Origin of the sequence: Hymenobacter monticola, assembly GCF_022811645.1 — a bacterium.
Lineage (GTDB): Bacteria > Bacteroidota > Bacteroidia > Cytophagales > Hymenobacteraceae > Hymenobacter > Hymenobacter monticola.
Map to the genome: position 1 here is coordinate 3,156,797 of NZ_CP094534.1, position 115,343 is coordinate 3,272,139.

Below are 115,343 nucleotides of genomic sequence, written 5' to 3' on the forward strand. Positions count from 1 at the left end.
CGGTGAACACCCGCGCCCAACTCATGAACTTCAACCGCAACTACGCGGCCCTGTTCCTGCGGCGCAACGGCACCTACCCCGTGCGCGGCCTCAACTTGTGGGAGGCCGATTTGGCCAATATGCCCGAGCTGGAGCGCGATATTTTCGTGCACCACTACAACGCGGCCGCCAAGGGCCAGGCCCAGCGCTTCGAGATGCGCCTGCGCGACGCCCGCGGCTACGACGTGTGGACCGACATCCACCTGAACCCGATTTACCTGGGCGACGGCTCGTTTGATGAAATCTCGGCCATTGCCCACGACATCACTGAGCAGAAGCGGGCGCAGCTGGCGCTGGAGGAGCAGGAGGAGAAGTTCCGCAACATCTTCGAGTCGTTTCAGGACATTTACTACCGCACCAACGCCGAAGGCCTGCTCACCCTCGTCAGCCCCTCGGTACGCGAGGTCCTGGGCTACGAGCCCGAGGAAGTCATCGGCGAGCCGGTGCGGGATTATTTCGTAGACGCGGAGGACCTGGACCGGGCCAACGCGGAAACCATGCGCAGCGGCGGCCTGCGCAACTTTGAAACCCAGATGTGGCACAAGGACGGCTACCCGGTGAGCGTGCTGGTGAACGCCCGCATGGCCACGCCGCCCGAAGGAGAGGATGCCGACGACTCCGGCCTGTACGGCACCGAAGGCATTGCCCGCGACGTGACCGAAATCCGCCAGATGCAGGACGACCTGCGCCTGGCCAAAGACGAGGCCGAAGCCGCCCTGGAAGCCAAAACGCAGTTCCTGGCCAACATGAGCCACGAGCTGCGCACGCCCATGAACGGCATCATCGGCATGATTGACCTGCTCGACCAGACGGTGGAAACCGACGAGCAGCTCGATTACGTGGACACGCTGCGCAAGAGCTCCGACGCCCTGCTCACCATCCTGAACGACATCCTGGACTTGTCGAAAATCCAGGCCGGCAAGCTGCAGATTCACGAGGCCCCCATCGAGCTGCAGGCCGTGATGGAGCGCATCCGCGCCTTGTTCATCTACCGGGCCGAGCAGAAGCACATCCGCTTCACCTACCACATCACGCCGCACACGCCGCGCTTCGTGATTACGGACGAAGTGCGCCTGCTGCAGATTTTGAGCAACCTGGTGGCCAACGCCATCAAGTTCACCAACGAGGGCACGGTGGCCATTGTGGTGAGCAGCGTGAGCACCGACGGCGAGCACCACACCCTGCGCTTTGCGGTGCAGGACTCCGGCATCGGCATCTCGACCGACAACGCCAGCCTGCTCTTCACCAACTTCACCCAGCTCGATACCACCCCCAGCAAGGCCTACGGCGGCACGGGCCTGGGCCTGAGCATCAGCCGGCAGCTGGCCGAGCTGCTGGGCGGCGAAATCGGCGTGCTCTCCGACGAGGGCGAGGGCTCGGTGTTCTGGTTCACCATCAGCGCCCGCGAGGCGCCCGCGAGCGACGCGCCGGCCTCGGCACCCGTGCGCGAGCCCGCGGCGCAGCCCTTCGAGGCTGCGCCGCGCGTGCTGCTCGTCGATGACAACGCCATCAACCAGAAAGTGGGCCAGCGCCTGCTCACCAAGCTGGGTTGCGAGGTGGAGGTGGCCGGCGGCGGCCCCGAGGCCATTGCCATGGTGACGACGCCCGGGGCGGAGTACAACATCATTTTCATGGACATCCAGATGCCGGACATGGACGGCGTGGCCGCCACCGCCGAAATCCGGCGCCTGCTGGGCGGCAACTGCCCGCCCGTGGTGGCCATGACGGCCTATTCCATGCAGGAAGACGCCGGCCGCTTCATGCGCCAGGGCCTCGACGACTACGTGGGCAAGCCCGTGAAAAGCCGCCACCTCTACGAGGTGCTGCACCGCTGGCTGCGCCCCCGCAACACCCGCCCGGCCGAAGCGCCCGCTGGCACGGCCCCCGACGCGGCCGCAGCCGCTCTGCCCACGCCTTCGCCCGAAGTGGCTGGCGAGCCCACGCTCGACGAAGCCATTTTGCGGCAGCTGGTGGAGCTCGGCGGCCCCGAGTTTACCTCCGACCTGTACCAGGAGTTCGAGCAGGAGGCCGGCGACCTGCTGCGCGACGCGGCCCCCACGGCGGCCGAAGGCCACTTCCGCGACCTGCTGCCCATGCTGCACCAGCTCAAAGGCACCGCCGCCACGCTGGGCGGCGTGGCGCTGGCGGCTCAGGCCCGGCACCTCGAGCACCAGCTCAAAGAAGGCCGGACCGACGACGCGGCGGCGGGCTTTCGACTTTTGGAGTATTACTTTGCACAGTTCATAGCCGAATACCCCGGCGCCGTGGAGCGAGCCACCAGTACTTCGGCCGTGTAATACGGCCTCACTTTCTCCTGTTTTCTACCACTAAAACCACCCCAACCCCACGCTCATGTCCGTCGACAACCAATCCAAAACCATTCTGATTGCTGAGGACAGCTCGGTGATTCTCAACCTCACCCGCAAAATTCTTGAACTTCAGAAGTACAAAATCGTGCTGGCAAAAAACGGCGGCGAGGTGCTGAAGCAAATCGAAAGCAACCCCGTCGATTGCGTGCTGATGGATATCAACATTCCCGTGAAGGATGGGATGCAGTGCACCCGCGAAATACGGGCCCACGCCGACCCCAAAATCAACAAGCTGCCCATCATCGCCATCACCGGCAACGCCAACAATTACTCGATGGACCAGTTCCGCGAGGCCGGCGTGACCGACTACCTGCCCAAACCGCTGGACTTCGACGCCTTGGTGCGCGTGGTGAAGCAATACGTGGGCTAACCAATTGGTGAATGGGCGAATGGGTGAATGGGTGAATGCGCACGCGGCCGTTCACCCATTCACCCATTCACCCATTTACTCAATAAAATGGTTGTAACGTTCTTAGGTACGGGCACCTCGTCGGGCGTGCCCATGATTGGGTGCACCTGCGCCGTGTGCCGCTCGCTCGACCACCGCGACAAGCGCCTGCGCGTGTCGGTGCACGTGCAGGTGGACGGGCGCAGCTTCGTGATTGATTCTGGGCCCGATTTCCGGCAGCAGATGCTGCGGGCGGGCATCACCCATCTCGATGCGCTGCTGTTCACGCACGAGCACAAAGACCACACGGCCGGCCTCGACGACATCCGGGCCTTCAACTTCCGGCAGCAAACCGACATGCCCGTGTATGGCGAGCCGCGCGTGCTGCGCCAGCTGCAGCAGGAGTTTGCCTACATTTTTGCGGAGAACAAATACCCCGGCGTGCCGCGCGTAACGCTGCACCCCATCGAGCGCGACGATGTGCCGTTTGACGTGCAGGGCGTATCCGTGCTGCCGCTACGGGCCATGCACCACCGCCTGCCGGTGCTGGGCTTCCGCATCGGCGGCTTCTGCTACCTCACCGACGCCAACCACCTCGGCCCCGAAACCCGCGCCCAGCTGCGCGACGCCGACGTCATCGTGCTCAACGCCCTGCGCCGGGAGGAGCACATTTCGCACTTCACGCTGGCCCAGGCCCTGGCGGTGTTGGAAGAAGCCCAGCCCAAGCGGGCTTTTCTCACGCACATCAGCCACCAACTGGGCCGCCACCAGGATGTGGAGGCCGAACTACCGGCCTGGGTGCGGCTGGCGTATGATGGGCTGGTGATGGAGGTGTAAGCCGAGGGCCGACGTAGGCGACGGCCGCTGCGCTATCAGTCCACGCGAAACGTGAGCTTGATGTTTTCTTTGGTGGCCGCGTGGTAGTCGCCTGGCACTTGCCATTTCAGATAGGTAAGCACGTAGCGTCGGCCATTGGCGCGCACGCTGGTCGTATCAATCCAGTCGGCGCTTCTCGAGCCCAGGATGACGGGCATGGTTAGCTGTTGAGTGCCACCCTGGGCGTCGGTGATGCGAAGCGTAGGCCTGGCGTAATCGGCCATGAAGCAGTTGGCATTGCGGGGGCAAATGCTGAATTGAAGGTCGGTTACGGTGATGGTCAGTTCGGGCTGAGCAGGTTGCGGCAAGCTGGCCTGCTGCCGGTAAAGCAAAGCGAAATCCTGGCTGAACCCGGCGGCAACAGCTGCGGGACTTTCGGCATCGTTCTTTTTGCAGGCAAACAGGCTGAGGCTTAGGGCAGCGAAAAGGAAATGCTTGCTCATGAAATACTGAATTGAAAGGAGGGGCGTAATGCTAAGTATGGCGTAGCGGTGTGCTTGACCACCTCGGACCCAAACTCGTTGCACGCACTCGCCTAAATTTCCACAACTTTTCTGCGCCGGCCTTTGCTGTTTGAATTCAGGCCGCTGACTTCCTGCTAATTGTAACGCTTCATGCACACCAACTATTACTTCCTGCGCCAGTTGGCCCCGGCCCTCACCGAGCGGCTGCGGGGCTTCCGCGTGGCCGTGTGCTTCACGCAGGAAAAGGACGAGCTGGTGGTTGGCCTCAGCAACGGCAGCCAGGAATTCTGGCTGAAAGCACAGCTGGGCGCTACATTTCCAGCGCTGGCTTTGCCCGAAACCTTCCAGCGGGCCCGCGCCAACTCCGTGGATTTGTTTCCGGCCCTGCTGGGCGAGCAGGTGGAAAGCGTGGCCGTCTGGCCGCAGGACCGGGTGCTGCAAGTGAATTTCCGCAGCGGGGCGCGGCTGGTGTTCAAGCTCTACGGCCCGCGCCCGAACGCCATTTTTCGCACCGCGCCTGACGCGCCCGCGCAGCTTTTCCAGCAAAAGCTACTGGCCGATGCCGACCTAAAACCGCAACCCGCCGCCTCACCCGCCCCACAGTCGTCTGAATCTGCGCAATCCGTTCAATCTGCAGAATCTGCGGTTCAGAAACTTCCCCCGCCGCTGGCCGACCTGCCGCTGCGCTACCTGCGCACCCAGGGCTACGACCAGGCGCTGCCCGATGCCAGGACCCGGCTGGTGAACCAGGTTCTGGCCCAACTGGAGAAGCCGGCGCACTATTATATCATCCAATTCGAGGGGCGCACGCGGCTGAGCCTGCTGCCGCTGGGCGACATGCTGGAAACGCTGCCCGGCGACGACCCCGTGGGCGCGCTGCGCCGCTTCGTGCCCATGGCCTTGGGCCGCCGCGCCCTAGAAATGGAAACCAAGCAGCTGCGGCAGCTATTGGAACGCCGCGCCGACGAGGCCAGCACGGCCGCTGAGCACGCACGCCGGCGCCTGCACGCCCTGGCCCACGAGGCCGGCTACCGCCACACCGCCGACCTCATCATGGCCCACCTGCACGAAATTCCGGCGCGGGCCGAGCAGATTGAGGTGCTGGATTTCTACACCAACCAGCCCAAAACCATCAAGCTCAAGCCCAACGAAAAGCCGCAGCTCACCGCCGAAAACCTCTACCGCAAAGGCAAAAACCAGCAAATCGAAGAGCGGCAGCTCACCGAGCGCATTGCGCGCCGTGAGGCCGAAGCCTTCACGGCCTTGGAGCGGCTGGAGGAAATGGACAGCCAGCCGCAGCTCGCCGAGCTGCGCGGCCTGCGCGCCTGGCGCAAGCTCCACGGCCTCGACCCGGCCGCTACCGCTGCTAAAACCTCAGGTGAGCTGCCCTTCAAGGTGTTTGAGGACCGGGGGTTTACCATTTTGGTGGGCCGGAGCGCCGAAAACAACGACCTGCTGACTCAGAAATACGCGCACAAAGACGACCTCTGGCTGCACGCCAAGGATGTGGCCGGCTCGCACGTCGTCATCCGGCACCGCGCCGGGCAAACCGTGCCCGAGCCCGTGATAGAACACGCCGCCATGCTGGCCGGCTGGTATTCCAAGCGCCAGCACGACACGTTGTGCCCGGTCACGGTCACGCCCAAAAAATTCGTGCGCAAGCCCCGGGGCGCCCGCCCCGGCCAGGTGCTGGTAGAGCGCGAACGGGTGGTGCTGGTGAAGCCCGGCAACCCATTTGACAGGGACGAGGATAAGTAGCATGAGTACCCCGAAGCTCCACTTCGGTTCGTTGAACGGTTAATGTTCGCCTGGGCCGAAGCGGGAGCTTCGGGGTACTCGTGCTACAGCCCCCGGCTGATGCCCATTTCCAGGCCGCGCAACTCGGCCAGGCCGCGCAGGCGGCCGATGGCGGAGTAGCCGGGATTGGTTTTCTTCTTAAGGTCGTCGAGCATCTGATGGCCGTGGTCTGGGCGCATGGGCAGACTGGTGTTGCGGCTGCGCATGGCCTGCACCAGCTCGCGCATCACGCCGTACATGTCCACGTCGCCTTCGAGGTGGTTGGCTTCGTAGAAGTTGCCCTCGGCATCGCGCTGGGTGCTGCGCAGGTGAATGAAGTGGATGCGCTCGGCAAACTGACGCACCATGCCGGGCAGGTCATTGTCGGCCCGCACACCGAAGGAGCCGGTGCAGAAGCACAAGCCGTTGCTGAGCGAAGGCACGGCGGCGGCCAGAGCAGCCACGTCATCAGCGGTGCTCACCACGCGGGGCAGGCCCAGGATGGGGTAGGGCGGGTCGTCGGGGTGGATGGCCAGGTTGATGCCCACCGACTCGGCCACCGGCACCACGGCCTGCAGAAACAGAATCAGGTGCTCGCGCAGCTTAGCCGCGTTGATGCCTTCGTAAGCATCCAGCGCCTGCTGAAACTGTTCCAGCGTGAAGCTCTCCTCGCTGCCCGGCAGGCCGGCAATGATGTTGCGCTGCAGCAACTGCTTCTCCTCAGGGCTCATGGCCGCGAAGCGGGCTTCGGCGCGGGCCAACTCCTCCGGCGAGTAATCCTGTGCGGCATTACGACGCTTCAACAGCTGCGTGTCGAAGGCCACAAAGGCGGCTTTTTCGAAGCGCAGCGCCTTGGAGCCGTCCTCGACCTCGTAGGCCAAATCGGTGCGCGTCCAGTCAAGAACGGGCATGAAATTGTAGGTGACGGTGAAAATGCCGCAGGCCGCCAGGTTGCGCAGCGACTCCTGGTAGTTGGTGATGTATTGCTTGAAGTTGCCGGTGCGGGTTTTGATGTTTTCGTGCACGGGCACGCTTTCCACCACGCTCCACGTGAGCCCGGCGGCGGCTACTTCGGCCTGGCGTTTCTGTATTTCGGCCACGGTCCAGACCTGGCCGTTGGGAATGTGGTGCAGGGCCGAAACCACGTCGGTGGCGCCGGCCTGGCGGATGTCGGCAAGGCTTACGGGGTCGTTGGGGCCGTACCAGCGCCAGCTTTGGATGAGGGGCATGTGTTGAAGAGGGGAGAGGGGGATGGCGTTTAGCAGAATGCCCGGCGGCGTGCAGCCGCAGCATCTGGCGTGCAATACTAAACCCTGCCGATTGGATTTCTGCCCCGTGCGACCCGCTTCGGCTGCGCCCGACCCGCTTTTTTCGCTTCGCAGCAAAAAAAGCCGGCTACCTGCTGCAAACAGGTAGCCGGCGAAATTTTGATTTTAAACGACTGCACTTATTGCGCGATGCGGCGGCTATACGAACCCACACTGGTAAGTAGCCGCACCACGTAGATGCCGGTTGGCAACGAATGCAGGCCCAGCACCCAGCGGCCCGGCAGCTCGGCGGAGGCCAGCGTCGCGGCCTGCTCCCGGCCTAGGGCGTCGTACACCCGCAAGGCCACGCCCGGGCCGCTTAGTAGCTCCACGGGCAGTGAGCTGCGCACCACCCACTCGTTGGCCATCGGGCCCGGGTACACCTCAAGGCCTTGTTCCTGCCTGGTGCCGAGCCGCACCACGCGCACGGGCGAGTAACTGGTTCTCTTGTCAAAATCGACCTGCCGCAGGCGGTAGTAGCTGGTGCCGGGCAGCGGCTGCTCGTCCACCACGTGGTAGCTGGTGCGGGCCTGCGTGGTGCCCGCGCCCTCCACCGTGCGGTTGTCGCGGAAAACCTTCCCGTCGGCCGAGCGCTCCACCACAAAGCTTTGGCTGTTTTTCTCCGACGCCGTTTCCCAATGCAGGGCCACCTGCTGCCGGGCCGTCGGGGTGGCCGTAAAAACCGTGAGCTCCACCGGCAAGGGCTTCGGGCAGGCCGGTACCAGCGCGTCGCAAGCCCTTTCGTTGTTGTTGGAGCCCGCCACGGGGCCCATGTTGCATACCCCGGTGCTGGTGCCCTGCGCGCACACTCCGATGCTGTTCGTGCAGTTTCGGGAAATGCGGTTGAAGGCCCCATTGCCCCCGAATACGCAGCCCTTCACCGCCACACTGCCCGCGCCGCAGACGGTATTGTTGGCACCACCGGGCGTCAGGTCCAGGTTGCCCAGGATGAACAGCGCGCCGTCGGCCACGATGTTGGAGTTATACAGAATCGTGTTGCAGGTAGTCGTGAGCGAAGCCCCGCTCTCCACCGAAATGGTGGCCTTGTTCACCCGCATCACCCCTGCGGTCACCGTGCTGGGCGCGAAAATCCGTAGGTTGGTTACCTTTTGCGAGGCCGTTCCGTCGCCCACCCCCAGGTCGTAATCGCCCGAGATGGTGCCGCCGTTTTTTACTTCCACGGTGCCGTTGCTGGAGATGTCGAGCGAGCCGCCGTCTTCCACCACAATGGAGCCGCCGGTGCTTACCGTAATGAGGCCGTCGGCTTCCACGGTCAGGCGCGAGCGCACCTTTAGGCGGCCAGCCGAAATCGTTAACCGGCCGCCAGCGCCCACCACGTAGTCGCTGTTGAGCGTGAGCTCGTGGTTGGAGTTCAGCACAACCTGGGCATTCGTGTTGGAAAGCGGTTGCACGGAACACGACGGGCTGCCCACGTCAAAGCTGGCCGTCGCGGAGAGGCCACACATGACCCCAGAGCCCGTGGCCACATACGAGCACTGGCCCATGGCGACCACCGGAAACATGGCGCTGGCCACAGCCGCCACCGCACAGATTACTAGATTTTTTTTCATAGTAGTAAGGGTAAGGCATGACTGATGAGGCGTTTACTTCCTTACTAATATAATCAAAAAATCAATTAATTGAAAGTTGTTATTGATTTATTTATAAATCGGACAAAGTCGTGTTAAAATTTAGAATAAAATATATTAAATGTTAAATGTGTTCGACCAACGGTAAGCGACTGAAGGGACATAAAAATCCATTTTTGGGCGTGGCTGAACAGCCAGCAGATTGTTTATAAATCACCAATCGGCGCACGGCGGGTCGGCGCATTTACCGCAGGTTCTGCACGGGGAAGCAGTATAAGCAAGCCCGGAACAGCCAGCATGTCGCGGCTGTGGCCATGGCCAGAAACGACAATGGCCCGTTCCAGACGAGCTGGAACGGGCCATTGTGTTTTGCGTGCGCGCGGGGAGATTCGAACTCCCACACCCGAAGGCACCACCCCCTCAAGATGGCGTGTCTACCAGTTTCACCACGTGCGCAAAAGGCAACTAAACCGGGTAACTCGGCCCAAGGCCGGCGTCGCTGAGGTGGCGAAGCGGGTGCAAAGATAGAAGGCGGTTTTCGGCTTTACAAACGCACGAAACACATTTTCATCAATTGACCATCATTCAGTGGTTTAACTTGCGCCACTGCAAAGCCAACGTTGAGCTTTCGTGCCTTTTGCCTCACTTTCCGCCGATGAAACCAGCCTCCAAACCCGACTCCACCTCCTTTTTCGGCCGCATGGCCGAGGGCATCACCAAGTTTTCGGGCTCAACGGCCGCCTTTGTGTCGGCGGCGGGCCTAGTGCTGGTGTGGGCCATAACCGGGCCGCTGTTTCACTACTCCGAAACCTGGCAGCTGGTCATCAACACGGGCACCACCATCATCACGTTTTTGATGGTGTTCCTCATTCAACGGGCCCAGAACAAGGATTCGCTGGTGCTGCACCTTAAGTTGAACGAGCTGCTGGCCGCCACGCAGGGCGCCAGCAACCGCCTCATCAACGCGCAGGATTTCTCCGAGGAGGAAATCAAAACCCTGCACGATTTCTACTGTATCCTAGCCGACCTGGCGAAGAAAGACAACGACCTGGGCAAAACCCATACCGTGGAAGAGGCCGAAGACAACCACAGCGAAAAGCAGGCGGCCCACGCGGAATAAGCGTAAGGTGGGGAAACGACAGGCGTCCCGCTCACGAGCCACCAATTTCCCATACCGCTACAAAGCCAAAAAGGCGGCTGCAGTATCTGCAGCCGCCTTTTTGGCTTAAGAGCATCAAGTATTACTTGGCCTGAATCAGCGGCGAATCGACCACGTGCTCCGACACGAACCACACCTGCATTTCGTTGGTGCGAATGAGCTGGCTCACGATGAGGTCGTTGGTGCCGTCGTCGCCGTCCTCGTCGGCCTTGTCGGCGAAGTCGTGGCAGTTTTTCAGCAGGCGCTGGTGGGCGTCGAGCAGGCGCGACACTTGTACAGGAGCCTCTTCGCGGTCGCGGGGCACGCGCGGGATGCTGCTGAGCTCGGCCACGTCGTGGGCCATGGCCACGGCCACGCCGCCCAAAATCTGGATGCGCTCGGCAATGGCATCGACCAGCACCGACTGCTCCTCGTAGTGCTTGTCATACAGCAGGTGCAGCTGGTAGAAGGTGGGGCCCACCACCTGCCAGTGGTGTTTCTTGTACATGTCGCGCAGCGTGATGGTGTCGGCCAGCAGCTGGTTGAGGGCGGTGACGCTGCTCTGGCGGGTTTCCTCGCTGAGGCCAATGGGCAGGCGCTGGCTCACGGTGCCGTAGCGCTGGGTGGGAGCGGGGGCGTTGTTCTGCTGGTTGAGCACGGGCTGAATGTCGACGGCGGCGTTGCTGCCGGCGCCTTTGCCGGCGTTGCCAGCAGCCCCTTTCTGGGCGGCGGGGGCTTTGGAGGAAGCAGTTTTGGCGGAGGATGCCATGGGAGGAAACGGGTGAGGTGAAAGAAAACCGGAACGAGCCGGCAGCGAAAAAATCTGCTTCTGCGTACGTAAAGCACCCCGCCGGGTTAAGGCTACCGCCGCTAAAACTTGCCCATGACCGAACCCACCACTGCCACGCAGCTGCCGCAGGACCTGCACCCCGAACACCACCTCAGCAGCTCGGCCATGTTGCAGGATATCGTCATCGGCTTGTCCGATGGCCTCACCGTGCCGTTTGCGCTGGCGGCGGGGCTGAGCGGGGCGGTGGCCTCCTCGGGCCTAGTCATCACGGCCGGTCTGGCCGAAATTGCGGCCGGCAGCATTGCCATGGGGCTGGGCGGCTACCTGGCCGGCCGCACCGAGGTGGAGCACTACGCCGCCGAGCTCGACCGCGAGCACCGCGAGGTGCGGGAAGTGCCCGACGTGGAGCGCGCCGAGGTTGAAGAGCTGCTGGCCGACATGGGCCTATCGGAAGCCACGCGGAAACAGGCCGTGGCCGAGCTCACCGCTGACCCGCAACAGTGGGTGAAATTCATGATGAAATACGAGTTGGGCCTGGAAGAGCCCGACCCCAAGCAAGCGCCCAAAAGCGCCGTCACCATCAGCCTGGCCTACGCCGCGGGCGGGCTGATTCCGCTCAGCGCGTATTTCGTGACCGATACGCCGGCGCGGGGGCTGCTGTGGTCGGCGGTCATCACGCTGGCGTGCCTGCTTGCCTTTGGCTACTTCAAAAGCCGCATGACCGGCCAGCCGGCGGTGGCGGGCGCCGTAAAAATGGCCGTAGTAGGGGCGTTGGCTGCGGCGGCGGCTTTTGGCATTGCGCGGCTGGTGAGCGGCGGTGCGTAAGGACATAGCCTTTGCTTACTGTATGTCATCCTGAGCGCAGCGAAGGACCTTATCACGTTGAGTATTTTGGGTAATTCGAACCATGCAAACGTGATAAGGTCCTTCGCTGCGCTCAGGATGACAGCCAATAACTTATTCAAACCAACATATTTCCCCTCTCATGCAGTTCAAGCTTCCCAAAACGCCTGCCGTGTACGTCGAAGGCAAGGATTTCAAACTGGCCGACGTCGACCCCGATGACATTACCCCCTTCAAGCACCGCCCCGATGGCAAGGACGACGCGGAGCCGCGCCTCATCGAATTGCGCCAGCGGCTAAGCGAGCTGCAGGAGCTGCTTTATGCCGAGCACAAGCGTAGCCTGCTCATCGTGCTGCAGGCCATGGACACGGGCGGCAAAGACGGCGCCATCGAAAACCTGCTGACCGGCGTGAACCCGGCCGGCGTGCAGGTAGCTTCCTTCAAGGCGCCCTCGAAGGAAGAGCTGGACCATGACTTTTTGTGGCGCATCCACGCCCAGGCGCCCAAGCACGGCCACATCACCGTGTTCAACCGCTCGCATTACGAAGACGTGCTCATTACGCGCGTGCACGGCCTGATTGACGAGAAAACCTGCCGACAGCGCTACGAAGACATCAACAATTTCGAGCAGCTGCTGCGGCACAGCGGCACGCGCATCCTCAAGTTTTTACTGCACATCTCCAAAGAGGAGCAGGCCCAGCGCCTGCAGGCTCGCCTCGACGACCCGGCCAAGAACTGGAAATTCGACCCCAACGACCTCAAGGAACGCGCTTATTGGGATGATTACCAAGACGCCTTCGAAGCTGCGCTGCAAAACTGTTCGTCGGAAAAAGCGCCTTGGTTTGTGGTGCCGGCCAACCACAAGTGGGCCCGCGACCTGGCCATCGCCGAAATCGTGGTGGCCGCGCTCGAAGACATGAACCCCCAGCCGCCCAAGCCAGATTTCGACCCTAAACAACAGGTGATTGTATGAGGGGCGATGAGCCGGATGGGCGTTGAATCTGACCAACGACTCGGGTGGATTGGTTGAGTAATCGAGTGGGCGCATCGCACTAATTGCTTGATTGATGCCGTATTTGCACGCTCATTTTTCAAATCTGGCGTGCAATGGCGGCGACTTTTACTCGGATTCTAAAAGGAAATTTTAAGCAATGGGCGGCTGCGGCGGCGCTGTTGCTGGCGGCGCCGGCCGCGCACGCCCAGGAAAACTGCCTGCTGGTGCCGGTGCCGCTGGCCGAGCGGCTGGCCCGGGCCGTCTGGGTGGTGGAGGCCGAAGCCAGCGCGCCGGCCGTGGTGCAGGATGGCCAAGGCCACTTGCTGCGGCGCTATGGCCTCAAGGTGTTCAAGGTGTTTCGGGCGCCGGGCGGGGCCGTGCCCACGGCGCTGCTGCTGCCCGGCGGCCAGCTCGGCGACCGGCGCGAGGAGGTGAGCTACGCACCCAAGCTGCCGGCCGGGCAGCAAGGCATCTTTTTCCTAGAGGCCGACCCGCAGCACCCCGGCGAGTGGCGCCTGTTTGCCGGGCCGCAGGGCCTGATTCGCTACGACCTGGCCCGCCGCACAGCCGCCGAGCCGTTTGGCAGCTACCCGGCCATTGCCACCGACCTGTATGCTGCCCTGCGCAACCCAGCCGAGGCCGCTGGCTACCGCGTGGTGCAGGCCAATGCCGCGCTGGCAACGCCTGTGGCCGCCGCGCGGGTGGCCGGCACGGCCGCCATCACCAGCTTTTCGCCCAGTGCGGTGCCGGCCGGCACGGGCGCGGTGCTCACCATCACGGGCAGCAACTTTGGGGCGACGCGCGGCACGGGCTCGGTGCAGTTCCTCAACGCCGACGACGGCGGGGCCAGCCGCGTGCAGCCCCTCGATTCGGACTACCTGAGCTGGACCGATACCGAAATTCGGGTGCAGGTGCCTTCGACAACGCCCCAGGGCAGCCCGGCCGGCACCGGCCCCGTGGTGGTGGCCAACAGCGCCGGCGTGACCAGCACCAGCGCCGGCCCGCTCACCATCAGCTACGGCATCATCAATCTGGAATCGTCGGGGGCAACCCCCACCGCCCTGCGGCCCAAGCTCACCAACGACAACGGGAGCGGCGGCTACACCCTGGCCTACGTGCCCGCCTTCCAGGCAAATGCGGCGGCCGTAGCCGCCTTCGAGCGGGCCCTGACGCAATGGGGCTGCAACACGGGCGCCAACCGCGTGACGACCACCACCACGGCCACCGCCGTGCCCGGCGGCGCCAGCACCGACGGCACCAACATCGTGACCTTTGATGCCACACCGGCCACCTTGCCCGCGGGCGTGCTGGGCGTCACGTATTCCTACTACCGCCTGTGCGGCACCAACGTGACGGTGCCGGAAACCGATTACGTCTTCGCTAACCGCGCCGACTGGAATTATGGTCCGCAAGCGCCGGCCTCAGCCCAGTACGATTTTGAAAGCGTGGCCTTGCACGAACAGGGGCACGGCATCCAGATGGCGCACGTCATCAACACCAATGCCGTGATGCACTACAACATCGGCAACGGGCAAAGCAAGCGCGTGCTGGGCCTCGCCGATGATATAGCCGGCGGGCGCGCCGAGGTTCAATTCAGCACCAGCACCAATACCGCAGCCTGTGGCACGGCGCCCGGCGTCCACGTGCCGGTGGCCATTACCTGCAACACGTCGTTGCCCGTGACGCTGGTTTCCTTCGCGGCCAGCCATGAAAAGGGTATTGGCACGCGCCTGCGCTGGGCCACGGCGATGGAACGCAACAGCGCCTGGTTTGCCGTGGAAGCTCAGGAAGAAGGCACTGCTGACTGGAAGGAAGTAGCGCGCCAGGCCGCCGCGGGCAATAGCGGTACCCCACGCAGCTACGAAGCCCGCGACCCCCGCCTGCTCTCGGGCACGCGCTACTACCGCCTGCGGCAAATCGACTTGGACGGCACCGTGGCCTTTTCGCCGCTGGTGGCCGTGGCTGCGCCAGAAGCGGCGCTGGCCTTCTACCCCAATCCCACCAAAGGCCGTTTGCACCTGCCCAGCCAAGCCCAGGCCCGCCGCCTGCGCGTGCTCGACTTGGCCGGGCGCGAAGTGACCAGCTTCGTCCTAGCCCCCGGCCCGGCCGAAATCGACCTAGTCGGCCTTCAGCCCGGCCTTTACCTGCTGGAGTGGGCCGACAGCCTGGGACTGCGCTGGGAGCGCCTGTTGAAGCAGTAGGCGCTACCCATTGCCCAAGCCCGTCCCGCCGCGTTGCTTACCGCATTGTGATGGTGTAACGGTCGTTGATGCGCTTGTACAGCCACTTGGTGAAGTTGCTGGTCGAAGCAAACCGAGCGACTTCCTTGGCCCCGCAGGTTTGCACCAAGGCCCGGGAATACGGATTGCCAGCGGATTTTGGCAGTTGAAAGCAATGCGTAAACGTTGCTATCCCAGTCCTGAACTCCGTCAGGCCGATGGAGTAGGGCACGAAGGGCTGCCCCACCCGGAAGTGGTAGGTTTCATGCTCCAGCGTGAGCTGGTTATTGACAACGGGGATTTCGCCGGTGCTGCCGTTGATGATTTCCAGCGCGTTGTTGCGGTGCTGCAAAAACAGGAACAGCCGCTGCCCCGGCGCCGCCTTCGCGAACCGCACGTCGCACGTCCACTCCTTGAACTGCTGCACCGTGAGCAGCCGGCTGCCGCTGCCTTTCACGTAATCGGTTACTCTGAATTGATAGGAATCGGCTTCTACCGCCACAATTTCGCCCACCACGATGCAGTCTGCCTGCGCAGCCACAATTTCAATTGACAGTTCGTACTTCTTGGCCGAAGCGCCGGATGTCACCAATAGAGCCGCGAGGATGCCAATTCGGAGTTTCATATAAGCACCACGCACTACTTGGAAGGTTAATCGAATATACCAGACGCCCGCTGCGGAGTCCCCGTGCCTCAGGCCACCAGCGCCGCGTCTTCCTTGCGCTCGCCAATCTGCTGGCGCCACATGGCGTAATAAAGGCCTTTCTGCTGCAGCAGTTCGTCGTGGCGGCCCTGCTCGGCAATGTGGCCGCGCTCCAGCACGAAGATGCGGTCGGCGTGCAGGATGGTGCTGAGGCGGTGGGCAATGAGGATGGTCATGTGCTGGCGCGAGCCCGAGAGCTGCCGCACCGTCTTGCCGATTTCTTCCTCGGTGAGCGAGTCGAGCGCCGAGGTGGCTTCGTCGAACACCAGGATGGTGGGCTTGCGCAGCAGGGCGCGGGCAATGCTGAGGCGCTGCTTTTCGCCGCCCGAAACCTTCACGCCGCCTTCGCCAATCACCGTGTCGAGGCCCAGCGGAGCGCGGGCCAGCAGGGTGTCGGCCGCGGCCTGGCGCAGGGCCAGCAGGCATTCCTCGTCGGTGGCACCGGGCGCCACAAACTGCAGGTTCTCGCGGATGGTGCCGGCAAATAGCTGAGTGTCCTGCGTCACGAAGCCGATTTGCTCGCGCAACTCGTCGAGGTCGATTTCATTGCCCGGGATGCCGTTGTAGCGAATCTGGCCGGCCAGGGGCGGGTAGAGGCCCACCAGCAGCTTCACCAGCGTGGTTTTGCCCGAGCCCGAGGGCCCCACGAAGGCAATGGTTTCGCCCAGCTTGGTGGTGAAGGTGATGTTGGTCAGGGCCTGGTTGTTGGCCGTGAGGTGCTTGAAATTGACGTGGTCGAAGGCCAGGTTGTCGATGTGGGCCACCGACTTGGGCTGGGCCGGCTTCACGTCCTTGGGCGTGTCGAGGATGGTTTGGAAGTTGCCCAGCGAAATCTCGGTTTCGCGGTAAATGCCGATGATGGCGCCCAGTTCCTGCAGCGGCCCGAAGATGGAGAAGGAGTAGATGAAGAACGAGAAAAACTCGCCCAGGCTGATGTGGTTTTGCACCCGTAAGTACAGCAGCAGCATGATGATGATGTTGCGCAGCAAATTCACAAACGTGCCCTGCACGAAGCTCAGCGAGCGCAGGTAGCGCACTTTGCGCAGCTCCAGCTTCAGAATTTTGCTGGTGATGCCGTTCAGGCGCTCCGTTTCCTGCTGGGCCAAACCCAGGCTTTTAATCAGTTCAATATTGCGCAGGCTCTCGGTAGTGGAGCCGGCCAGGGCGGTAGTCTCCTGAACAATGGTTTTCTGAATGACTTTGATTTTCTTGCTCAAAAAGAAGCTCAGAATGCCCAGCAGCGGAATGGTAATGAAATAGCCCAGCGCAATCGGCCAATAGACGGTGATGGCGTACCACATCACGAACACAATGCCCACCAGCGCCGTGAACAGCACGTTCACAAAAGCTTGAATCAGCTTCTCCACATCAATCCGCACCTTCTGCAGCTTGCCCAGCGTCTCGCCCGAGCGCTGGTCCTCGAACACCTGATAAGGCAGCTCCAGCGAGTGGCGCAGGCCGTCAGAATACATCTTGGCGCCAAGCCGCTGGGTAATGACGTTGACGTAGTAGTCCTGAAAGTTCTTGGCGATGCGCGACACCATGGCCACGCCCAGCATGAGGCCCACCAGCGGAATGGCTTCCCAGAAGAAGGGCCAGAAAGACACCCGGCGCACCCCCGCAATGTCGGGGTATTTGGCGGTGAAATGGTCGACCAGCTGGCGGAAGAAGTAGGGGTCTAGCAGCGAAAAAACCTGGTTGATGGCGGCCAGCCCGAGGGCCAGCACCAGCAGCGGCCAGTAGTTGCGCAGGTAGCTATAGAGAATTTTCATTGAAGCAAAAAAGTAGCCCGGCCGGGCTAGCCTAAAGGCTAGCAACCCGGCCGGGCTACAATGGTTTAAGTATGGGCCCGGCGCGCAGCCGGGATGCGCCTCAACGAGTGCCCCGAAGCTCCGCTTCGGCCCGGGCGAACATCAGTCGTTCAACGAGCCGAAGCGGAGCTTCGGGCTACTCGTTCAGACGGCGCGCGCGGCCGGGCGGCTGCGCAGCACCAGCACCACCACCAGCAGCACCGTGCACACAATGGCGGCGGTGCCACCGGCCAGGCCGCCGGGGATTTTAGTGGCGTGCATCACCACCGCCCCAATCATGATGATGATGAGGCCAATGGCGGCCAGCCGGACCGTGCGCGGAATGAGCAGCCCGATGCCGCCCAGCAGCTCGGCCACGGCCACCACGGTGGCCAGCACGCCCGGCAGGCCCATGCCTTCGAAGTTTTTGGTGGTGCCGGCCAGGTCCATCAGCTTGCTGGCGCCGGAGTAGATGAACATGGCTGCCAGCAGGGCTTGCAGAATCCAGGCAATGATGTTGCGTACAGAAGGGCTCATAAAATGAAAAAGGTTGGGGGTGAAGGTGGCAAAATACCGGCCAACGGGGCCGGCCAGCCGGCAAACGCAGGCCGCGTAATATTACGTCAATGGCCAGCAAAAACACCTGCTCTGCCAGCCAGGGAATAGAGGGTGTTGAGGGGCGCGTTGCGGCTGTCGTGGGCGATAGCTAACGTTGCCGCTGCCACCGGGCTGGGGCCGGTGCGGCCGGGCGTGTTGCGCGGCCGTTCGGCCCGGGTTGCCCTCGCGGTCAAATAAGATTTATCCCAGTTACGATATCAGTATTAACCACCGTCAAAACCCGTAGTTTTTACCTGGTTTTTTGAATATAGTGTAAAGTAAATTTGTAAACCGCTCTGCTCTCCGTTCGCTCTTTTTTATTTATCGGCGCTGGTGGGGGGGCTTCTTGCCGGCAATTACGCTTCACTATTCTCCCATACCGTTATGACCGTTGTCTATCACGAATTATTGCCCGAGAGCTACCTGCTTATTCTTGCGCCCAGCCGCACCAACGAGCCCGAAGTGGCCCTGGCGCACTCGTTGCACTGCGCCCAGCGCAGCGGCAAAGCAGCCGTGTGGGTTGATTGCGGCATGCTGCACTCGCTGTCCGACGAAGCGGCCCGGCTGCTGTGGGGAGCCCACCACCAGCTAGAAGAAAAACACGCCAAACTCGTGCTGGTGCACGTGCCCGACCGCGTGCGCCGCGACTTACTGAAGCGCGAACTGGGCCCTGCGCCCTGCATCGTGCCCACTCTGCTTGATGCGGCCCGCCAAACAAGCCCCGGCTTTGAAAGCCCCCTGGCCTAAGCCTTGGTTGCTCCGTTAATCTTTTAACTATTCCCGTGATGTTTGCCTACCTTTTCGGCCCCGTGCCCGACGACCTGTCGCCTGACCAGCGGGCCCACTGGCAGCGCCGCCAGGCCACCGCCCGCAACACCCTCGAAATCCAGGCGCTGACGGGCACAGTGGCCAGCGCCGAAACGGTAGCTTTTTTCGAGCGCTACGTGCGCGGCGAGGTCACGCTGGCGCAGGCCATTGCGCAGGTACGCGAGCAAATAGCCCAGGAGCACCACAGCTACCGCCAGTTTCTGAACCGGCGGAATATTATATAGCTTGTTCTGGCGTAGGGCCTCACCCCCTGACCCCCTCTCCCAAAGGAGAGGGGGCACCGGCTTTGCGCTAGCATCAGGCTCCCCTCTCCCTTGGGAGAGGGGCCGGGGGTGAGGCCCCATGTTAGAATCAGTCCTCCGGCGTGACCGCCGTGGAGCCGTTGCCGCCCATATTTCCACCGTTGAGCAGGAACTCGCGCAGGCGGTTGATGTGCTTTTTCATTTCCTCGATGCGCTCTTCCTGCTGCACCGAGTAGGGGCCTTGGCCGCGCGCGGCTATGTTGCTGAGCAGGTTTTTGCGCTCTTCCATCATGCGCAGGGCCACCCACATGGTTTCCTCCAGGCTTTGCTGGGCGCTGTGGAGCAGGGCGTCGGCCGTGAAGGCGTGGCCGGTGTGGCAGCGGTAGCGCAGCAGCGTGCCGTGCTCCACCTCGAAGAGGCTGCCGCCGCAGTCGGGGCAGGTGAGGGGCACGGGGTGCGCTATTCTGAGGACTTCATCGGTGGTTCCCACGACTCTTTCCGCAATGGCGGCCTCCTGTTTTAGGTCTTCGGGTACTTCGGTTTTGCGGTCGGGGGTGCGGCGGGCGGTTATTTCCACCAGCAGCGCGCCCATCTCGTTCAGCGGCACCACGTAGTCGATGTCGACGTTGCGCAGGGCGCTTTCGGGCATGCTGGCGTACTCGGCTTCGTGGGGGTCTTGCACAATGGCCACGCCGCCGCAGCGCTTGATGAATTCGAGACCGGCCGTGCCGTCGTGCAGCATGCCGGTGAGCACCACGCCCACCACCCGCGACCCGAAGACCACGGCCGCCGAGCGGAACAAGGCATCGGCGGCGGGGCGGTAGTGGTTTTCGCGCGGGCCCTTGGTCACGAGCAGGTGCGGCGTGCTGCCGTCTTTGGCCAGCAGGTGGCGGTCGGGCGGGGCCAGGTACAGGGTGCCGGCCTCGATGAGGTCGCCGTCGGCGGGCAGGCGGCAGGGCAGGGCCGTGTGGCGGGCCAGGCGGTCGGCGAGCTGCTGGCCGTCGGACTCGGGCGCGAAGTGCTGCACCACCAGCACGGCGGCCGGCAGCGTGGCCGGCAGCTGGGCCACGAGCTGCACCAGCGCGGGCATGCCGCCGGCCGAAGTGCCGATAACAATCAGATGAGAAGGAGCGGGCATGGAAAGGAACGGGAAAGAGTGTGAGTACCTACGCTAAAAAGAAGCAAACGGGCAGCGCCGGCGGGTTTTTACGGTAAATTTGTTGCAGGCAGTTGAGCTGCATCCGCCCGCGTCGTTTTGATTTCGGCCGCGGGTTTGCCCGCTCGTTGCGCCGCCTTATTTCCTGCCTGATGACCCCCAACGACCTAGCGCCTTCCACCGACGAGCCCGGCGTGGAGCTGACGCCCCCCGGCGACCTGCCGCGCGACGCCGACGAGCCCGCCACGCCCACGCTGCTGCGCGAGGCCGCCCGGCCCGACGAAGCCCCCGCCGATAGGTTTCCGCTGGTGGGGATGGGCGGCTCGGCGGGCTCGCTGGTGGCGTTTGAACAGTTCTTTCTGGCCATGCCGCCCGACAGCGGCATGGCCTTCGTGGTGGTGACGCACCTGGCGCCCGACCACGACTCGGCCCTGGCCAGCGTGCTGCAGCAGTTCACCAAGATGCCGGTGCAGGAGGCCGAAGACGGCCTGCGCGTGCGCCCCAACCACGTGTACGTCATCCCGCCCAACCGCGACATGAGCATCCTGCACGGCACGCTGCTGCTGTTTGCGCCCACCCACCCGCCGGGCCGCCGCCTGCCCATCGACTTCTTTTTCCAGAGCCTGGCCAAGGACGCCCGCGAGCGCGCCGTGTGCGTGGTGTGCTCGGGCCTGGGCACCGACGGCACGCTGGGCCTGAAGATGGTGATGGAAAACTTCGGGATGGTGATGGTGCAGGACCCCGCCACGGCCGAGTTCGACGCCATGCCGCGCTCGGCGCTGGCCACCGAGTTTGTGGACTACGTGCTGCCCGCCGAGCAGCTGCCCGCCAGGCTGCTGCAGTACGTGCGCCACCCCGACCGCCGCCCCCGCCGCCCCGAGCCCGAAAGCGAGGGCAAGCCGGCCCACGCGCTGCAGAAAATCTTCCTGCTCATCCGGGCCCAGACCGGGCACGACTTCTCGTTCTACAAGCGCAACACGGTGTTCCGGCGCATTGAGCGGCGCATGAACGCGCACCAGATTCAGGAGTTCACGCACTACGTGCGGTATTTGCAGGAAAACCCGGCCGAGGTGGAAGCCCTGTTCAAGGAGCTGCTGATTGGGGTGACCAAGTTTTTCCGCGACCGCGAGGCCTTCGAGCACCTCAAGGCCCACTTGCTGCCGCTGCTGCGCCACAAGCCCGCCGACAGCACCATCCGGGCCTGGGCGCCGGGCTGCTCCACCGGCGAGGAGGCCTACTCGCTGGCCATGACGCTGCTCGAATGCCTCGACGGCGTGGACCGCAGCAAGTACCTCAAAATCCAGATTTTCGCCACCGATATCAACCCCGACGGCGTGGCCTTTGCCCGCGCCGGGCTCTATGCCGACAACATTGTGGCCGACGTGAGCCCCGAGCGCCTGCGCCGCTTCTTCACCAAAACCGAGGGCGGCTACCGCATCAAGAAAGAGGTGCGCGACGTGGTGGTGTTTGCCGTGCACGACCTCAACAAGGACGCGCCCTTCACCCGGCTCGACCTGCTGGTGTGTCGCAACCTGCTCATTTACCTGAGCGCCGAGCTGCAGCGCAACCTCATTCCGGTGTTTCACTACGCCCTCAACCCTGGTGCGATTCTGTTTTTGGGGCCCAGTGAAAACCTCACCGGCTTCCAGGACTTGTTTCAGCCCCTGGACGTGAAGTGGAAGCTCTCGCGCCGCACCGACGCGCCGGCCTCTATCACGCGCCTCGCGGCGTTTCCTCTCAACCTGGTCCGGCAGCCCACGCCGTCGGCTTCCCCCTCCGCCTCCGGCCCCATGAACCCCGACTCCGTCCGCAAGGAAGGCGCCTTTGCCACCCTGGTGCAGCGCCTGCTGCTCCGCCAGTACACGCCGCCCGCGGTGGTCATCAACGCCAAGGGCGAAATTCTGTACGTGAACGGCCGCACCGGCCGCTACCTGGAGCCGGCCCCCGGCCTGGGCGGCATGAACCTCTTCGACATGGCCCGCGAGGAGCTCAACTACGAGCTGAGCAGCGCCGTGCACCGGGCCGCCGCCACCCGCGAGGCCGTGGTGACCGACAACGTGAAGCTGCGCCAGGACAACGGCGTGCAGCTGGTGCGCGTGACGGTGAAGCCCCTGGAAGAAGCCGAGCAGCTGGCCGGCCTGCTGCTGGTAGTGTTTGAGGAGCAGCCCACGCCCGCCAAGGTGCGCCTGGGCAAGGCCCGCCCCGCCAACCCCGACCACGAGGCCCAGCTGCAAGCCCTGGAGCGCGAGCTCCAATACACCAAGCACCGCCTCCAAACCACCATCGAGGAGATGGAAAGCAGCGTGGAGGAGCTCAAGAGCACCAACGAGGAGCTGCAAAGCGCCAACGAGGAGCTGCAAAGCACCAACGAGGAGGCCATGACCAACAAGGAGGAAATGCAGAGCCTGAACGAGGAGCTGATGACCCTCAACCTGCAGTACCTGAGCAAAACCGAGGAGCTGAGCCAGGCCGCCAACGACATGAAGAACCTGCTCGACGCCACGGAAATTGCCACCATTTTCCTCGACAACGACATGGTGATAAAGCGCTTCACGCCGCCGGTGCACCGCATTGTGAGCCTGATGCCCGCCGACGTGGGCCGCCCCATCACGCACTTTGCCAACACCCTGCGCCACGAGAACCTGGCCCAGGACGTGCAGCAGGTGCTCGACCGCCTCGTGGTGGTGGAGGCCAACATCCAGACCACCCGCGGCGAGTGGTACGCCATGCGCATCCTGCCCTACCGCACCCTCGACAATTATATCAGCGGGGCCGTCATCACCTTCACCGACATCACCGGCCTCAAAACCCTCGAAGCCGAGCTGCAGAAAACCACCCGCTTTGCCGAAAGCATTGTGGAAACCATGCGCGAGCCCCTGCTGGTGCTGGGCCCCTGGCAGCAGGTGCTGGCCGTGAGCCAGGCCTTCGCCGAGTTGTTTGGCCTCGATGCGGCCCGGGTGAAGGGCCAGCCCCTGCGCGAGCTCGACGGCGGCGCCTGGCAGCAGCCGGCCCTGCGCCAGCGCCTCGACGACGCCCTGGCCAACCCCGCCGAGCCCTTCGAGGACATCACCTTCACGGCCGATTTCCCGGCGCTGGGGCGGCGCACGGTGCGCCTCTACGGCCGCCACCTGCTGAGCCAGGGCGCGGCCACGGGGCCGCTGCTGCTGGGCGTGCAGGAGGTGCGGGAGGACTAGGAGCGGCTACGGCTGGCGGGTGCTGGCAGGCGGCGTGGGGCCGTCGAGCAGGGCGCAGTAGCCGCAACGCTTCAGCGAGGGCCCCCGCCGGGCTGCCGGTCGGCGGGAGCAATGCTGCGGGCTACCGGGCACTCGTCGTTGTCGTGCCACACCTCTTCGAGGCCAATGCCGCGCAAGGGAGAGTAGAAAGCGGGAATGCGCATGTGCTGGGCTTGGGTAGAACCGGCGGGAACAGATTCGGCAGCAAGCAAGCAAGCAAGCAAGCAAGCAAGCAAGCAAGCAAGCAAGCAAGCAAGCAAAAAATCAGGCCGTGGTTTCGTCGAGGGCGCGGCGCACGTCGCCCCAGCTCAGCTCGCCGGCTACGTAGCGGGCGTAGAGCTGCTGGGCGTAGGGCGTGGCCTGGGTTTTGAGCCGGGGGTGGGTGAGCTGCAACTGGCGTAACACGTTGGCGCGCTGCTGCGGCGTTTGGGCATTGGGGCCGAAAAGGGGGTCGAAAGCCATAAGCTGAATCTTCTTACTGGATAGAAATAAGACGATGTTGCAAATTTCCGACCGCGCCACTCGCCCGGCAAGGTTGCGAATACGGATTTGGGGCGGTGGTAAATACCGAAAGTGGGAGCGAGCTTGGCTGTGCTGGTGGGGTCGTTCTGGCGTGGGGGCCTCACCCCCCGGCCCCCTCTCCCGTGGAGAGGGGGAGCCTATCGACTTTTTTATTTAGCTACTCAATAGCCAAAATCATCTACCCAAAAACGCCCGCGCTGCCGTGGCTCCCCCTCTCCATGGGAGAGGGGGACGGGGGGTGAGGCCCCACGCCAGAACGACCAGGCCCCATGCCCGCGCAGTCGCCGCTGCGTCGCTACATTCACGCTCATGGATGAAATCCCGGACCATGTTTTCACCGCCGACAAACGGCAGTACGGCAAGCTCCAGCTGAAAAGCCGCGCCAGCGCCATGCGCCGCGCGCCCACCGAAGCCGAGCAGGTGCTCTGGCAGGCCCTGCGCGGCAGCAAGGCCGGCGCCAAGTTCCGCCGCCAGCACCCCATCGACCGCTACATCGTGGACTTTGCCTGCATAGCCGCCCTGCTGGTGGTGGAAGCCGACGGCCCCACCCACCACGCCCCCGACCAGCGCGCCTACGACGCCGGCCGCTCCGCCCTGCTGGCCGAAAGGGGCTTCCGGGTGCTGCGCTTCACCAATGAGCAGGTGCTGGAAGACCTGGATGCGGTGCTGAATGAGATAAAAACTGCGTTGCAGGGTTGATATTCGGGCGTGGGGGCCTCACCCCCTGACCCCCTCTCCCTAGGGAGAGGGGGCACCGGTCTTGCACCGAACGGAGGCGGCTGGCTCCCCCTCTCCACGGGAGAGGGGGCCGGGGGGGAGGCCCCACGCCCGCCCGACCACGCCCCACCACCCCCGGCGCTGTAGTAGCTTTGGCCGCTCCCAGCCCCAGCTGTTATGTCGCTTACCTCGTCCGTTCAGTTCGCCTACCGGCCCGACCTTGACCTCTTCACCGCCCGCTGGCAGAGCCTGACCACCGGCAGCACCACCCAGGCCGAGTACGAGGGCCTGCTGCAAGCGCCCGAGGCCCAAGGCACCCCGCACTGGCTGCTCGACGTGCGCCGGCGCCCGCTCATCACCGTGGCTTCGGCTCGCTGGGTGACCACCAACTGGCTGCCCCGCGCCGCCGCCCAGCTGCGCCCGGCGCGCCTGCGCCTGGCCTTTCTGGTGGCCCCCGTGCGGGCCGAAAACCTGCGCACCGACCCGGAGCTGCGCGATGTGATGGAGGCCGCCTACGCCCCCGGCCACCCCTACGACCTGCGCACCTTCACCGACGAGGGCGCCGCCGTGGCCTGGCTGCTGGGGCAGCTGGAATAGCCCGGCCCAGGGGCTTATTTCGAGGGTCGGACCCTTGCAATCGAAGGTCAGACCCCCGATTTCGAGCCTTCGACCCTCGATTTCGACCTGAAAAAGCCCGATTTCGAGGGTGGAAGGCTCGAAATCAAGCCAATTTGGCTCGATTTCGACTCTTTGCGGCCCGATTTCGAGCTTCCGACCCTCGAAATCGAACCAACTTGGCTCAATTTCGACCTAAAAAAGCCCGATTTCGAAGCAGCACCCTTCGAAATCGGGCTTTTTTAGGTCGATTGGGCAGGGTGGCCGCGCAGGGCGGCCCCTTAGGCCTTGGCAGCGGCCGGCTTGCGGCCGGCGTTGGCGTTGCCGGGGAAACGCACCTTCAAATCGTCGTAGGCGGCCTGGGCGCCGGGCTGCTTGTTCTTGGCCAGGAACTTGATGTTGCCGTACACGGTGAGGGCGTTGCCGTAGGCCTCGGAGCCGGCCACCATCAGCGTCGAGTCGGTGTCGAGGGCCAGCTGCTCGAACTGCTGGCGCAGCGGCGTGAGGGCCGTCATGCCGGCCGTGTCCTGCCGCAGCTCGGCCAGGTCCACAAAGGCCGGCACAAAGGCGGCGTTGTTGGCGGCGTAGTCGGTGGTCTTGGTCACGAAAGCCACCGTCTTATCGGCCATGCGCAGCATGGTTTTGCGCTCCTCCGGGGTGAGGGACAGCAGGTAGGGCGCCAGCGCCGTTTTGATGGCGTCGAGGTGGGTTTGAACCTCGTCAATGACCTTGGCGGGGATGTCGGTGTGGAACTGGTTGGCCATGAAGTAGAAAATTTGAAATAGGGTTGGGGTAAGCGGTGCCACTTGGCGGGCATAAGGTAGGGCTTTTTCGGCAGGCCCCGCGCCCGGAGCCGTATATTTCACTCGCGCCCAACCATTCGCCATGCCCCTGTCCTCCAATGCCCTCCTGCCCCCGGCCGGCCCCCCCGCCGACCCGCACGCCGCCCTGCTGGCGCTGCGCGCCCGCGCCGAGCAGGGCCGCCACCTGCTCACGCAGGATGTGAGCGCGCAGCAAGCGCCCGAGGAAGTGCGGCGGCTGGTGCAGGAGCTGCAGGTGTACCAGATAGAGCTCGAAATGCAGTACGAGGAGCTGCTGCTGGCCCAGGCCGAGGCCCAGGCCGCCCGCGCCCAGTTCGCCGACCTCTACGACTTTGCTCCCATTGGCTACTACACCCTCGACCAGGCAGGCACCGTGGCCCAGCTCAACCTCTGCGCCAGCCAGCAGCTGGGCAGCATGCGCCAGCGCCTGGTGGGGCGGCGCTTTGCCTTGTTGGTGGCCCCGGCCGCGCGCCTGGAGTTTGGCCAGTTTCTGGCTAAGGTGTTCGCCCACGACGGCACCCAAAGCGCCGAGTTTGCTATGCTGCGCGAAGACGACACCGTCTTCAACGCCCAGCTCGAAGGCCTGCGCGCCAACGGCCCCGACGGCTTGCAGTGCCGCCTGGCGGTGGTCGACATCACGGGCCGCCGCGCATCCACCGCGGCCCTGGCCGCCAGCGAGGCCCGCTTCCGCCAGCTCTTTGCCGGCAGCAGCGACGCCGTGGTGCTGCTGCAGGGCCACCAGTTCGTGGATTGCAACGAAGCCGCCCTGCGCCTGCTGGGCGCCCACGCCAAAACCGACATCGTGGGCCGGCCCGCCTGGGCCCACTCCCCCGAGTTTCAGCCCGACGGCCGCCGCACCATCGACCTGTTTCACGTCACCACCGAAGCCGCCCTGCGCCAGGGCTCGCAGCGCTGCGAGGCCCTGATGCGGAAAAAAACCGGCGAGGAAATCTGGATTGAAGCCGTGCTCACGCCCATCGACGTGGCCGCGGCGCAGCCCTTGGTGCACATCCTGTGGCGCGACATCACGGCCGCCCGCGCCGCTGCCGAGGAGCTGCGCCTCAGCCAGGAGCGCCTGCAGATGGCCCTGGTCGCCGCCGAAAGCGGCGTGTGGGACTGGGAAATTGCCAGCGACCAACTGCACTGGGATGCCCGCGCCCAGGGCATCTTCGGGCTGCCCTACCACCCCGGGCCGGTGTCGTTTGAGGTGATGCGCGGCGCCGTGCACCCCCACGACCTGCCCGCCGTGACCGAGGCCCTGCGCCAGGCCTTCGCCCAGTCGGGGCCCTTCGACCTGGAGCACCGCATTGTGCGGCCCGACGGCGCGGTGCGCTACGTGGCCGCGCAGGGCAAGGTCGTGGCCGACGACGCCGGTGGGCAGCCGCTGCGCCTCGTGGGCATCATGCGCGACGTGACGCCCCGCCGCGAGGCCCAGAACGCCCTGCGCCGCGAAAAGGAATTCACCGAAAGCCTGCTCGAAAACAGCGTCGACGGCATCCTGGCCTTCGACCGCACCCAGCGCCTCACGGCTTGGAACGCCGAGGCCGCCCGCTACTTCGGCCCGGACGCCGCCGCCGTGCTGGGCCGGCCGGTGTTCGAGGTGCTGCCCTTCATGGGCGAGAAAAGCCACGCAGCGGTGGCCGAGGCCCTGGCCGGCCAGCGCGTGAGCTGCCCGGGCCAGCCCTTCGGGGTGCGCCCCGGCCACTACGACGCCTACCTCATTCCGCTCCAAGACGACGGCAACCCCGAGCCCACCGGCGTGCTGGTCATCATTCGGGACGTGACCGAGCGCGACCGCCTGACCGAAGAAGCCACCCAGCTGCGCCTGCGCCAGCAGCAGGAAGTGCTGGCCGCCATCATGACCACCCAGGAAACCGAGCGCAAGCGCATTGCCGAGGCCCTGCACAACGGCCTGGGCCAGGTGCTTTACGCCACCAAGCTCAGCCTGGAGAAAGACGGGCGCACCAGTACCCCGCGCGAGTCGCTGCGCCTGCTCGACGACGCCATCCGCACCACCCGCACCATTTCCTTCGAGCTCACGCCCGGTGTGCTCGAAGACTTCGGCCTGCGCATTGCCCTCGAAACCCTGGTGCAGCGCACGACGCCCACCGGCCTGCACCTGCACCTGCACCTGAGCGGCCTGGAGCAGCGCCTGCCCGCCCCGGCCGAAATAGCGGTGTACCGCGTGGTGCAGGAGCTGCTCAACAACGTGATGAAGCACGCCCGCGCCACCGAGGTGGAAGTGCACGCGGCCCGCGAGGAAAACCACCTCTTCGTGAGTGTGGAAGACAACGGGCAGGGTTTCGACACCGCGGCCCTCACCGCGCAGCCGCTGGCGGGCATCGGCCTGTCGGGCGTGCGCAACCGGGTGGCCCTGCTTGGCGGCGAGCTCACCATTGACTCGCGCCCGGGGCGGGGCACCATCGTCAGCTTTGAGCTGAGCGTGTGAGCCGGGTTGCGGCCTGAGTTTTGAAGCAGTGGGCGAAGGCGCTCCGCGGCCAATGAAAGGCAAGGGCTGGTCAGGGCGGGCGAACCTATTTGCGGGCCCGTTTGTCCGGTTGAGGACGTGCCGGCGCGGCTGGCAACCAGCGCATTCAACTCAGAAATGACGAAGTTTGCGGCGCTTGCGAAGCGCGGGCACGCTGGGAGCGGCGCAACTCGTATGTTTGCGGCGGAGTACGTTCAGGCTTATTAACTTAGCGCTTGCATGAAGACAAAATCGACCCTATTCGCCGGCCTGGGGCTTTTGCTGGCTTTGGCCAGCTGCAAGCACGACGCCGACACCGTGGACCCCGAAGGCCCCGTGGAGAAGCCTACGGCCTACAACCTGGAGGTGCCATCCAACTTTCCGGCCCTGCCCGCTGCGCCGGCCGACAACCCCCTCACCAACGAGGGCGTGGCGCTGGGCCGGCACCTGTTCTACGAGAAGGCGCTGTCGTTGAACGGCACGGTAGCCTGCGCTTCCTGCCACAAGCAGGAGCTGGCCTTCAGCGACGGGCTGGCGCATTCGGTGGGCGTGAATGGCACCACCACCCCCCGCAGCTCCATGAGCCTGGCCAACCTGGCCTGGGAGCCCAAGCTGATGTGGGACGGCGGCGCCACCGGCCTCGAAAACCAGGCCCGCATTCCCATCGAAAACCCCGTGGAGATGCACCAGCGCCTGAGCGCCGGCGTGGCCAAGCTGCAGGCCACGGATAAATACCCGCCGCTGTTTCGCAAGGCTTTTGGCAGCAGCACCATTACCGAGGCCAACGTGCAGAAAGCCCTGGCCCAGTTCGAGCGCACCCTGGTTTCGGGCAACTCGCGCTACGACCGGTTCCGGCGCGGCAACGCCACGGCCCTTTCCGACTACGAGCAGGAAGGGTTGGCCCTGTTCCTAATGCATCCGGAAGGCACGGCTGCCACGCGGGGCGGCAACTGCAAAGACTGCCACGATGGCGACCTGCAAACCGACCGCATGTTCCGCAACAACGGCCTCGACGCCACGCTCACCGACCTCGGCCTGGGCGGCCTCACCGGCCAGGCCACCGACAACGGCAAGTTCCGGGTGCCCAGCCTGCGCAACATCGCCCTCACCGCGCCCTACATGCACGACGGCCGCTTCACCACCCTGGAGCAAGTTGTGGACCACTACGACCAGCACGTGGCCCGCAACAGCCCCAACGTCGACCCGCTGCTGCTTAACGCCTCTAATAATGGCACCACCAACCTGGCACTAACCGCCAGGGAGAAGGCCAAAATCGTGGCCTTCCTGCGCACGCTCACCGATTCCACGTTCATTAAAGACCCGCGCTTCGCCAAGCCCTAAGCCGCAAAGCCGTTTTTGTGGCCCGAAACGCAAAGCAGCCGCGTGGCCGCGACAGCCCTTCCCGGAGTGCTGTCGCGGCCACGCGGCTGTGTCGGTTGAGTGCGGCGGGCCACCGGCGTAGAAGAGGGCCGGTGGTGTGCTAAATTTGTGGTTTCGATGCTTTTGTTGGGCATCCATTTCTGCTTTTGTTTTCTCCGCCATGCTTTCTTCCCTTCGCGCCACTTTCGTTCTGAGCTTGTCTGCCGGCCTGCTGCTGAGCAGCTGCGAGCAGCACAAGCCCGCTACTACCACCCCTGCGGCCCCGGCCGCGCCCACCGCCCAAGCCCGCTACGAATGCCCCATGGGCTGTGCCGGCAGCCAGAGCAGCAAGCCCGGCAAGTGCCCGGTGTGCGAAATGGAGTTGGTGAAGAAGTCGTAAGGCCAGGGCCGGATTGTGGTGGTTTGGGGCACAATTTTATGAAGCCCCGGTTGCGCTGGCCGGTAATTTTGCGAGGTCATTTTTGGTTATATCAACGCGGCCGCCGCACGCCAGCGGACCGCCCTAATTTTACTCCGCCATGTCCACGCTTCGCTTCAAAACCACCATCAACTGCGGCGGCTGCATCAAAGCCGTTACGCCCGCGCTCAACCAGGAAGTGGGCGCCAACAACTGGGAGGTCGATACCGCCAACCCCGACAAAATCCTGACCGTGAAAAACACCCAGGCCTCCCCGGCCCAAGTGGTGAAAGCGGTGGAAGAAGCCGGGTTTGAGATTCAGGCCCTGGCTTCGTAGCTCCAGCTTTAAGCTCACAAAAAAAGGCGGCCCCGGTACCGGGGCCGCCTTTTTTATAAAAATCGAATCAGCTTATTGCACCACCACCTTCTGGCTGGTGAGCTGCTCGCCCACCTGCACCTTCACGAGGTAGGCACCGGCGGGCAGGCTGCCCCGCGCGAACTGCTGCGCACCGCTCTGCTCGGCTGCGGCCAGGAAGCGCACGCGCTGGGCAAAAACCTTATTGCAACGACACGGATTCGACGTCCACAGTCAACGGCTGGTCGGTCGCCGTTGCGGCCTCCCAAATCACCTGCAGCACTTCCGAATCAGCAAGCTTGAAGGCGGGCGTGCTGGCCGGCTGGTACTGCAAGGCGTTGAAGCCGGGGTAGGGGCGGGGCAGCAGCAGCAGCGCATCGGGCCGAAAGGCACTGAGTGGCAGGCGCACATCCTGCAACTCCGTGCCTAGCGGCAGTGGGGCCGAGTACGATACCGCGTCCCGGGTAGTCAAAGTCACCTTCAGCCGGGCGCCGGGCTGGCTGCTGCGGGCCCGCACCACCACCGTTTGGAAGCCGGCCATGTCGAAGGCACGGGCGGCCAGCTTGTCGCCAAAATAGGCGCGCAGGCTGGCGGCCGGGCCGGTTTGGGCCGTCTGGCCGGGGCGCAGCGGTCCCTGCACCAGCCGCAGGGCCAGTGCCCCGCTCGGCGTGGTCACATAGTCGGTCCAGGCGTTATCGACAATGCTGCGGGCCTCGATGCTTTCCTGGTCGCGGCTGGCCACGAACAGCGGTAGCGGCGTGCCCGGGGCCACAACGGGCACTTCCCAATGCTCGGCGTGGGCGTAGTCCCAATCGCGTGGCTGGCCGCTGTAGCCACCGGGAAAAGTGAGCGTCTGCGCGCTGTGTTTTAGCACCAGCCAGTAGCGAAGCTGGCCGGGGTAGAGCAAATCGGCGGGCACGGTGGCTTCGTAGGTCGCGTAGGCCGGGCTGGTGGTGGGCAGCGTGCGGGTGCGGCCGTAGTAATGTTGGGCCACCAGCAACACGCTGTCGCCCGAAGCCACGCCGCTGAGCGTCGCACTGAGGTGCAGCGGCTGTCCAGCAGTGGCCTGCACCGGGGGCATGTGGCGCACCTGCTGCTGGGCGTCTTCCAAAAAAACAAAGCCTTTCGGCGCCGCGAATTCGCGCAGCTCGCCGTGGTTGAAAGCCGTGCGGGGCGTGAAAGCAGCCGTAGACTTGCCGGCCGCAGCCACCAAGTACACGCCGGGCCGCACGGTGGCGCGCCCGTAGGTGGCGTGCGATTCGTAGGAGTTGCCTTCGTCCAATGCCTTCAGCGTGAATGCCTGGCCCAGGTCGGGCAGCGCAAGTGCCATCAGTTGCTCATTCCACAAAATCTGCGTCACGGGCTTGCTCAACGAGGCCCGCTCAAACGGGTCGCGGATGGGCACGGCGTCGGGCATCACCTCCAGGCGCCACACGCCGGGCGCCAGCTTGTCGAGGAAGTAGGCGCCGGTGCCGCCGTACGTTACCACCGGCGAAGAGCCCACGCCGGCCAGGTGCTGCAGCTTCGCGAGCTGCTTCGGAGCGGTGCGGGTGTTGGCTGTGTAGTAGAATTCCTCCGGCGTGTTCATCTCACTGAGCTGCTGCCGGTAGCTCACGCGGAAATCGCTGAACACGGAGTCCTGCGGGTAGCGCGGGAACTGCTGCCCACGCTTCACAGTGCGAAATACCTTGCCGGCGATGAGCAGGCTGATGGCTTTGGCGGGCGTGTAGGCCAGGTTCAGGTAGTGGGTCTGGTACTCGGTGTTGGCGTAGGCAATGGCCAGCGGGTCGTAGGCAAACTGGGTGGCCCACTGAAACCCGGCCGTGCGGAAGCTGCGGGCCATGAAGGGGTACATGATGGGCTGAATGATATCGGCCGACTCGAACTCGTACACCATCCGGGCCTTGCTGGTGAAGCGCGGGTCTTGGCGGTAGGGGATGGGGTACTGGTCGACGTAGGGCAGGAAGTTGCCGCGTAGCGCGTGGTTGGCCACCAGCCCCTGCGGGTACCACTGAAAAGTGAGGCCGTCCACCTTGGCGTTGAGGATGGCCTGGTACACGTCGGGGTTTTCCGACACGTTGTAGAATACCGGCTTGCGGCAGCCCGTGGCCCGGATGGCGGCGGCCATGCGGTTGGCAAAGCTGGTCACCTGCTCCTCGGGCTTGTGGTAGCGCGGCTCGTTGCACACCTCGAAGGCCAGAATGTCAGGGTCTTCGCGGTTGAGGGCCTTGGTGTAGGGGTTGCGGTGGTTGAGGAATTGCGTGAGGTAACGCTCCTGCGCCGCAATGGCGCGCGGGTTGAGGTAGGCCTCGCCCTTGGAAAAGATGCTCGAAAAGCCCGTGCCGGTGTCGGGCTCGGGGTAGCCGTTGTTCCAGTAGGCAATGGGCGTGAGAATGATTTTGATGCCGCGCTGCTTGAGCTCGTTCACCAAAAAATCGAGCAAACGCAGGTGCTCATTCTCCTGCAGGTTGCCCACGGTATCGGTAATTTCCACGTCCCACACGTGCACCCGAAAGGCATCGACGCCCAGGCGGGCCAGGTGGTACACGTCCTGCCGGATGGCCTGCTCGTGGTTGCCACCCACCTTCTGAATAGCACGGTAGGAGTAGGCAAAAGGCGCGGTGTAATTGACGCCAAAAAGCGCTACTTCCTGCCCGCCTTTCTGCCAGCGCAGCACGCCTTTTTTATCCACGTATACGTCGCCGCCAGGGGCTTTCGCGGGCTTCTGGGCCAGGGCTTCGGGACTGGTGAAAAGCGAAAAGAAGCAGCTCAGCAGCAACAGGAACAGGGGACGCTGGAACATGGGCGGGCGGAAAAATAGAAAGCCGAAAAACACCCCAAAAGTACGCCATCCGGTCCCTGCGGCTTGGACAATCGATTGTCTGTCTTTGCAGGATAGATGCTACTTTTCGGCCTTTAACGCGCCTCAGTAGACCGGCCTGGCGCCGTCTGCGTACGCAAGCCCGTGCCCGAGGCCGTACTTTCCACCCGTTTCCATTTTGCCCCGTTCCCATGTCCGCGACCCTTGCCCAAGCCCTGAAAGCTGATTTCCAACAACGTTTCGGCTACGCGCCGCTGCTGGTGCGGGCCCCCGGCCGTGTGAACCTCATCGGCGAGCACACTGACTACAACGGCGGCTTCGTGCTGCCGGCGGCCGTCGACAAGGAGGCGGTGTTTGCCGTGGGCCTGAACAAGGGCGACCAAATCCGGCTGGTTGCCCACGACCTCAACGAAACCCTGGAGCTGGCCAACCCCGCCGAAATCGCGCCCAGCGACACGCACTGGGCCAACTACCTGCTGGGCGTGGCGGCGCAGCTGCAGCTGCGCGGCGTGGCTGTGCCGGGCTTCGACTGCGTGTTTGCCGGCACCGTGCCGCTGGGCGCGGGCATGTCGTCGTCGGCCGCCATCGAGTGCGGCCTGGCCTTCGCGCTCAACCAGCTGCTCGACGCCGGTTTTGAGAAGATGGAGCTGGCCCGCGTGGCCCAGTTTGCCGAGCACACCTACGCCGGCGTGCAGTGCGGCATCATGGACCAGTTTGCCAGCCTCTTTGGGCGCCAGGGTCAGGTAGTGCGCCTCGACTGCCGCTCCCTCGAATACGAGTACTTCCCCTTCGACACCCAGGCCGCCCGCATCGTGCTCTGCAACTCGGGCGTGAAGCACAGCCTGGCCAGCTCCGAGTACAACACCCGCCGCCAGGAGTGCGAGCGCGGCGTGAGCATCCTGCAGCAGCACTACGAAGGCATCAGTAGCTTGCGCGACGCCACCATGGAGCAGCTCGAAGCCCTAAAGGGCGAGCTGGGCGGCACCGTGTATCGCCGTTGCGCCTACGTGGTGCAGGAAAACGCCCGCGTCGTGCGGGCCTGCGACTGCCTCAATGCCGGCGATTTGGAAGGTTTTGGCAAGGAGATGTACGGCTCGCACGCCGGCCTGCGCGACGACTACGAGGTGAGCTGCGCCGAGCTGGATGTGCTGGTGGAAGCCGCCCAAAAGGCCCCCGGCGTGTTCGGCGCCCGCATGATGGGCGGCGGGTTCGGCGGCTGCACCATCAACCTGGTGGCCCCGGATAAGGTAGATGCGTTTATCGAAAGCGTGAGCAAGGCGTATGAGGAAAAGCTGGGGCTGAAGCTGGAAACCTACCAGACGACTATTGTGGCCGGGGTAGGAGTGGCAACGGCCTGACGTGGGGCCTCACCCCCCGGCCCCTCTCCGAAGGGAGAGGGGGGCTGATGACCTACTCAATAGCTTTTCGTGTCTCATTAAACTTAAACAAACGTTGCCCGCGCCGCTGTGGCTCCCCCTCTACTTTGGGAGAGGGGGCCGGGGGGTGAGGCCCTACGCCAGAACAAAACCTTTCCAATCATGTCCACCTCCTTCGATTCCACCGAACACCCGCACCGCCGCTTCAACGCCCTGGCCGGCGAGTGGGTCCTTGTTTCGCCGCACCGCTCCAAGCGCCCCTGGCAAGGCCAGCAGGAAGAAACCGAGCAGGAGCAGCGCCCGGCCTACGACCCCACCTGCTACCTCTGCCCCGGCAACAGCCGCGTGGGCGGCGAGCAGAACCCCAAGTACGAGTCGACTTTTGTTTTCAACAACGACTTCGGGGCTCTCACGGCCGACGTGCCCACCGGCGGCGTGAACGAAGGCGGCCTGCTGCGGGCCGAGGCCGAGTCGGGCATCTGCCGCGTCATTTGCTTCTCGCCGCGCCACGACCTCACGTTGCCGCAGATGACGGTGCCCGCCATTCGGAAGGTGGTCGATTTGTGGGTGGAGGAGTTCACCACGCTCGGCGCCCGGCCCGACATCAACTACGTGCAGATTTTCGAGAACAAGGGCCCGATGATGGGCTGCTCGAACCCGCACCCGCACGGCCAGATTTGGGCCCAGCGCACCGTGCCCGGCGAGCCCGCCAAGGAAACCACCCAGCAGCTGGCCTACTTCGAGGAGCACGGCCGCACGCTGCTCAGCGACTACCTTACAATTGAGCTGGAAAAAAAGGAGCGGGTGGTGCTCGAAAACGAGCATTTCGTGGTGCTGGTGCCCTACTGGGCCGTGTGGCCGTTCGAAACCATCATCATTGCGCGCCGTCCCGTGCAGGACATTACCCAACTCACCCACGACGAGCGCACCGCCCTGGCCGACGCCGTGCGCCGCCTCACCATTCGCTACGACAACCTGTTCAACATCTCGTTCCCGTATTCGGCTGGCCTGCACCAGCGCCCCACCGACGGCCAGGAGCACCCCGAGTGGCACCTGCACATGCACTTCTACCCGCCGCTGCTGCGCTCGGCCACGGTGCGCAAGTTCATGGTGGGCTACGAGATGCTGGGCGACCCGCAGCGCGACGTGACCCCCGAATTCAGCGCCGGGCGGCTCCGGGAGCAGTCGGAGGTGCACTACAAGGGCGTGCCGGCGGAATAGCGCGGCCGGACCACTGGCGCAAACCTTTGCATAGCCAAATAAAGGAGTGCGGATAGGCCGGGGAAAGGCTTACTTTTGCGTTTCCCTTAACCGGCCTTTCCACCTTTTTTCTATTCGCCTTGACGCCCAAACGCGCTTCTATCTCGGACATTGCCAAGGAGTTGAAACTCGCCGTGTCCACCGTGTCGCGGGCGTTGAGCGGGCACTCGCGCATCAGCGAGGCCACGCGCCTGCGGGTGTGGCAGCTGGCCGAACAGCTCGACTACCAGCCCAACCACCTGGCCGCCGCCCTGCGCAAGGGCCGTAGCAACACGCTGGGCGTCATTCTGCCCAACATCGACGGCCATTTCTTCGCCCTCGTGATGAAAGGTGCGGAGGCGGTGGCCAACCAGGCCGGCTTCAACGTGATGCTGTGCCAGAGCAACGAGGACCACGCCCACGAAGCCAAAAACGTGGAAACGCTGATGAATGCGCAGGTCGACGGCATTCTGGTGTCGCTGGCCCGCAACACCCACGATTTTCAGCATTTCGAAAAGGCCAAGCAGCGCAACCTGCCGTTGGTGTTCTTCGACCGCATTCTGGACGGCAGTGAGGTGAGCGCCGTGGTGATTGATGACCACCGCGGCGGCTACGAAGCTACGCGCCACCTGCTGGCGCAGGGCCGCCGCCGCATCGCCCATTTCGGCGGGCCACAGCACCTCAACATCTTCAAGGACCGGTACGCCGGCTACCAGCAGGCGCTACAGGACGCCGGCGTGCCGCTGGCCGAGGAACTGGTGGTGCTTTGCCACGACATGTCGCTGGATGATGGCGCGGCCGGCATCCGCCAGCTGCTGGCCCTGCCGCAGCCGCCCGACGCCATCTTCTCGTCGGGCGATTTCACGGCTGTGGGAGCACTCGAAGCCCTCAAGGAAAAGGGGCTGCGCGTGCCGCAGGACGTGGCGCTGGTCGGCTTCGGCAACGAAACCTTTTCCTCGCTCACCGAGCCCAAGCTCACCACCATCGACCAGCGCTGCGAAGAAATGGGCGGCGCCGCCATCCGCCTGCTGCTGGAAATGATTCAGCACGACACCCAGACGCGCACGCCCCGCAAAGTAGTGCTCCGGCCGGAGCTGCTCACGCGGGCGTCGTCGGCGCAGAACTGAACGGGTAGGGGCGGGGCTTGCCTCCGCCCGGACGTTTGCACCGCTACAACAATTCCGTTTGATGTAGGGGCGGGGACAAGCCCCACCCCTACATCGTTCTAGCTTCAGTTGTCTGATACCGCGCCGTGAAAGACTACCTGCTGTTCGTGGATACCGAAACCTCGGGCATTCCGCGCGACTGGACCAAGCCGTATGCCAGCCGCAAAAGCTGGCCGCACATCGTGCAGCTGGCCTGGGTGGTTTGCACGCCCGACGGCCGCGAAATCAAGGCCGAGAACCACTACATTCAGCCCAGCGACTACGACATGAGCCCCGAGTCGGGCCGCGTGCACGGCCTCACGGTGGACTTCCTGCGCGCCAACGGCCGGCCCCGCCACGCCGTGATGCAGCGCCTGCACCGCGACCTGCAGCACTACCAGCCGCTGGTGGTGGCCCACTTCATGCAGCTCGATTTCCACATGGTGGGCGTGGGCTTCCATCGCGCCGGCCTCCGAAACGTGCTGGCCGAGCTGCCCACTTTCTGCACCATGCGGGCCACCGGGCCGCTGGTGCGCCACGCCACGCAAGGCTTTTTGCGCCTGGGCGAGTTGTACGAGCGGCTTTTTCACGAGCCGCTGCTCCACGCCCACGACGCGCTGGTAGATGTGCGCGCCACCGCCCGCTGCTACTTCGAGATGCGCCGCCAAGGCCTCATCACCGACGAAACCATTGCCCAACAAACGCCCGTGGCCGTGCCGCCGGAGCGCCCGGTGCAGCCGCTGCGGCGGAAGCGGCTGCGCATTGGGGTGGCGCCGTGGCTGCTGCTGGGGACGCTGGTGCTATTGGGGCTGGCGTTTTGGTTGATTCGATAAATGACCGGTCCGACCGCCCTAGGCGGTCCGACCGGATGCCGTTGGCCCGGCGTTGTGCTTACTTCAACCGGTCGGACCGCCTAGGGCGGTCGGACCGGGCCGTCTTAGGCCAGCTGCGCCGTTTTACTTTTAACACTTCTGCTACCCCGGTACCATGGCCGATAAACTCGATTTTCTCCGCGTCGTCAAGCCCTTCGACCTGCTGCCCGAGGAGGTGCTGGCCGAAGTGGCCGCGGGCCTGCAGGAGGTGCACCACCCCCGCGAGGGCGTCATCTACTTTCAGGACGAGACGAAGCTGCGCGGGCTCGACATTCTGGTGGAGGGCGAGTACGAGACATTTTTCTACGACAGCCAGCAGAACCGGCGCGTGGTGGAATACAGCCGGCGGGGCGACTGCTACGGCGGCGTGTCGCTGCTGCTGAACCGGAAAAAGTCGCTGCGCACGGTGGTGGCCAAGAAAAACACCCGCGTGTATTTCCTGCACCGACGCGAGTTTCTGGCGCTGTGCCAGGGCTACGAGGGCTTCTTTCACTTCTTCACGGCGCGCTACGGGCAGCGCATGCTCAACGAGGAGTATGCCCACTTTGTGCGGCCCCTCACCAGCGCCGGCCAGAGCTACCTGGCCTCGGACCAGCTGTTTTCGCGCCGCATCGAAACGCTGGAGCTGCGGCCCATGGTGCTGTGCGCGGCCTACACGCCCATTCACGAAGTAGCCCGCCGCATGGCCGAGGCCCGCACCAGCTGCTACTTCATCACCGACGCCGACGTGAACGGCCAAATTATCGGCTACGTCACCGACATCACCCTGCGCGACAAGGTAGTGGCCGGCCTGGCCGATGCGCGCCTGCCGGTCGAAACCATCCTGGATGCGCCGGTGGTCAGCATCAGCTCGCGGGCCTTTGTGTATGAGGCCATTCTGCTGATGTTCCGGACCAAAACGCGCTACCTGCTGGTGGAAACCGACGGCGAGTACGTGGGCTTCCTGAGCCGCAACAAGCTGCTCACCGACGACCAGGACCAGTCGCCGTTCATCTTTATTCAGAGCGTGAAGCAGGCGCAGGCCGTGCCTGAGCTGAAGCGCCGCTGGGAGCAAGTGCCGGAAATGGTGTATCAGCTCCTGAACCGCGGCGTGAAGCCCGAAATCGTGAATCAGGTCATCACCACCGTGTCCGACACCATCGCCCTCAAGCTCATCGAGGGGGCCATTGCCGAGTTGGGGCCGCCGCCGGCCCGCTTCGTGTACATGGTGCTGGGCAGCGAGGGCCGCAAGGAGCAAACACTGCTCACGGACCAGGACAACGCCATCATCTACGAAGACAAGGCCAACGAGCAGCGCGAGTTGGTGCGCGCCTACTTCCTGAAGTTTGCCGAGATGGTGAGCGACCAGCTCAACGCCATTGGGTTCAGCTACTGCGAGGGCGGCTTCATGGCTAAAAACCCGAAGTGGACGCACTCGCTCTCGCACTGGAAGCGCAACTACGTGGAGTGGATGACCGAGGCCAACCCCGAGGCCGGCATGCAATTCGCTGCTTCTTTCGACTGCCGCTACATCTATGGCGACGCCGAAATCATGGACGAGCTGCACACTTTCCTCGATGCTGAGCTGCAGAAGCCGCGCGAGCGGTTCTTCCACTACATGGCCGTGAATGCTCTGCAGTACGAGCCGCCGCTCACGTTTTTCCGCAACATCCGCACCTTCGCCGTGGGCTCGCAGCAGGTGTTCAACCTCAAGCGCACCATGTCGCCCATCGTGGACCTGGTGCGCATGTACGCCCTCAAGCACCGCATTTTCGCCACCAATACCGGCGAGCGCCTCGAAGCCCTGCGCGCCGCCGGCGTGTTCACGGAGCGCGAAGCCCAGGAGCTGCTGCAGTCGTACTACTATCTGATGGGCGTGCGCCTGAAAAAGCAAGCCGCCCAAATCATCAGCGACAACGTGTCGCCCGACAACTACCTCGACCCCAAGCGCCTCACCAAAGTAGAGCAGGTGACGCTAAAGGAAATTTTCAAGGTGATTTCCGATTTCCAGCTCAAGATTAAGGTGGGCTTCACGAAGTCGTTGGGGTAGGAGGGCGGGCCCGGCAGGCCAGCCACGGTGTGTGGACTTATTTATGAAATGAAGACTTACCTGATTCATCTGGCTTGATGCAGAACGGCGGCGAACAACTAGCTCAACAGGTGCCGGCGATGGTTGGCGCAGAGCCGGATGGGCGCGAAGCAAGGGAACGCCTCGTCGGGGGCAAGGGGGCGGTGGCGCTGCTTGTGACGGCGGGGGCCTGCCTGCTGCCGTTTCTATGCCTGGCGTTTTACGCCCATCCCTACCTCGACGACTTTGTGTTTCCGGCCACGGTGCGGCAGCACGGCGTGTGGCAGCACGTGGCCACCACGTATGGGCAATGGTCGGGGCGGTTTTCGTCGTCGTTGGTGACGGCGCTGCACCCGCTGGCTTGGGGCGGCTTGGGGGCCTACCAGCCGTTTGTGTTTGGTTTAATCCTCTTTTTCGCCGCCAGCGTCGCCTTTGCCGGATGGAATTTACTGGGTGGAGGCGGGGTGCCGGCGCGCGTGCGCCTGGCCGCCGGCAGCCTTTTTCTGGTGCCATTCCTGCTGCTGTTGCCCAGCCCCACCGAGGCGTTTTATTGGGCCACCAGCGCGCTGGCCTACACGCTGGCCACGGCTTGCTGCCTGGTTTTGCTGGGAGCCCTGGCCCGTTTGGCCAGCGCGGAAAGGGCCGGGGCCCGCGCGGTCTGGTGGGCATTGGCACTGATGGTGGCGGCATTGGCACCGGGCTTTTCCGAGATTATCGGGTGCTTTGTGTTGGCCCTGCTGTTGGTGTTGGCCCCCCAAATCTGGCAGCGGCGTTTGGCGGGCGCGCCGCTGGCCCTGCTGCTGCTGGCGGTGGGCGCTGCAGCTGTGGCTACCCTGGCGCCGGGCAACTTTGCCCGGCAGGCGGCCTCGCTGCACCCCCACCTACCTCTGGGGCGCAGCCTGGGGCTGGCGGCGGTGGCCCTGGGCTATTCATTGTACGGCTGGCTGGCCAATGGCTTTGTTATCCTGCTGACCTTGCTGGTATTGCCGGCCCTACAGCGGCTGGCTGGCCGGGCCCAGCTGCCGCTGGTGCGCCTCGCGAGGTGGGTTTGGGTGTGGCCCACCTGGCTGTTTCTGGGCTTGTTGCTTTGCTATGTATTCAGCTATGTAGCGGTAGGGACGCCGCCGCCCTCGCGGGCCCGCAACGTGCTGGTGGCCTTTTTTCTGGTGGGCTGGTTGATGTCGTGGGTGGGGCTGCTGGCTCACCGGCAGCGGCGTGGCCTGGCTCCGCTTCCCACGCTGCCTGCTTACGGCCGGGCGGCGCTACTGGCGCTGCTGGGGCTGCTCATTGCCTCGGACCATAATAGTAAGCTGAAGCGAGAAGCCGTCGGAACGCCCACCAACAGCGTGGCCCAGGCCTACCGCGACTGGCTCAGCGGCGATGCGGCGCGCTACGACCGGGAGGAAGAAGCCCGGTACCAACTCATCCGAAGCACTCCAGCGAAATCGGTTGAAATACAACCGCTCCGCGTAAAGCCGGAAACCCTCTTTTGGTGGGACATCTCCACCAACCCGACTTTGTGGGGCAACCGCGCCTACGCCGCGTTTTTCAACAAGCAAGCCATCTGGACCGCGCCCGCCCCGCCCGGCAAGCCGAACAAACGCTGACGCTTAATCAGTATGGTGAAGTAGCTGGGTTACTTTTTGCTTTGTTCCGATGCTTCACCTGCTGCGCGACGCCTTGTTTCCCGTCCTGGTTTTCCTGCACGCCGTGCTCGTTGGCGCGCCGGCCAACCACGGCCGGGGGCGCTTCCAGCGCGCCCGCTATCAGGTGCGCAAAGTGGGCCGCTTGCCCCGCAGCGTGCGCGAAAGCTCCGGCCTGGCCCGCGCCGACACGCTGGGCACCTTCTGGACCCACGGCGACGGCGGCTCGCCCGCGCACCTCACCGAGTTTGCGCTGCCGGGCGCGGTGCGCCGGCAGCTTGACCTCTCGCCGTTGCCGAACAAGGACTGGGAAGACCTGGCCCGCGACCCCACCGGCCGCCTCTACATTGGCGACTTTGGCAACAACCGCAGCCAGCGGTCCGACCTGGCCATCTACCGCCTGGACTGGTCCGGCGGCCGTCCGGTGGTCGACACCATTGCCTTTCATTACGCCGACCAAACGGCCTTCCCACCGCGCCGGGGCCGCCGCAACTTCGACTGCGAAGCCTTTTACTTTTACCAGGACACACTGCACTTGTTCAGCAAAGACCGCAGCCTGCGCCAGCTCACCAAGCACTACGTGCTACCGGCCCGCCCCGGGCACCACGTGGCCGTGCTGCGCGACAGCCTCCGCCTGGGCCGCCCCATCACGGCCGCCGACGTCAGCCCCGACGGGCGCACGGTGGCCCTGCTGGGCTACGGCGGCGTATTTTTCTTCGCCAATGCGCCGGGCTGCCGCTTGTTCGACGGGCCCAAGCGCTTCCGGGCGCTGCCCCGCACCGGCCAGGCCGAGGGCCTGGCGTTTCTCACCGATTCTACTTTGCTGGTTGGCAACGAAAAAGGTCGGCTGTGGAGGCTGCGGCCACGGGCGCGTTCCGCAAATTAGTAGGCCATTAACGCCTGTGGTTATCGCCCAGAGCCCGGGTGCGAACCGGTTGTCTTTCCCGAACCTGGCCTAAGCAATAACTGAAAAAACCAAGGTGCTTCGCGCGGCCGTAGCTTTGCTGATTCTGCGGCGACTAAGCGCGGCCTTACCAGGCGTTATCGCGCTTTCGGTGCGCCATCTGTTTCTCTTGCCCGTTCCGCTTCCATGACCTTCGACGCCGCCTTCTGGCTGATTGCAATCGGCAACGTTTCGCGCGTGCTGCTGCTGCTCACGGGGCTGCTGGGTTTGGTGCGCTGGCGGCAGCTGCCCCGGGGGCTGCGCTACCTGGTGGCCGTGGCTTGGTTTGGGCTGCTGGTGGAGGGCACTTCCGAGTTGATGCACGGCCATGTTTCCAATCTGGTGCTCATTCCGCTCGACGCCTCCGGGGAGCTGTGGCTGCTGTCGCTGGTATACGCTTGGGCGCTGGGGTCGGCCCGGTTTGCGCGGTGGCAGCCGTGGTGGGTGGGCGCGTTTGTGCTCTACGCGGGCGTGAGCGGCCTCACTACGCCCGAAGCCAAGTTTAAAACCGGCGTGCTGGTGCTCGAAAGCCTGCTGCTGCTGCTGCTGGCCATGCTGTATTTCCGCAAGCTGCTGAACGAGCTGCGGGTGCCGCGCCTGACCCAGGACCCCATGTTCTGGGTGTCGACGGGCCTGGTGCTTTACTCGTTGGGTAAGCTGCTCATTTCCTTGTTCAGCAACTACATGCTGGAGCACTACTCCCGAGAATTGAACCTCTGGGTCTGGACCATTCACGCGGTGCTTATCGCGGGGCTTTATTGCTGCTATTTCCGAGCCTTATGGATGCGCCCGCAGAAGTAACGTTCTTGCCGCTACTGCTGGGGGGCATTGGGCTGCTTTTGCTGTTGGCCGGGGGCTTCGTGTGGTTTGTGGTCACCTACCAGCGGCGCTTGTTTCAGCAGCAACTGCAGCAGCGCGGCACCGAAGCCGCACACCAGAATGCGCTGCTGGCCGCCATTATCACGGCCCAGGAAGCCGAGCGCGAGCGCATCGGCCGCGACCTGCACGACGACGTGGCCTCGTCCATTGCCATGGCCAAAATGCTGGTCGACCGCCTGGCCGCCGACCCGCCCGATGCCGACATGCCCGCCCTCCTCGGCCTGGCCCGCGAGGTGCTGGGCTCGGCCGTGCAGGAGGTCCGCACCGTGTCGCACAGCCTCTACCCGGCCATGCTGGCCCGCGTGGGCCTGGTGCACGCCCTGCAGCACCTCGCCGACCTGAGCCGCCGGGCCGAAACCCTGCGCGTCGAGTTTGAGGCGCACTACCCGCACCCGCTGCCGCTCGTGCAGGAGCTGGCCCTCTACCGCATCTGCCAGGAGTTGATTTACAACAGCCTGAAGCATGCCCAGGGCGCCACACTCCTCGCCATCCGGCTGTGGCAGCACGAGGCCCACCTCGCGCTGACCGTCGACGACAACGGCTGCGGCTTTGAGGCCCCCGGTCCGCCGGCCGAAACGGCAGGCGTGGGCCTGCGCAGCATCGCCGTGCGGGTCGAGATGCTGAACGCGCGCCTGGTGCAGCACTCGGCGCCCGGCCACGGCACCCAAACCCGCATTGAGCTCGACCATCCGGCGGCTTAGCCGGCCAGGTGCTGCTTGGCACATCAACACCAAAACCAAGGCCGTGACACTGCCCGGCCTCACCACCGCCGACACACCGCGCACCGGAATCATGCAGCGCTGGTGGGCCTACATGGGCGACTTGATGAAAACCAGCCCCGACAATCCGTCGGCGGTGCAGCCCTTGGCGCGGTTATTCCGCCCGGACTAAAATCGCCGTAAATTTTCTTGAAATAGCAGGAGGGTGCGGGAAGGTTTCGGCTAGATGAATGAGCAGATTTGTACTGTGAGTGATTTACAACCTGACTGGTGCGCAGCAGGATGGAAAAAGATTGGGTGGGAGTCCTCTTTCATCCGTTTCTGCGGCGCGCCACGTCAGTGTTGTCACTTCGCCCGGCCTCTTCGGAGCCCCCATGGCTGACCAATGAGGTTGTCTCCAGGCTGAATCAGCATCGTTGGTTTCAGGGCGGCATTGGTTACAATCAGAAAGCCATAGCTGGCCCAACTGCCAGCTTCCCCGCTTAAATGGAAAAGTGAGTTTTAGTGAAACAATAAAGACTAAGAGGCGGCCTCCATTGGGGGCCGCTTCTTTTTTGTTTCAACACGCGGGTTTCCGCCGCTGAGCCTAATACAGCACCACCACGAGACTGCGTGCGCCGTGCGCCCCAATCACCAGCGACTGCTCAATATCAGCCGTTTTGGACGGCCCGGCCACGAACTTGCCGTAGCCGCCCGTGTGGGGCAGCTGGGCATACGCCTGGTGCATGGTGGCCACAATTTGGCGCTGGTCGAGCACCAGCGCCAGGTGCTGGGTGATGGTGGGCAGCGCCCGATGCAGCATGTTGGCCTCGGGCAGCCACACGCAGCCGTTCTCCGCCACGCCGATTTCGCCAGGCAGCACGGCCAAATCAATTTCGGCTAGGATGCCCGTGGGCGTCTCCCTATTCACCGGCACGGTGCCGCGGAAGAGAGGGGAGGCCACGTTGCGCGCTTCAGGAAACAGCTGCTGCAGCGTTTCGCCAAGCTCCTGCAGTCCGCCCATGCGCACCACGGTGCCGCCAATGCCCGTGAGCACGGTGGTGAACCGTTCCACGGTGGCCTCGCCACCGAAGTCCGGCACAGTGGGCAGCGGTAGTTCCTCGGGCTTGTTGGCTTTGGCAGCGGCTAGAATTCGTTCGCGGGAAGTGAGGCTCATGCGGAGGTTTTGGATGGGGCGGCGGGGGCGGGCTGCTTGGCGTACCACTCACGGAAGCTTTGCTTGGGGGCCTCGGGCAGCTCACGCGCCACGGCCCAGGCGTTCATGGAAGGGGCGTGGGTGAGGCCGTGCGGCAGCAGGCGCAGGGCCTTGCGCGCAAACTGCCCGCCCAGGCCGTACACGCGGGTGCTGGCCAGCACGCGGCCCATAAATTTCATGCCCCACTTCTTCGAGGCCGGAATTTCGTTGGCCTCGCCCAGCACCTGCCGCCACTTGTAGAGCTGGGTGTGAATATCGATTTTCACCGGGCACACGTCGGTGCACGAGCCGCAAAGCGTGCTGGCAAACGGCAGCGAGCTGTGCTTTTTCATGTCGATGTTGGGCGACAGGATGGCCCCAATCGGGCCGGGCACGGTGAAGTCGTAGCTGTGCCCGCCGCTGCGGCGGTACACCGGGCAGGTGTTCATACAGGCCCCGCACCGAATGCACTTCAGCGAGGCGCGGAAATCGGGCCGGCCCAGCTGCTGTGTGCGCCCATTGTCTACAATGACAATGTGCATCTCCTTGCCCGGCGCGGGCTTTGCGAAGTGCGAGGTGTAAGTGGTAACCGGCTGGCCGGTAGCACTCCGCGCCAGCAAACGGGTGAACACCCCGAGGTCGCTCAGCCGCGGAATAATCTTCTCAATGCCCATCGCCGCGATGTGCACCCTGGCCAGGTTCACGCCCAAATCGGCGTTGCCCTCGTTGGTGCACACCACCACCGCCCCAGTCTCGGCAATGGCGAAATTGACGCCGGAAATGGCAACTTCGCCCGCCAGGAACTTGGCCCGTAAGTGCTGCCTCGCCGCCTCGGTAAGGCGCTGCGGGTCGTTTTCGCCCTTATCAGTGCCGAGGTGGGTGTGGAAGGTGTCGCCCACATCCTCCTTTTTCAGGTGGATGGCCGGCAGCACAATGTGGCTCGGCGGCTCGTCTCGAAACTGAATAATCCGCTCGCCCAAATCCGTATCTACCACCTCTATGCCATGCTGTATCAGGAACGGATTTAGGTGGCACTCCTCGGTCAGCATCGACTTGCTTTTGACGATGCGCGTGGCGCCCGCTTTCCGGGTGATGTCGAGGATAATAGCGTTGTGCTCGGCCGCGTCGGCGGCCCAGTGCACGTGCACGCCGTTAGCCTTGGCCGCAGCCTCAAACTCCTGCAAGTACAGGTCGAGCCGGCTCAAGGTGTGGTTTTTGATGCCGGACGCAAGCTCCCTTAGCTCCTGAAACTCGGGCACGGCATACACGGCCCGGTCACGCTTCTCCCGCACAAACCAGAGGGTTTCGTCGTGCCAGGTGGTGCGGTCGGCGTCCAGCAGGAATTTATCGGCGCGAATGGCGTGGGACATAGTAAAATATTTTTTGTTCAACGTGGGGCCTCACCCCCTAACCCCCTCTCCTAAGGGAGAGGGGGCACCGGTCAAGATTCTGACGATGGCGGCTGGCTCCCCCTCTCCTTTGGGAGAGGGGGCCGGGGGGTGAGGCCCCACGTCAGAACGAAGCAGCATCAAGCATTTACCAGCACCCCATTCAAAATCTCGGCCGCGTGCATCACCTTAATGGGCAGCTTGGCGCGGCGCACGATGCCTTCGAGGTGCATCAGGCACGACATGTCGCTGCCGGTGAGCACCTGCGTGCCGTTGCGCACGTGGTCGGCCACGCGGTCCTGGCCCATGCGGGCCGAGATGCCGGCCTCGCTCACGCAGAAGGTGCCACCGAAGCCGCAGCATTCGTCGTTGCGGTTGAGCTGGGTCAGCTCGATGCCATCGAGCGAACGCAGCAGGCGGCTGAGCTGGCCGTCGCGCACCGGCGTCATCTCCGATTCGTTGGCCTGGTGCAGGCCGCGCTGGCCGTGGCAGCTCAGGTGCAGGCCCACTTTATGAGGAAATGCGCCCGGCAGCGCGTCCACTTTCAGCACCGTGCTGATGAAGTCAATCAGGTCATAGGCCGCGCCGCGCACGTGCTGCACATCGGCGGTTTGGTCGAGCTTGTCGAAGTGCTTGCGCACGTGGTACACGCAACTGCCCGACGGGGCCACCACGTAGTCGTAGTCGCTGAACGTTTCGACAAAATGCTTGTAGATGGGCAGGGCATCGCTTTCGCAGCCGCTGTTGGCCAGGGGCTGGCCGCAGCAGGTTTGCTGAGCTGGGAAGTGCGCCTGCACCCCCAGCTTCTCCAGCAACTGCAGCGTGGCGATGCCGACCTGCGGGTAAAACTGGTCGATGTAGCAGGGGACGAATAGGGCAACTTTCATTCTGGCACGGAGCGGTCTGGAACCGGTCGGACCGCCCTAGGCGGTCCGACCGGTTATCGTGAGACGGTTGTCATTGGTACTACGTTCTTGCGACAACCGGTCAGACCGCCTGGGGCGGTCGGACCGGCGGATGCCTAGCTACTTGCTTACGGGTGCGACATCGTTGCGCACCGCTACCAGCGGCATATCATCCTCATCGGCAAACAGTGGCTGCGTCTTCTTCAGCGCTTCGCCTTGCTCGAGGTGCACCAGGGCGCCCAGCGCCGTGGCCTGCGGCACTTCCAGCGTGCGGATTTCTGCCTTCGGGAAGTTCCAGCTCAGCGTTTGCATGAAGAGCGGATTGCGGGCAAAACCGCCATCGACGAAGATGGTTTTTTCGCCCTGCCATACGAGGTGAATGGATTCGAGCAGGATGTTAATCAGGCCGTGCATGAGGTGCTGGTAGGCATCCGAGGCGGTGCGGAAACCGCTCAGGTCCCATTCCTCGGCCGGCTGGTTGGGAAAGGGGCCGGTGCCGGCCATGCAGGCGGGGCGGAAGCCGGCCGAGGCCTCGTCGTAGGGCCGGGCCAGCACGATGGAGCGATAAAAATCGGGCTTGACGTGGAAGTGGGCGGCGATGCGCTCCACCTGGTGGTCGTGCTCGCGGCCCAGAAACACGCGGGCCGCGCGGGTGGCCTCGCCGCGGGGCGTCATGAAGCTGAGGCAGTCGCGGCGCAGCAGCTCCGGCGTCAGGGGCTGGCTGTTGAAGGGATTGATGGTGACCGACCAGGTGCCGGTTGATACCAGCACGAAGGGCTCGTCGTGCTCTGCTAGGTAGGGCATCACGGCCGAAGTGCTGTCGTGCAAGCCCACGCCCACCATGATGCCGTCGACCACGGAGGCGATGGAGTCGCGGGTGAGGGGCGCCAGCTTCTCGTCGATGCCTTCGCGGTACACCCACTCGTGGTAGTCGCCGCGCTTGTAGTCCCAAAGGGCCGTGTGGCAGCCGATGGAGGTGAAGTCGCTGAACTTCTCGCCCGAAATTAGGTAGCAGAGGTAGTTCGGCAGGTGCAGCGAGGTGTGAATCTGGGCGAATTTCTCCGGCTTGGCGTATTTCAGCCAATACAATTGCAAACCCGAATTCAGCAAACCCAGGCGCGGCGAGCAGGTGTCAGCCGCAAACTCCTCGGGCGACTGGTTTAGCTCCGCGTAGAACTTGGCCTCAATGTCGGCCGGCATGGGCTTGAGGTAGTTGTAGAGCGGCAACAGGGGCTGGCCGTCGGCCCCGAGGTGAACCCAGCTGGCGCCGTAGGCCGTGAAATTCACGCCCTTCACGGTGTAGTGCGGGTGGTTGCGCAGTTGCTTCCAGTGGTCGAGCACCCATTCGGTGAGGCGGGGCAGGTGGTCGCACACGAAGCCGTCGTCGTCCAGCACATCGGTGCAGACGTGCAGCTCCTCGTTGATAATCTGCTGGTCTTCGTCGAAGAGAATCAGCTTCTTATTGGTCTTGCCAATATCGAATACGGCGTAAACCGTCTTTTTCATCGTCTGAATCATAGCCCCGTCGATACACTGTGCTTGCCGCGCTGCTGAATGAGTTTCTCGCGCGCACCTTCGGCGCGGAACGCCGCCAAAGGCCGGATGGCGCCGCCGGCGCGCAGGTAAGCTTCCGATACCAGCGGGCGCACGTCGGTGAGGAAGGCGTCGCGCAGGATTTCCTCGGCGCGCACCACGTCGTTGGCTTCCTGGGCTTCAGCGAGGGCTTCGCGGTCGACCAGCAGGGCTTTGGCGTAGGCCGAAAGGATGTTTTCGACCGATTGCAGGAGGTCTTCCAGCGGGTCTTTCACGTTGTGGCTGGCGTCAATCATGTAAGCCACCGCCTCAGCGGGCACCGATTGGTCGAGGGCGGCGTCCACCAGCTCGTTGAAAATCAGGAACAGCTGGAAGGGCTTGATGCTGCCGGTGGTCAAGTCGTCGTCGCCGTACATCGAGCCGTTGAAATGGAAACCACCTAGGCGGCCGAATTGGCGCAGGCGGCCCACAATCTGCTCAATGTTGGTATTGGGCAGGTGGTGGCCGAGGTCAACCAACACCTGGGCCTGCTGACCCAAAGCCTGGCACAGCGCCAGCGAAGTGCCCCAGTCGGGAATCACCATCGAGTAGAAGTTGGGCTCGTAGGGCTTGTACTCCACCAGCATGGTCCAGTCCGAAGGCATGGCTTCGTAGATGGCCGCCAGCGACTCCTGCGTGCGCAAAAACGCGCGGCGCAGGTGCGACTGCCCGGGGAAGTTGGAGCCGTCGGCCAGCCACACGGTCAGCGTCTTGGCATCGAGCTGCTTGCCATAGCGCACGCAGTCGATGTTGTGCTGAATAGCCTGCTCGCGCACGGCCTTATCGGTGTGGCTGAGCGAGCCAAATTTGTAGGACTGCGGCTGGTCTTTCTGGTCCTGGAAAGTGTTGGAGTTCACCGAATCAATCACCAGACCCTTTTCCTTCAGCAGCTGCTGCAAGCCGGGAATGTCCTGCGGAATATCCCAGGGAATATGAAGCGAAATGGAGTTCGACGAGCGGTTCAGCGCCTGCAAAATGCCCACGTCGCCGATTTTATCCTCCAGCGTGGCGGGCTCGCCGCCAGCCGCAAAACGGCCGAAGCGGGTGCCGCCCGTGCCCAGCGCCCAGCTCGGAATGGCCACCTGAAAATCAATCAGCTTCTGCACCACAGCCGCCACATCGGCATGGCGCAGGCGCGGCGACTCGGCCGTGTACTGAAACTGGGTTTGGTGCTCGGCCAGCAGCGGCTGGTTGAGTTCGGCAAGGCGTTGGTCAGAGAACATAGTTGGCTAAAGGAATAATGTCCGGTGTGGGTTGGGTAGATACAAATTACCCGTTCCCGTAAGGGCGAACTGTTCTGGGCTCTCCTGTTTTACGCGCGAAACCTGACGGCGGGGCCTCACCCCCGGCCCCTTTCCCAAGGGAGAGGGGAGCCACGGCGGCGCGGTTATGACGCGAACTTTCAATCCGCGCATCGACAGTAAGGAATTAATCAATTCGCGGACTGAAAGTCCGCGCTACAAATCTTCAGGCTCCCCTCTCCCTTGGGAGAGGGGCTGGGGGTGAGGCCCCACGCCTACAACGACCCCCGGCGTATCGTGTAGAACGGGTTCTTCACCTTCACGCGCTGCTTCTCCAATAGGAGGGTGGCGGCGGTTTTGCCCATGGCTACGAAGTCGGTGGTAATCACCGTCATGTTCAGCAGCTCTTTCAGGGGCGTTTCGTTGAAGGAAATGATGCCGACCTCGCGGCCCAGCAGGTAGCTGGTCTGGCGGATTTTCTTCACCAGTTCCACCAGGTCGGTTTCGCGGATGACGACGTAGGCCGTGCCGGCCTGTACCACCTCGCTCATGGCGTTTTCTACCACGGCGAACTCCTTGCCGCGCATCAGGCAGAAGGAGCGGAAGCCCCAGGGCAACTCCTCGGGATGGTTGGCATCGGAGGGCAGTACCAGCACCAGGCGAGAGTACTTTTCGAGCAGGTCCTCGGAGCTTTCCAGGGCGTTGAAAATGTCCTTATCGAAATCCTGGAACACGCGCAGGCAGTCGTGCGTCAGCTCCGGAATGTCCTTGTCGAGCAGCACCAGTTCCTGGCTGGGAATGGTGTTGAGGATGGCCCGCGACTGCTCCTTGGGCGTGTCCAGGGTGAAGTGCGGCATCACGACGTAGTAGTTGTACTTGCCGAGATTTTTCTCAATGATTTCCTGAAATAGGTTCACATTGTAGTGGTGAATCTGCAGGTCGACGGTGGCGCGGTCGCCGAGGGTTTCGAGGAAGGCGTAATAAATTTCTTTTTTGTAAGAGCTCAGCTTGTTGAAAACCAGCAGAATCTTGAGTTTTGAGGTGTCGCTGGCTTCCACGTAGTAGCCCTTGCCCTGAACCGAGGTGATGAAACCCCGCTCGCGCAGTTCGCGGTAGGCCTTTTCCACGGTGTCGCGGGCCAGGTAGTGCTCCACGCTCAGCTCGCTGATGCTGGGCAGGTGGTCGCCGTTTTTCAGCACGCCGCGCTCAATATCCATGATGACCGACTGCACAATCTGCTTGTACTTCGGCGTTTTATCGAGGGGCTTTAGTTGGAGTTGATACATCCCGGGGGTGGAGGGCAAGGCAGGTGATTTCATGCTTTTCTACTAAGGGAAACCCGGTTGGAAGCGGCGAAATTCAGCAGCGCAAAAGGGAAGGTGGAAGAGGAGTAAAACGCGAGGCGTTGCCCAAATGTAGCTTTTTCCGCAATGCGGGCGGATAGATAGCTCAATAAAAACAGAACGTCATGCTGAGCGCAGTCGAAGCATTTCTACCGCGAGAATAACTAATTACTCTTGCGGTAGAGATGCTTCGACTGCGCTCAGCATGACGTTCAATTAATTGCAGAAGCCGTCAGGCCAGCCGCTTAGCGCACGAAGGCCATGGCCACGCCGCCGTCCACGTTCAGGACGTTGCCGGTCGATTTGCTCAGCGAGCCATCCACGAACACCCGGACAGCTTTGGCAATGTCTTCGGAGAGCAGCTCCTCGCCCAGCAGGGTGCGCTTGGCGTAGTGGGCGGGGAGCTCTTCTACCGAGATGCCGTAGGCCTTGGCGCGGCCGGCAGCCCAGTCGCCTTCCCAGATTTTGCTGCCGCGCAGCACGGCGTCGGGGTTCACGGTGTTCACGCGGATTTTATCGCCCCCGAGCTCGGCGGCCAGCAAGCGGCTCATGTGCAGTTGAGCGGCTTTAGCCGTGCCGTAGGCCACGTTGTTGGGGCCGGCCACGAGGCCGTTCTTGCTGGCGATGTTCACGATGTCGCCGCCCAGGCCCTGCTGGCGCAGGATGGTGACGGCGGCCTGGCTCACTAGGAACTGACCTTTTACCAGCACGTCGTTCAGAATGTCCCAGTCGGCTTGCGTGGTGTCGGCCAAAGGCTTGCTGATGCTCAGGCCGGCGCAGTTCACGATGATGTCGACGCCGCCGAATTGCAGCACGCCGGCGCGTAGCGACTCGGCGATGCTCTCGGCGCTGGTTACTTCGATGGGCGCGGTGATGGCGCTATCCTTGCCGAATTGCTTGCGCAGGTCGGCCTGAGTTTCTTCGAGGCGGTCGCGGTCCACGGCCACCACGCAGGCGCCGAATTTCAGCAACTCCTCGCAAATGGCCTTGCCAATGCCGCCGGTGCCGCCGGTCACGTAGGCAATTTTGCCCGAGAGGGCTTTGGGCGGGGCCATGCGCTGCAGCTTAGCTTCTTCCAGCAACCAGTACTCGATGTTGAAGGCCTCCTGTTCGGGCAGGCCCTGGTAGGTGCTCACGGCCTCAGCGCCGCGCATCACGTTGATGGCGTTGGTGTAGAATTCGGCGGCCACACGGGCAGTCTGCTTGTCTTTCGAGAAGGAGAACAAGCCCACGCCGGGCCACAGGATGATAACCGGGTTAGCGTCGCGCACGGCCGGGCTGTTGGCGTGCTTGCTGCGCTCGTAGTAGGCCACGTAGTCCTTTCGATAGGCTTCAAACTGCGCTTCCAGGTAGGTTTTTACGCTGGCGGCATCGCCCTGCATCACGTCGGCGTCGAGCACGAGCGGGCGGATTTTAGTGCGCAGGAAGTGGTCGGGGCAGGAGGTGCCTTTGGCGGCGAGGCGGGCCAGGTCGTGCGAGTTCACGAACTCCAGCACGCGGGCGTCGTCGGTGTAGTGGCCCAGCATGCGGCGCTGGCTGCTGGCCAGGCCGCGCAGCACGGGCATCACGGCGGCGGCGGCGGCGCGGCGGGCGGGCGCGTCGAGGGTTTGCTCGCGCTTCACGCCACCGAAAACCGGACCTTTCTTGCCGTAGTTGGCTTCGAGGTAAGTGGCGGCTTGCTCAATAACTTCGAGCGTGTTTATGTACGACTCGTAGCTCGTGTCGCCCCAGGTGAAGAGGCCGTGGCCGCCGAGGATGACGCCGCGCAGGCCGGGGTTGTCGGCCACGATTTTTTCGAGTTGCAGGCCCAGGTCGAAACCGGGTTTCTGCCAGGGCAGCCAGCCCATGGTGTCGCCCCAGATTTCGTGCATGATTTCCTCGCCGTCCTTGCTGGCCGCGATGGCAATCAGGGCGTCGGGGTGCAGGTGGTCGATGTGCTTGAAGGGCAGCAGGCCGTGCAGCGGGGTATCAATAGAAGGCGTGGCGCACTTGGGGTCGAAGAGGCAGTACTCGAACAAACCCACCATCTCGTCTTCGAATTTGAGGCCGCGGTAGCGGTTTTTCAGCTGGTGCAGCTTCTCTACGTAGAGGTTGGCGCAGCCCAAGCGCGTGAGGGTGCCGATGTCACCGCCCGAGCCTTTCACCCACATCACTTCGGCGGCTTCGCCGGTCACGGGGTCGGTTTCCTGAATTTTGCAGGAGGTGTTGCCGCCGGCGTAGTTGGTCAGGCGCAGGTCGGCGCCGAGCAGGTTGGAGCGGTAGAGGAAAAGGGCTACTTCGTCGCCCGCCAGCTCGGCGGCTTTGGTTTCGTCCCAGAGGTAGCTGACGTGCTGGAAAGTGAGGGTTTTTTCCATGATGAGGCTTCGGTTGCGTTAACCAGAAAACAGGATTGATTTTGCTTGCTACAAAGGTGTTGGAGTGGGAGTGGTGCTACATCCTGCACTCTCCTGCTTCGGTAGTAAATAAAATGTTACACTGCCTGAACGACGTAGGGGCGGGGCTGGCCCCCGCCCGGACACCTGCGCCGTTTCAACGACTTCGTGCAACGCCGAGCGGGGGCGAGCCCGCCCCTGCGTCGTTCGGGCGACCTCTTCGCCGTTATTTCGCATTCAGGAGAGCACAGGAGGGTTTGGACTCACTTACCGGGCAGCTTTGCCCGAAATCATCGACACGACTATGGCTGTAATCTGGGGAGTTATCCTTCACGCGCTGGGCGGCTTTGCCTCCGGCAGTTTTTACCTGCCTTACAAGAAGGTGAACGGCTGGGCCTGGGAAAGCTACTGGCTGGTGGGCGGCATTGTGAGCTGGCTGCTGGCGCCCTGGGTGTTGGGCTACCTCACCGTGCCGAACCTGTTTGAGGTGCTGCACCAGGCCGATTCGTCGACCATTTTCTGGGCCTATTTCTGGGGCGTGCTCTGGGGCACGGGCGGGCTCACGTTCGGGCTGGCCATGCGCTACCTGGGCCTGAGCCTGGGCATGGCCGTCACGCTGGGGCTGTGCGCGGTGTTTGGCACGTTGGTGCCGCCCATTTACGAGGGCAAAATGGGCGAGCTGGCCGCCACGGCTTCGGGTCGCTACATTCTGCTGGGCCTGGGCGTGTGCGTGCTGGGCATTCTGATTTGCGGCCGGGCCGGCTTGCTCAAGGAAAAGACCCTCACGCAGGAGCAAAAGCAGGAATCCATTGCCGAATTTGACCTGAAAAAGGGCCTGATGGTGGCCGTGTTTTCGGGCATCATGAGTGCCTGCATGTCGTTTGGCCTCACCGCCGGGCAGCCCATTGCCAAGCTGGCCGAAGCGCAGGGCACCAACCCGCTGTTTGTGAACAACGCCATTCTGGTCATCGTCCTGATGGGCGGGCTCACCACCAACGCTATCTGGTGCCTCTACCTCAACTTCAAAAACAAGACCTATACCGACTACCTCAACCCCTCGTACCCGGCGCTGCGCAACGTCATTTTCTGCGCGCTGGCGGGCACCACGTGGTATTTCCAGTTCTTCTTCTACGGCATGGGCGACAGCCAGATGGGCGCCTACCGCTTTTCGGGCTGGACGCTGCACATGGCCTTCATCATCGCCTTCAGCAGCATGTGGGGCCTGGTGCTGCACGAGTGGCGCGGGGCCAACAAGGCCACCATGCGCACTGTGACGCTCGGCATCATTGCCGTGGTACTTTCCACCGTGGTGGTGGGCTACGGCAACTACCTGGGCTCGCCCGAGCGCAGCCAGGCCGCACAGGATACGGCCGCCGTGGAGGCCACCACTGCTCAATAACCGTTGTTAGAACTGCCTCAGGCCATGCGCCCGGGCCTTATCGACAGATAGGGCCCGGGCTTTTTTATTCAACGCCATGCCCCAACGCTTGGCAGCTGTTGTGCTGACCTGCGGCGTGCCCACGGAGGAGAACCCACCCAAACCGACCAGGCGATGGACGTGCCCAACCGCTGCAACATCCCCTCAACGACATCTGCTACGCGCCGGGCGTGGCGGTGTGGCTGCGTGTGTCGTGCCCCGAGAAGGCGCAGAACATCCGGCTGGTCAACACCGATGCTTCGAAGACCAGGTGGCCTCTGGGGTTTGGCGCGGGCAAGAAAGTGGTGACGATGTCGAAGAAGTAGATGGTCGGGTGCATGACCCGAGCGGGCTGCCCGGGCTTAGCGCATCCGCAAAGCGTATGCTGCGAGGGCGATACTTTAAGTATGTCAAAAAGCTAAATATCGATAATTAGACCCCCTGCTCAGGGGTGGTTTTCTTGTGTAAGCATGTTTAATTCCAAGGAGCACTCTCTATATATAAGGCAAGTTGGACTGTAGGTTCGGTTTAGTTGCTGGATGCCCTCTAAAAATCAAAGGGCCCAGGTGCTATAACATTAAAGGATTTAGCAAAATACTCGTTTTGCTGAAAGTGTAATTCTTGGTCTGTCTGATTAATAATAGTTCTTCTGTAAGTCTCATTTATTGCCTTTACTTAAAGAAAGAGGGTGATTTTTAGAGAACGGAGGCAGGCTGAATGGATGAAAAGCTGATTCAGCTTTTCAAAAATCAACAATATCAGGGTATTAACAGCTCTGTTTTCTTCTACATTTGAAAAAATTCTAACCAGCCTTCTTCATATGAAAAAACTATTTACACGCACCTACCGCCCGCTGCTTTGTGCCTTGGGCTTAGGGGCTTTGTTGACCAGTGAGGCGTACGCGGCACCAGTACCCTTGGTGGTGACTGGCTACACCGCCGACGTGGTGGCCGACGGTACTGGCGCCGCCTCGGCCCGCACCACCACCGATTTCGACGGCGCTTCCTACGCCCTCATGGCCGTGGGCTACACCAACCCGGCCGGCACGGCGGCCACCTCGGGCTTGCCCGCGTCGGGCCTCATTACCAGCGCCAGCACAGCGGGGCTCACGTTCCAACTGGCGGCCTACACGGCCAATAACTCGCTGCGCCTTGCCACCACGGGCGGCGCCGGTACCCTCACCGTGACCACACCACGCACGGCCGGCGACCTCTACGTGCTGGCTTCGTCTGGCAGCGGCACCAGCACCATGGTGGTGACCGTGACGTTCACGGACGGCACCACGCAGGTATTTCCGGCCACCACCGTGGGCGACTGGTACGGAGGCACCGGCGCGGCCATCATCGGCCTGGGCCGCGTGAGCGTGGCCGACAACACCATCACCAACAGCACCGCCGACCCGCGCCTCTACGAATTCCGCTATACGCTGTCGGCGGCTAACATCAGCAAGCAGATTCAGAGCGTAGGCTTCAGCAAAACGTCGGCCACCGGCGTGCTGAACGTGATGGGCCTCTCGGCCAACCCCGTGTGCAGCAGCGCGCCCACGGCCGGCACGGCCACGGCCAACTTCACCAACACCTGCGCTTCGGCCTCCATCGTGGTGTCGCTCACGGGCGCTTCCACCGACGGCGGCCTGGCTTACCAGTGGCAGGCTTCCACCAACGGCGGCACCACCTACGCCGACATTGCCGGCGCCACCAGCCCCACCTACACCGTAGCGGGCCAAACGGCGACCACGCTCTACCGCGCCCGCGTGACGTGCAGCGGCACTTCGCAGTCGACCAACTCCACGGCGGTGACAATTTCTTCGACGGCGCCGAGCTACGCCCCGCTTCCCGTGGTGGAAAGCTTCGAGGGCACTTGGCTGGACGTGTGCAGCACGCGTGATGCCCCCAGTGCTTTCTGGCGCAACACGCCCGCTACGGGCAACAATTCGTGGCGCCGCGACGACGACGCCACGGCCGCCGGCTGGAGCGCACCAACCTCCTACCTGTACACGCCGGTAGCAAGCCAAGGCTCGCGTTCGGCGCGTTTTCACAGCGGCTACACGATGTCGGGCATCACGGGCGCGCTCGATTTGTACGTGAACCTGAGCGCCGCCGGGGCCAAGCGCCTGAGCTTCGACGTCAACAACACCGTGGGGTCGGATTCGCTGGTGGTGCTGCTCTCCGAAAACGGCGGCACCACTTTCACCCGCCTGGGCCGCTACGGCGTGGTGGGCACGGGCTTCGTGACGCAGGTGCTGCCCATCAGCAGCACGTCGGCCACGGCCGTGATTCGCTTCCGCGGCCGCGGCGACTACCTTAGCAACGACATCGGCCTGGACAATGTGATTCTGGAATCGGCCACGGGCTGCCTCACGCCGGCCAGCCTCTCGGCCACCGCCACCACCACCACCGCTACGCTGACGTGGCTGACGGGTGGCACCGGCACCTACACCGTGGTGTACGGCCCCACGGGCTTCAACCCCGCCACGGGCGGTACTTCGGTTTCGGGCATCACCACGGGCAGCACCACCGTTTCGAACCTGACGCCCGGCACTACTTACGACTTCTATGTGACGTCGAACTGCGGCACCGGCTCCAATTCGGGCACGGCGGGCCCGGTTTCGTTCACCACCCGCATTTTGAACGACGACCCCTGCGGCGCCACGCAGCTGACCATCAACAACGTGTGCACGCCGATTAACTCGACCACCATCGGCGCTACGCAAACGGCCAGCACCACCTACACGGGTGGCTCGCAGGGCACGGGCTGCGGCTCCATCTCGGCCCCGCGCGACGTGTGGTTCCAGTTCACGACGGCCGCCACCGGCCCCACCAGCACGCAGGTGCGCATCACCGTCACGGGCAACGCGGCCAGCGTGGTGCGGGCCTACTCGGGCACGGCCTGCGCCGGGCCGCTCACCTACATCTCGTGCGTGGGCACGGCTTCCAACACCGCTGCGCCGGTTCTGGACCTGACCACCCTCGCGCCGAGCACCACCTACTACATCCGCGTGAATGAGTACAGCACCACCGGCACGCTGGGCAACTTCACCATCTGCGCCTCGCCGGTGCCCAACTGCCCGGCGCCCACCGGCCTGGGCACGGGCACGCTCACCAACACCACTGCGGTGGCCAACTGGAGCGGCACCCTGAGCACGGGCGGCACCTACTCGGTGATTTACGGCCCCAGCGGCTTCATTCCCACCGCTACCGGTACCACCATCTCGGGCCTGACTGCCAACACGGCCACCCTCACCGGCCTGAGCCCCACCACTACCTATCAGTTCTACGTGCAGCAGATTTGCGGCGGCTTCAACGGCAGCAGCACCCTGGCCGGTCCGTTCAGCTTCACCACGCCCCTCACCGCACCCACCAACGACGACCCCTGCGGCGCTGTGGCGCTGAGCAGCACGGCCGTATCGGCTTCCAACGTGGGCTCGACCGTTACCACCACCGGCAACATGAACCTGCCGGCCTGCGCCGGCGGCTCGCTGCCCAAAGACGTGTGGTTTGCCTTCACGGCCAACGCCACCACCAGCACCTTCACCCTGACGGGTGCCCCCGCTGGGGCCCTGCGGGTGTACAGCAGCCCGAACTGCTCGGCCGGGCCGTTCGCCTCGGTGTTCTGCCAAGGCAGCGGCGCCAACAACACAGCCTTTGCGGCGCCGGTAGTCGTTTCGCCCTTGGTGGTAGGCCAGCGCTACTACGTAGCCGTGAGCGGCTTTGGCAGCTCCGACACGCCGGGCTCGTTCACTATTGCCGCCACCAACGTGCTAGCCGCCCGCGCCCAAACCAACAGCAGCGCCCTGCGCGTGTTCCCCAACCCGAGCAACACCGGCCAGCTCACCCTGCGCCTTAGCGGCCTCGGGGCCAGTCAGGCCACGCTGCTCAATGCCCTGGGCCAGAGCGTGCGCACCCAAGCCCTGAGCGCGGCTCCGGAGCATACCCTCACCACCCAGGGCCTGGCCGCCGGCGTGTACACGCTGCGCGTGCAGGCGGGCACGGAGGTATACACCCAAAAAGTGGTGTTGGAATAGTTAACCACCCATCGCCCAAAAAAGCCGCTCCATTTGGGGCGGCTTTTTTTGTGCGAGGCCACTCGGTTCGGGCAGTTGTTTGGTACGTTTCATACCGAGATGATTATCGTAGTGGGTGACGGTTCGGATTGACAATGGGGCCGGAGAGGTAGCGTGCAAGTGCTATTCCGCACCAACCAACCCATTCGTTTCCTACCGGAGCTGCACGCGGCCCAGGCCGGGGAGCTGACTTATCAATACCGAACCCACGTCGCGGGCAATCGGCTGATGCGGGAAAGTAAGCATCAGCCCTGTGGCGCCCCAGACGTTTTATGCTCTATTGCTAATAAAGCCACCGACCAGCTAACCGTGGTGTGTTTCTGATAGTCGGGAGCCGGTATGCGCGGGGCCGTCGTGCTACGCCGCAAGGCTGGTTGCACCACCGTAGCGCAGGATGCCTGGCAGCTAGGCGCTTTGGCCGTCACCGCAACGCTAGAAAACGCAGTGCGAAGAAACGCGCTACCGAAATGGTTCAGTGAGGGTTAGCGTAAGGGTCCTCAGTTGGCGAAAATGGAAAATCGGTTGCCTGAATGAGCTGGCTGGTGACCTCAGTGGTTGCTTTGTAATGAAACATCGGCATGCGGGCCCGCACTATGCGGCCGCCTTTGCCTTCAGCCTAATCGGCTTCCGGACCCCCAAAAAAGCCCCGACTGCCTGCGCAGCCGGGGCTTTTTTAGCAGGTCAACAAGCTGTTATTCCACTACCAGCTTCTTGACGATAACACCGGCGCCGGTGCGCAGGTGCAGGGTGTACACGCCCGTGGCCAGGTTGGCCAGGTCGAGGCGGTGCGGGGCCGCGCCCTGGGCGGGCAACGACACCTTGCGCATGGTGCGGCCCAAGGCATCCACCAACTCCGCGGCTACGGCCGAGCGGCCGAGGGCCGTCGGCAGTTCCACGAAGGCCGTGGTAGTGGCCGGGTTGGGGTAGAGGCCCACCTGGGCGGCCAGCGCGGCCGGGGCCGTAGCCAGCACGGCCTGCGGCGAGAACACCAGCTCGAAGCGGCTGGTGATGAGCGCCGAAGCGTTGCTCACCGTGAACGAGTAGCTGGCCTGCTGGCGCAGGTCAATCACGGCGCCGCTTTGCAGGTCGCGCAGGTACACGGGCGTGGTGCCCAGGTTCAGCAGCTGGGCGGTGCTGAGCGTGTAGCTGCCTACGGCGGGCACGCCCACGGCCAGTGGTACAACGCGTTGCGTGGTGCCCAGCGGGGCGCGGCCGTCGATGGCCAGACGCTGGGTGGCACTTAGGCTCGTGCTCAGGTTCAGGCCCGAGGGGTTGGGCAGCTTCTCGGCGTCAAATTGCGCGTCGAAGCTATCCGTGGCGCCCTGCTCGAAGTACACAAAGGCCGCGTCGCTCAGGGTACTGCCCGTGCCTTGCAGGTGCAGCTCCACCAGGGGCCGGGTCTCGGTCGTGCGCAGGTAGGTGGGGCTGGTGTAGGTAGTGGGGCGCTGGCTGTTACGGAAGGTTACCGCCCCGGCCGTCTGGCCGGCGTCGACCCGCACGAAGAAGCCCTGGCCCTGGGCCAGCACCGGGCTGACGGTGCCGATGTTGGCGCTGGCGCTGTAGAACCCGTAGACTCCGGTGTAGGGGTTGGCCGGGTCGTTGCTCTGGTACACGTACACCGTGCCGCCCACGTTGGGGCGGTCGGCCAGGCTCACCTGGCGCCAGTCCAGGGGCGAGGGGTAGGGGTTGCCCACCAGGGCGTAGCCCGCATCGGGGGCCGTGGCGTCGCTGTTGCGGGCCAGGGTCACCGTCCGGTTGCCGTTGTTCAAGGGGCCGGTGAAGTTCCAGGTCTGCCCGCCGCCAATCAGCACGGTGTAGCCCTGGCCCACATTCAGCGCGTCGGTGAGGGCGCTGGGCGAGTACCAGCCCTTGTCGAAGGCGTTCAGGTTATTGTTAGTCGAGGCCAGGCGGGCCTGGTCGTAGCCGTACACGGTGGGGAAGGACTGCACGAGCAGCGGCGTGGGCGAGGCGTTGTAGGCCGGGTTCACCACCGGGCTGAAGCCGCTCGTCGTCAGGCTGGCCACCGTAGCATTGGCGATGGGCGCCGACACATGGCGGTAGCCCAGGTTGGGGTTTAGGCTCGGGTCGATGTAGCGCTGCACGGTCACGTCGCCGTTCACCACGTTGCCGCCGTTGTTCACCACCATGGCCGTACGCGCCGCATCCGATATCAAGGTGAAGGGGTTGCTATTGGTAGCGAAGTTGCCGTTGAGCGCAAGCAAGCGCCGCACCGAGGTGACGTTTGGGTTGTTCAACTGCGCGCCGTTGGCTCCCACTGTCAGGTTCCAGAAGCGGTTCACGCCGCCGCCGTTGAGCAGGGCCGGGGCGCTGCCGCCCAGCACGAGCGTGCCGCCGTTGCTGCCCGAGAAGCCGCTGAAAGTCCCGTTGTTGGTCAGGTTGGCCGCGAGGACGAGCGTGTTGGCGGTCATCGTCAGCGAGGCCCCGGAGGCGATGCTCAGGTTGCGGGCGTTGGCCGGCGAGGCGTTGGCCACGATGGTGGGGAAGCGACCACCGCTGGGCGAGGTCGGGATGACGGCGTCAAGGGTCGCATCGGGCACCTGATTGGGCGACCAGTTGCTGGCATTGAACCAGTCGGTGTTGATGTTGCCGTTCCAGCTTACACTGGTCACGACCGGGACCGCGATTGAGAGCGAGTAAGGGCGCGAGCCCGTGTAAGGGCCGCTGCCCGTCGAGGCATCGGTGGCCGTCACCGTGAAGGTGAACGTGCCGTTCACTGCGGGCGTGCCCGAAATTGTGCCGTTCGTCAGGCTCAGGCCAGCCGGCAAGGCACCGGCCGTGATGGCGTAGGTGTAGGGAGCCGTGCCGCCCGAGGCTGTGAGGGTCTGGCTGTAAGCCGTGCCCTGCGTGCCGCTAGGCAGCGAGGCCGGGCTCACCACGATGGTCGGGGCAGCAATGACGAGCGAGTAGCTGCGCAAGGCGGCGTAGGGGCCGCCGCTGGCGCTGGTCGAGGCATCGGTGGCCGTCACCGTGAAATTGAACGTGCCACCCGCCGCGGGCGTACCCGCCAGCACGCCGGCTGAAGAGAGCGTCAGACCCGCGGGCAGCGCGCCCGCCGTGATGGCGTAGGTATAAGGGGCCGTGCCGCCCGAGGCCGTGAGGGTCTGGCTGTAAGCAACCGCCACCGTGCCATTCGGCAGCGTGGCCGGGGCCAGCGTGATGGTCGGGGCGGCAATGGTGAGCGTATAGCTGCGCAACCCAAAGTAAGGCCCGTCACCCGTCGAGGCGTCGGTCGCCGTTACGGTGAAGCTGAACGAGCCGCTCGCCGCGGGCGTGCCCGACAGCACGCCCGCCGAGGACAGCGTCAGGCCCGCAGGCAGGGCGCCGGCCGTGATGGCGTACGTGTAAGGAGCCGTGCCGCCCGAGGCCGACAGGGCCTGGCTGTAGGCCGTGCCCCGCATGCCGCCGGGCAGCGTGGGCGGGTTCAGCACGATGATAGGAGCCGCCACAAGCAGCGTGTAAGCGCGCGAACCGCTGTAAGGGCCCGGCGCGGCCGACGCATCCGTGGCGCGCACGGTGAAGCTGAACGAGCCGCCCGCCGTGGGCGTGCCCGACAGCACGCCCGCCGAGGACAGCGTCAGGCCCGCCGGCAGGGCACCGGCCGTGATGGCGTAGGTGTAGGGAGCCGTGCCGCCCGAGGCCGTGAGGGTCTGGTTGTAGGCCGTGCCCACCGCGCCGTCGGGCAGCGTGGCCGGGGCCAGCGTGATGGTCGGGGCCGACGAGGTCAGCAAGTAGTTGGCCGAGCCCACGTTTCCGTTGTTGGCCGCGTCCTGGCTGGAGTTGGCGAAGACGGCCACGCTGGTCACCGAGCCGAGGACCGTCGGCGTCACGGTGAAGGTGTAGGTGGTGCCGCTGCCCGAGAAGCTGGTCACGGTGCCGTTGCTCACCGACAGGTCGCCGGCCACAAAGCCCGTCACGGGTTCCGTGAAGGTGGCCGTGAAGGCGAAGGGGGCCGCCACGTTGGTGCTGCCGCTAGGGCTGCTGCTGCTCAGCGTCACCGTGGGCCGCGTCGTGTCCACGGTGAAGGTGTTGGTGTTCGAGTTGGCACTCACAACCGAGCCGCTGGTCTGCGCCGTGGCGTACACTTTATAGGTGCCGCTGGTCAGGGCCGAGGGTTGGGTCAGGGTGAAGTTGCCGCTGGCGTCAGCCGTGGTCGTACCGATGGCCGTGGCCGTGCCCGCGTTGGGCCCCACGTACACCGTGACGGTGCTGTTGGCCGGGGCCGTGCCCGCGTAGGTGGGCTGGGGGTTGTTGGTCAGGCTGCCGTTGGCCGGGGCCGTTACCACCGGGGCCGCCGTTACGGGCTGCGCGTAGGTAATGGAGAAGCTGGCCGATGAGTTGCTGGTGTTGTTGGCATCGACAGCCGCATTAGCCAGCACGTTGACCGTGACGGCGCCGTTCGCCGAAGGCGTCACGTTGAAGGTGTAGGTAGAGCCCGAGCCCGAGAAGCCCGAGAGGCTACCGTTGCCGACCGTTACGTCGGAGGCGTCGAAGCCGGTCACGCTTTGCGAGAAGGTCACCGTGAACGGAATCGGCGAAGTGGTGGTCGAACCCCCGTTGCTGCCGGCCGACGAGGTGATGGTGGCCGTCAGGACCGGGGCAAACACGTTGAACGAAGCCGAGGTGAAGGTCTCGTACGTCGGGGTGTTATTGGGCTGGATGCTGCCCACGAACACGTCGTTGATGAACACGTTCAGCCGCTGGTCGACGGCGGTGTAGTAGCGCTGGATGGTTTGGAAGCGGACTTGGTAGCTGCCCGTGGGCACGGCCAGGTTTTGCGAGATGTTGGCGTTGTTGTTGCCGTTGACGCTCTGCACCAAGGCCACCGCGTCGCCGTTCGGCGGCAGGGGCTGGGTAAAGCCAGCGACTTGGGAGTCGAAGAGGCTGCCGTAGCGCGCCACACCGGACGTGCCGGTAAAGCTCCAGGGCGCGGCCACTACGGGCGTGGCGTCGGACGCCTTCCGGAAGCCGTTAGCCGGTACGTTGTTGGTTTCAAAGCTGCCGTTTTGCAAGCCGTTGGCCACCACGTTGCTGGTGCCGCTTTGCAGCACCTGCACCACGTCCACGAAGGCCGTCACGTCGCTGTTGCCGCTGGCGCTACCCGCCGCCTGGATACGCAGGGTAGGGGCCGCCGCGAAGCCCTTGGTGATGGTGTAGGTTTCGCCGGCCGTGTAGGGCACGTTCGACACCGTGGGCGTAATGCCCGTGCTGCTGACCACGTTCAGCGTCAGGGTGCCGTCGCCCGTGCCGGTGTTGACGACCACCGTGTAGGTCGTGCCCGAGCCCGAGACGCCGTTGGTGGCTATGCCGGCGCCGGTGTTGCTCGTCACCGAGAAGTTGTTGGCAGTGACACCGCTCACGCTGCCCGAGAACACCACCCGATAACTCACCTGGGCCGTGGCCGTGGGCGAAGGCGTCAGGCGCGTCACGGAGGTTACGGTTACGCTCTGGTTGACGGTATAGGTTTCGCCGCCGGTGAAGCCGCCGCTCAGGCCGTTACCGACCGCGTCGCTGATACCAGAGCCGCTGCTCTTCACGTCGAGGCGCACGGTGCCGTTGCCGCTCACTCTGTTCACCGTCACGTCGTACTGCGTACCATTGCTGCCGCTCACGGCCGCCACGCTGGCAATGCTGCCGGTGGTGCTGCCGGTGGCCGTCACGAAGGTGAAGCTACTGGTCGTCACCCCCGTCACCGCTTCGCTGAACGTCACGCGGAACGTGAGCGAGGTGGCGCCGGTAGTGGCCGTGGCCGGGTTCTGGCGCACGCTGCTCACCACCGTTGGGGCCGTCTTGTCAATGGTGTAAGTTTCGCCCGCAAACGGCAGCGTGGTGGTAATGTCGACCGAGAGGTTGTTGTCGTTGGTCAAGCTTAAGGTGAGTGTGCCGCTGCCCGTAATCCCGGTCACCGGCACTGTCCAGGTATTGCCCGCGCCGACTACCGGCGTGCCCACTGTGCCGCTCACGGTGCCTGTGGTCGTCAGCGAGAAGTTGGAAGCCGTCAGGCCCGTCACTGCCGAGCTGAAAGTCACCGTGTAGTTGACCGTAGCGGCGTTGGTGGGGTTGGCACTGGCCCGCACGATGGAGTTGACCGTGGCTTGCTGCACGCCCGTAATCTGGATGTCGTCGAACACGATTTGCTCGCCGCCGCCGTTGTTGGTTTCGGCGCGGAAACTAATAGTGGCCCCGTTGAGGCTGGCCGGCAGCGCAAAGTCCACGTTGTCTAGGCTGGTGTCCAGGAACGGGGTGGCAGTGTTGCCGTTTAAATAAAGCTGTCCCGAAGCGCCGGTATAGTTGGCGAAAATAGTCCAGGTGGTGCCCCCGTCGGTGCTGTAGGAAAAGCGCAAAAACTCATTGCTGGTAAAGCCTCCACCGCTGCTAAATGCGCCCACCCGCACCTTGAAGTGCAGGTTCACAAAGCCTGCGCTGTTAACCGGGGCCAGCGTCAGCTGGCCCACACCCCCGCTCACAATGCCCTGCGTACCGTTCGTGTACCAGTAGCCCGCGCCCTGCACGTTGGTGAACACAGTGCTTGCGGCGCCGGAAAAGCCGCTGCCCGGCGCAGCGTTGCCGTTCGAGGCATTGGTTAGCCGCACGAAGCCCTGTGAGTTCGATACCTTGGTATTGGAGCCGTAGCGCGTGCCTTCGCCGTCCGTGTCAAAATTCTCGATGTAGGTGGAATTCGGCAAGGAAGACAGCAAAGTAGGCCCGTTGAGGGCCGTCGTAACGGTGATGATGCGCTCAAGCGGCGCGCTGTCGACCGTGGACTTCACAATGAAGGACAGCTTGCGGTTGCCGGCCGTGGCGTTGTTCGGGTCGGTGTTCTTGTACTGAATAGATTCCAGCAGCGCCTCGTAGCTCGCCACGCTGGCCGTGCCGCTGAACGTCAGCACTTGGCCGGTGTTGCTGGCCAAAGTAATGCCAGTGGGAAGGCTGCCATATGTCAGCTCGTCTTCGGTTCCGGCGTAGCCCGTCGCAATCGAAACGGTGGCCCCGGTCAGCATGGGGCTGCTGGTCATGGCCGGGTTGGCCACGGCTAGGTCAGAGAAAACGGTAAGGCGTGCGGCCGTGCCTTCGACAAACGTGAGCGTGCCGGTGCCCACGTTGCTGGCAATGGTGGGTTTGAGCACAGTGCTGGGCTTGCCCGTCACCCGAATATTATCGAACGCAATTTCCTTGTTGGAGCCGTAGTAATCGGCTTCAATCTGCACGTACAGGTCTCCCGAACCAGCCAGGATATCAAAGGTATGGTCAGAAAACGCGGAAGTTAAGGTAGCGGCCGTGCCCGTGCCGCCCACCCGGGTCCACGGGCTGACGGCGCCGGAACTGACACTGGGCCCCCTGGTAAATTCGCCTGCCATTGTGAACCCCCCGGTGGTGCCGTAGCGGTACTGTATCCGCATGTGTTGTTGTGTCGTGACGTCCGTCGTTCCATCGCGAGGGTCGCCGAAGGCCACAGTCACCTGAAGGTCGGTGTAAGTCTGGGTGTTGCTGATGCCCCGGAGGGTGAGCGTGCCCGGCCCTACGGTGCTGGTAGACCCCGAGCTAGTGCCCCGCACGCCCTCGCAGGCCCAGAAATACGTGCTGTCCTCGAGGGCCATTTGCACCGAGCCGCTGTTTCCGAATGTCGCGGCACCATTATACATCACCGGGTCTTTAGCGCGGAAAAAGTAGCGGTTGACGGAAACGGTATTGACGGTGGTCGTCGACGTGTAGCGCGTGCCCTCGCCATCGGTTTCGAAGCTTTCCTTGCGCAGGGTTTGGGTCTGCGCCCACGCGCTGCCACTACACAGCAGCAGGAGCCAAAGTAATAATTTTGATTTCATACAGAAGGAATTAATGGGAAGAATTGACAAGAAAACAAATTTAAGAATCAGGGACTTAGCAAACCGTTGCTTGGGCCAGTACTTCGCCCACGCCCAGCTGCAGCAGCTGCCAGCCCGTGAAGTAGCCCTCGTCGAGGGCCACCATGTCGAGGCGCACAGCCTCGCCCGCGCCGCAGGCCACCCATAGGCCGGTGGCCGCGTCGGCGTGGAGGACAGTGCCGGGCGTGGTGGGCCCGGTTGCCGCGTTGGGGTGGGGCGTCACGCCCAGCAGGCGCAGGGGCTGCCCGCGCAGGGTGGTCAGGGCCCCGCGGTTCCAGGGGTTGGTGGCCCGCACCAAGCAGTCGATGGCCGCGGCCGGCTCGGCCCAGCGCACGCACACATCGGCCAGGCCGGGGCGCGGCCAATAACGGGCCGGGGCACCGGCCTGGTCGACGGGGGTGAGGGGCGGCGCTTCGCCGCGCAGGCTGGCCAGCAGGCGCAGCGCCACGGGGGCGGCCCGGCCGGCCAGTTGGGCGCGGTGCAGGCCGTGGGTGTCGGCGGGCCCCACGGGCACCGGCTCGGACAGCAGCACGGGGCCGGTGTCAAAATCGGCATCCATGCGGTGCACCGTCACGGCGCCGGCGGTTTCGCCGTTGCGGAGCAGCCAGAACAGCGGCTCGGGGCCGCGGTAGGCCGGCAAGGGGGCGAGGTGAAAGTTGAGAAAACCCAGCGGCGGCAGGGTGAGCACGGCCGCCGGCACGCGCCAGGGCAGGGTAAACACCAGCACGGCTGGCACCGCTAGGGGCGCCAGCCAGGCGGCCAGCTCGGCCCCCAGCCGGGCGCGCGTCAGGCGCGTCACGGGCAGGCCCAGCGCGGCGGCTTGTTGCGCCAGTTCGTCGGTTTCAGCCTCGGGCGGGCAGTGCGGCACGGCCACGGCCGCCACGCCGCCCTGGGCAGCCAGGGCGTGCAGGGCGGGCCAGCCCAGCGCATTGCTAATAATAACGGCGACTTGCATCTGCAATAAAAATACCCGCCCCACCCCGGCCGGCAGCCGGGCGGCGGCCAAATGGGGTGGGGCGGGCGGTAGGCCGGGCCTTAGCCACGCGAAGGGAAAATGCCCGTGAGGGCAATGGCGTAGTTGAGCGTCAGATAGGGCTGTTGGTTAGTGTGGGGCTGGCTGGCGCCAGCTGCTTGCAGCACGGGCGAGCCCAGCGCCGCACCCATCAGCACAGGCGTGCCGCCGGTGGTGTAAGCGTTGTTGGCCGGGTCGGTGGCGGTGGCGGGGTAGGAATCTCTGGGCGTGGCGGTGTCCGCATCGCCCCCGACGTTCAGTGTAGCGCTGAGGGTATGCTTGTGCGCGGGCATCTGTTCGCCCGACAACGCGACCTGTTCTTGGCCGTTCACCTGGCCCATTGTGTAGCCGGTGCCACTCGGGGCCTTGCCCTGGCCCACGAGGGTCCGGCCGCGCAAGTCGGGCAGGCCAAAAGTCGTCCTGCCATCGCCGCCGAAGCTGGTGCCAATTAGGGAGAACAGGGCGTTGTTTTGATTAATCTGCAACAGTTGGCCCTGGCAGAAAGCCCATCCTTTTGGGGCACGGGGGAAGCTCATCAGACGGAGTTCGCCGAGAAAATTTTCCATGAGTTGGGAAGCTAAAAGAGAAAGAAGGAAGCGTTAATCAAACGACGGGTAGATGCCCTGCATGGCAATGATGTAATTGCAGGCCACCACTGGCTGAATGTTGGAGTGGGCGGTGCTGCTGCCCACCACCGACGAGCTGCCCGACACCGCGCTGGCGTTCAGGTTCACCCCCGACCCCTCGTTCTTGTAGATGGTGCCTCCCGCGTTGCCGAAGTAGGCGTTCTGCGCGCTGGCCTGGGGCGTGCCGCCCGTCTGGGCCGTCACGGCGCTCAGGTTGGCAATCGGGTGCTGGTGAATGGGCATTTGCGCGCTCGTGAGTGTCACGTTTTCCTGGCCGCCCACCTGGCCCATGGCATAAGGCGAACCGCTGGTGCTCGTGCCCTGAGACACCACTACCCGGCTCCGCAGGTCGGGCAGGGCAAACGTGTTCTGCCCGTCGCCGCCATACGCGGTGCCGATGAGCGAATACAAGGTCTCGTTTTCGCTGATTTGCACAAGGGCACCGTTGCAAAACTGCCAGCCCTCTGGCGCATAAGTGCCGCCAAAAATGCGGATTTCTCCGATGTAATTTTCCATGATTAACGAGGATTAAAAAGGCCCGATGCTTAGGAACGCGGCGGGAAAATGCCGCTCACGCAAATGATGTAGTTAATGCACAGCGAAGGCATCATGTTGGAGTGTGGCTGGCTGCCCCCTGCCACGCCGGCAGCTCCTTGCACCAGATTGGCAGCCATGGTGCCGCTGCCGGGCCCCTCGCTGTACTGGTTATTTTCGCCGGTGCTCGCCGGAAAGCCGCCCGCCGGCTCGGCAGAGTTAGCCGGGCCATCCTGCACCGGGAACGTGCCGCCGAAGGCGTGCACGTGCGCCGGCAACTGGTCCATGGTCAGCGTCACGGTTTCGGTGCCGGCCACTTGGCCGGGCTTGTATAGCGACAGCCCCGGGCCCTGCCCCACGCCCACCACGGCCTGACCGCAGAGGTTGGGCAGGTTAAACGTCGTCCTGCCATCGCCCCCGTAGCTGGTGCCGAGAATGGAAAACAGGGCGGTGTTCTGGGCGATGGACAAGGTCTGGCCTTGGCACAACATCCAGTTGCGCGGGGCAAAATTGAAGCCGACGGGCCGGATTTCTCCAACGAAAGCGTCCATAAAAAAGAAAGGTGAAAAAAGGTGAAGGTGAAAAAAGCGAGCCCTCGCAGCCGCGCCGGCCCGTAACAAAGCATTGGTGTTATTCAGGAAGCAGGGGGAGTAGCCGGCGAGTGGCCCGGGCCGTGCCCGGCATCCGCAATGCGGCGGGACTTCTTACACTCGGCCACCATCGCGGCAAATTATTCTTCCTCGCCCAGGCTGTCCATCCGCGTAGCAATCGGCTCGAAGGCCGTGCGCAGCAGCCCCGGCCCCAGCTGGTAGGCCGGCAGCAGGCGCGGCGCGGCCGGCTCCCACTGCTTGCGGTGGTCCGTTAGCTGCTGCACGGCCCGGCGGGCCATTGCCCGGTAGTTAACCTCTTCGTCGGTCATGGGAAGGAAAAAAGAAACGGTTACACTCAGCAGCTTGCTCCTCCCACCCGGTTTCGTGCCCATCCACAGGATTTGCGCGAGAGGAAGTAGGGTTTGCGGGATGGCCGGTAGGATTTGCGCGGTAGCCAGCAGGATTGCGGCGGAAGGAAGCACCTTTGCGGACCGCACCTATTGCATTGCGGCGGCCCGCCCCGCCGAACGGGACGCCCCGGCACCGCACCCGCGCCGGCTCACTTATTTGGAAGGACGACGCAAAAGCTGAAGGAAGGGAAAAGGACCCGTGGCCGGGCCGGTGGTAGAATAAAACCTTTGGTTCGCCCGGGGTGGCACGCCGCCGCCGGCCTTGGAGGCCACCGGTTAGCTCTCAGGCACCCAAAGGGGAAAGGAACCCCTGAGCACCACCGCAAAAAAGCGTGTCACCGCCCCGTTTGCGTTAGCAAAGAAACGAACCGGCGGCCCCGGCTTTTAGCGTAGATATACCTGCTTTTAAAACCACGTAGAAATACGGGGGTAAGCCGTGGCCCTACCCCCTGGACCTATGCTTCCAGCAAGCCGTGCTTCACGGCAAATACCACGAGGCCCGCCACGTTGGGCGCGCCGGTTTTTTCCAGCAGCTTTTGCCAGTGGCCTTCCACCGTGCGCCGGCTGATGCACAGCAGGGCCGCGATGTCAGAAGCCTTGTGCCCTTCGCAAATGAGCCGCAGCACTTCCTGCTCGCGCGGCGTGAAATGCTCCTGTTCGTTGAGCTTGGCCGAGGCCGGCCGGGAGGGTTGCTGCAAGCCCCGCATCAGCGCCCGCGAAATGCGCGCCGTGAAGTGGTAGCCGGTGGTGAGCACCGCTTCCAACGCCTGAATGAGCTCGTCCTGGTTGACGTCTTTGGGCAGGTAGCTGCGCACGCCAAGCTTCATCATCTGGGTGATGTACTTATCGGCCGAAAACATCGACAGCACGATGATTTTTAGGTCGGGGTGTTGGCCGAGCAACTGCTGGGCCACCTCGGCGCCGTCGGCCACGGGCATTTGCATGTCGAGCAGCAGCACATCGGGCAGCTGCTGCGCGCAAATGGCCCGGAGTTCGGGCAGGGTGGTGGCTTCGTCTATGGCAGCCACGTACGGCAACGATTGCAGGATGAAGCGAAGGCCCTGCCGGAACAGCGGGTGGTCGTCGAGCAGGGCGATGTGGACGGGGTGGGAAGGGACAGCCATGTACAGTGGGGGTAGCCAATGATGGGCGAAGGTAGGTGTTAATAATCTGGGAATAACCAGGAGTTAAGCTGGGGCTTTTAGCTGAATCACGAAGCGGCTGCCCTGGCCCGGGGCCGAGTGCTGCTGCAGGTGCGCGCCCAGCATTTGCACCCGCACGTCGATGTTGCGCAGCCCCGCTCCGGTGGGGGCGGGCACCGGGGCCGCTGGAAAGCCGCAGCCGTCGTCGGCTACTTCCAGCGTGAGCTGCGGGCCGTGCTGGAGCAGCTGCACCTGCAGGCAAGAGGCCCCTTTGGCGTGCTTGAGGGCGTTGTGAATGAGTTCCTGGCAAATGCGGTAAAGGGCCAGCTCCTGGGCCAGGGCCAGCGGCTCGGTGTAGTCCAGCTCCAGCTCAATGGCCAGGGCTCCGGTTTCGTTGCACACATCCACCAGGTGCTGCAGGGCTTCGGCCAGGCCGAAGCGGGCCAGCACGGCGGGGTAGAGGCTGTGCGAGATGCTGCGCGCGTCGTGCACGGCGGCGGCCATCAGCTCTTCGACCAAGGCCAGTAACTCGGCCGAATTTTCGGGCGTGGGCTGGCTGCTGAGGCGGTTGACGAGCAGCTTGGCGGTGGCAATGGTGGAGCCAATGCCGTCGTGCAAATCCTGGCCGATGCGCTCCCGTTCGCCCTCCTGCGCCTCAATGATGGCGGCCAGTAGCGCCTGCTGGTGCGCGGCCTCGGCGGTGCGCAGCCGGAGCTGCTGCTGCAACAGGCGCTTCTGGTAGGTGAACAAAAACATGAGCAGGCACCCGGCGGCGACCACCATCATGCCGATGCTCCAGAAGAGTAAAGGACCGAACGTTACTTCTTCTGGGGTAGGCATAGCGCCACGCTGTAGCAGCAATAGAGCATAATAAACAGCAGCGAATGTACCATCCAGACGTTCATATTCAACTGTTCGGAATAGCGCAGCAGATAGCTGCTGAACAAGGCAATTTGTAAATAGCCGAGGCAGTAGATGGTGAGGCCCGCCGATACCCAAAACATAGGTTCGCGCTTGAGTTGCTGCACGTGCAGCTCTTGTAGCAGCTTGCGAAAATACAGGCCCACCAGCACCAGCACCAGCAGGTTTTGCAATACCTGCTGGCCGGGCCGAAATTGCGTGAGTGCGCCCACGTACAGGCTGTCGAAAAGGGCATACGCTGCAAAGCCCCCCACCACCCAGGGCAGGGCGCGCGTGAGGGGCTTCGACTGTAGCGTGTGGCTGTACACCAGGGCCAGCAGCGAGAATTCGCCGATGTTCCAGATGGGCATCACAAACAGGTTGTTGCGCTGCAGCAGCATCAGCACGAACGCCAATATCTGCAGGGGCATCACAAACCACAGCAGCCCGGCCAGATAGCGCAGGTTGACCGGTAGCTGACGGAAACGCAGGGTGCCAATCACCGTGGCCACGGCTATCGGCACCAGCGACAGCCGCAACATAATTTCTTGTAACGAAAGGTGCATCAGAGGGGCTTCCTTGGGCCCGCCCCGGGCGCGCCGGAGAGGGCCCGGGGCGGGTTGCGGGCTTAGTGCGTGGGCGGGCAGGGGGTGGACATGTCGTAGTACATCTCGCCGATGCTCCGTTGGGCCGTCTGCTGCGGGTCGAAGCGGCGCACCACCAGTCCGAAAGTCTGGGTCGGGCTGTTGAGGATGGTGGGCGAATAGTAGCTGTGCAAGCCCAGCCACACGCGGATTTCCTGCTGGTCGTAAGGCTGGTCGGTGAACAACGGATTCAGAAAGTCCTTGAGGTCGAAGTTGTAGCCCTCCAGCGGCCCGTCGGGGGTGGCAAACATAGCGGAAGTCACGCTGGGCGCGGTTTTCCAGCCGGCCAGCCAAATAGCGGCCAAGTTGTCCGGCACCGTCTCGCCCAGCACCGGGGAGGTTGCCTGCGTCCACGACGGCTCGGCCAGGTAGTAAGCCGATTTGCGGCCTTCGGGCTCCTGGGTGGCGTCGGCCGCGAACAGCACGAGCGAGAACTTCTGCTGCCCGCCGTCCGGCACCAGCACAAAGCGGGCTTTTATCTGCTTGGCCCCCACCGCCGACACCAGCTCGGCCACGCGCAGAATGGGAAAGCTCACGTACAGCACCCGGTCGCCCGATTCGGCCTGGAAGCTGCCGGGCAGCGACGGGCTATCGGACTGGCTGACGAGGCTCAGCCAGGCGGCTGAATACTGGTTGAATTCTTCTTGCGTCAGAAAAGAGGAGGTGCTGGAGGTGTTTTGCATAATGGAAGAGAAGAAGGAAGATAATGAAAGCAGCTACCTAGCTGCAGCAAAGCAAATAAACGGCCTGCACGGAAATGCCAATGCAAGCGCAGCCTGGTTTTAGGGCACTAAGCAGTTGCCACCCCAGTTGCAAGGGCAAAGGACAGAGATAAGCAGAAGAGTGGCGCGGGTAGAAATACGCGGTTTTAAAAACCACGTATTTCTACGGGGGTAAATGGTGCCGACAGGGTGTCGCGCAAGCTGGACCTAGTCCAGCACCACCATTGCCTTAATGACGCCGGTGGCCGGGTCGAGCCAGCTTTCAAATTCACTGCCGACGGCCCCGAACGGCACGCGGTGGGTGATGTAGGTGGTGGGCTGCACCTGGCCCTGCTTCATGCACTCAACGACGTGCTCGAAATCCTGGCGGGTGGCGTTGCGGCTGCTCATGAGCGTGGCCTCGCGCTTGTGAAACTCGGGGTGCGAAAAGCTGATGTCGCCCTTCTGCAGGCCCACCAACACAAAGCGGCCGCCCGGCGCCAGGTAAGCAAACGCGTTCAGAATGGCTTTCTGGCTGCCCGTGGCGTCTATCACCACCGTGGGCATGTCGCCGTGGGTGAGGGCCGCCAGCTGCGCCGCCACGTCGGGCGCCAGCGCGTTGATGGTGTGGGCCACGCCCAGCTTTTCCCGGCAGAAAGCCAGGCGCTGCTCGTTGATGTCCAAGGCAATGACGTGGGCCCCGGCAATGCGGGCAAACTCCATCACGCCCAGCCCGATGGGGCCGGCGCCCACCACCAGCACAAATTCGCCGGGCTCCACGGCGGCCCGGCGCACGCCGTGGGCGCCAATGGCCAGCGGCTCCACCAGGGCCAGCTCGTCGAAGCTCAGGCCGTCGCCGTGCACCAGCTTGTCGGCCGGCACGGCCACCACGTCGGTCATGCCGCCGTTCATGTGCACGCCGAATACCCGGATGCTGGCGCAGCAGTTGGGCAGCCCGCGCCGACAGGCAATGCAATGGCCGCAGTTGAAGTAAGGAATGAACGTGACGGCTTCGCCCACGGCAAAGCCCTCGGCACCGCCAGCGTCGAGCAGCTCGCCGGCCAGCTCGTGGCCCAGCACGCGCGGGTAGCTGAAGAAGGGCTGCGTGCCCTGAAAAGCGTGCAAATCGGTGCCGCAGATGCCGATGCGCCGGATGCGAATCAGGGCCTCGCCCGGCTGGGCGGTGGGGTGGGAGTGCTGCTGGTAGGCAAACTGGCCGGGCTCAAGGCAAACGAGGGTGTTCACTAGTGGATTGGTGAATTGGTGGAATTGTGGATTGGTGGAATTGTGGATTGGTGGAATTGTGGATTAGGCAGGAAGCTAACCCACCAATCCACCAACCCTCTAATCCACCATCATGCGTTGGCCAGGGCGCGGTCGAGGTGCACGTAACCGCCGTCGACGTGGATGATTTGGCCGGTGGTGTGGCTGCTGCGATTGGAGAGGAGAAAGGCCGTGGTGTTGGCCAGCTCCTCGGCCGTGGTCATGCGGTTGCCAAGCGGGATTTTGCTGGTGATTTCGCGCAGCTTTTCCTCGGGGTTGGGCAGGGTCTGAATCCAGGTTTCGTAGGCGGGCGTCCAGCTTTCGGCCACCATCACGGCGTTCACCCGGATGCCGTACTTGAGCAGCTCCACGGCCCACTCGCGGGTGAGGGCGTTGCGCCCGCCGTTGGCCGCGGCGTAGGCCGAGGTGTTGCCCTGGCCGGTTTCGGCCGTTTTGGAGGTGATGTTGACGATGGCGCCCTGCGATTTTTTCAGCTCGGGCAGGGCGTGGTGGGCCATGAGGTAGTAGTGCACCACGTTGCGGTGCAGGCTCTGCATGAAGCCTTCGTAGGTGCCGGTTTCGAGGCCCACGCCGTCATTCACCCCGGCGTTATTCACCAGACCGTCGATGCGGCCAAACTGGCTGATAACTGCCTGCACGGCGCGGGCGCACTCCTCGGGCTCGGCCAGCTCGGCGGCCACCTGTCCGGCCCGGCCGCCAGCGGCTTCAATGGCGGCCACGGTTTGCCGGTTGTCGGCCTCGTTGCGGCCCACGATGACCGGAATGGCGCCCTCCTGGGCCAACACCCGCACAATGCCTTCGCCGATGCCCTTGGCGCCGCCCGTTACGATGATGACTTTGTCCTGAAGCTGTAAATCCATGGGTTAGGTGTTCGGTTTTAGGCGTTGGGTGTTCGGTATCAGGCGTTGGGTTTTAGGCGTTTTATTGGAAGTTTTTTCAGTCTTTAGAGCTTTCGCCTTAAATTGACAGCACCGAATACCCAACACCTAAAACCGAACACCGACGAATCAAAGCCGATAAAAAGCGGTAACGTTGTCGCCCCAGAAGCCGGCTTGCTCGTCGGGCGAGAGCCGGGCCACGTAGTCGGCCACCAGCGCGTGCATGCGGCCGTAGCCGCCGGCCACGTTGCATACCGGCCAGTCGGAGCCGAACATGACGCGACCAGGCCCAAAGGCTTCAAACACCACGTCGAGGTAGGGGCGGAAATCGTCTGGCTGCCAGCGCTGCCAGTCGGCTTCCGTCACCATGCCCGATACTTTGCAGAGCACGTTTCCGTGCCCGGCCAGGGCCTGCATGTGGCGCCGCCAGGGCTCCAGCTCGCCGGCTTTGATGAGCGGTTTGGCGAGGTGGTCGAGCACGAAGGGCTGCGTTGGGAAGGCAGCTGCTAGTAGCCTTGCGTAACCCAGCTGGTCGGGCAGCACCAGCAGGTCGTAAGTAAAGCCGTGCTGGTTCAGCGACGCCACGCCGCGTTGAAATTCGGGCTTCAGCATCATCGCGCGGTCGGCCTCACCTTGCAGCACGTGCCGGAAGCCTTTCAGCTTTTCGAACTGCGCGTAGTGTGCCAGCCGCTCACCCACGTTTTCAGCCCGCAAATCGACCCAGCCCACTACGCCTTTGATAAAGTCGTGCTCGGCCGCCAAGCTCAGCAGCCAGTCGGTTTCGGCCTCACTTTGGCTGGCCTGCACCGCCACGCAGCCGTCGAGGCCGTGCTGCTGCAGGATGGGCGCTAAATCCGCAGGCAGGAAGTCGCGCTGAATAACCGCCATGTCGTCGGTTATCCAGGCGTCGCGCCCAGCATCGAACTGCCAGAAGTGCTGGTGCGAATCAATTCTGGCCATACGCTTTCACGGTTTGACGCGAAACGCCCAGGCCGTCGATGCCCAGCTCTACCACGTCGCCGGGCTTGAGGTACACGGGCGGCTGCATGCCCAGGCCCACGCCGGCGGGCGTGCCCGTCGAGATGATGTCGCCGGGCAGCAGGGTCATGAACTGGCTGAGGTAAGAAATCAGGAAGGGAATCTTGAAAATGAGGTTGGCCGTGGTGCCGTCCTGCATCATCTGGCCATTCACCGTTAGCCAGAGGCGCAGGTTGTCTACATCACCAATTTCATCGGTCGTGGCCAGGAAAGGGCCCACCGGCGCGAAGGTGTCGCAGCCCTTGCCCTTGTCCCAGGTGCCGCTGCGTTCCAGCTGAAACTCGCGCTCCGATACGTCGTTGTGCAGGGCGTAGCCGGCGATGTACTCGTGGGCGTCGGCCTCCTCCACGTAGGAAGCTTTCTTGCCGATGACTACGGCCAGCTCCACTTCCCAGTCGGTTTTTACCGAGTTTTTGGGAATCACGAGGTCGTCGTTCGGGCCCACGTAGGCCGTGGTCGATTTCATGAACAGCACCGGTTCGGGCGGGGGCGTGGCGCCGGTTTCGCGGGCGTGGTCGGCGTAGTTCAGGCCGATGCACAGGATTTTAGACGGCCGCGCCACGGGCGGGCCCAGGCGCTCGGTGTCAGCAATGGGCGAAAGCCGGCCCTCGTTTTCTTGCAGGAACTGCGCGAGGCGGCCCAGGCCGTCATTGGCAAAGAAGGCTTCGTTGTAGTCTTCGCCGAAAGCCGAGGCGTCGTAGCGCTGGTCGTGCAGGATAACGCCGGGTTTTTCCTGGCCGGGCTGGCCGTAGCGGATGAGTTTCATAGGGGTTTGGTTTTGTGTAAGAGGTCGTGCTGGCGCGGCGCCTCACCCCCCGGCCCCCTCTCCGAAGGGAGAGGGGGCCAGGCGCCTTGGTAAAGATGCTTCGCTGCGCGCGGCATGACCGTTCTGGAGTGTCCTGTAATTTCTACTCAGCTGTTCAGCTTGATGAAGCCGCCGTCCAGCGGGTAGTCGCAGCCGGTCACGAAGCCGGCCTCGTCGGAGGCCAGGTAGAGGGCCAGGGCGGCCACTTCGTCGGGCTGGCCCATGCGGCCGATGGGCTGGCTCTTGGAGAGCTTGTTGAAGATTTCGTCTTCCTTGCCCGCGTAGTTTTTGGCGATGAAGCCGTCCACAAAGGGCGTGTGCACGCGGGCCGGCGAGATGCTGTTGCAGCGGATGTTGCTGCCGAGGTAGTCGCGCGCCACCGAGAGCGTCATGGCAAACACGGCGCCCTTGCTCATGGAGTAGGCCAGGCGGTCCGTCAGGCCCACGTGGGCGGCAATGGAGGCCATGTTCACGATGGCGCCGCCGCCCTGCGCCTTCATCAGGGGCACGGCCGCAAACAGGCAGTTGTAGGCGCCCTTCACGTTCACCTGGTATACGCGCTCGAAGTCGGCTTCGGAGGTGGTTTCCACGTTGCCCACGTGCGCAATGCCCGCATTGTTCACCAGCACATCGACCCGGCCGATGGCCTGGAACACGGCCACCACGGCCGCCTGCTGGCTCACGTCGGCGGCGTGCACCTGGGCCTGCCCGCCGGCCTGCTCTATTTCGGCCAGCACCTCCCGGCCGGCGTCGGCGTTCAATTCGATGATGTGCACGCGGGCGCCCTGCTGGGCAAAAAGCCGCGCAATGGCCCGGCCAATGCCGCTGCCGCCGCCGGTGATGACGGCCGTTTTTCCGGATAAACTGAACATGTTTCTGAAGGTGCTGATGGGTGGAGAAGGGGTGAATCAGGGGCGCAAACCGGTTCGGTTCTGGCCGGCCGGGCGGCATTGCGGTACTGCCAAACACGCCAATGCGCCGCCATCCTTTCGGAATAGCGACGCATTGGTTTTTAATTGGTTAGGCTAATGGGCTTGGTGGCTTACTGCCTGGGCTCGAAGTTGCCGCCCCAGTCAATGTTCTGCTTAATCTGGGGGTTGTTGTCGATGGCGGCCTGCGGGATGGGGAAGAAGTAGTACTTCGCATCCCAGCGGATGCCATTCGTTGAGATGGGCGTGGCTTCCAGCGCCTTCGAAGTCAGCGTGAAGAAGTTGGTGTACACGTCGTCCAAGTTGCGGGTATCGCGGGTGGTGGCAAAGTCTGACGGCGCGGTGGTCTTCAGCGTCACGGTCAGGCCCGTGCGCTTGAGGCCGTTGAGGCTCTCCATCTTGCGCCAGCGGCGCAAGTCCCAGAAACGCTTGCCCTCGAAGGCCAGCTCCAACTGCCGCTCGTAGAGGATGGCGTCGAACATCTCGGCGCGGGTCATGTTGGCTTTCAGGCCGTAGAGCTGGTCGGAGCCGGGCTCGATGCCGGCGCGCTGCCGGATGGCTTTCAGCTCGGTGTAGGCTTCGTTGAGCTTGTTCACGCCGCAGGCGCTTTCGGCCAGGTTCAGCAGCACCTCGGCGAAGCGGATTTCAATCCAGTCGGTGCCCAGGAACTGCACCTCGCTGGCCGAGGCCGTGGGGTTGATGGCCTTGCGGCAGTAGAAGCCCGTGTTGGAAGCGCTGCCGGTTTCCACCGAGGTGGTGCCGCGCAGGTAGGTCCAGAGGCGGTAGCCGGTGTTGCCGTTCAGCGGCCAGGTGCTGCCGTTGTAGGCAATGGTTTTGTCGAAGCGCGGGTCGCGGTTCTTGTAAAACAGCTGGTCGGTGTAGGTGTAGCGGCCCGTTTCGGTGCGCTTCTTGCCGTCGAGCATGGGGAAGGCCTGCACCATTTCCCAGGTGGGCTGGTTGCCGCCGCCGCCGGTGCCATTGGCGGCCGGGCGGGTGGAGTTGTCGTACTGGTTGTTGCGCTTCAGCTGGTCGCCGGTCGCCGTGTTGTAGCTCGTTACCATCACCGCCTCGGGGTTGCCCACTTCCTGGAACCAGAGCTGGTCGAAGGAATTGTGCAGGCGGAAGCCATTGGCCAGCAGCGTGGCTTTGGCTTGCACGTTGGCGTCGTAGGCGGCCTGCCACTTGTCGGCGGTGGTGAACTGCGGGCTGGCGGCATACATCAGCACGCGGCCCTTGAAGGCCATGGCGGTGCCTCTGTTGATGCGGCCCCAGTCCGAGTTGGACGTCCATTTGCCCGGCAGGGTCTGAATGGCCGAATCCAGGTCGGCCACGATGGCCGCGAAGGTTTCGTTGGTGGTGTTGCGCGGGATGTAGGTCAGGTCGCGGGCTTCCTGGCCCACGCCGTTGAGCGGGCTCATCACCAGCGGCACGCCGCCGTACTGGCGCACCAGCTCGAAGTAGCGCCAGGCGCGGAAAAACTGGGCCTGGCCCCGCAGGCGGCCCTTGGCGCCGCTGGGGAGTGGGCCGTTTTTCACGTTGCTCAGGAACATGTTGATGGTCCTGATTTTGCCGTAGTTGTTGGTGGCGCTCAGGCCCGTGCCAAACTCCCCGCCCAGGTCCGACACCAGCAGCGTACCGGCCAGCAGGCGGTTGGCGGAGTACGCCTCATCCGTCAGGCCCGACACGTTGAAGTTGGTCGAGTTGTTGTTGGACGTGTTGATGGTGGCGTTAATGATGGGGTCGCCCCACTCCGGCAGGTTCTGGTTGTAAATGAAGCTCAGGTTGAGGTTGGCCAGCGTCGAGTCTTTGAAAACAAGCTCTGTCGTGGACTGACCCAGGTTCTCCTTATCCAGCACTTTCTCGCAGCTGCTCAGCCCGAAAGCGGAGCCGATGGTGGCGAGGGCGATGTAGTGAAATGGTTTCATGTGGCTGAGGGGGTGGGAATTAGAAGCCTACGTTCAAACCAAACGAGAGCGAGCGCAGCGTGGGATATGCGTCGTAGGAGCCCGAGTAGGTCTTGTAGCTGTAAGGATTGTAAAAGTTGAGGGGGTTGATGGCCGTGAAGAACACGCGCACCGAGCCGATGCCCACGCGGTTGGTGAGGGTGGCGGGCAGGCTGTAGGAGATGTTGGCGTTGCGCATGCCCGCCGAGAACGAGTTGCGGAACCAGAACGACGAGGCCACGTCGTAGGTCGAGCCGAAGGCCGGGGCCGGGTAAGTGGCGTCCGGGGTTTCGGGCGTCCAGTGGTCGGCCCAGAACTCGGGGCGGTTCGAGGTGGCCGTGCCCTGCTTGCGGGCTGCCGACTCTACCATGGCCTGGCCGCCCCACGAGAGGCCCATCGTGGCCGAAACGCTCAGCGACTTGTAGGTGATGGTGGGGTTGAAGCCGATGCTGTAGTGGTTGTCCTGCTTGGGGGTCAGGAAGGTCTGGTCCACCTCCGTGATGAGGCCGTCGGGGGCCGTGTAGTTGCCGTTGGCGTCTTTGGGGCCGCGGATATCTTCGTAGTACAGCATGCCGGGCCGGGGGGCCGAGCCAAAAATCTTGTAGTTGGGGTTGCCTTGCAGCAGGGCGTCCACGTCGGCCTGAGAGCGCAGCATGCCCAGGTACTTGTAGCCCACCACGCCTTGGTCGGTCGAGCGGCCCGTCGGGTCGTCCCACTGGCCGAGCTGGCCGCGGCTCACGTCCACTTTGATTTGCTTGTTGTCGTTCCAGGCAAAGAAGGTGTTCACGCGGAAGCTGAGGTCCTTGGTGATTTTGTCGCCGTAACCCACCGACACTTCGTAGCCGAAGCCGTCCACCGACGAGAAGTTTTCCGAGGGCAGCGCCGCGCCAATCACCTGCGGGGCCGAGTTCACCAGCGCCGTGAGCATGTTGTAGCGGTGGTCGTAGAAGCCGTCCATGGTGAACGACAGGCGGTTGTTCAGGAACTGGGCGTCGATGCCGGCGTTGTACTTGGTGTTGTCGTCCCAGCGGGCAGCGCGGTTGGCCATGGCGTTGTTGGCCGCAAACACCAGCGACCGGTCGCCGTTGCCGCCGAACACGGCGCCCTGGCCGGTTTTCAGGCCGTAGCTCGTTTGCCAGTTGAAGGCCTTGGTGGCGTCGCCGCCCAGGAAGCCCACCGAGGCGCGCAGCTTGAGCAGGTTCACGAAGCTCACGTTGTCGCGGAAGAAGTTTTCCTGCGACAGTACCCAGCCCACCGACACCGACGGGAACAAGCCCCAGCGGTACTCCGGTGCGAAGTTGGTGGAAGCGTCGTAGCGCAGCGTGGTTTCGAGCAGGTACTTGCCGTCGTAGTCGTAGTTGAAGCGGCCGGCGTAGGAGAGCGTGCCGGCTTCGCTGGCCGTTTCGGTGGTGGTTTGGGCGCCGGTGGCGAAGTTCTGGTAGTCGAGGTTGGGCACGCCGGGGGCCACAATGGCGCCTTCGGCCATGGCGGCCACGCCGTCCTGCATGGTTTCCGACTGCTCGAAGAAGGCAATGGCGGCCACGTGGTGCTTGCCAAACTGCCGGTCGTACGTGAGGTAGCCGTTCAGCTGGTAGCTGTCGAAAGTGGTCGGGTTCAGGCGCACCCGGTCGCCGTTGTTCAACACCACCGGGTTGCCGGTCACGTTGCCGCCGTAGATGTGCTTGTTGGTGCCCTGCATGGTCAGGCGGTACACGTTGTACTTCGTGCCGTACTGCTTGCCGAAGCCGTTGTCCATGGTTTTGCCAAACAGCACGCGGGCTTTCAGGCCCTTGATGAACGGCAGCTCGTACTCGGCGCTGGCCGTCACGTTCAGGCCGGTGTTGCGCGTCGAAGTGTAGTTGTCCGAATTCTGCACCTCGAAGAAGTGGAAGGCGTCCACCGTATTCAGGTTGGCGCCATTGGCGTTGGTGAGCAGGGTGGGCAGGCCGTTCACGTACATGGGCACCCACTGCGGGGTGTAGAGCAAGCTCCTCATGTCGTTTTCCGCGTTTTCACCGCCCTGCTTGAGGTAGTACATGCGCTTGTTCGACAAGTCGCCGCTCACCGACAACGCCACCTTCAGGCCGCGGGCCACCTTCACGTCGGTGCTGGCGCGGTAGGTCCACTTGTTGGCGTTGATGTTGTCGAAGTTGGCGTTCTGGTAGTTGTAGCTCACGCCGGCGAAGTAGGTCACCCGGTCGGTGCCGCCGCTCATGTTCAGGGCGTGGCGCGTTACAATGGCGGGTTTCCAGGCCGTGCGCAGCCAGTCGTAGTTGCTGCCGGCGAAGCTGTCCAGCTCGTCCTGCGTGTAGTAGTTCGTGCTGGTGGGCGCCACGTTGTTGGCGCGGTTGATGTCGTTGAGGTAAGTGGCCTGCTGCAGGCCCGACATCATGCGGGGCAGCATCACGGCGTCGGAGGAGCCCACCGAGCCGCTGTAGCTGAACTTGGGCGCGCCCAGCTGGCCGCGCCGGGTGGCCACCAGCACCACACCCTGGGCCCCCCGGGCGCCGTAGATGGCGGCCGAGGCGTCCTTCAAAATCGAGATGGATTCGACTTCCGACTGGTCGAGCACGTTGAAGTCGTCTTCGGTGCGCACCACGCCGTCAATCACGAACAGGGGGCGCAGCGAGCCGCCGTCCTTCGAGAGGATGATGGGGTTGCGCACCGTGATGGCGCCGGCCTCGCCGGGGCGGCCCGTGCCGCCGCTCACGCCCACGCCCGGCAGCTGTCCGGCCAGCGTGGCCGAAAGGCTGCCCGTGGGCAGGTCCTGAATTTTCTGCATGTCCACCGTGGCCACGGCCCCGGTCAGGCTGGCCCGGGTCTGGGTGCCGTAGCCCACCACCACCACTTCTTCGAGCGCGGCGTTGTCGTCTTCGAGGGCCACCTCCAGCGTGGTGCGGCCGTTCACCGCAATTTCCTGCGTCTTAAAGCCGATGAAGCTGAAAATCAGCGTCTCGTTGCCGGTAGGCAGGTTGAAGTGGAAGGTGCCGTCGGGGCCCGAGCTGGTGCCGCTCTTGGTGCCCTTGATGAGCACCGTCACGCCCGGCAGCGGGTTGCCTTTCGCGTCCTTCACGATGCCCGTGAAGCCCACCTTGATGCCTTTCAGCGCCTTGGGCAGTTTGGGATTGACGGGCGGGCCGGCCACAGCCGCCAGGGCCGGGTTAGTGGCCAGCAGCGTGCCGCCCACGAGCAGCGCGCAGGCCAGCCGCGGGGCCACCGCCGACAGCGGCAGGGATTTGGGTAAGGAGTGGGCCATAACAGTTTGGTGGGTTAAACTGAGAAAAAGGGTGTTGATGAGTTATTGGGGGGTGCCAGCAGCGGCGGCTTTACGGGCCGCGATGCGGGCCTGCCAGTCCTTGCCGGCCTGGTTCATGTCGATGCCGGCGGCCGAGAGGTAGTTGTTGATGCGGCCTTTGTATTTGCCAAACCAAGCGTGCTTCTGCTCGGAGGTGCCGCCGTCCATGGCGTGCTCGCGGGCCTCCGTCAGCCAGGCCAGCATCTGGGCTTTTTGCTCGGCCGTGAGGTTGGGCAGCATGTCGTTGTAGGCCGTCATCGTGATGGGCAGCACGCCGTAGGTCATGCCATCTTTCACCTGTTCCACCTGGGCGGGGGTGAGGCGGCGGCTCAGCTTCTTAAGGAACTGGGGGTGCAGCTTGTCGAGGGCGGCGGTGGTTTCGGTTTCCACCTTGGCCAGCTCTGCCTTGGTGGCGTCGGTCTGGGGCTGGGCTTTGAGGGCCGCCTTGCGCGTCTTTTGCTGCTCGTAGATGTCGTTGAGGGCCCGGTACTGGTCGGCAATAACGTCGCGCACCTGCACCGAATCCTTGGCTTTCAGGCCGTCAATCTTGCCCACAATTTTGGCCGCCCGCTCCGTGATGGTGCGGGTGTAGGCGGCCTCCTTGGTTTCGGTGGGCGCGGGCGCCTGAGCCGAGGCCTGACCGAGGGTGGTTGCAGCGAGCAAACCTGTTAAAAACAGGCCTAGCAATGATTTATTCATGTTTCACGGGTAGTGCTAGAATAGGAGCAAGTTACCCGTGTTTTGAAGGCCCGCACTGTAACTTTTAACTAACTTATTGTACGATGTTAGCATGAGTATGAAGTTTAGATTAAGCCAACTTCAGACCGTGCTAAAAAGTGCCTTTACAATAGTCTGAAGGGTGTTTTGGTAAGCCTGTCAGTCTGCGCAGTCATCAATAAAAAAGGGCCTAGATGGCTCAAAAACGCCACGCAATCGTTCCCGGAAATTTGTGATATATCGTATAATCAGGGGCCGGAATTCTCTACACCTCAGGCAATGCAACCGGGCTATATAGACCTTCTGGGGTAGGTGAGGGCCTCATCACCGGTCGCTTGCGCCAGTAGTTGGCCAGTATGGAACCCGAGATATTCATCCAGGGGCTGAACACCGCCGCGGGCAGCCCCACGGTGCCCAGCTTGCCCATGCTGCCGGCCAGGCCCGAGGCCATGCCGCCGTTTTGCAGCCCCACCTCAAAAGCCACCGTGCGGGCCGAATTCACGTCGAGCCCGAACAGCCGGCTCAGCCAGTAGCCGAAGAAATACCCCGCCGCGTTGTGCAGCACCGAAGCCAGGAACAGCAGGAAGCCCACGCGCAGCAGGTTGTCGTGCCCCGCCGCCGTAGTCACCGCCGTGAAGTAAATGATGCCAAACATAGACAGATAAGGCATCACCTTATCGGTAGCGGGCAGCTTCTTCGCCAATTGATGGTACAGCACACCCACCCCCACGGCCGCCCACAGGAAACTGAAAATCTCCAGCATCTGCAGCAGCTCGGGGCTGGCAAGGCTGCGCTCAAAGAAGGCCCACACGCCCAGCGGCAGCGCCGCCAGCCACAGCACCCCCGCGCCGGCCAGCAGCCCCACCACGCGCCGGCCTTGCAGCGGGGCGGTTTTCAAATAGTCGTGCAGCAGGGCGGCCATGATGGGCACCAGCACGATTTTGATGATTTCCATCATCATGCTCACAAACTTCACCTCGATGAGCGTGCCCGCCAGCAGCTTCAGCAAAAGCGGCGTGAGAAACGGCGCTGCCAGGGTAGCCATGGCCGTGACCACTACCGACAGCACCATGTTGGCCCGCGCCAGGTACACCATCACATTCGAAGCCAGCCCGCTGGAACAGGAACCAATGAGGATGATGCCGGCCGCAATTTCGGGCTCGAAATGGAACACCTTGGTGAGCAGCAGGCCCATGAGCGGCATCACCGAAAAGTGGCAGAGCAAACCAATGAGCACGCCCTTGCCCGTGCTGCCCAGCCCCGAGAAGTCCCGGATGGTCATCTGAATGCCCATCCCGAACATCACCAGCTGCACCACCACCAGAATCAACCATTTGTGGCGCAGGTCTACGCCGCCCCACTGCCGGAAGGCTTCGGGGTACACCATGCCGGCCACTACGGCCACAATAATCCAGGCGGTGTACTGGTAGCTTCGCAGCAGCGGCAGCGCCTTCAGGCCCAGGGCCAGGCCGACGGCAGCAACCACCGCGGCCGGCCGCCACAGGGCGGCGTTTTGTTGGCTAATACCAAAAAGCAAGGCCACGCCCGCGAGGCCGGCAACAAGCAAGCAAAGTTGGAAGAGGCGATTCATGGGGCGCGGTAATTGGGGATGGCTGGTCCGTTTAATGATGGGCGGGGGGCAGGCCCCGCGCCTACAGCAGCTCGGTGGCCAGCTGGCGGATGGCGATGCCGGGGCTGGCCAGAATGGGCACCGGGCGGTCGGCCGCGTCCAGCGCATCAACCACCCGGGCCATGCTGGCCTGGGCCAGCACCACCACGTCCACTTTCGTCACCAGCTCCTTGAGGGCCGCGGCTACAATGGCGTCGTGCCGGGCCCCGTCTCCGTTCATCAGGGCTTCGAAGGCGCCTTCGCAGAGCACGGAGGTCAGCTCGATTTCCCGGCCGGCGAGTGCGGCGCGGCGCTGCACCAGGTCGGCGGTGGGGCCGAGGGTGGTGGGCAGCGTGGCGATGACGCCGATGCGCCGGCCGGCGCGCACGGCTTCGTCGGCCATGGGCTGGTCGACGCGCAGCACGGGCACCCCGGCCAGGCCGGCGGCCTGCTCCACCGCCGCGCCGATGGACGAGCAGGTGACCAGTACATAATCGGCCCCGCCGGCCTCGGCCGAGTTCACGTAGCCCACCACGCGGCGGGCCACGGCGGGCGTCAGCGCGCCCTCGCGGTTGATGGTGCGCACCAGGCTGTCGTCAACAATATTAAAGGTTTGCACGCCCGGCAGGTGCTCGGCGCAAAGCTGCTGAAACACGGGCACCAGCGTGGCAGAGGTGTGAACGAGGGCGAGGGTTTTGGTTGACATAGAAACAGACTATTTATCGTGGTGAATGAAAATCCAGCCGGCGCGGCTGGGAGACCTCACCCCCGGCCCCGGTTCGCTTGAAGCTCGAAGCCTTGGGGAGAGGGGTGCCATACGACGGCTTGTGTTTGCGGGCGTCTGGCTCCCTTCTTTTCGGAAAGGGCCAGGGGTGAAGTTTTAAGGCATTCGGCCTTCGAGCAGCACGCCGAAGTATTCCGGCGCGCCCACCTGCCCGCCTTTGAAATTGACTTCGACGCCGTGCAAGGCAGAGCCCGGCGCGCTGGCGCGGCACAGCGGCGCGCCGGGGTAGAAGGGCGCTATCATTTCCACCGCTTCGATGCCCATAGCGCGGGCGGCGTAGCTGGAGGTGTCGCCGCCGGCCACCACCACGCGGCGCACTCCGGTTTGTCGCACGGCTTCGCGAGCGATGAGGCCCAGGGCAGTGCCGAGGGCTTCGGCCGGGATGCTTTGCGAGGGTGCGGTAGTCCCACCATTGGTGTGCACGATGACGCTCCGGCCTTCGCTCAGCAGCGCAACGGCCTGTTGCCCGTAAGAATCCAAAGAAGCCGCTTGGTTGCCGCCCGCCGCCAGCGCTTCGGCATTCAGCACCACTTCAGAAAAACCGTTGGCTTTGGCCCAGCCAATCTGCCCGGCCGTGACCGGTGAGCAACTGCCCGATACCACCAGCAGCGGCGCGGCGCGGCCGGAGTTGGGCCAGGCTGTCACCGGCTTCAACGTGTCGTTTTGCTGCCAGAGCTGCCCCAGCGCCATTTCAATGCTCGAGGACCCCACCGAAAACAGGGGCCCGGTTTTGCCAGCGGAGCCATCGATAACTGCACCGATACCTAACAGTTGCTCCGCGTAAAGCGCATCAAACAGGATAACTTCAGCTCCTGCCTTCACCTGTGCGTCAATGGCTGCCTGCATTTCGGACAGCGGCCGCGTGATTTGCAGGATGTCGAGCAGCCCAGTTTGAAGGTCGGTTTGCCGGGCCAAGTGCAAGCGCAGGTCGCTTTCGTCGGCGGGCGTGGTGGGGTGCCGGCTCATCGAGGGGTGCCGGTCGAGGCGGAAGATGCCGCCGTCGCTGCCGATGCCCAAGCGCGCAAACAGGTTGCCGAAGGCACAGTAGCGGCCCAGCGGCGGCGCGGCCACCAGCAGCGGCACGAAGGCACCCGGAAACACGCCGCGCCCCACCTCAGTGGCCCGGCCAATGCTGCCGATGGTGGGCGACGAATCGAACGTGGAGCACACCTTATAATGCACGTGCCGCGGCCGCAGCTCTCGTAGCTTTTCAAAAGCTGGCTTTAGCACTGCCTGCATGGCATCGGGCGGCATGGCGCGGGTGAGACCGGCCACGCCAATGGCATCCAGGCCAGGGTAGGCGGCCAGCTGGGCGGCCGTGGGCGGCTCGATGAACAGCGCCGTGCGCGCCCCGGCCCGGCTCAGGAATTCGAGCGCGTCGGTGCTGCCGGTGAAGTCGTCGCCGTAATAGGCGAGGAGTAGCGGCTTGCTCATTTGCTACCGAATTTTTCAACCGCCGCCGCAAATTCCGGATGTTGCGCGGCGGTTTCCATCAGACTGCGGCCGTCCACGGCACCTTGCCAGGCTTGTTGCAGGGCTTGCACACCGGCGGCCGGGCCCATGGGGTGGGCGAGGATGCCGCCGCCGGCCATGTAAAGCAAATCGGTGGTGCGAGTGCGGCGGTAGGTTTCGAACGCCTGCCCGCCCCACTGGCCCGACGACACCACGGGCAGTACCGAGTAGCCGCCCAGCAGTGGCGCCTGGCAGGCCTCAATGGAGGCCACCACGCTGTCGTCCGACTCCCAAAACTTGTTCTGAATACCGTTGACGTGCAACTGGTCGACGCCCGCCAGCCGCCACAGCTTCTGGTAGGCGCGGAAGTCGATGCCCAGCAGCGGGTGGCGCGTCAGCATGCCCCAGCCGTTGCGGTGCCCGTGAATGGCCAGGGCCCGCTGCTCGCAGATTTTGCGGGTGCCGGCCAGGCCCACGCTGTTGATGCTCACCATGGCGCAGCTGCCGCCGGCGCGCACCACGTACTCGTAGCGGCGCAGCATGTCGTCAATTTCCCCGCTGATGTTGAAGGCGTACATCACCTTTTTGCCGTTGCGGTCGGCGTGGCGGTTGACAGCAGCCATCACGGCATCGACGCGCGCCTCGAAGGGCGAGTTGGCGGCGGCCATCTGCAGCTCGTCGTCCTTCACGAAATCGATGCCGGCCTCGGCCAGCGTATGCACCAGTCCGGCCGTTTGCTCCGGCGTGAGGCCGATGCTGGGCTTGATGATGGTGCCGATGAGCGGCCGGCCCTGCACGCCGGTCAGCGCCCGACAGCCCACCACCCCAAACGCCGGCCCGGCAAAGTGCGTCGCATACGAAGCCGGCACGTCAATGTCCATCAGCTTCAGACCCGTAAACTGCCGGATTTCATACAGATTCCCTTGCAGCGTGGACACCAGCAAGGGTAGGTTGTAGCCAAAATTCTCCACCGACCACGACACCCGCACCCTTGCCCGATGATAGAGCCCGCTGCTGCTCGTCGCGCCCGGAATAGCGGGCTCACGCACCGTTTCCAACTCCTCCACCGACTCTACGCGGGCGGCGAAGCGCTGCTTCAGCTCCGCCGTTTCGCCCGGTACGGCCACGAAGGTGCCGGACGACTGCTCGCCGGCCAGCACGGCCGCCGCGGCGGCAGGGTCGAAGGGTGTTTCGATGTAGTAAGTGGCGGTGATGCGTTCCATATGGTAAGGTGTAGCGAGGACTCTGAAAGTCCGCGCATGGGCGTTCTGAATGGTGCGGGCGGGCAGGCGCGGACTCGCAGAGTCCACGCTACATCAGCTCTGAAAAACCGACTTTAAATAGGCCGTATTTGCCCCAAAATTCTTCTTCACGTTGCGCGGGTCGGCGGCGTCGCGGGAGCGTTCAATCACCAGCCAGCCTTCCCAGCCGATATCGGCCAGGGTTTGCTTTACCTTGTTCATGTCGAGGCGGGTGTTGTTTTGCAGCCACACGCCGTCCTCGTCGGTGGCGTGCATCTGGCAGATGTGCCTGCGGCCCAGGATGCGCAGTTCCTCGTTCAGGTCGCGGCCCTCCTTTAGCGGGTTCGAGAAGTTGAAGTAAATCTGGATGTTTTTCGAGCCGATTTCCTTCAGCAATTCCACTTCGCCTTTGGCATCCAGCGCGGTTTCGATGCCGACGATGACGCCCGCTTTCTTGGCCATTTCGCCCACCACCTTCAGCCGCTCCACGATGGCGGGGCGCAACTCGGGATTCTTGCGCAAGTCGCCTTGCGTGCCGAGGGGCAGAAAGGCCACCTTCACGTTCAACTGCTTCATGGTGTCGAGGCAGTCCTGAATCATGCGCTGGTAGGTGGGACGCGTGGCGAAAGACTGGGCGTAAAAGCCCGTCATCGCCAGCGAACAGATTTCCAGGTTCAGCTCCTTGGCCTTATCGATAAACTGCTGGCGGATTTCGGGTTTGGCGAGCTGATTGTCGAAGGTTTCGCGCTGGCCCAGGCCGCCCATGTCGATTTCCACACCATCGGCTCCAATGTCTTTGGTGAGTTGAAGGGCGCCGAGCTTCTGCCGCTTCAGAATCATCAAGTCAACCACCGCTACTTTATAGGTCAGCTTCTTTTTAGTAGGCGCAAGGGCGCTGGCCCAACCGGGCAGGAGCAGGCCGCCGGTGAGCAAGGCGCTGGCGGAGAGGAAATCGCGGCGGGAAAAGGACTGACTCATGACGGGTTAGAGGTAGGGGCGGGGCTTGCCCCCGCCCGTCGTTGGACGAAATCGTTGTGAGAGTGCGAACGCCCGGGCGGGGACGAGCCCCGCCCCTACGGACTGACGTGGTCGGTGCGGAAAGGGCGGGCCGGCAGGCCAGCTTCGGAAAACAGGTTGGGTTGCGCCACTTCGTCCCAGCCGAAGCGAACGGCCGTGGGCCGCTTCACGCCCGGGGCCGTCACCAGCACCTGCGGACCCTGGATGCGGGCCTGCGCGGGTATAAATACCCCATCGGCTCCGGCAATGGTGAAGTCCGTCAGCGCCTTGCCATCTTTGCTGACCAGCGGCGCGGCCGAGACAAACGAAATCGTGGCTACATCGCCCTTCACTTTCAGGCTACGGAAAACCGGCCCTTCGGCCACCACGCCAGACATTTTATAAGTCTTGGCCAAAGCCAGCAAAGCCAGTCGCCGCCCAATTTCCCATTTGAAGCCGGGGTGAATGCCGCCCTCGGTGTTGGCCAAATCGGTGGTTTCTATCATGCCCGTGTGCGGCACTTGCAACACGGCCGCCTGCGCCTCGCGAAACAGCGACAGCGTTTCGCGCGTCAGCACCACTTTGTCGTGGGTGTCGGAGTACTTGAACGGGGCCAGCGACACGTAGTAGAACGGCAGATTGGCGTCGCCCCAGGCCGCGCGCCAACTGCTGATGAGCGTGTGCATTTTTTGGGTATACGTCGTGGTTTCGGCCAGAAAGCAGTTGCTTTCGCCTTGGTACCAGAGGAAACCACGGGCCGCCAGCGGCGCCAGCGGCTTCACCATCGTCTCCCAGAACTTGCCGGGGTCGCCGTCTACTTTCTTGCCCGCGAAGGCCGGGTCTTTGGCAAAAGCTTCTTCCGAAATCCAGGGCTCGATGCGGCTGCCGGGTACCGATGTGGCCACCATGCCCACCGGCACGTTGAGGCGCTTGTTAAGCTCCTTGGCGAAGAAATAAGCGGCGGCCGAGAACGAGCGCAGGGCCGAATCCTGGGCCACGGCCCAGTCGCGGTGCAGGGTATCGGGCTTGGGCAGCGTCTTGCGGTTGACCAGGAAAATGCGGATGGCGGGGTTGTGGGCCACGTTCAGCTCGTCTACCGGGTTGGGGCCGGGCACGTCGGGACGCGTCACCTTGCTGTTTTTACGCATGGTGTACTCCATGTTCGACTGCCCCGAGCACACCCACACTTCGCCCACCAGAATGTTGCGCAGCCGAATGGTATTGCTGCCGCTGATAACCAGCTCGGCGGGAGTGGCCGAGGCTTTGAGCGGCTTCAGCAGCACCTGCCACTTGCCCGCAGCATCGGCCTTGGTGCTGGGGCGCTGGCCCGCAAACTGTACCGTCACCACTTCGCCCGGCGCGGCCGTGCCCCAGATGGGCACGGGCTTCTCGCGCTGCAGCACCATGTCGTGCCCCAGAATGCGTGGCAAAGTGATGGTGGCGTGGGCGGGAATGGTTAAAAAAAGTGCCAGCACAATGTAGAGCCGCGACACTTCGCGTCTCGGCGTCTGCGCCATTTGGAGAGCGTCGTTCAACGCCGAGACGCGAAGTGTCGCGGCTCTACACAGTTCTATTGCTTTCCTCATTTCTTCACCAGCCAAATGACTTCCGAGCCCGTTGCCGTGCTGTTCAGGGTAATGGATTTTCCACCTTTCACCGTCTCCTTCGGGTCGGTCAACGCACCGGTTTTCGGGTTGATGTGACGCACCGCAAATGTGCCGCTCATCCCCGATAAATCGACCTGCACCGGCGACTGGCCCTCGCGGTACAGCAGCAAACTGGTTTTGCCGTCGCTCATCGCCCACTGGTTGGCGGGCTTGCCGGGCAATTCTATCGGTTTCATATCCGAAATGGCCGAGGCAAAACGGGCATCGGCCACGCGGGGCAGGCTGGCCATTGAGCCGCCCGCCAGCAGCACCGCCCAGCCGAAAGCGTCGTAGCCATCGGCCGAGTAGAGCACCGCTTTGTCGGGGAATTGCTGACGGTACTCGCGCACGGCCCGATATACCTGCTCGAACGAACTGCGCTTGGGCGGCGTGAGGCGGGCGTGCTGGCGCGGGGCCAGGTTCTGGCCACCGGCCGGGGCGTAGGCCTGGCCGTTGAACTGGTAGTGCCAGTAGTTGATGTCGATGACATCGACCACTTTAGCCCGCACCGGGTCGGCCAGAATGGCGTCCTGCACGTCTTTGGTGGTGCTCAGGGCAATGGTGGCGTGCTGGCCGGTTTCGGTTTCCCACTCTTTGATAGTGTCGAGCCAGAACTGCACGAAGGCCAGCGGACCGGTGAATTCGGCCCCGATAAGATGAATGACGCCGGTCTGGCCCTTGAAATTGTCGAGGCACTGGCGGATGTAGGCGCGGTGCAGCGGTCGGCGCGTGACATCGGTCACGTCGTAAAACTGCTCGGCCATGAAAATGCGCTTGTCGCCGGCGTAGGGCGGCGGCTCCGGGAAGCCGGTGTTGTTCACATTGTTCACCGGTCGCCAGGGAAAGTCGGCGTAGTGCGCCCCGGCCTCGATGATGTTGTGCTGGAAGTAGTGCTGATTGAGCAGCACGAGGCCTTTTTGGTCGGCCAGGTCGGCAAACTGGTGCAGGCGGCTCCAGTACCAGGCGTTGTACTTGGTGAGGTCGTAACGGCTGAGGCCGTCCCAGGCCAAATCCTTGCCGCTGCGGGCAAAGGGCAATTCGTAGAACGGCGCCCACACCTCGCCGTCCATGCGGCGAATGCGCTCGTGGTCGTCGCGCCGGCGCTCGTACCACAGGCCGTAGTTGTGGTGCAGGGCTACCACGTTTTGCGCCCGCATCGAGTCGGTCAGTTCCGGCAAGTCATCGGTCAGCCCGCGCCCAATCTGGCCCGGCACAAAGCGCGTGATGTGGGGCTTGGGGTTGAGCAGGCCGTAGGGACGGGCGCTGCCGTTCCACCACGGCACCTCCTGGCGGCGGCCCAGCACGAGGGCGTTGCCGCGCACCAGCACGCCCTGCGCCACGTGCAGCGGAGCCGCATAGGTGGGCGCCGGGGCTGCCTTCACCTTCAGCTTGTCGATGCTGGGGGCCGAGTTTTGCGTGGCAATGGGCTGGCGCGTGGTCGCCGCTTTCACCAGCTCCAGCACGGTAGGCGCGGGGTTCACTGAGAGGCGCGTCAATTCCTGCGCCACGGCCACTTTGGGGCTGCTGCTGGCCTCGGTGGGCACGGGCAGCAGGATGGCGCGGGTCTTGGCGGCGTCGCCGAGCCGCTCCTGTAGCTGCGCGTAGTAGAGGCTGCGCGGGTTGATATTTTCGTTGGACTGGTCCCAGAAGCCGTTACCGGCGAACTGCGCCCAGGTGCCAAAGGCCCAGTTCTGCGCCGTGGGCGGGCGGTAGCAGTCCACGCGGGAGGCGGTGCATTGCCAAAACACGCTGTTGGCCACGGCCCAACCGGCGCCCTGCCCGTCCTGCTCGCGGTTGCCGAAGCGCAGGGCCTGGCCGTATTCCTTCACAATGTCGAACAGCACGCCCGAAGCCCAGCTGTCCACGCCGCCGCTGAAGCTCAGGGCCTGTTCGGCGTCGCACTGCACAAAGGCATTGGGGCCGGGCGCGCAAAAGCCCAGCGCAAAATCGTGGTAGCCATTCTCCGCATACAGCCGCTGAAACAGCGTTTGCGAGCCCAGCGTGTAGAAGGTGTTGCGCCGCTCGTTGCCGATTTCTGACACCGGCGCCGTCGAAATACAGTCTTCCACCGTCAGGCGCCGGGCCGTGGCCTGCGCCAGCACGGCCGAGCCCGCGAAGTGCCGGAAGCTGACCTGCCGCACCCAAGCATCCTGCGCGTTTTCAATATCAATAGCTACCCAGCGGTGGTTTTCGTCTCTGGGGTTGGCGGCGTCAAAGGTTGATTTGAGCCGCAGGTTCTCTACGCCTACCTGCGAAACCAGGCCCGGCCAGGTATAGCGGGCCACGGTGCCGCCGCCATAGGCTTGGTCGAGCGCGGTAGTTAGCGGCGCATCCAGTGTGATGCCGTTGGCATCCACGGCCACTATCTGCCGGTCCCAGGCCAGGTCGCGCTGGCCGGGTTTCCAGCCTAGTGAGGACAGGCCGCCACCGAAGGTTTCCATGCCCAGCCGGTGTACCCAGGCGGCCGTGCTGGGCCGCCGCACCTGCACCCGGTCGCCCACCTTGAAGGCGCTGGCATTGGCAATTTTAACAGTACGAGCATTTACCGGCACGTACTTATCAGCGACAGCGACGGCGGTTTCAAACTTGCGGTCGTTGCGCCCACCCATGGTCAGCAGGTGGTCGCGGCTTACGCCCGTGCCGATGACGACGGTTCCCCCGTCGCTCATGCAGCTGCCGCGCAGCACCACGCCCGAAGCGCGGATAAACAGCCGCCCTGCTACCTCGTAAGTGCCTTTATCCAACAACACCGCGCCGCGCAGCCCATCCTTGCCCAGCGGTAAACCGGCCACGTAGTCCAGCGCCGCTTGAATGCGCGCCGTGGCATCGCCTGCCTTCACCGGCACCGTTACCTTAATAGCCGCCATTGGAATAGCCGCCTCGCCCGCCCGGTAGCCCGCATAGGAAAAATCGGGCACCCGATTGCCTAGCGAATCCGGCGCGTAGCTCAGCTTGCCATCCTTGTACTCAATGGGGCCGGGCGGCGGCACGGGCTTAGCGGGCTTCTGCGCAGCGGCCGGGCCGGCGGCGAGCAGGCCGGAGAGGAGCAGGAAGTAAACGGTGCGGGTGGGGAGGGGCACAGGGGAAGTTGTTTTCAAGCAGCAACCTAAAAGCACGTCATGCTTCGCTACGCTCGGCATGACGTGCTTTTTTTTACAAGTCGTCAGAATTTCCCCTCCTCTGGAGGGGCGGCGGGCGCCCTTACGGTTTCACCGTATTCAGTGCCACCAGGCTATTGAGGTAGTTCTCAATGTTGGCGTAGCCGTTTTTGGCAATGGCTGCTGCGTCGGCTGCGTTCTTGGGGTCGAAGCCGTTCTTCTTTTCGTAGTCGTCGGGCATGCCGTCCTTATCGGCGTCGGCGTAGGGCTTGCCGGCGTAGGTGGGGTAGCCGCCCACCTGCACGGGGTCAGTGATGATGCCGTTTTTGTATGAATCAATCGGCAGGCGGCGGTGCTCAAACTGCGTGGTGGGCAGCTTCACGTTTTTGATGTAATCGATTTTGCCGGTGCGCACCTGCTGAATCACGCGGGTGTCCACCGGGTCGCGCTTGGGTAGGGTGGCACCGGCGTTGTCGAGCACGTAGCTGTAGGCTTTATCGGCCGGGATGATGGTGATTTCCGGCATCGGCAGTGGCTTGTCCACCTTCATGTCAGCCTGATACTTGCCGGCATTGGGCTGCTCTTCCACCTGCACGCCGCCGTTCCAGTTGTCCTTGGTGATGTCGGGGAAACCTTCCACGATGTTGCCGGCCACGTAGGCGCGGCCATACACCTGGTATTTCAGCTTGCTGCGGCCCGATTCGGGCTTCAGGATGCGGTGGCCGATGTTGGTGTCCTTGGGCGTTTCGGGGCCGGGCTTGTAGTAGTTGTTGATGATGTTGTAGAGGGCACGGTAGTCGCCGCCATCCACGGAGCGGTGCACCCAGTTGAACATCACGTTGTTGGCGAAGTTGAACACGCCGTTCCAGCCGATGGACGGGTTGCGGCCCGCGTTGTCGGCCCACAGGTTGCGCATGAACGTGCAGTTCTCGCCGCCCAGCGTGCTGCCGAAAGCGTGGTTCCAGGTATCGAGCGCTTCCGAGAAGATGGAGTTCTGAATGGTGATGTTCACCGTGCCCAGCTTCTGTTCCGGAATGCCGGTGCTGTCGTTGTACATGTGGCGGTACATCGACATGTTCTCGTCCAGCCCCCAGCTCGCCGATACGTGGTCAATCATGATGTTGCCAATCGGGTTGCCGCCGATGGAGTCATCGCGCCGGCCCACGTTCGTCTCGCCACGGCGGAAGCGCATGAAGCGCACCAACACGTCGTGCGTGTTCAGCCACACCGATTCGCCAGCCACGCAGATGCCGTCGCCGGGCGCGCTCTGGCCCTCAATGGTGATGTAGGGCGCCCGAATCATGAGCGGCGTTTTGAGGCGGATGATACCGGCCACGTTGAACACTACAATGCGCGCGCCGCCCTGCTCGCATGCCTCGCGCAGGCTGCCGGGGCCGCTGTCGGCCAGACTGGTCACCACAATCACGCGGCCGCCGCGCCCGCCAAACGTGTAGGCCCCGCCGCCCTCCGCGCCCGGAAACGCCGGGATGGTGGCTTGCGGCAAGTCAATTGGCCGGGCCGCCCACGGAATATAGGGTTTGCCCTCGCGCTGCTCCTTCTGCACGATGGGGTAGGCCTTGTTCCAGGCAATATCGGATTGCCGGTAGGCATCCTTCATCATGGCCTCGCTGGCCTTCTGCACGTCCTGCGGAATCTTCGGATATTGGGCGTGGGCCGCGAATTGCGTCGAGAAAAAGAGTCCGAGCGCGCAGAGGGAAGCAACTGGTTTGTTCATAAGCGGGGTGGGGAGTTTGGATAAAGCGAAATAACAGGACAAAATTCCCTGGCACCTATACCATTTTCTCGACCCTGTGTAGGATGTTATCATTCGCTTTCTGTAAAGAGGCCGCTACTCAGTATGGCTAAGTAAATGCTCACCCCGCCTCCAATAATCTACTTATTTACCAATGCTGATTTAAGCTGATTAACTACTGCAAAAAGAACGTAAAGAGGGATTTAGTGCAGCTAAGGCCAGCCAGGCCCCACTGCGTAGTAAAGGACTTAGGGCACGAATGAACAGTTTGTGACGCCTCACCCGCCTAAAATCCGATGGTAACTGAAGCTGCTTCCACTCCTAATTTATCGATTGTGTAAACCCCGCTTTTGCGATGGCAACATGCTATAACAGCCGGCGAACATGGTACACAGAACCAGCCCACGTGCCCGATAATTTTGACCTGATGCCATTCGCCCATTTTGCTTCCTCGTCAAGTAGATTGCCAGCGCGCCGAAACCGCTGGAATCAGTTGGTTTGTTGTGCTGCCCTCTTGGTTGGGCTGTTGCTGGGCGTGGCCCCGGTAGTCTCGGCCACTAATCCAGTGGAACGTCGTGCAGCCGCCCAGACGCGCACAATCTTGTTGGCCAAAACCGCCCACGCCCGTCTGCAATACGGCGCGGAACGACTGGCTACGGCCCTGCGCACCGCGGGCTACCAAGTGCAGATTCAGAGGGCTGATAAACTTCCGAAATCTAAAGGCATGATTGTGGTAGGCCAGGCCAAAGATGCGTTGGTGCAGCAAGCCGCCACGGCCTTGCGCACCGCCGCTGAAAAAGCGCCCGGCAAGGAAGGCTTCGCCATTTCCTCGGCCAAAGACGACGCCATTCTCATCAGCGGAGCTGATAATTCGGGGGCGCTCTACGGCTGCCTGGAACTGGCCGAGCAGGTGAAAACCCAGGGCAAGCTCAGCAATAACCTGCACCTCACCGACCAGCCCGAAATGGTGCTACGCGGCACCTGCATCGGCGTGCAGAAGCCCACTTACTTGCCCGGCCGCAACGTGTACGAGTACCCCTACACGCCCGAGACGTTTCCGTGGCTCTACGATAAGGCGCTCTGGGTGAAGTACCTCGACATGATGGTCGATAACCGATACAACTCGCTCTACCTCTGGAACGGCCACCCGTTTGCCTCGCTGGTGCGGCTCAAGGACTACCCGTTTGCGGTGGAAGTGGACGATGCTACCTTCAAAAAGAACGAGGAGATGTACCGCTTTCTGACCGAGGAAGCCGACAAGCGCGGCATCTGGGTGATTCAGATGTTTTACAACATCATCGTATCCAAGCCCTTTGCCGAGCACTACAACATCAAAACCCAGGACCGCGCCCGGCCCATCGTGCCGCTCATTGCCGACTACACGCGCAAGTCCATCGCCGCTTTCGTGGAGAAATACCCCAATGTGGGCCTGATGGTGGCGCTGGGCGAAGCCATGGAAGGCGCCGGCCAGGACGACGTGGACTGGTTCACGAAAACCATCATCCCCGGCGTACAGGACGGCCTCAAGGCCCTGGGCACCACCGAGCTACCACCCATCGTGCTACGCGCCCACGACACCGACGCGCCCCGCGTGATTACCGAAGCGCTGCTGCTTTACAAGAACCTCTACACCGAAGCCAAATTCAACGGCGAGGCGCTGACGACTTACACGCCGCGCGGCTCCTGGGCCGAGCTGCACCGCAAGCTGAGCGGCATGAATTCGGTGCACATTGAGAACGTGCACATCCTGGCCAACCTGGAGCCGTTCCGTTACGGCTCGGCCGATTTCATCCAGAAATCGGTGCAGGCCATGCACAACATCTACGGCGCCAACGGCTTGCACCTCTACCCGGAGTCATCGTACTGGGACTGGCCCTACACCGCCGACAACGTGGCCGGCCGCCAGTTGCAGGTGGACCGCGACTGGCTCTGGTACGCCGAATGGGCCCGCTACGCCTGGCGCGCCAACCGCCCCCGCCCGGCCGAAGTCACCTACTGGAGCCAGAAACTGGCCGCCCAGTTCGGCTGCGACGAACAGGCTGGCCAGCAGATACTGACGGCCTACGAGGAAGCTGGCGAAATCGAGCCCAAGCTGCTGCGCCGCTACGGCATCACCGACGGCAACCGGCAGACGCTCACGCTGGGCATGCTGATGAACCAGCTGATAGACCCCAAGCGCTACGGCTTGTTTACGTTGCTTTATGAATCGGAATCGCCGGAGGGTGAGATGATTATTGAGTACGCCGAGAAGGAGTCGAAAGGGGAGAAGCATATGGGCGAAACTCCGCCGCAGATAGCCAATGAGGTGGTGGAGCACGGCGAGAAAGCGGTGGCCGCCATCGAGCGCGCCGCGCCAGCCATCAAGCAGAATCAGGCCGAATTTGCCCGCGTCCGCAACGACATGTACTGCCAGGATGCGCTGGCCAATTTCTACGCCGAAAAGGCTCGGGCGGCGTTGCAGGTGCTGAAGTATAAGTATTCGCACAACGTGCAGGACCTCACGGCCGCCGTGCCCTTGCTGCAAAGCAGCGTGGCGCACTGGCAAAAGCTGGTTGACCTCACCAAAGACAGCTACCTCTACGCCAACAGCATGCAAACCGCCCAGCGCAAAATCCCAATGCGCGGCGTGGACGGCACCTACAAAACCTGGGCAGAAATGCTGCCCGTGTATAAAAAGGAGTTAGCCGATTTCCAGCACAACATCGACTCGCTGAAAACGGCGAAAACCAGCATCTCCGCCCCGAAAATCGAGGTGCTACGCAACGCCCCGGTCAAGCTGCTGAGCAAAGCCGGCACCTATCCTGTCGCCATCGGCCAGACCATTTTCGCCGATACCACGGCGCGTATCACGGCCCTCGCACCGGAGCTGGCGAAGCTGCAAGGGCTACGCCTCGGTAAGGCGCAGCAGGTGGCGCAGGGCACCGAAATTCGCTTCACGACCACCAAGCCGGTGCGGCTGTTGGTCGGCTTCTTCAACCAGAAAAGCCCGCGCTTCCTGCCCATTCCAACCCTGGAAATCGACGCCAGCGCCAACGACTACGGCCAGGCAGAAAGCAAGATTTTGAACGCACTAACCATTCCCGGCCTGCCGCCCGTGAACGTGCATGCCTACTCCTTCAAAGCCGGCACGCACACGCTGAATCTGGCCCGCGGGGCCTGTGTGGTGTTGGGCTTTATTGACGCCAACCAGCCGTTGCGCACCTACGATGCCGGGCTAGGCGAGGGGGTGCGCAAGGTGGGAGAGCTGGATTGGTTGTTTGAGTAAATATGTAGCGTGGACTCTGCGAGTCCGCGCATCCAACATTCCGCCCATGCGCGGACTCGCAGAGTCCACGCTACTTTCTCTGCTATGAAACCCACCCGCCTGCTTTTTTCCCTCAGCTTACTCAGCGCTACTGCCGCGCTTGCCCAGCAGCCCGTGCTCACGTCGGAGCACTTGCGCGCCAGCGTGGCCCGCTTTAATGCGCTGGACAAGGAGGACGTCATCAACCTCGTGCCCAATGCCCAGGCCGCCGACTGGCTGGCCCGCGAGGTGCCGCTGTTTGAGTGCCCTGATTCGGCCATTCAGGAGACGTACTACTACCGCTGGTGGACCTTCCGCAAGCACCTCAAGCAAACGCCCGATGGCTACGTGTTTACGGAGTTCATCACGCCGATGAAGCACGCCGGGCCCTACAATACCATCAGCAGCGCGCTCGGGCACCATCTTAATGAGGGGCGCTGGCTGCACGACCCGCAATACATCGACCAGTACACGCGCTTCTGGTTGACGGCCAAGCAGCCGCAGGTGAACACCAAGCTGCACAGCTTCAGCAGCTGGCTGCAGGATGCGGTGTATAGCTTGTATCAGGTCAATAACAATCAGGCCTTTGTGCAGGAAATGCTGCCCGCCCTCAATGCCGACTACCGGCAGTGGGAAAAGGAGCGGATGCTGCCTAGCGGCCTGTTCTGGCAGTACGACGTGCGCGATGCCATGGAAGAGTCCATCAGCGGCGGGCGCAAGGAAAAGAACGTGCGCCCCACCATCAACAGCTACATGTACGGCAACGCCAAAGCCCTGGCCGCCATGTACAAGCTGACCAAAAACGACAGCCTCGAACGCAAGTACGCCGCCAAAGCCAAGCAGCTCCGCGCCGACGTGCAGAAAACGCTCTGGGACCCGAAGGCCAGCTTTTTCAAGGTGCAGTATGAGAAAGGTGGCCTTTGCGAGGCGCGGGAGGAACTGGGCTACATTCCCTGGTACTTCTCGCTGCCGGCCGATAAGGCCGCGTATGCCAAGCAGTGGGAGCAACTAACGGATGAAGGCGGCTTCAAGGCGCCCTGGGGCCTGACCACGGCCGAGCGGCGCGCGCCAGGCTTCCGTACCCACGGTTCCGGCCACGGCTGCGAGTGGGATGGTGCGGTGTGGCCCTACGCCACCACGCAGACGCTGAAAGGCTTAGCCAACTTGCTCACCGACTACAAGCACCACGATGGCATGAGCGCGCAGGTGTACTACGACGAGCTGCGCAAATATGCTCTCTCGCACCAGAAAAACGGCGTGCCCTACCTGGGTGAATACCAGGACGAAAAGAACGGCGAATGGCTGAAGGGCGACAACCCGCGCAGCAGCTACTACAACCACTCCGGCTTCGCCGATTTGGTGATAACCGGCCTCGTAGGCCTCAAGCCGCGCGCCGATAACGTGGTGGAAGTATTCCCGCTGGTGCCCGCTGGCAAGTGGGATTGGTTCGCGCTGGACCAGGTGCGCTACCACGGCCGCATGATTTCCGTGATTTGGGACAAAACCGGCCAGAAATACGGCAAAGGCCAGGGGCTCCGCATTTTTGCTGATGGCAAGGAAATAGCTCGCGCCACAGAATTGAAACAGTTGAAGGCCAAGCTGCCTGGCTGAACGATGTAGAGACGCGACACTTCGCGTCTCCCGTCGAACAACTGCCGTGAATGACTTAATGGCGCAGACGTCGAGACGCGAAGTGTCGCGTCTCGACGTCGTTTGAACTAGCTCCTATGAAAAACTTCCTCTCCGCCCTTCTCCTGCTCCTCACCGTCTCGGCCGCCCGCGCCCAGGACTATTACAACGTCCTGAAATACGGCGCGAAAAACGACAGTACGAAGCTTTCGACCGTTGCCATTGCCAAGGCCATTGACGCGGCGAGCAAGGCGGGCGGCGGCACGGTGTACTTCCCGGCGGGCCGCTACCGTACGGGCCCCATTCACCTCAAAAGCAACATCACCATTGAAATAGGCGCGGGCGCCGTCCTCTATTTCAGCGACAATTTCGACGATTACCTGCCCATGGTGCCCTCGCGCTACGAGGGCATCGACGTGACCAGCTTCTCGCCGCTATTTTATGCTTACAAGGCTGAAAACATCACCATCAAAGGCCGCGGCATCATCGACGGGCAGGGGAAAAAGTGGTGGGACTACGCCGAAGGGCAGTCGCGCAAAAGCCAGGACTCGAAGTGGCAGCAGGAATTCAAGCGGCTCAATGCCAATATTATCAGGCCCGACGAGCAGGGCGGGGTGATTGACCGGGCCTTTCTGCGGCCGCCGTTCATTCAGCCCATGTTTTGCAAGAATGTGCATATCGAAGGCATCACCATCCGCAACTCACCGTTCTGGACGGTGAACCCGGAATTCTGTGAGAATGTGACCATTACAGGCGTCACCATCAACAACCCCAAGTCGCCGAACACCGACGGCATCAACCCCGAGTCGTGCCGCTACGTGCACATCTCGAACTGCCACATCAGCGTGGGCGACGACTGCATCACCATCAAATCGGGCAAGGACGCGGCCGGGCGCAAGATGAACGTGCCGGCCGAAAACTACACCATCACCAACTGCACCATGCTCAGCGGGCACGGCGGCGTGGTGATTGGCAGCGAGATGTCGGGCGGGGTGAAGAAAATCGTGATTTCGAACTGCGTCTTTGATGGCACCGACCGCGGCATTCGCATCAAGACGGCCCGCGGCCGGGGCGGCGTGGTGGAAGACATCCGGGTCGATAACATCGTGATGAAGAACATTCGCGACCAGATGATTGTGCTCGACATGCAGTACGCCAAAACCACGCCCGAGCCGGTGTCGGAGCGCACGCCGCGCTTCCGCAACATCCATTTCAGCAACATTACCGCCGAGGGTAACCAGGCTGGCCTGCTGAACGGCCTGAGCGAAATGCCCATCGAAAACGTCTCGTTTTCCAACCTGAACTTCGACGCCAAGCAGGGCTTCACCATCCGCGAAGCGCGCAACATCGCCTTTCACAACGTGCAGGTAAACACCACCATCGGTCCGGCCGTGCGCGCCGAGAGCGTGCAGTTGCTCCGCCTCGACGGCGTGGGCAGTAGCACCCCGTTGGCCGGCACCCCGCAGATAGAGCTGAACGAGGTGCAGGATGCCTTCATTTACAACTCCTTCCCGGCCGTGGGAACCGAAACCTACCTCAAGCTGAAAGGTGCTAAAACCCGTAGCATCGTGCTGCAGAACAACAACTTCAAGTACGTGAAAGCGCCCGTGTCGCAAGACGAGGCCGTGACGGAGCGGGTAGTCGGGCCGTAAGGCTGTAGCGTGGACTCTGCGAGTCCGCGCTTGCCAGAACTTCAAGTCTTTCGCTCCGGCGCGGACTCGCAGAGTCCACGCTACAATTTCCGCTAATGCCGCGCTTTCTCTTTTTCCTTCTGCTGCTTACCATCCCCGTTGCTGCCCAGCAGCCGCTGAAACTCTGGTATGCCCAGCCAGCCGCGAAGTGGACCGACGCGTTGCCCATCGGCAACGGCCGGCTGGGCGGCATGGTGTACGGCGGGGTGGAGCAGGAGCACATTCAGTTCAACGAAGCCACGCTCTGGACCGGCCGGCCGCGCGCCTACGCCCGGCCCGGCGCCGCGCAGTACCTGCCCCAGATTCGCCAGTTGCTGGCTGAGGGCAAGCAGGCCGAAGCCGAGGCGCTGGCCGAGCAGCATTTCATGGGCCTGAAGGACCACGAGGAAACCTACACGGCCAACAAAGCCGCTTGGCTGCAGAAAACACGGGCTATGAGCGTGGCGCAGGCCCTGGCCCAGCCGGGCTGGAAACCGCTGGCTGTCCCGACGCCGAACGGCTGGGAAAGCGCCGGCCTGGAAGGGCTGGACGGCGCCGTGTGGTTCCGAACTACTTTCGACCTGCCCGCAGCCTGGGCCGGCAAAGACCTCACCCTGAGCCTGGGCCGCATCCGCGACGCGGACGTGACCTACGTGAACGGCCAGCCGGTGGGCACCGACGAAGGCATTAGCAAGAAGCGGCGCTACCGGGTGCCAGCGGCTGCGCTCCGGCCGGGCCGCAACGAAGTAGTGGTGCAGGTTATCAACTACTTTGACAAAGGTGGCCTGATTGGGGTGAAGGAAAAACAGCCGGTGTTTGTGGCCTACCCCGAAGGCGCCGCGCCCGAAACCGGCGTGGCGCTGAGTTCCGATTGGCAGTATTGGGTGCAGGATGCCAACCCGCCGCTGGCGCCCAGCTACCAGGCCTCGTACCAGCCGTTTGGGGACTTGCTGTTGGATTTTCCGCAGGCCGGAAAGACAGCGCTGTACCAGCGTGGTTTAGATATCACCCAAGCCGTGGCCCGGACGACTTACATGCAGGATGGCATTCCGTTCATCCGCGAGTACTTCGCCAGCGCACCCGCGCAGGCCTTGGTTTGCCATTTAGGCGCGGGCATGGAGAGAAAGCTCAGCTTTACGGCCCGCTTCGGCAGCGCCCACGCAAACCGCAAAACCTATCGGGTGGACGACCACACGCTGGCGCTGGCCGTGGAGGTGCGCGACGGCGTGCTGCGCGGCGTGAGCTATCTGCGGGCAGAAGGAAGTCATGGCAAAATCACCGTCACCGACGACCAGATTCAGATTGAAAATTCGGATGAGGTAACACTTTACCTGACGGCTGCCACCAATTTTAAAAGCTGCCAGGACGTTTCTGGGCAGCCCGAGAAACTAGCGAAACAAGCACTTGACAAGGCTTCCAAGCGTAATTACGAAGACCTGAAAGCCGAACACGTCCGGGATTACCAAAAGCTCTTCAACACCTTTGCCATCGACCTAGGCCAGGGCACGGGCAAGGCACCATCCTTTTACACCGACGAGCGAATCCAACAATTCAACCCTGCCTCCGACCCCGGGCTGCTGGCGCTGTATCTGCAATTCGGCCGCTACCTGCTGATTTCCTCCTCGCGGGCCGGTGGGCCGCCGGCCAACCTGCAGGGCATCTGGAACGAGTCGTTGACGCCGTCGTGGGGCAGCAAATACACCACTAATATCAACCTGGAAATGAACTACTGGCCGGCCGAGGTGCTGAATCTGTCGGCCTGCACCACGCCGCTGTTTAACTTCATCGACCAACTTGCCCAAACCGGCCGAGCCACGGCCCAGGCCAACTACAACGCCCCTGGCTGGGTGCTGCACCACAACACCGACCTCTGGGCCGGGACCGCGCCCATCAATGCCGCCAACCACGGCATTTGGGTGACAGGGGCGGCCTGGCTCTGCCAGCCCATCTGGGAGCACTACCAGTTCACACAGGACCGGAAGTTTCTGAGCCAGCAGTACCCCGTGCTGAAGGAAGCTGCCCGGTTCTACGACGCTTTTCTGGTGAAGGACCCGCGCACCGGCTGGCTCATCAGCACGCCATCGAACTCGCCCGAGCACGGCGGGCTGGTGGCCGGCCCCACCATGGACCACCAGATTATCCGGGAGTTGTTCAAAACCACCAGCGCCGCGGCCAAAGTCTTGGGCGTAGATGCCGACTTGCAACAGGAGTGGACCACCAAAGCCGGCCAGTTGGCCCCGAACCAAATCGGCAAGCACGGCCAGCTGCAGGAGTGGCTCGAAGATAAGGACGACCCTGCCGACACGCACCGCCACGTGTCGCACCTCTGGGGCGTGTTTCCGGGCTCCGAAATCAGCCCTGCCGCGCCCAAGCTGCTGCAAGCCGCCCGCACCTCGCTCACCCAGCGCGGCGACGGCGGCACCGGCTGGAGCCTGGCCTGGAAAGTGAACCTTTGGGCCCGTTTCCGCGACGGCAACCACGCCCTGCGCATCCTCGAAAACCTGCTTTCGCCTGCCGAAAACGGCACCGGCCCTGAGCAGGGCGGCGTTTACAAAAACCTCTTTGATGCCCACCCGCCCTTCCAGATTGACGGCAACTTCGGCGGCGCGGCCGGCATGGCCGAAATGCTGCTGCAAAGCCAGACCGGCGCGCTTGACCTACTGCCCGCCCTGCCCACGGCCTGGGCCAGCGGCAACGTGCGTGGCCTGCGCGCGCGCGGCGGCTTCGTAGTGGATATGAAGTGGGACGTAGGCAAGCTGCAAGCCGTTGAGATTAAGTCGGAAGCCGGGCGGGAATGCGTGGTGAAATACGCTGGAAAAGAAGTGCGCTTTGCGACTAAAGCAGGCGGGATTTATAAACTGACGGACGTAGGGGCGGGGCTTGTCCCCGCTCGTCGTTGAACGAAAAGAGGATGATGATTTTACGGCTGATGCAACGATTTTGGGCCACGACGGACGGGGGCAAGCCCCGCCCGTACATCGTGCTGCTTTTACTCCTGCTCACAGCCCAAGCCCCCGCCCAAACCCGCACCACCATCCCGCTGCTCGATAACTGGCGCACCGCCGTCGACGACCACAACCAGCAGGCCCACCCCCACTTCGAGCGCCCCGATTTCAAAGACCAGACTTGGCAAACCGTGGCCGTGCCCCACAACTGGGACGCTTACGAAGGCTACCGCCGCCAGCGCCACGGCAACCGCCACGGCTACGCCTGGTACCGCAAAACTTTCCTCACGCCTGCTGCTAAAAGTGACGCCCGCTACTTCCTATTTTTCGAGGGCGTGGGCTCTTACGCCACGGTGTGGCTGAATGGCCAGAAGGTGGGCTACCATGCCGGCGGCCGCACCACATTCACCCTCGACGTGACGGCCGCCCTCAGCCTCGCCGGCCGCCCCAACGTGCTGGCCGTGCGCGCCGACCACCCCGCCAACATCCAGGATTTGCCTTGGGTGTGCGGCGGCTGCTCCGAAGAGCGCGGCTTCTCGGAAGGCTCGCAGCCGATGGGCATTTTCCGGCCGGTGTCGCTGGTGGTCACCAGCCCGGTGCGGGTCGAGCCCTTCGGCGTGCACGTCTGGGCCGATTCTACGGTGTCGGCCCAAGCGGCGCAGCTGCGGGTTGATACGGAACTGAAAAACTACGGGACCCAGGCGCAAACGCTGACTATTAGCAGCCAATTGCTGGACCGGCAGGGGAGGAGCGTGGCCGAAACCAGCACCAAGCAGAAGCTGGCGGCCGGGGCTGGTGTGCAGCTTCACCAGCAGCTGCCGGTGCTCAAGCAGCCGCATTTGTGGTCGCTGGCGGACCCTTATTTGTATCGGCTGGTTACAAAAATCAGCGCCAAGGGCAAGCTGCTCGATGAGCAGGAAACGCCCTACGGCATTCGCTGGGTGAGCTGGCCGATTGGCCAGGCCGCCGCAGCCGGGCAGAAGCAGTTTCTGCTCAATGGCCAGCCCGTTTTCATTAACGGCATTGCCGAGTACGAGCACCTGCTGGGCCAGAGCCACGCCTTCACGCCGGAGCAGATTCGCACCCGCGTACAAATGGTGAAGGCCACCGGCTTCAACGCCTTCCGCGACGCCCACCAGCCGCACAACCTGCGCTACCAGGCCAACTGGGACTCGCTGGGGCTGCTGTGGTGGCCGCAACTGGCCGCCCACGTGTGGTACGACACACCGGCCTTCCGGCAGAACTTCAAAACCCTGCTCACCGACTGGGTGAAGGAGCGCCGCAACAGCCCCTCGGTGGTGCTCTGGGGGCTCGAAAACGAAAGCACGCTGCCGGCCGACTTCGCCCGCGAGTGCAGCGCCCTCATCCGCCAGCTCGACCCCACGGCCTCCCGCGAGCGCAAAATCACGACCTGCAACGGCGGCCAGGGCACCGACTGGGACGTGCCCCAGAACTGGACCGGCACCTACGGCGGCGACCCCAACCAGTACGGCGCCGACGTGGCCCGTCAGGTCCTCATCGGCGAGTACGGCGCCTGGCGCACCCTTGACCTGCACCAGTCCGGCCCGCCCGCCCTCAACAGCGGCCCGTTCAGCGAAGACCGGTTTGCCCAGCTCATGGAGCTGAAAGTCCGCCTCGCCGAAGCCGCCAAAGACCAGACCGCCGGCCACTTTTTCTGGCTGCTGACCTCGCATGACAACCCCGGCCGGGTGCAAGGCGGCGAAGGCCAGCGCGAGCTCGACCGCATCGGGCCCGTCAACTACAAGGGCCTGCTCACGCCCTGGGAAGAGCCCACGGATGCGTTCTGTATGTTCCGGGCCAACTACGCACCCAAAGCCACGGAGCCAATGGTCTACGTGGCTTCGCACACCTGGCCTGACCGTTGGCGTATGCCCGGCCGGAAGGACAGCATTACCGTCTATTCCAACTGCGACGAAGTCGAGCTTTTCAACGACGTGAACGCCGCCTCGCTGGGCCGCAAAACCCGCCCGACGGGCATTGGCACCCATTTTCAGTGGGATGATGTCGATGTCAAATACAACGTGCTCTATGCTGTGGGCTACGTGGGCGGCAAGGCCGTGGCGAAGGATTATATCGTGCTGCACCACTTGCCGAAAGCACCCAACTTCGACCAGTTCCTGGCCGATGCCCAGCCCATCACCCAGCCGCAGCCGGGCCTGAACTACCTCTACCGCGTGAACTGCGGCGGCCCAGTCTACCAGGACCAGCACGGCAGCATCTGGCAGGCCGACCAGCCCCGCACCGACCCCAAAACTTGGGGTTCAGAGTCGTGGACGCAGGACTTTCCCGGCATCACGCCCTTCTTCGCCAGCCAGCGCCGCACCCACGACCCCATCCACGGTACCCGTGACTGGCCGCTGTTCCAAAGCTTCCGCTACGGCCGCGAGAAGCTGCGTTACGCCTTCCCCGTGCCCAACGGCGAGTACACCGTGGAGCTGTATTTCACCGAGCCATGGCTAGGCACCGGCGGCGGGCTGGACTGCACCGGCTGGCGCCTGTTCGACGTGGCCGTGAACGGTGAAACGGTGCTGCATAACCTCGATATCTGGAAAGAATCTGGCCATGACAAAGCCCTGAAAAAGACGGTGCGAGTCCGCGTGACCGACGGCCAGCTCGTGGTTTCCTTCCCACATGTTGCCTCCGGCCAGGCTCTCATTTCCGCCATTGCCGTTGCTACCGCCGATGCCCGCGCCCAGCCGGCCCCCGCGCCGCAGTCTGTCATCGGCGGCCTGAAAATCAGTAACCCGGCCCAGGCCGCGCAGTGGTCGGCCCAAACCTGGCTCGACACGGGCACCCCAAGCTTCAGCGACGCTTCGGCTACTTTCAGCGCCCTACCTTCCGCGCTCTACGGCGCCGAATGGCTGCGCGGGCCGAGCAAGGCCGGTGCCAGCGGGGGCACGTTTAGCGTCACTACTACGGCCGATGTGTACGTGGCTCTCGACGCGAAGCAGCCGACCCATCCCGCTTGGCTCAAAGACTACGAAGACACCAAAACGACCCTCGAAACCGCTGGTCCTGCTGCCCTCGCTTTCCGCTTGTATCGCAAACGCCAGCCAGCCAATTCCACGGTTTCCTTTGGTCCCAGTAGCTTGCCTTACATCGTGGCCGTGAACCGGGCCAGCACCATCGAACCAGCTTACGACCTAAAGCCCACTACCGGCTACAAGCCCGCTACCGCCCGCCTCAGCGGCCCCGGCCTGGTGAAGGAAACGGTGAACACCAAGGAAAGCATCACCTTCAAAGCACCTACCGGCAACGCCATCGAGTGGACCATCCAGACTGGGGTAGCCGACACCTATTCGCTCACCTTCCGCTACGCCAACCCGGGTACTGCGCCGCTCACCGCCCTGTTCGCCCTGGCCCTGGCCGATGGCACGGTCCTTAAATCCGAAACGGTAGAACTCGTGCCTTCTAAGCCCGGCAAGTGGAACTACCTGACCACTTCCACCGGCGGCATGATAAACGCGGGGAGCTACCGAGTTAAACTTAGCGGCACCAATGCAGCGGGGCTGAGCGTGTCGGGGCTGGATGTGCAGTAGGCCGGGTTAGGAGTGAGGTTCCGCTGTCCGCGCTAAGATGTTACAATAGGAAGCTAACAAGCTACACGGCCCCCGCCTGCCACGCCGGTAAATTTGCTGACAGTACCAGCAGCCCGGTTTGCGACTCAATGTCGCGGCAATTTGGTAATATGGCCTCATGAGCAATTTGCGAGTTCTTGACCTTGTTATCATCGCGCTGTATCTGGCGGCCATGATTGCCGTGGGCGCCTGGTTTGCCCGAAAAAACGACAGCGCCGAACAGTATTCCAGCGCCTCCGGCCTGATTCCGGGCTGGGCCATCGGCATGTCCATCTACGCTACCTTTTTGAGTAGCAATACCTTCCTGGGTGTGCCTGGCAAAGCTTTCGGCACCAACTGGAACGCCTTTGTTTTCAGCATCTCCATGCCGCTGGCGGCCTGGGTGGCCACGCGCTACTTCGTGCCGTTCTACCGTAGTACCGGCGAAATATCGGCCTACACGCATCTGGAGCACCGTTTCGGTAGTTGGGCGCGCACCTACGCGGTGGCTTGTTTCCTGCTCACGCAGCTGGCCCGCATCGGGTCCATCTTCTTCGGCATTGCCCTCACGCTGCAGGCCCTCACCGGCTTCTCGATGGAGTGGATTATGCTCATCACTGGCAGCTGCATTATCGTCTACACGGTTCTGGGCGGCATCGAAGCCGTCATCTGGACCGAGGTGGTGCAGGGCATGGTCAAGACCTTCGGCGCGCTGCTGATTCTGTACCTGATTGTGACCAACATGCCGGGCGGCATCTCCAAGATTGTCGCTATCGGCGAGCAGCAGCACAAGTTCAGCCTCGGCGGTTTCTCGCCCGATTTTACCCAGTCTACCTTTTGGGTGGTATTGCTCTACGGCTTCTTTATTAATCTCAATAATTTCGGGGTCGACCAGAACTACGTGCAGCGCTACCACACCGCTACTTCGGCCAAGCAGGCGGCCAAGTCCATCTGGCTCTGCGTGTTAATTTATGTACCGGCCTCGCTGCTGTTCTTCATTATCGGCTCGGCGCTGTTTGCCTACTACCAGGTGCACCCCGAGCTGATTGAGGCCGTGAAGCTGAAAGTGGCCGCCGAAAAATTGCCCCTCACCGCCACGGCCGGCCAGATTGCCCAGGCCGCCGCTGCCCTGCAGCCCTCCGACTACGGCGACAAGGTGATGCCGCATTTTATGGTGACGAAAATCCCGCCCGGCTTCGTTGGCCTCATCGTGTCGGCCATCCTGTCGGCCGCCATGAGCACCATCAGCTCGGGCATGAACGCCTCGGCCACCGTCTTCACCGTCGACATCTACCAGCGCTACTTCAAGCCCCAACTCAGCGTGAAGCAAACCATGCGCAGCCTGCACGTCGGCACCGTGCTGGTGGGCCTGCTGGGCATGGGCGTGGGCATCGCCATGATTGGCGTTAAAAGTGTGCTCGACGTGTGGTGGGAGCTCTCGGGCATCTTCGCGGCCGGCATGCTGGGCTTGTTCCTGCTGGGCATCATCAGCCGCCAGACCCGCAACGCCGAAGCCCTCACCGCCACCATCATCGGCGTGCTGGTCATCGTTTGGCTCACGCTTTCGCCCAAGCTGCCCGAAACCCTGGCTGGCCTGCGCAATCCGCTGCATAAGAGTATGGTCATCGTGGTGGGCACGCTCACCATTTTCCTGCTGGGCCTGCTGCTCACGCGCTTTCGCCAGCGCCGCGCCGCGCCCGTCGTTCCCGAAGAAGTCTTAACCCAGTCCGTCCACTAGCCGGCTCACTTTTACAACTCTACGGCTCACCCGCCCAGCCCCTATCCTTATGAAAAACGCATCCAAGGGATTTATCCCCGTTATGCTCACGCCCTTTCAGAACGACGGGCGCATCGACTACCCGGCCCTTACTCGCCTCACGGAGATGTACTTAAAGGCCGGGGCGGCCGGTCTGTTCGCCAATTGCCTGTCCAGTGAGATGTTTGAACTGAGCGCCGAGGAGCGCCTGCAAAGCATCCGCCACGTGGTGGATGTGGCCGGCGGGGCCGTGCCCGTGGTGGCCACCGGCACCTTCGCCGGCGCCCTTTCTGAGCAAGCCGATTTTGTGAAACAGGTGTACGAAGCCGGCACCGAAGCCGTCATTGTCATCACCGGCCTGCTGGCCGCGCAGGACGAATCCGACGTCGTGTTCAACGAGCGTTTTCACGGCCTGCTGGCCCAGACCAGCGGCGTGCCCCTGGGCTTCTACGAGTGCCCCGAGCCATACAAGCGCGTGCTCACGGCCGAGCAGTTGGGCCAGTTCGTGGCCACCGGCCGTGTCACTTACCACAAAGACACCTGTCTCGACCTCAACCAAATCAAAGCCAAGCTTGCCGCTACTGAAGGCCATAAGTTTGGCCTTTATGATGCTTACATGGTGCACGCCGTGGAGTCGCTGAAAGCCGGGGCCGCCGGCCTCTCCTGCATCCAGGGCAACTTCTTTCCTGAGCTCATCGTGTGGCTCTGCCAGAACTACGACAACGCCCTGCTGCAGCGCGAGGTAGCCGAGGTGCAGGAGTTTTTCATCCGGAACATGGGCGTGATGCACGACGTGTACCCCACGGTAGCCAAATACTCACTCAAACAGCGTGGGGTGGACATTTCCACCTTCACCCGTCGCAAGGTGGGCAACTTCACCGGCACCGTGCGCGCTGGCGTGGAGGCCCTGTATGGCGACTACAGCGTCCTAAGCCGGCAGTTGGAGCTTGCGCTGGTGGCGTAACGAGTTGCCAAGTCTAAAAGCAGAACGTCATGCTAAGCGAAAGCAAAGCATGACGTTCTTTTTGTTTCCGACCTGAACAAGCGCGGACTCGCAGAGTCCACGCTACAGTCCTACGCCGCCAGCGCCAGCTCCTTGTGGCTGTGCAGGTATTTCTTCTTGTATTCCAACGGCGTCATCTTCGTGATTTTCTTGAAGTGCCGGTAGAAATTAGACACGTTATTGAACCCGCATTCGAAGCAGACCACCTCCGTCGGCAGCTTGTCCTCAATCAGCTGCCGGCAGGCCTGGCTGATGCGGATTTCGATGAGGAAGTCGTAATAGGTTTTCTTGGTGATGAGCTTGAAATAGCGGCAGAACGACGTGACGCTCAGGTTGCTGATGGAAGCAATTTCATCGAGCGTAATTTCCTTTTTGTAGTTCGACAGCGTGTAGTTGCACACCTTGTTGATGCGCTGCACGTCCGATTCGTTGCTCTGCTTGAAGGCGTGGTGCTCCGAGGCAATAGTCTGGGTTTCCGACGTTTCAGACAGCACTTTCAAGATGGACAGGAAAATGATGATGCGGTCCAAATCGGTGGCGTGCACGGCCTGGCGCATGAGGGGCGCCAGCTTGGCCTTGGCCTTGCCGGTGATGAGCAGGCCGCTCTTGGCTTTCTCAAACAGCTTGGGAATAAGGTAGGCCTCGGGCAGGCCGAAGAGGTAGCGGCCCAGGCACTCGGGCAAAAACTGAATCACGATGGCCTCTACCTGCTTGTCGGGGTTGCCCTGGAAATACTCCTCGTTGCAGCGCCACACGTGCGGCAGGTTGGCTCCCACCAGCACCATCTCATCGTCCGAAAAATTGCTGATGTTGTCGCCAATCAGACGCACGCCTTCGCCTTTAATCGTGTACACCAGCTCCAGCTCGGGGTGGTAGTGCCAGGTGGTGCCGAAGTACGATTTCACGTCGTGGCGAATGCTGAACGAGCTCTGCGGGGCAACCGGAACTTTGTGGAAATGGGCTTTCATGAGGGATGAGAATTTGGTGGGAATTGTGAGTAAGAGGTCAACCAGTTAGGTAGAGCTGGCGCGACGCTATGGTTTCGAAATCGATTGTGTGGAAGAGCAAAACACGAATCGGTAGAAAGCTAGGTAGGACGGCAAAGCACGATGGATGGCTGGCTTCTCTAGGATATTATCCTGAGCTCGAACAAGCCTGAAACCGACTGAGAAATGATAAGATTCGTCAGTAAGTAGTCACTAAACTATAGCCTTCGAAAACCCGAACTCTCCTGTACCTGCCTGCTCAGGCTTCTTTCTGGGCTCGATGAGGCTGAAAAGCATGACCCTGAATGAGCAAGAGTGGCCATTTTTTTCTTCGGGCAACAGAAGCGCTTCCAATGAGCAGGCGTGGAGGCAATGGTAACATCCTACACTAAGTAGGCAAAAAGCCGGAGGCCTTGCGGGGAATATGCTGGCAAATTTGTCTGCCCACTCAACCCGGATTTTTTCTGCCCACCCGCGCGTCCATCAGGCCCTAATGGAGCCAGTGCAGCGGGGGCGGCGCCACTTTTACCCTATCAGCGCGTGACGACTTTCCCTACCAACGAAGTACTCCTGCTTGCCAGCGGCGATTTGCGCCTGGCCGCCAACCAAAACTGCTGGCCCGCCCAGCAGGCCATTGAAGCCCAGCTCACCGCCGCCCTCGAAAAACAGGGCTGGACGGTGAAACGCGCCCACGCCTACGACGCCGAGAAGCAGCACGGCTTCCTCGATTCGCAGAAGATGGGCCTGGAGGTGTTCCGGCATATTCACCCCGCGCAGCCGCTCATCGTGGCCGAAAGCGTGTGGCAGTACTC

General features: G+C 63.2%; 85 protein-coding genes and 1 tRNA gene (2 of these 86 running past the window's edge). 37 read left to right on the plus strand and 49 right to left on the minus strand.

Annotated features, from left to right (window positions below; all coding sequences use genetic code 11):
- The 3 genes from MTP16_RS13200 to MTP16_RS13210 all read left to right on the plus strand — a co-directional run.
- Positions 1-2,336: the 3' portion of a PAS domain S-box protein gene (locus MTP16_RS13200; protein WP_243509401.1), read on the plus strand. It extends 1,336 nt beyond the left edge of the window; only the last 2,336 of its 3,672 coding nucleotides appear in the window; the start codon falls outside the window, past its left edge; the stop codon is at positions 2,334-2,336.
- Positions 2,337-2,391: 55 nt separating this feature from the next.
- Positions 2,392-2,778, plus strand: a complete 387-nt coding sequence (locus tag MTP16_RS13205) for a response regulator (protein ID WP_243509404.1) — start codon at positions 2,392-2,394, stop codon at positions 2,776-2,778.
- 87 nt (positions 2,779-2,865) lie between these two features.
- Positions 2,866-3,633 carry an MBL fold metallo-hydrolase gene (locus MTP16_RS13210; RefSeq protein WP_243509407.1) on the plus strand — a complete coding sequence of 256 codons (768 nt, stop codon included), beginning with the start codon at positions 2,866-2,868 and terminating at the stop codon, positions 3,631-3,633.
- 35 nt (positions 3,634-3,668) lie between these two features.
- On the opposite strand, the gene MTP16_RS13215 is transcribed toward MTP16_RS13210, so the two are convergent.
- Positions 3,669-4,115 (minus strand): hypothetical protein, encoded by a 447-nt coding sequence (locus MTP16_RS13215; protein WP_243509410.1) that lies wholly within the window; start codon positions 4,113-4,115, stop codon positions 3,669-3,671.
- Positions 4,116-4,286: 171 nt separating this feature from the next.
- On the opposite strand from MTP16_RS13215, the gene MTP16_RS13220 reads away from it, so the two are divergent.
- Positions 4,287-5,894 carry an NFACT RNA binding domain-containing protein gene (locus tag MTP16_RS13220; protein ID WP_243509413.1) on the plus strand — a complete coding sequence of 536 codons (1,608 nt, stop codon included), beginning with the start codon at positions 4,287-4,289 and terminating at the stop codon, positions 5,892-5,894.
- Between the two features lie 83 nt (positions 5,895-5,977).
- On the opposite strand, the gene uxuA is transcribed toward MTP16_RS13220, so the two are convergent.
- The 3 genes from uxuA to MTP16_RS13235 form a co-directional block, all read right to left on the minus strand.
- Positions 5,978-7,141: a mannonate dehydratase gene (gene uxuA, locus MTP16_RS13225; protein ID WP_243509415.1), complete on the minus strand. Its 1,164-nt coding sequence runs from the start codon at positions 7,139-7,141 to the stop codon at positions 5,978-5,980.
- Between the two features lie 218 nt (positions 7,142-7,359).
- On the minus strand, positions 7,360-8,790 hold the full coding sequence (locus MTP16_RS13230) for a T9SS type A sorting domain-containing protein (RefSeq protein ID WP_243509417.1): 1,431 nt from the start codon (positions 8,788-8,790) through the stop codon (positions 7,360-7,362).
- Between the two features lie 392 nt (positions 8,791-9,182).
- Positions 9,183-9,264, minus strand: a tRNA-Leu gene (locus MTP16_RS13235).
- A gap of 199 nt (positions 9,265-9,463) precedes the next feature.
- On the opposite strand from MTP16_RS13235, the gene MTP16_RS13240 reads away from it, so the two are divergent.
- The gene (locus tag MTP16_RS13240; protein WP_243509420.1) at positions 9,464-9,928 is read left to right on the plus strand and encodes a low affinity iron permease family protein; all 465 of its coding nucleotides are present in this window, start codon (positions 9,464-9,466) and stop codon (positions 9,926-9,928) included.
- Between the two features lie 121 nt (positions 9,929-10,049).
- Here MTP16_RS13240 and MTP16_RS13245 read toward each other — a convergent pair whose 3' ends face one another.
- Positions 10,050-10,715, minus strand: coding sequence for a Dps family protein (locus tag MTP16_RS13245; RefSeq protein WP_243509424.1), 666 nt, complete (start codon positions 10,713-10,715; stop codon positions 10,050-10,052).
- A 114-nt stretch (positions 10,716-10,829) separates the two neighbouring features.
- Here MTP16_RS13245 and MTP16_RS13250 point away from each other — a divergent pair, with 114 nt between their 5' ends.
- The 3 genes from MTP16_RS13250 to MTP16_RS13260 all read left to right on the plus strand — a co-directional run bounded on the left by MTP16_RS13250 (position 10,830) and on the right by MTP16_RS13260 (position 14,774).
- Complete coding sequence (locus tag MTP16_RS13250) at positions 10,830-11,561, plus strand: VIT1/CCC1 transporter family protein (protein ID WP_243509427.1); 732 nt, start codon at positions 10,830-10,832, stop codon at positions 11,559-11,561.
- A gap of 160 nt (positions 11,562-11,721) precedes the next feature.
- On the plus strand, positions 11,722-12,552 hold the full coding sequence (locus MTP16_RS13255; protein ID WP_243509429.1) for a polyphosphate kinase 2 family protein: 831 nt from the start codon (positions 11,722-11,724) through the stop codon (positions 12,550-12,552).
- A 134-nt stretch (positions 12,553-12,686) separates the two neighbouring features.
- Positions 12,687-14,774 (plus strand): IPT/TIG domain-containing protein, encoded by a 2,088-nt coding sequence (locus tag MTP16_RS13260; protein ID WP_243509432.1) that lies wholly within the window; start codon positions 12,687-12,689, stop codon positions 14,772-14,774.
- Between the two features lie 37 nt (positions 14,775-14,811).
- On the opposite strand, the gene MTP16_RS13265 is transcribed toward MTP16_RS13260, so the two are convergent.
- The 3 genes from MTP16_RS13265 to MTP16_RS13275 form a co-directional block, all read right to left on the minus strand.
- Complete coding sequence (locus MTP16_RS13265; protein WP_243509435.1) at positions 14,812-15,417, minus strand: hypothetical protein; 606 nt, start codon at positions 15,415-15,417, stop codon at positions 14,812-14,814.
- 68 nt (positions 15,418-15,485) lie between these two features.
- Positions 15,486-17,267 carry an ABC transporter ATP-binding protein gene (locus MTP16_RS13270; RefSeq protein ID WP_243509437.1) on the minus strand — a complete coding sequence of 594 codons (1,782 nt, stop codon included), beginning with the start codon at positions 17,265-17,267 and terminating at the stop codon, positions 15,486-15,488.
- Between the two features lie 183 nt (positions 17,268-17,450).
- Positions 17,451-17,822, minus strand: coding sequence for a DoxX family protein (locus tag MTP16_RS13275; protein WP_243509440.1), 372 nt, complete (start codon positions 17,820-17,822; stop codon positions 17,451-17,453).
- A gap of 444 nt (positions 17,823-18,266) precedes the next feature.
- Here MTP16_RS13275 and MTP16_RS13280 point away from each other — a divergent pair, with 444 nt between their 5' ends.
- Together MTP16_RS13280 and MTP16_RS13285 are read left to right on the plus strand one after the other, a co-directional pair.
- Positions 18,267-18,629 (plus strand): STAS domain-containing protein, encoded by a 363-nt coding sequence (locus MTP16_RS13280; protein ID WP_243509445.1) that lies wholly within the window; start codon positions 18,267-18,269, stop codon positions 18,627-18,629.
- A gap of 38 nt (positions 18,630-18,667) precedes the next feature.
- A complete protein-coding gene (locus MTP16_RS13285; RefSeq protein WP_243509448.1) occupies positions 18,668-18,934 on the plus strand; it encodes an antitoxin VbhA family protein in 267 nt (88 codons plus the stop codon).
- A 127-nt stretch (positions 18,935-19,061) separates the two neighbouring features.
- Here MTP16_RS13285 and MTP16_RS13290 read toward each other — a convergent pair whose 3' ends face one another.
- Positions 19,062-20,090, minus strand: a complete 1,029-nt coding sequence (locus tag MTP16_RS13290; protein ID WP_243509451.1) for a chemotaxis protein CheB — start codon at positions 20,088-20,090, stop codon at positions 19,062-19,064.
- Positions 20,091-20,260: 170 nt separating this feature from the next.
- Here MTP16_RS13290 and MTP16_RS13295 point away from each other — a divergent pair, with 170 nt between their 5' ends.
- Complete coding sequence (locus tag MTP16_RS13295) at positions 20,261-23,302, plus strand: CheR family methyltransferase (protein WP_243509454.1); 3,042 nt, start codon at positions 20,261-20,263, stop codon at positions 23,300-23,302.
- Positions 23,303-23,373: 71 nt separating this feature from the next.
- On the opposite strand, the gene MTP16_RS25900 is transcribed toward MTP16_RS13295, so the two are convergent.
- Together MTP16_RS25900 and MTP16_RS13300 are read right to left on the minus strand one after the other, a co-directional pair.
- Entirely contained in the window at positions 23,374-23,505 is a 132-nt protein-coding gene (locus MTP16_RS25900) for a hypothetical protein (protein ID WP_262922609.1), read from the minus strand.
- A gap of 100 nt (positions 23,506-23,605) precedes the next feature.
- Positions 23,606-23,803, minus strand: a complete 198-nt coding sequence (locus MTP16_RS13300) for a hypothetical protein (RefSeq protein ID WP_243509456.1) — start codon at positions 23,801-23,803, stop codon at positions 23,606-23,608.
- Positions 23,804-24,172: 369 nt separating this feature from the next.
- On the opposite strand from MTP16_RS13300, the gene MTP16_RS13305 reads away from it, so the two are divergent.
- Both MTP16_RS13305 and MTP16_RS13310 read left to right on the plus strand, forming a co-directional pair.
- Positions 24,173-24,562, plus strand: coding sequence for an endonuclease domain-containing protein (locus tag MTP16_RS13305; RefSeq protein ID WP_243509459.1), 390 nt, complete (start codon positions 24,173-24,175; stop codon positions 24,560-24,562).
- Positions 24,563-24,757: 195 nt separating this feature from the next.
- The gene (locus MTP16_RS13310; protein ID WP_243509463.1) at positions 24,758-25,177 is read left to right on the plus strand and encodes a hypothetical protein; all 420 of its coding nucleotides are present in this window, start codon (positions 24,758-24,760) and stop codon (positions 25,175-25,177) included.
- Positions 25,178-25,476: 299 nt separating this feature from the next.
- Here the strand turns inward: MTP16_RS13310 and MTP16_RS13315 are convergent, their stop codons facing one another.
- Positions 25,477-25,959, minus strand: a complete 483-nt coding sequence (locus tag MTP16_RS13315; protein WP_243509466.1) for a hypothetical protein — start codon at positions 25,957-25,959, stop codon at positions 25,477-25,479.
- Positions 25,960-26,080: 121 nt separating this feature from the next.
- Between MTP16_RS13315 and MTP16_RS13320 the strand changes: the two genes are divergently transcribed.
- The 4 genes from MTP16_RS13320 (at position 26,081) to MTP16_RS13335 (ending at position 30,597) form a co-directional block, all read left to right on the plus strand.
- Positions 26,081-28,465, plus strand: coding sequence for a PAS domain S-box protein (locus MTP16_RS13320; RefSeq protein WP_243509469.1), 2,385 nt, complete (start codon positions 26,081-26,083; stop codon positions 28,463-28,465).
- A gap of 258 nt (positions 28,466-28,723) precedes the next feature.
- Positions 28,724-29,824 (plus strand): cytochrome-c peroxidase, encoded by a 1,101-nt coding sequence (locus MTP16_RS13325; protein WP_243509472.1) that lies wholly within the window; start codon positions 28,724-28,726, stop codon positions 29,822-29,824.
- 199 nt (positions 29,825-30,023) lie between these two features.
- Positions 30,024-30,242, plus strand: a complete 219-nt coding sequence (locus MTP16_RS13330) for a heavy metal-binding domain-containing protein (protein ID WP_243509475.1) — start codon at positions 30,024-30,026, stop codon at positions 30,240-30,242.
- A 139-nt stretch (positions 30,243-30,381) separates the two neighbouring features.
- Positions 30,382-30,597, plus strand: a complete 216-nt coding sequence (locus tag MTP16_RS13335; RefSeq protein ID WP_243509480.1) for a heavy-metal-associated domain-containing protein — start codon at positions 30,382-30,384, stop codon at positions 30,595-30,597.
- 72 nt (positions 30,598-30,669) lie between these two features.
- On the opposite strand, the gene MTP16_RS13340 is transcribed toward MTP16_RS13335, so the two are convergent.
- Positions 30,670-30,801: a T9SS type A sorting domain-containing protein gene (locus MTP16_RS13340; RefSeq protein WP_243509483.1), complete on the minus strand. Its 132-nt coding sequence runs from the start codon at positions 30,799-30,801 to the stop codon at positions 30,670-30,672.
- Positions 30,802-30,817: 16 nt separating this feature from the next.
- The gene (locus MTP16_RS13345; RefSeq protein WP_243509547.1) at positions 30,818-33,418 is read right to left on the minus strand and encodes a cellulase family glycosylhydrolase; all 2,601 of its coding nucleotides are present in this window, start codon (positions 33,416-33,418) and stop codon (positions 30,818-30,820) included.
- 209 nt (positions 33,419-33,627) lie between these two features.
- On the opposite strand from MTP16_RS13345, the gene galK reads away from it, so the two are divergent.
- The 10 genes from galK to MTP16_RS13400 all read left to right on the plus strand — a co-directional run bounded on the left by galK (position 33,628) and on the right by MTP16_RS13400 (position 44,471).
- Positions 33,628-34,794, plus strand: coding sequence for a galactokinase (gene galK, locus MTP16_RS13350; RefSeq protein ID WP_243509550.1), 1,167 nt, complete (start codon positions 33,628-33,630; stop codon positions 34,792-34,794).
- A gap of 180 nt (positions 34,795-34,974) precedes the next feature.
- Entirely contained in the window at positions 34,975-36,033 is a 1,059-nt protein-coding gene (locus MTP16_RS13355) for a UDP-glucose--hexose-1-phosphate uridylyltransferase (protein ID WP_243509555.1), read from the plus strand.
- 119 nt (positions 36,034-36,152) lie between these two features.
- On the plus strand, positions 36,153-37,178 hold the full coding sequence (locus MTP16_RS13360) for a LacI family DNA-binding transcriptional regulator (protein ID WP_243509557.1): 1,026 nt from the start codon (positions 36,153-36,155) through the stop codon (positions 37,176-37,178).
- Positions 37,179-37,303: 125 nt separating this feature from the next.
- Positions 37,304-38,029 carry a 3'-5' exonuclease gene (locus tag MTP16_RS13365; protein WP_243509561.1) on the plus strand — a complete coding sequence of 242 codons (726 nt, stop codon included), beginning with the start codon at positions 37,304-37,306 and terminating at the stop codon, positions 38,027-38,029.
- 154 nt (positions 38,030-38,183) lie between these two features.
- Positions 38,184-40,097 carry a DUF294 nucleotidyltransferase-like domain-containing protein gene (locus tag MTP16_RS13375; RefSeq protein WP_317244064.1) on the plus strand — a complete coding sequence of 638 codons (1,914 nt, stop codon included), beginning with the start codon at positions 38,184-38,186 and terminating at the stop codon, positions 40,095-40,097.
- 77 nt (positions 40,098-40,174) lie between these two features.
- A complete protein-coding gene (locus MTP16_RS13380) occupies positions 40,175-41,722 on the plus strand; it encodes a DUF6056 family protein (protein ID WP_243520059.1) in 1,548 nt (515 codons plus the stop codon).
- Between the two features lie 49 nt (positions 41,723-41,771).
- On the plus strand, positions 41,772-42,644 hold the full coding sequence (locus MTP16_RS13385) for a hypothetical protein (RefSeq protein WP_243509564.1): 873 nt from the start codon (positions 41,772-41,774) through the stop codon (positions 42,642-42,644).
- Between the two features lie 204 nt (positions 42,645-42,848).
- On the plus strand, positions 42,849-43,502 hold the full coding sequence (locus MTP16_RS13390; protein ID WP_243509567.1) for a hypothetical protein: 654 nt from the start codon (positions 42,849-42,851) through the stop codon (positions 43,500-43,502).
- Positions 43,481-44,281 (plus strand): sensor histidine kinase, encoded by an 801-nt coding sequence (locus tag MTP16_RS13395; RefSeq protein ID WP_243509570.1) that lies wholly within the window; start codon positions 43,481-43,483, stop codon positions 44,279-44,281. The genes MTP16_RS13390 and MTP16_RS13395 overlap by 22 nt, the downstream gene beginning before the upstream one ends.
- Positions 44,256-44,471 carry an L-rhamnose mutarotase gene (locus MTP16_RS13400; protein ID WP_243509585.1) on the plus strand — a complete coding sequence of 72 codons (216 nt, stop codon included), beginning with the start codon at positions 44,256-44,258 and terminating at the stop codon, positions 44,469-44,471. Before MTP16_RS13395 ends, MTP16_RS13400 begins: the two co-directional genes overlap by 26 nt.
- 414 nt (positions 44,472-44,885) lie before the next feature.
- On the opposite strand, the gene MTP16_RS13405 is transcribed toward MTP16_RS13400, so the two are convergent.
- From MTP16_RS13405 to MTP16_RS13435, 7 genes are all read right to left on the minus strand, one after another.
- Positions 44,886-45,455: a LutC/YkgG family protein gene (locus MTP16_RS13405; RefSeq protein ID WP_243509588.1), complete on the minus strand. Its 570-nt coding sequence runs from the start codon at positions 45,453-45,455 to the stop codon at positions 44,886-44,888.
- A complete protein-coding gene (locus MTP16_RS13410; protein ID WP_243509591.1) occupies positions 45,452-46,843 on the minus strand; it encodes a lactate utilization protein B in 1,392 nt (463 codons plus the stop codon). Before MTP16_RS13410 ends, MTP16_RS13405 begins: the two co-directional genes overlap by 4 nt.
- A gap of 158 nt (positions 46,844-47,001) precedes the next feature.
- Positions 47,002-47,748, minus strand: coding sequence for a (Fe-S)-binding protein (locus tag MTP16_RS13415; protein ID WP_243509594.1), 747 nt, complete (start codon positions 47,746-47,748; stop codon positions 47,002-47,004).
- Between the two features lie 138 nt (positions 47,749-47,886).
- On the minus strand, positions 47,887-49,272 hold the full coding sequence (locus MTP16_RS13420; protein ID WP_243509609.1) for an FGGY-family carbohydrate kinase: 1,386 nt from the start codon (positions 49,270-49,272) through the stop codon (positions 47,887-47,889).
- Positions 49,273-49,280: 8 nt separating this feature from the next.
- Complete coding sequence (locus MTP16_RS13425) at positions 49,281-50,561, minus strand: TIM barrel protein (protein ID WP_243509612.1); 1,281 nt, start codon at positions 50,559-50,561, stop codon at positions 49,281-49,283.
- A 293-nt stretch (positions 50,562-50,854) separates the two neighbouring features.
- Positions 50,855-51,865, minus strand: a complete 1,011-nt coding sequence (locus MTP16_RS13430; protein WP_243509718.1) for a GntR family transcriptional regulator — start codon at positions 51,863-51,865, stop codon at positions 50,855-50,857.
- 302 nt (positions 51,866-52,167) lie between these two features.
- Positions 52,168-54,276, minus strand: coding sequence for a bifunctional aldolase/short-chain dehydrogenase (locus MTP16_RS13435; RefSeq protein WP_243509720.1), 2,109 nt, complete (start codon positions 54,274-54,276; stop codon positions 52,168-52,170).
- A gap of 322 nt (positions 54,277-54,598) precedes the next feature.
- On the opposite strand from MTP16_RS13435, the gene rhaT reads away from it, so the two are divergent.
- A complete protein-coding gene (gene rhaT / locus MTP16_RS13440; RefSeq protein WP_243509722.1) occupies positions 54,599-55,693 on the plus strand; it encodes an L-rhamnose/proton symporter RhaT in 1,095 nt (364 codons plus the stop codon).
- Positions 55,694-55,889: 196 nt separating this feature from the next.
- Here rhaT and MTP16_RS13445 read toward each other — a convergent pair whose 3' ends face one another.
- Complete coding sequence (locus MTP16_RS13445; protein ID WP_243509725.1) at positions 55,890-56,051, minus strand: hypothetical protein; 162 nt, start codon at positions 56,049-56,051, stop codon at positions 55,890-55,892.
- A 480-nt stretch (positions 56,052-56,531) separates the two neighbouring features.
- Between MTP16_RS13445 and MTP16_RS13450 the strand changes: the two genes are divergently transcribed.
- Complete coding sequence (locus MTP16_RS13450; RefSeq protein ID WP_243509733.1) at positions 56,532-59,735, plus strand: T9SS type A sorting domain-containing protein; 3,204 nt, start codon at positions 56,532-56,534, stop codon at positions 59,733-59,735.
- Between the two features lie 731 nt (positions 59,736-60,466).
- Here MTP16_RS13450 and MTP16_RS13455 read toward each other — a convergent pair.
- The 26 genes from MTP16_RS13455 to MTP16_RS13580 form a co-directional block, all read right to left on the minus strand.
- Entirely contained in the window at positions 60,467-67,615 is a 7,149-nt protein-coding gene (locus MTP16_RS13455; RefSeq protein ID WP_243509735.1) for a putative Ig domain-containing protein, read from the minus strand.
- Between the two features lie 55 nt (positions 67,616-67,670).
- On the minus strand, positions 67,671-68,609 hold the full coding sequence (locus MTP16_RS13460) for a methionyl-tRNA formyltransferase (protein ID WP_243509737.1): 939 nt from the start codon (positions 68,607-68,609) through the stop codon (positions 67,671-67,673).
- Positions 68,610-68,689: 80 nt separating this feature from the next.
- Positions 68,690-69,232 carry a phage tail protein gene (locus tag MTP16_RS13465; RefSeq protein WP_243509788.1) on the minus strand — a complete coding sequence of 181 codons (543 nt, stop codon included), beginning with the start codon at positions 69,230-69,232 and terminating at the stop codon, positions 68,690-68,692.
- Positions 69,233-69,265: 33 nt separating this feature from the next.
- Positions 69,266-69,808: a phage tail protein gene (locus MTP16_RS13470; protein ID WP_243509791.1), complete on the minus strand. Its 543-nt coding sequence runs from the start codon at positions 69,806-69,808 to the stop codon at positions 69,266-69,268.
- 29 nt (positions 69,809-69,837) lie between these two features.
- On the minus strand, positions 69,838-70,377 hold the full coding sequence (locus MTP16_RS13475) for a phage tail protein (protein ID WP_243509794.1): 540 nt from the start codon (positions 70,375-70,377) through the stop codon (positions 69,838-69,840).
- A 179-nt stretch (positions 70,378-70,556) separates the two neighbouring features.
- On the minus strand, positions 70,557-70,745 hold the full coding sequence (locus MTP16_RS13480; RefSeq protein WP_243509797.1) for a hypothetical protein: 189 nt from the start codon (positions 70,743-70,745) through the stop codon (positions 70,557-70,559).
- Between the two features lie 536 nt (positions 70,746-71,281).
- On the minus strand, positions 71,282-71,950 hold the full coding sequence (locus tag MTP16_RS13485) for a response regulator transcription factor (RefSeq protein ID WP_243509800.1): 669 nt from the start codon (positions 71,948-71,950) through the stop codon (positions 71,282-71,284).
- Positions 71,951-72,013: 63 nt separating this feature from the next.
- Positions 72,014-72,808, minus strand: coding sequence for a sensor histidine kinase (locus MTP16_RS13490; protein ID WP_243509802.1), 795 nt, complete (start codon positions 72,806-72,808; stop codon positions 72,014-72,016).
- Positions 72,787-73,434, minus strand: coding sequence for a hypothetical protein (locus MTP16_RS13495; RefSeq protein ID WP_243509805.1), 648 nt, complete (start codon positions 73,432-73,434; stop codon positions 72,787-72,789). The genes MTP16_RS13490 and MTP16_RS13495 overlap by 22 nt, the downstream gene beginning before the upstream one ends.
- Positions 73,435-73,496: 62 nt before the next feature.
- Positions 73,497-74,195, minus strand: a complete 699-nt coding sequence (locus MTP16_RS13500; protein ID WP_243509822.1) for a hypothetical protein — start codon at positions 74,193-74,195, stop codon at positions 73,497-73,499.
- 246 nt (positions 74,196-74,441) lie between these two features.
- Positions 74,442-75,458 (minus strand): zinc-binding alcohol dehydrogenase family protein, encoded by a 1,017-nt coding sequence (locus MTP16_RS13505; protein WP_243509850.1) that lies wholly within the window; start codon positions 75,456-75,458, stop codon positions 74,442-74,444.
- Positions 75,459-75,568: 110 nt separating this feature from the next.
- Entirely contained in the window at positions 75,569-76,357 is a 789-nt protein-coding gene (locus MTP16_RS13510; RefSeq protein WP_243509870.1) for an L-fucose dehydrogenase, read from the minus strand.
- Positions 76,358-76,504: 147 nt separating this feature from the next.
- Positions 76,505-77,335, minus strand: a complete 831-nt coding sequence (locus MTP16_RS13515; RefSeq protein ID WP_243509876.1) for an amidohydrolase family protein — start codon at positions 77,333-77,335, stop codon at positions 76,505-76,507.
- The gene (locus MTP16_RS13520; RefSeq protein ID WP_243509881.1) at positions 77,322-78,179 is read right to left on the minus strand and encodes a fumarylacetoacetate hydrolase family protein; all 858 of its coding nucleotides are present in this window, start codon (positions 78,177-78,179) and stop codon (positions 77,322-77,324) included. The genes MTP16_RS13515 and MTP16_RS13520 overlap by 14 nt, the downstream gene beginning before the upstream one ends.
- A 146-nt stretch (positions 78,180-78,325) precedes the next feature.
- Entirely contained in the window at positions 78,326-79,090 is a 765-nt protein-coding gene (locus MTP16_RS13525; protein ID WP_243509886.1) for an SDR family NAD(P)-dependent oxidoreductase, read from the minus strand.
- Positions 79,091-79,260: 170 nt separating this feature from the next.
- Positions 79,261-81,072 (minus strand): RagB/SusD family nutrient uptake outer membrane protein, encoded by a 1,812-nt coding sequence (locus MTP16_RS13530; RefSeq protein WP_243509893.1) that lies wholly within the window; start codon positions 81,070-81,072, stop codon positions 79,261-79,263.
- Between the two features lie 19 nt (positions 81,073-81,091).
- Positions 81,092-84,346 carry a SusC/RagA family TonB-linked outer membrane protein gene (locus MTP16_RS13535; RefSeq protein WP_243509897.1) on the minus strand — a complete coding sequence of 1,085 codons (3,255 nt, stop codon included), beginning with the start codon at positions 84,344-84,346 and terminating at the stop codon, positions 81,092-81,094.
- Between the two features lie 42 nt (positions 84,347-84,388).
- Positions 84,389-85,048 (minus strand): DUF3826 domain-containing protein, encoded by a 660-nt coding sequence (locus MTP16_RS13540; protein ID WP_243509916.1) that lies wholly within the window; start codon positions 85,046-85,048, stop codon positions 84,389-84,391.
- Positions 85,049-85,367: 319 nt separating this feature from the next.
- A complete protein-coding gene (locus MTP16_RS13545; protein WP_243509920.1) occupies positions 85,368-86,693 on the minus strand; it encodes a bile acid:sodium symporter family protein in 1,326 nt (441 codons plus the stop codon).
- A 61-nt stretch (positions 86,694-86,754) separates the two neighbouring features.
- A complete protein-coding gene (locus tag MTP16_RS13550; RefSeq protein WP_243509923.1) occupies positions 86,755-87,417 on the minus strand; it encodes an aspartate/glutamate racemase family protein in 663 nt (220 codons plus the stop codon).
- A 174-nt stretch (positions 87,418-87,591) separates the two neighbouring features.
- A complete protein-coding gene (locus MTP16_RS13555; RefSeq protein ID WP_243509926.1) occupies positions 87,592-88,929 on the minus strand; it encodes a four-carbon acid sugar kinase family protein in 1,338 nt (445 codons plus the stop codon).
- Positions 88,926-90,170: a ribulose-bisphosphate carboxylase large subunit family protein gene (locus tag MTP16_RS13560; RefSeq protein WP_243509929.1), complete on the minus strand. Its 1,245-nt coding sequence runs from the start codon at positions 90,168-90,170 to the stop codon at positions 88,926-88,928. The genes MTP16_RS13555 and MTP16_RS13560 overlap by 4 nt, the downstream gene beginning before the upstream one ends.
- A 93-nt stretch (positions 90,171-90,263) precedes the next feature.
- Entirely contained in the window at positions 90,264-91,166 is a 903-nt protein-coding gene (locus MTP16_RS13565; RefSeq protein ID WP_243509932.1) for a sugar phosphate isomerase/epimerase family protein, read from the minus strand.
- Positions 91,167-91,261: 95 nt separating this feature from the next.
- Positions 91,262-92,719, minus strand: coding sequence for a sialate O-acetylesterase (locus MTP16_RS13570; RefSeq protein WP_243509947.1), 1,458 nt, complete (start codon positions 92,717-92,719; stop codon positions 91,262-91,264).
- A gap of 47 nt (positions 92,720-92,766) precedes the next feature.
- Complete coding sequence (locus MTP16_RS13575) at positions 92,767-95,910, minus strand: DUF6298 domain-containing protein (RefSeq protein ID WP_243509950.1); 3,144 nt, start codon at positions 95,908-95,910, stop codon at positions 92,767-92,769.
- A gap of 121 nt (positions 95,911-96,031) precedes the next feature.
- Positions 96,032-97,663: a pectate lyase family protein gene (locus tag MTP16_RS13580; RefSeq protein ID WP_243509954.1), complete on the minus strand. Its 1,632-nt coding sequence runs from the start codon at positions 97,661-97,663 to the stop codon at positions 96,032-96,034.
- 583 nt (positions 97,664-98,246) lie between these two features.
- Here MTP16_RS13580 and MTP16_RS13585 point away from each other — a divergent pair.
- From MTP16_RS13585 to MTP16_RS13615, 7 genes are all read left to right on the plus strand, one after another.
- Positions 98,247-100,946, plus strand: coding sequence for an alpha-d-galacturonidase (locus MTP16_RS13585; protein WP_243509957.1), 2,700 nt, complete (start codon positions 98,247-98,249; stop codon positions 100,944-100,946).
- 84 nt (positions 100,947-101,030) lie between these two features.
- Entirely contained in the window at positions 101,031-102,575 is a 1,545-nt protein-coding gene (locus MTP16_RS13590) for an alpha,alpha-trehalase (RefSeq protein WP_243509961.1), read from the plus strand.
- A gap of 116 nt (positions 102,576-102,691) precedes the next feature.
- Complete coding sequence (locus tag MTP16_RS13595) at positions 102,692-104,245, plus strand: glycoside hydrolase family 28 protein (RefSeq protein ID WP_243509963.1); 1,554 nt, start codon at positions 102,692-102,694, stop codon at positions 104,243-104,245.
- A 95-nt stretch (positions 104,246-104,340) separates the two neighbouring features.
- Positions 104,341-107,163: a glycoside hydrolase family 95 protein gene (locus MTP16_RS13600; RefSeq protein WP_243509983.1), complete on the plus strand. Its 2,823-nt coding sequence runs from the start codon at positions 104,341-104,343 to the stop codon at positions 107,161-107,163.
- A gap of 29 nt (positions 107,164-107,192) precedes the next feature.
- Positions 107,193-110,768, plus strand: a complete 3,576-nt coding sequence (locus MTP16_RS13605; protein WP_243509986.1) for a malectin domain-containing carbohydrate-binding protein — start codon at positions 107,193-107,195, stop codon at positions 110,766-110,768.
- A 157-nt stretch (positions 110,769-110,925) separates the two neighbouring features.
- Positions 110,926-112,524, plus strand: a complete 1,599-nt coding sequence (locus MTP16_RS13610; protein WP_243509989.1) for a sodium:solute symporter — start codon at positions 110,926-110,928, stop codon at positions 112,522-112,524.
- Between the two features lie 49 nt (positions 112,525-112,573).
- Positions 112,574-113,506, plus strand: a complete 933-nt coding sequence (locus tag MTP16_RS13615) for a dihydrodipicolinate synthase family protein (protein WP_243509992.1) — start codon at positions 112,574-112,576, stop codon at positions 113,504-113,506.
- Positions 113,507-113,616: 110 nt separating this feature from the next.
- On the opposite strand, the gene MTP16_RS13620 is transcribed toward MTP16_RS13615, so the two are convergent.
- Entirely contained in the window at positions 113,617-114,513 is an 897-nt protein-coding gene (locus tag MTP16_RS13620) for an AraC family transcriptional regulator (RefSeq protein WP_243509996.1), read from the minus strand.
- Positions 114,514-115,071: 558 nt separating this feature from the next.
- Between MTP16_RS13620 and MTP16_RS13625 the strand changes: the two genes are divergently transcribed.
- Positions 115,072-115,343: the start of a fucose isomerase gene (locus MTP16_RS13625; protein ID WP_243510027.1), read on the plus strand. 1,393 nt of this gene lie beyond the right edge of the window; only the first 272 of its 1,665 coding nucleotides appear in the window; the start codon lies at positions 115,072-115,074; the stop codon falls past the right edge of the window.

What these genes read in the sequence shown, in the direction of transcription:
- MTP16_RS13205 (WP_243509404.1), top strand. Translation starts at nt 2,392, where the DNA reads ATGTCCGTCGACAACCAATCCAAAACCATTCTGATTGCTGAGGACAGC.
- MTP16_RS13210 (WP_243509407.1), top strand. Translation starts at nt 2,866, where the DNA reads ATGGTTGTAACGTTCTTAGGTACGGGCACCTCGTCGGGCGTGCCCATG.
- MTP16_RS13215 (WP_243509410.1), bottom strand. Translation starts at nt 4,115, where the DNA reads ATGAGCAAGCATTTCCTTTTCGCTGCCCTAAGCCTCAGCCTGTTTGCC.
- MTP16_RS13220 (WP_243509413.1), top strand. Translation starts at nt 4,287, where the DNA reads ATGCACACCAACTATTACTTCCTGCGCCAGTTGGCCCCGGCCCTCACC.
- uxuA (WP_243509415.1), bottom strand. Translation starts at nt 7,141, where the DNA reads ATGCCCCTCATCCAAAGCTGGCGCTGGTACGGCCCCAACGACCCCGTA.
- MTP16_RS13230 (WP_243509417.1), bottom strand. Translation starts at nt 8,790, where the DNA reads ATGAAAAAAAATCTAGTAATCTGTGCGGTGGCGGCTGTGGCCAGCGCC.
- MTP16_RS13240 (WP_243509420.1), top strand. Translation starts at nt 9,464, where the DNA reads ATGAAACCAGCCTCCAAACCCGACTCCACCTCCTTTTTCGGCCGCATG.
- MTP16_RS13245 (WP_243509424.1), bottom strand. Translation starts at nt 10,715, where the DNA reads ATGGCATCCTCCGCCAAAACTGCTTCCTCCAAAGCCCCCGCCGCCCAG.
- MTP16_RS13250 (WP_243509427.1), top strand. Translation starts at nt 10,830, where the DNA reads ATGACCGAACCCACCACTGCCACGCAGCTGCCGCAGGACCTGCACCCC.
- MTP16_RS13255 (WP_243509429.1), top strand. Translation starts at nt 11,722, where the DNA reads ATGCAGTTCAAGCTTCCCAAAACGCCTGCCGTGTACGTCGAAGGCAAG.
- MTP16_RS13260 (WP_243509432.1), top strand. Translation starts at nt 12,687, where the DNA reads ATGGCGGCGACTTTTACTCGGATTCTAAAAGGAAATTTTAAGCAATGG.
- MTP16_RS13265 (WP_243509435.1), bottom strand. Translation starts at nt 15,417, where the DNA reads ATGAAACTCCGAATTGGCATCCTCGCGGCTCTATTGGTGACATCCGGC.
- MTP16_RS13270 (WP_243509437.1), bottom strand. Translation starts at nt 17,267, where the DNA reads ATGAAAATTCTCTATAGCTACCTGCGCAACTACTGGCCGCTGCTGGTG.
- MTP16_RS13275 (WP_243509440.1), bottom strand. Translation starts at nt 17,822, where the DNA reads ATGAGCCCTTCTGTACGCAACATCATTGCCTGGATTCTGCAAGCCCTG.
- MTP16_RS13280 (WP_243509445.1), top strand. Translation starts at nt 18,267, where the DNA reads ATGACCGTTGTCTATCACGAATTATTGCCCGAGAGCTACCTGCTTATT.
- MTP16_RS13285 (WP_243509448.1), top strand. Translation starts at nt 18,668, where the DNA reads ATGTTTGCCTACCTTTTCGGCCCCGTGCCCGACGACCTGTCGCCTGAC.
- MTP16_RS13290 (WP_243509451.1), bottom strand. Translation starts at nt 20,090, where the DNA reads ATGCCCGCTCCTTCTCATCTGATTGTTATCGGCACTTCGGCCGGCGGC.
- MTP16_RS13295 (WP_243509454.1), top strand. Translation starts at nt 20,261, where the DNA reads ATGACCCCCAACGACCTAGCGCCTTCCACCGACGAGCCCGGCGTGGAG.
- MTP16_RS25900 (WP_262922609.1), bottom strand. Translation starts at nt 23,505, where the DNA reads ATGCGCATTCCCGCTTTCTACTCTCCCTTGCGCGGCATTGGCCTCGAA.
- MTP16_RS13300 (WP_243509456.1), bottom strand. Translation starts at nt 23,803, where the DNA reads ATGGCTTTCGACCCCCTTTTCGGCCCCAATGCCCAAACGCCGCAGCAG.
- MTP16_RS13305 (WP_243509459.1), top strand. Translation starts at nt 24,173, where the DNA reads ATGGATGAAATCCCGGACCATGTTTTCACCGCCGACAAACGGCAGTAC.
- MTP16_RS13310 (WP_243509463.1), top strand. Translation starts at nt 24,758, where the DNA reads ATGTCGCTTACCTCGTCCGTTCAGTTCGCCTACCGGCCCGACCTTGAC.
- MTP16_RS13315 (WP_243509466.1), bottom strand. Translation starts at nt 25,959, where the DNA reads ATGGCCAACCAGTTCCACACCGACATCCCCGCCAAGGTCATTGACGAG.
- MTP16_RS13320 (WP_243509469.1), top strand. Translation starts at nt 26,081, where the DNA reads ATGCCCCTGTCCTCCAATGCCCTCCTGCCCCCGGCCGGCCCCCCCGCC.
- MTP16_RS13325 (WP_243509472.1), top strand. Translation starts at nt 28,724, where the DNA reads ATGAAGACAAAATCGACCCTATTCGCCGGCCTGGGGCTTTTGCTGGCT.
- MTP16_RS13330 (WP_243509475.1), top strand. Translation starts at nt 30,024, where the DNA reads ATGCTTTCTTCCCTTCGCGCCACTTTCGTTCTGAGCTTGTCTGCCGGC.
- MTP16_RS13335 (WP_243509480.1), top strand. Translation starts at nt 30,382, where the DNA reads ATGTCCACGCTTCGCTTCAAAACCACCATCAACTGCGGCGGCTGCATC.
- MTP16_RS13345 (WP_243509547.1), bottom strand. Translation starts at nt 33,418, where the DNA reads ATGTTCCAGCGTCCCCTGTTCCTGTTGCTGCTGAGCTGCTTCTTTTCG.
- galK (WP_243509550.1), top strand. Translation starts at nt 33,628, where the DNA reads ATGTCCGCGACCCTTGCCCAAGCCCTGAAAGCTGATTTCCAACAACGT.
- MTP16_RS13355 (WP_243509555.1), top strand. Translation starts at nt 34,975, where the DNA reads ATGTCCACCTCCTTCGATTCCACCGAACACCCGCACCGCCGCTTCAAC.
- MTP16_RS13375 (WP_317244064.1), top strand. Translation starts at nt 38,184, where the DNA reads ATGGCCGATAAACTCGATTTTCTCCGCGTCGTCAAGCCCTTCGACCTG.
- MTP16_RS13380 (WP_243520059.1), top strand. Translation starts at nt 40,175, where the DNA reads ATGCAGAACGGCGGCGAACAACTAGCTCAACAGGTGCCGGCGATGGTT.
- MTP16_RS13385 (WP_243509564.1), top strand. Translation starts at nt 41,772, where the DNA reads ATGCTTCACCTGCTGCGCGACGCCTTGTTTCCCGTCCTGGTTTTCCTG.
- MTP16_RS13390 (WP_243509567.1), top strand. Translation starts at nt 42,849, where the DNA reads ATGACCTTCGACGCCGCCTTCTGGCTGATTGCAATCGGCAACGTTTCG.
- MTP16_RS13395 (WP_243509570.1), top strand. Translation starts at nt 43,481, where the DNA reads ATGGATGCGCCCGCAGAAGTAACGTTCTTGCCGCTACTGCTGGGGGGC.
- MTP16_RS13405 (WP_243509588.1), bottom strand. Translation starts at nt 45,455, where the DNA reads ATGAGCCTCACTTCCCGCGAACGAATTCTAGCCGCTGCCAAAGCCAAC.
- MTP16_RS13410 (WP_243509591.1), bottom strand. Translation starts at nt 46,843, where the DNA reads ATGTCCCACGCCATTCGCGCCGATAAATTCCTGCTGGACGCCGACCGC.
- MTP16_RS13415 (WP_243509594.1), bottom strand. Translation starts at nt 47,748, where the DNA reads ATGAAAGTTGCCCTATTCGTCCCCTGCTACATCGACCAGTTTTACCCG.
- MTP16_RS13420 (WP_243509609.1), bottom strand. Translation starts at nt 49,272, where the DNA reads ATGAAAAAGACGGTTTACGCCGTATTCGATATTGGCAAGACCAATAAG.
- MTP16_RS13425 (WP_243509612.1), bottom strand. Translation starts at nt 50,561, where the DNA reads ATGTTCTCTGACCAACGCCTTGCCGAACTCAACCAGCCGCTGCTGGCC.
- MTP16_RS13430 (WP_243509718.1), bottom strand. Translation starts at nt 51,865, where the DNA reads ATGTATCAACTCCAACTAAAGCCCCTCGATAAAACGCCGAAGTACAAG.
- MTP16_RS13435 (WP_243509720.1), bottom strand. Translation starts at nt 54,276, where the DNA reads ATGGAAAAAACCCTCACTTTCCAGCACGTCAGCTACCTCTGGGACGAA.
- rhaT (WP_243509722.1), top strand. Translation starts at nt 54,599, where the DNA reads ATGGCTGTAATCTGGGGAGTTATCCTTCACGCGCTGGGCGGCTTTGCC.
- MTP16_RS13445 (WP_243509725.1), bottom strand. Translation starts at nt 56,051, where the DNA reads ATGCACCCGACCATCTACTTCTTCGACATCGTCACCACTTTCTTGCCC.
- MTP16_RS13450 (WP_243509733.1), top strand. Translation starts at nt 56,532, where the DNA reads ATGAAAAAACTATTTACACGCACCTACCGCCCGCTGCTTTGTGCCTTG.
- MTP16_RS13455 (WP_243509735.1), bottom strand. Translation starts at nt 67,615, where the DNA reads ATGAAATCAAAATTATTACTTTGGCTCCTGCTGCTGTGTAGTGGCAGC.
- MTP16_RS13460 (WP_243509737.1), bottom strand. Translation starts at nt 68,609, where the DNA reads ATGCAAGTCGCCGTTATTATTAGCAATGCGCTGGGCTGGCCCGCCCTG.
- MTP16_RS13465 (WP_243509788.1), bottom strand. Translation starts at nt 69,232, where the DNA reads ATGGAAAATTTTCTCGGCGAACTCCGTCTGATGAGCTTCCCCCGTGCC.
- MTP16_RS13470 (WP_243509791.1), bottom strand. Translation starts at nt 69,808, where the DNA reads ATGGAAAATTACATCGGAGAAATCCGCATTTTTGGCGGCACTTATGCG.
- MTP16_RS13475 (WP_243509794.1), bottom strand. Translation starts at nt 70,377, where the DNA reads ATGGACGCTTTCGTTGGAGAAATCCGGCCCGTCGGCTTCAATTTTGCC.
- MTP16_RS13480 (WP_243509797.1), bottom strand. Translation starts at nt 70,745, where the DNA reads ATGACCGACGAAGAGGTTAACTACCGGGCAATGGCCCGCCGGGCCGTG.
- MTP16_RS13485 (WP_243509800.1), bottom strand. Translation starts at nt 71,950, where the DNA reads ATGGCTGTCCCTTCCCACCCCGTCCACATCGCCCTGCTCGACGACCAC.
- MTP16_RS13490 (WP_243509802.1), bottom strand. Translation starts at nt 72,808, where the DNA reads ATGCCTACCCCAGAAGAAGTAACGTTCGGTCCTTTACTCTTCTGGAGC.
- MTP16_RS13495 (WP_243509805.1), bottom strand. Translation starts at nt 73,434, where the DNA reads ATGCACCTTTCGTTACAAGAAATTATGTTGCGGCTGTCGCTGGTGCCG.
- MTP16_RS13500 (WP_243509822.1), bottom strand. Translation starts at nt 74,195, where the DNA reads ATGCAAAACACCTCCAGCACCTCCTCTTTTCTGACGCAAGAAGAATTC.
- MTP16_RS13510 (WP_243509870.1), bottom strand. Translation starts at nt 76,357, where the DNA reads ATGGATTTACAGCTTCAGGACAAAGTCATCATCGTAACGGGCGGCGCC.
- MTP16_RS13515 (WP_243509876.1), bottom strand. Translation starts at nt 77,335, where the DNA reads ATGGCCAGAATTGATTCGCACCAGCACTTCTGGCAGTTCGATGCTGGG.
- MTP16_RS13520 (WP_243509881.1), bottom strand. Translation starts at nt 78,179, where the DNA reads ATGAAACTCATCCGCTACGGCCAGCCCGGCCAGGAAAAACCCGGCGTT.
- MTP16_RS13525 (WP_243509886.1), bottom strand. Translation starts at nt 79,090, where the DNA reads ATGTTCAGTTTATCCGGAAAAACGGCCGTCATCACCGGCGGCGGCAGC.
- MTP16_RS13530 (WP_243509893.1), bottom strand. Translation starts at nt 81,072, where the DNA reads ATGAAACCATTTCACTACATCGCCCTCGCCACCATCGGCTCCGCTTTC.
- MTP16_RS13535 (WP_243509897.1), bottom strand. Translation starts at nt 84,346, where the DNA reads ATGGCCCACTCCTTACCCAAATCCCTGCCGCTGTCGGCGGTGGCCCCG.
- MTP16_RS13545 (WP_243509920.1), bottom strand. Translation starts at nt 86,693, where the DNA reads ATGAATCGCCTCTTCCAACTTTGCTTGCTTGTTGCCGGCCTCGCGGGC.
- MTP16_RS13550 (WP_243509923.1), bottom strand. Translation starts at nt 87,417, where the DNA reads ATGTCAACCAAAACCCTCGCCCTCGTTCACACCTCTGCCACGCTGGTG.
- MTP16_RS13555 (WP_243509926.1), bottom strand. Translation starts at nt 88,929, where the DNA reads ATGAGCAAGCCGCTACTCCTCGCCTATTACGGCGACGACTTCACCGGC.
- MTP16_RS13560 (WP_243509929.1), bottom strand. Translation starts at nt 90,170, where the DNA reads ATGGAACGCATCACCGCCACTTACTACATCGAAACACCCTTCGACCCT.
- MTP16_RS13565 (WP_243509932.1), bottom strand. Translation starts at nt 91,166, where the DNA reads ATGAGTCAGTCCTTTTCCCGCCGCGATTTCCTCTCCGCCAGCGCCTTG.
- MTP16_RS13580 (WP_243509954.1), bottom strand. Translation starts at nt 97,663, where the DNA reads ATGAACAAACCAGTTGCTTCCCTCTGCGCGCTCGGACTCTTTTTCTCG.
- MTP16_RS13590 (WP_243509961.1), top strand. Translation starts at nt 101,031, where the DNA reads ATGAAACCCACCCGCCTGCTTTTTTCCCTCAGCTTACTCAGCGCTACT.
- MTP16_RS13595 (WP_243509963.1), top strand. Translation starts at nt 102,692, where the DNA reads ATGAAAAACTTCCTCTCCGCCCTTCTCCTGCTCCTCACCGTCTCGGCC.
- MTP16_RS13600 (WP_243509983.1), top strand. Translation starts at nt 104,341, where the DNA reads ATGCCGCGCTTTCTCTTTTTCCTTCTGCTGCTTACCATCCCCGTTGCT.
- MTP16_RS13605 (WP_243509986.1), top strand. Translation starts at nt 107,193, where the DNA reads ATGCAACGATTTTGGGCCACGACGGACGGGGGCAAGCCCCGCCCGTAC.
- MTP16_RS13610 (WP_243509989.1), top strand. Translation starts at nt 110,926, where the DNA reads ATGAGCAATTTGCGAGTTCTTGACCTTGTTATCATCGCGCTGTATCTG.
- MTP16_RS13615 (WP_243509992.1), top strand. Translation starts at nt 112,574, where the DNA reads ATGAAAAACGCATCCAAGGGATTTATCCCCGTTATGCTCACGCCCTTT.
- MTP16_RS13620 (WP_243509996.1), bottom strand. Translation starts at nt 114,513, where the DNA reads ATGAAAGCCCATTTCCACAAAGTTCCGGTTGCCCCGCAGAGCTCGTTC.